Source organism: Citrobacter sp. Cpo147 (assembly GCF_030332405.1).
Taxonomy (GTDB): domain Bacteria; phylum Pseudomonadota; class Gammaproteobacteria; order Enterobacterales; family Enterobacteriaceae; genus Citrobacter; species Citrobacter portucalensis.
The window spans coordinates 230,687-345,392 of the sequence record NZ_JAOWHX010000030.1; the positions used below are offsets into that span (position 1 = coordinate 230,687).

Annotated in this window: 116 protein-coding genes and 1 pseudogene (2 of these 117 cut by a window edge); 68 read left to right on the forward strand and 49 right to left on the reverse strand. The window is 50.8% G+C overall.

Annotated elements, in window-relative coordinates; translation table 11 throughout:
• The 4 genes in view from urtD to urtA are tightly spaced (at most 43 nt apart) and all read right to left on the reverse strand, a layout consistent with a single transcriptional unit that may run on beyond the window.
• Positions 1-762: the 5' portion of an urea ABC transporter ATP-binding protein UrtD gene (gene urtD, locus OGY06_RS03705; RefSeq protein WP_200920435.1), read on the reverse strand. 36 nt of this gene lie to the left of the window's left edge; the window shows 762 of its 798 coding nt (coding positions 1-762); the start codon lies at positions 760-762; the stop codon falls past the left edge of the window.
• Positions 762-1,835: an urea ABC transporter permease subunit UrtC gene (gene urtC / locus OGY06_RS03710; protein WP_003832929.1), complete on the reverse strand. Its 1,074-nt coding sequence runs from the start codon at positions 1,833-1,835 to the stop codon at positions 762-764. The genes urtD and urtC overlap by 1 nt, the downstream gene beginning before the upstream one ends.
• Positions 1,835-3,409, reverse strand: coding sequence for an urea ABC transporter permease subunit UrtB (gene urtB / locus OGY06_RS03715; RefSeq protein WP_206159532.1), 1,575 nt, complete (start codon positions 3,407-3,409; stop codon positions 1,835-1,837). The genes urtC and urtB overlap by 1 nt, the downstream gene beginning before the upstream one ends.
• A 43-nt stretch (positions 3,410-3,452) precedes the next feature.
• Positions 3,453-4,724 (reverse strand): urea ABC transporter substrate-binding protein, encoded by a 1,272-nt coding sequence (urtA, locus tag OGY06_RS03720; RefSeq protein ID WP_286604723.1) that lies wholly within the window; start codon positions 4,722-4,724, stop codon positions 3,453-3,455.
• A gap of 486 nt (positions 4,725-5,210) precedes the next feature.
• On the opposite strand from urtA, the gene mgtS reads away from it, so the two are divergent.
• Positions 5,211-5,306, forward strand: a complete 96-nt coding sequence (mgtS, locus tag OGY06_RS03725) for a protein MgtS (protein WP_003032406.1) — start codon at positions 5,211-5,213, stop codon at positions 5,304-5,306.
• A 284-nt stretch (positions 5,307-5,590) separates the two neighbouring features.
• On the opposite strand, the gene OGY06_RS03730 is transcribed toward mgtS, so the two are convergent.
• On the reverse strand, positions 5,591-6,517 hold the full coding sequence (locus OGY06_RS03730; protein WP_003832923.1) for a diguanylate cyclase: 927 nt from the start codon (positions 6,515-6,517) through the stop codon (positions 5,591-5,593).
• A 531-nt stretch (positions 6,518-7,048) separates the two neighbouring features.
• Positions 7,049-9,094 (reverse strand): peptidyl-dipeptidase Dcp, encoded by a 2,046-nt coding sequence (gene dcp / locus OGY06_RS03735; RefSeq protein ID WP_286604725.1) that lies wholly within the window; start codon positions 9,092-9,094, stop codon positions 7,049-7,051.
• 137 nt (positions 9,095-9,231) lie between these two features.
• Here dcp and ydfG point away from each other — a divergent pair, with 137 nt between their 5' ends.
• The 3 genes from ydfG to ydfZ all read left to right on the forward strand — a co-directional run bounded on the left by ydfG (position 9,232) and on the right by ydfZ (position 11,146).
• On the forward strand, positions 9,232-9,978 hold the full coding sequence (gene ydfG / locus OGY06_RS03740; RefSeq protein WP_003832919.1) for a bifunctional NADP-dependent 3-hydroxy acid dehydrogenase/3-hydroxypropionate dehydrogenase YdfG: 747 nt from the start codon (positions 9,232-9,234) through the stop codon (positions 9,976-9,978).
• An 86-nt stretch (positions 9,979-10,064) separates the two neighbouring features.
• A complete protein-coding gene (locus OGY06_RS03745) occupies positions 10,065-10,751 on the forward strand; it encodes a GntR family transcriptional regulator (RefSeq protein WP_003032396.1) in 687 nt (228 codons plus the stop codon).
• 191 nt (positions 10,752-10,942) lie between these two features.
• Positions 10,943-11,146, forward strand: coding sequence for a putative selenium delivery protein YdfZ (gene ydfZ / locus OGY06_RS03750; RefSeq protein ID WP_003032393.1), 204 nt, complete (start codon positions 10,943-10,945; stop codon positions 11,144-11,146).
• 74 nt (positions 11,147-11,220) lie between these two features.
• Here the strand turns inward: ydfZ and OGY06_RS03755 are convergent, their stop codons facing one another.
• The 5 genes from OGY06_RS03755 to OGY06_RS03775 all read right to left on the reverse strand — a co-directional run bounded on the left by OGY06_RS03755 (position 11,221) and on the right by OGY06_RS03775 (position 16,967).
• A complete protein-coding gene (locus OGY06_RS03755; RefSeq protein ID WP_286604728.1) occupies positions 11,221-12,687 on the reverse strand; it encodes a mannitol dehydrogenase family protein in 1,467 nt (488 codons plus the stop codon).
• Between the two features lie 165 nt (positions 12,688-12,852).
• Positions 12,853-14,232 (reverse strand): MFS transporter, encoded by a 1,380-nt coding sequence (locus tag OGY06_RS03760; RefSeq protein WP_003832910.1) that lies wholly within the window; start codon positions 14,230-14,232, stop codon positions 12,853-12,855.
• 53 nt (positions 14,233-14,285) lie between these two features.
• On the reverse strand, positions 14,286-15,305 hold the full coding sequence (locus OGY06_RS03765) for a Zn-dependent oxidoreductase (RefSeq protein WP_286604731.1): 1,020 nt from the start codon (positions 15,303-15,305) through the stop codon (positions 14,286-14,288).
• 13 nt (positions 15,306-15,318) lie between these two features.
• The gene (gene rspA, locus OGY06_RS03770) at positions 15,319-16,533 is read right to left on the reverse strand and encodes a starvation-sensing protein RspA (RefSeq protein ID WP_003832907.1); all 1,215 of its coding nucleotides are present in this window, start codon (positions 16,531-16,533) and stop codon (positions 15,319-15,321) included.
• Positions 16,534-16,640: 107 nt separating this feature from the next.
• Complete coding sequence (locus tag OGY06_RS03775; protein WP_003832904.1) at positions 16,641-16,967, reverse strand: YnfA family protein; 327 nt, start codon at positions 16,965-16,967, stop codon at positions 16,641-16,643.
• A 153-nt stretch (positions 16,968-17,120) separates the two neighbouring features.
• Here OGY06_RS03775 and OGY06_RS03780 point away from each other — a divergent pair, with 153 nt between their 5' ends.
• Together OGY06_RS03780 and speG are read left to right on the forward strand one after the other, a co-directional pair.
• On the forward strand, positions 17,121-17,462 hold the full coding sequence (locus OGY06_RS03780; protein WP_003032382.1) for a DUF1283 family protein: 342 nt from the start codon (positions 17,121-17,123) through the stop codon (positions 17,460-17,462).
• A gap of 35 nt (positions 17,463-17,497) precedes the next feature.
• Positions 17,498-18,058, forward strand: a complete 561-nt coding sequence (speG, locus tag OGY06_RS03785; protein WP_149335343.1) for a spermidine N1-acetyltransferase — start codon at positions 17,498-17,500, stop codon at positions 18,056-18,058.
• 6 nt (positions 18,059-18,064) lie between these two features.
• Here speG and OGY06_RS03790 read toward each other — a convergent pair whose 3' ends face one another.
• Positions 18,065-18,775 (reverse strand): YnfC family lipoprotein, encoded by a 711-nt coding sequence (locus tag OGY06_RS03790; protein ID WP_080470568.1) that lies wholly within the window; start codon positions 18,773-18,775, stop codon positions 18,065-18,067.
• Positions 18,776-18,877: 102 nt separating this feature from the next.
• Between OGY06_RS03790 and OGY06_RS03795 the strand changes: the two genes are divergently transcribed.
• The 6 genes from OGY06_RS03795 (at position 18,878) to clcB (ending at position 25,326) form a co-directional block, all read left to right on the forward strand.
• Positions 18,878-19,186, forward strand: a complete 309-nt coding sequence (locus tag OGY06_RS03795; protein WP_008784729.1) for a DUF1161 domain-containing protein — start codon at positions 18,878-18,880, stop codon at positions 19,184-19,186.
• A gap of 148 nt (positions 19,187-19,334) precedes the next feature.
• Positions 19,335-21,776 carry a selenate/tellurate reductase subunit YnfE gene (gene ynfE / locus OGY06_RS03800; RefSeq protein ID WP_286604735.1) on the forward strand — a complete coding sequence of 814 codons (2,442 nt, stop codon included), beginning with the start codon at positions 19,335-19,337 and terminating at the stop codon, positions 21,774-21,776.
• Positions 21,777-21,786: 10 nt separating this feature from the next.
• On the forward strand, positions 21,787-22,404 hold the full coding sequence (locus tag OGY06_RS03805; protein WP_126957146.1) for a DMSO/selenate family reductase complex B subunit: 618 nt from the start codon (positions 21,787-21,789) through the stop codon (positions 22,402-22,404).
• Position 22,405: 1 nt separating this feature from the next.
• Positions 22,406-23,260, forward strand: coding sequence for a dimethyl sulfoxide reductase anchor subunit family protein (locus OGY06_RS03810; protein ID WP_286604737.1), 855 nt, complete (start codon positions 22,406-22,408; stop codon positions 23,258-23,260).
• Between the two features lie 42 nt (positions 23,261-23,302).
• Complete coding sequence (dmsD, locus tag OGY06_RS03815; RefSeq protein ID WP_286604743.1) at positions 23,303-23,917, forward strand: Tat proofreading chaperone DmsD; 615 nt, start codon at positions 23,303-23,305, stop codon at positions 23,915-23,917.
• A gap of 119 nt (positions 23,918-24,036) precedes the next feature.
• Positions 24,037-25,326, forward strand: coding sequence for a voltage-gated ClC-type chloride channel ClcB (clcB, locus tag OGY06_RS03820; RefSeq protein WP_032934569.1), 1,290 nt, complete (start codon positions 24,037-24,039; stop codon positions 25,324-25,326).
• Here the strand turns inward: clcB and bioD are convergent.
• From bioD to ynfL, 3 genes are all read right to left on the reverse strand, one after another.
• Positions 25,282-25,977: a dethiobiotin synthase gene (gene bioD / locus OGY06_RS03825; RefSeq protein WP_003832889.1), complete on the reverse strand. Its 696-nt coding sequence runs from the start codon at positions 25,975-25,977 to the stop codon at positions 25,282-25,284. The genes clcB and bioD overlap by 45 nt on opposite strands.
• Positions 25,978-26,102: 125 nt before the next feature.
• The gene (gene mlc, locus OGY06_RS03830) at positions 26,103-27,323 is read right to left on the reverse strand and encodes a sugar metabolism global transcriptional regulator Mlc (protein ID WP_286604746.1); all 1,221 of its coding nucleotides are present in this window, start codon (positions 27,321-27,323) and stop codon (positions 26,103-26,105) included.
• A gap of 128 nt (positions 27,324-27,451) precedes the next feature.
• Positions 27,452-28,351, reverse strand: a complete 900-nt coding sequence (ynfL, locus tag OGY06_RS03835) for a multidrug efflux transcriptional activator YnfL/SxtR(Kp) (protein ID WP_003832887.1) — start codon at positions 28,349-28,351, stop codon at positions 27,452-27,454.
• Between the two features lie 107 nt (positions 28,352-28,458).
• Here ynfL and ynfM point away from each other — a divergent pair, with 107 nt between their 5' ends.
• Positions 28,459-29,712, forward strand: coding sequence for a multidrug efflux MFS transporter YnfM/SxtP(Kp) (ynfM, locus tag OGY06_RS03840; RefSeq protein ID WP_286604747.1), 1,254 nt, complete (start codon positions 28,459-28,461; stop codon positions 29,710-29,712).
• 33 nt (positions 29,713-29,745) lie between these two features.
• Here the strand turns inward: ynfM and OGY06_RS03845 are convergent, their stop codons facing one another.
• The 3 genes from OGY06_RS03845 to OGY06_RS03855 all read right to left on the reverse strand — a co-directional run bounded on the left by OGY06_RS03845 (position 29,746) and on the right by OGY06_RS03855 (position 32,785).
• Positions 29,746-30,432, reverse strand: coding sequence for a CPBP family intramembrane glutamic endopeptidase (locus OGY06_RS03845; RefSeq protein WP_003832885.1), 687 nt, complete (start codon positions 30,430-30,432; stop codon positions 29,746-29,748).
• Positions 30,433-30,575: 143 nt separating this feature from the next.
• Complete coding sequence (locus OGY06_RS03850; protein ID WP_286604750.1) at positions 30,576-32,066, reverse strand: sensor histidine kinase; 1,491 nt, start codon at positions 32,064-32,066, stop codon at positions 30,576-30,578.
• Positions 32,063-32,785 carry a winged helix-turn-helix domain-containing protein gene (locus OGY06_RS03855; RefSeq protein ID WP_008784719.1) on the reverse strand — a complete coding sequence of 241 codons (723 nt, stop codon included), beginning with the start codon at positions 32,783-32,785 and terminating at the stop codon, positions 32,063-32,065. The genes OGY06_RS03850 and OGY06_RS03855 overlap by 4 nt, the downstream gene beginning before the upstream one ends.
• Positions 32,786-32,973: 188 nt before the next feature.
• Between OGY06_RS03855 and msrP the strand changes: the two genes are divergently transcribed.
• The 6 genes from msrP to OGY06_RS03880 all read left to right on the forward strand — a co-directional run bounded on the left by msrP (position 32,974) and on the right by OGY06_RS03880 (position 37,765).
• Positions 32,974-33,978 carry a protein-methionine-sulfoxide reductase catalytic subunit MsrP gene (msrP, locus tag OGY06_RS03860; protein WP_003832879.1) on the forward strand — a complete coding sequence of 335 codons (1,005 nt, stop codon included), beginning with the start codon at positions 32,974-32,976 and terminating at the stop codon, positions 33,976-33,978.
• Positions 33,979-34,605 carry a protein-methionine-sulfoxide reductase heme-binding subunit MsrQ gene (gene msrQ / locus OGY06_RS03865; RefSeq protein ID WP_286604752.1) on the forward strand — a complete coding sequence of 209 codons (627 nt, stop codon included), beginning with the start codon at positions 33,979-33,981 and terminating at the stop codon, positions 34,603-34,605. It begins immediately after the preceding gene.
• Positions 34,606-34,652: 47 nt separating this feature from the next.
• Positions 34,653-36,140, forward strand: coding sequence for a carboxypeptidase M32 (locus tag OGY06_RS03870; RefSeq protein WP_286604755.1), 1,488 nt, complete (start codon positions 34,653-34,655; stop codon positions 36,138-36,140).
• A 137-nt stretch (positions 36,141-36,277) separates the two neighbouring features.
• The gene (gene asr, locus OGY06_RS03875; RefSeq protein WP_286604759.1) at positions 36,278-36,673 is read left to right on the forward strand and encodes an acid resistance repetitive basic protein Asr; all 396 of its coding nucleotides are present in this window, start codon (positions 36,278-36,280) and stop codon (positions 36,671-36,673) included.
• Positions 36,674-36,759: 86 nt separating this feature from the next.
• Positions 36,760-36,843: a small membrane protein YdgU gene (gene ydgU / locus OGY06_RS23275; protein ID WP_049259791.1), complete on the forward strand. Its 84-nt coding sequence runs from the start codon at positions 36,760-36,762 to the stop codon at positions 36,841-36,843.
• Between the two features lie 100 nt (positions 36,844-36,943).
• On the forward strand, positions 36,944-37,765 hold the full coding sequence (locus OGY06_RS03880) for a trypsin-like serine peptidase (RefSeq protein ID WP_126318161.1): 822 nt from the start codon (positions 36,944-36,946) through the stop codon (positions 37,763-37,765).
• A 34-nt stretch (positions 37,766-37,799) separates the two neighbouring features.
• On the opposite strand, the gene mdtI is transcribed toward OGY06_RS03880, so the two are convergent.
• From mdtI to OGY06_RS23280, 3 genes are all read right to left on the reverse strand, one after another.
• A complete protein-coding gene (mdtI, locus tag OGY06_RS03885) occupies positions 37,800-38,129 on the reverse strand; it encodes a multidrug/spermidine efflux SMR transporter subunit MdtI (RefSeq protein ID WP_003832870.1) in 330 nt (109 codons plus the stop codon).
• On the reverse strand, positions 38,116-38,481 hold the full coding sequence (mdtJ, locus tag OGY06_RS03890; RefSeq protein ID WP_162623449.1) for a multidrug/spermidine efflux SMR transporter subunit MdtJ: 366 nt from the start codon (positions 38,479-38,481) through the stop codon (positions 38,116-38,118). Before mdtJ ends, mdtI begins: the two co-directional genes overlap by 14 nt.
• A gap of 107 nt (positions 38,482-38,588) precedes the next feature.
• Positions 38,589-38,759: a protein YdgV gene (locus OGY06_RS23280; RefSeq protein ID WP_087050578.1), complete on the reverse strand. Its 171-nt coding sequence runs from the start codon at positions 38,757-38,759 to the stop codon at positions 38,589-38,591.
• A gap of 138 nt (positions 38,760-38,897) precedes the next feature.
• Here OGY06_RS23280 and OGY06_RS03895 point away from each other — a divergent pair, with 138 nt between their 5' ends.
• Complete coding sequence (locus OGY06_RS03895; protein WP_003832866.1) at positions 38,898-39,932, forward strand: AI-2E family transporter; 1,035 nt, start codon at positions 38,898-38,900, stop codon at positions 39,930-39,932.
• A 31-nt stretch (positions 39,933-39,963) separates the two neighbouring features.
• Here OGY06_RS03895 and OGY06_RS03900 read toward each other — a convergent pair whose 3' ends face one another.
• On the reverse strand, positions 39,964-41,160 hold the full coding sequence (locus tag OGY06_RS03900) for a multidrug effflux MFS transporter (protein WP_126957137.1): 1,197 nt from the start codon (positions 41,158-41,160) through the stop codon (positions 39,964-39,966).
• A 262-nt stretch (positions 41,161-41,422) separates the two neighbouring features.
• Here OGY06_RS03900 and OGY06_RS03905 point away from each other — a divergent pair, with 262 nt between their 5' ends.
• Positions 41,423-42,274 carry an aldo/keto reductase gene (locus OGY06_RS03905; RefSeq protein WP_063941566.1) on the forward strand — a complete coding sequence of 284 codons (852 nt, stop codon included), beginning with the start codon at positions 41,423-41,425 and terminating at the stop codon, positions 42,272-42,274.
• A gap of 41 nt (positions 42,275-42,315) precedes the next feature.
• Here OGY06_RS03905 and pntB read toward each other — a convergent pair whose 3' ends face one another.
• Entirely contained in the window at positions 42,316-43,704 is a 1,389-nt protein-coding gene (gene pntB / locus OGY06_RS03910; protein ID WP_003832859.1) for a Re/Si-specific NAD(P)(+) transhydrogenase subunit beta, read from the reverse strand.
• Between the two features lie 10 nt (positions 43,705-43,714).
• On the reverse strand, positions 43,715-45,244 hold the full coding sequence (pntA, locus tag OGY06_RS03915; RefSeq protein ID WP_003832858.1) for a Re/Si-specific NAD(P)(+) transhydrogenase subunit alpha: 1,530 nt from the start codon (positions 45,242-45,244) through the stop codon (positions 43,715-43,717).
• 525 nt (positions 45,245-45,769) lie between these two features.
• Here pntA and ydgH point away from each other — a divergent pair.
• The 6 genes from ydgH (at position 45,770) to folM (ending at position 52,260) form a co-directional block, all read left to right on the forward strand.
• Positions 45,770-46,714 carry a DUF1471 family protein YdgH gene (gene ydgH / locus OGY06_RS03920; RefSeq protein ID WP_003832856.1) on the forward strand — a complete coding sequence of 315 codons (945 nt, stop codon included), beginning with the start codon at positions 45,770-45,772 and terminating at the stop codon, positions 46,712-46,714.
• Between the two features lie 245 nt (positions 46,715-46,959).
• Positions 46,960-48,342 (forward strand): amino acid permease, encoded by a 1,383-nt coding sequence (locus OGY06_RS03925; RefSeq protein ID WP_126957135.1) that lies wholly within the window; start codon positions 46,960-46,962, stop codon positions 48,340-48,342.
• Positions 48,343-49,060: 718 nt separating this feature from the next.
• Positions 49,061-50,125, forward strand: coding sequence for a hypothetical protein (locus tag OGY06_RS03930; protein ID WP_286604762.1), 1,065 nt, complete (start codon positions 49,061-49,063; stop codon positions 50,123-50,125).
• A gap of 72 nt (positions 50,126-50,197) precedes the next feature.
• On the forward strand, positions 50,198-50,725 hold the full coding sequence (locus OGY06_RS03935) for a hypothetical protein (protein WP_003832852.1): 528 nt from the start codon (positions 50,198-50,200) through the stop codon (positions 50,723-50,725).
• Between the two features lie 53 nt (positions 50,726-50,778).
• Entirely contained in the window at positions 50,779-51,258 is a 480-nt protein-coding gene (locus OGY06_RS03940; protein ID WP_003832848.1) for a hypothetical protein, read from the forward strand.
• Between the two features lie 279 nt (positions 51,259-51,537).
• A complete protein-coding gene (folM, locus tag OGY06_RS03945) occupies positions 51,538-52,260 on the forward strand; it encodes a dihydromonapterin reductase (RefSeq protein WP_003832846.1) in 723 nt (240 codons plus the stop codon).
• On the opposite strand, the gene OGY06_RS03950 is transcribed toward folM, so the two are convergent.
• Positions 52,257-52,592, reverse strand: a complete 336-nt coding sequence (locus tag OGY06_RS03950) for a GlpM family protein (protein WP_200920444.1) — start codon at positions 52,590-52,592, stop codon at positions 52,257-52,259. The two genes, folM and OGY06_RS03950, sit on opposite strands and share 4 nt — an antisense overlap.
• Positions 52,593-52,709: 117 nt before the next feature.
• Here OGY06_RS03950 and rstA point away from each other — a divergent pair, with 117 nt between their 5' ends.
• Entirely contained in the window at positions 52,710-53,453 is a 744-nt protein-coding gene (rstA, locus tag OGY06_RS03955; RefSeq protein WP_003832842.1) for a two-component system response regulator RstA, read from the forward strand.
• Between the two features lie 246 nt (positions 53,454-53,699).
• Entirely contained in the window at positions 53,700-55,040 is a 1,341-nt protein-coding gene (locus OGY06_RS03960) for an L-cystine transporter (protein WP_063941562.1), read from the forward strand.
• A 52-nt stretch (positions 55,041-55,092) separates the two neighbouring features.
• Here the strand turns inward: OGY06_RS03960 and OGY06_RS03965 are convergent, their stop codons facing one another.
• Both OGY06_RS03965 and OGY06_RS03970 read right to left on the reverse strand, forming a co-directional pair.
• On the reverse strand, positions 55,093-56,121 hold the full coding sequence (locus OGY06_RS03965) for a HoxN/HupN/NixA family nickel/cobalt transporter (protein ID WP_286604767.1): 1,029 nt from the start codon (positions 56,119-56,121) through the stop codon (positions 55,093-55,095).
• Between the two features lie 120 nt (positions 56,122-56,241).
• Positions 56,242-57,084 carry an aminoglycoside phosphotransferase family protein gene (locus OGY06_RS03970; RefSeq protein ID WP_003832836.1) on the reverse strand — a complete coding sequence of 281 codons (843 nt, stop codon included), beginning with the start codon at positions 57,082-57,084 and terminating at the stop codon, positions 56,242-56,244.
• A 188-nt stretch (positions 57,085-57,272) separates the two neighbouring features.
• Here OGY06_RS03970 and OGY06_RS03975 point away from each other — a divergent pair, with 188 nt between their 5' ends.
• The gene (locus tag OGY06_RS03975; RefSeq protein WP_200920446.1) at positions 57,273-58,064 is read left to right on the forward strand and encodes an MBL fold metallo-hydrolase; all 792 of its coding nucleotides are present in this window, start codon (positions 57,273-57,275) and stop codon (positions 58,062-58,064) included.
• A 26-nt stretch (positions 58,065-58,090) separates the two neighbouring features.
• Here the strand turns inward: OGY06_RS03975 and OGY06_RS03980 are convergent, their stop codons facing one another.
• Positions 58,091-58,435, reverse strand: coding sequence for a DUF1294 domain-containing protein (locus OGY06_RS03980; RefSeq protein WP_032934568.1), 345 nt, complete (start codon positions 58,433-58,435; stop codon positions 58,091-58,093).
• A 234-nt stretch (positions 58,436-58,669) separates the two neighbouring features.
• Between OGY06_RS03980 and OGY06_RS23200 the strand changes: the two genes are divergently transcribed.
• From OGY06_RS23200 to tus, 3 genes are all read left to right on the forward strand, one after another.
• On the forward strand, positions 58,670-59,188 hold the full coding sequence (locus OGY06_RS23200) for a hypothetical protein (protein WP_286634788.1): 519 nt from the start codon (positions 58,670-58,672) through the stop codon (positions 59,186-59,188).
• 230 nt (positions 59,189-59,418) lie between these two features.
• Positions 59,419-60,720: a two-component system sensor histidine kinase RstB gene (gene rstB, locus OGY06_RS03985; RefSeq protein ID WP_286604771.1), complete on the forward strand. Its 1,302-nt coding sequence runs from the start codon at positions 59,419-59,421 to the stop codon at positions 60,718-60,720.
• Positions 60,721-60,793: 73 nt separating this feature from the next.
• Entirely contained in the window at positions 60,794-61,723 is a 930-nt protein-coding gene (tus, locus tag OGY06_RS03990; RefSeq protein WP_286604773.1) for a DNA replication terminus site-binding protein, read from the forward strand.
• Here tus and fumC read toward each other — a convergent pair.
• Together fumC and fumB are read right to left on the reverse strand one after the other, a co-directional pair.
• On the reverse strand, positions 61,720-63,123 hold the full coding sequence (gene fumC / locus OGY06_RS03995; RefSeq protein WP_003832824.1) for a class II fumarate hydratase: 1,404 nt from the start codon (positions 63,121-63,123) through the stop codon (positions 61,720-61,722). The two genes, tus and fumC, sit on opposite strands and share 4 nt — an antisense overlap.
• Before the next feature lie 141 nt (positions 63,124-63,264).
• Complete coding sequence (gene fumB / locus OGY06_RS04000; protein WP_003832822.1) at positions 63,265-64,911, reverse strand: class I fumarate hydratase; 1,647 nt, start codon at positions 64,909-64,911, stop codon at positions 63,265-63,267.
• A 262-nt stretch (positions 64,912-65,173) separates the two neighbouring features.
• Here fumB and manA point away from each other — a divergent pair, with 262 nt between their 5' ends.
• Both manA and OGY06_RS04010 read left to right on the forward strand, forming a co-directional pair.
• A complete protein-coding gene (gene manA / locus OGY06_RS04005) occupies positions 65,174-66,349 on the forward strand; it encodes a mannose-6-phosphate isomerase (RefSeq protein ID WP_149335357.1) in 1,176 nt (391 codons plus the stop codon).
• A 106-nt stretch (positions 66,350-66,455) separates the two neighbouring features.
• Positions 66,456-67,964 carry a YdgA family protein gene (locus OGY06_RS04010; protein ID WP_267387297.1) on the forward strand — a complete coding sequence of 503 codons (1,509 nt, stop codon included), beginning with the start codon at positions 66,456-66,458 and terminating at the stop codon, positions 67,962-67,964.
• 47 nt (positions 67,965-68,011) lie between these two features.
• Here OGY06_RS04010 and OGY06_RS04015 read toward each other — a convergent pair whose 3' ends face one another.
• On the reverse strand, positions 68,012-69,040 hold the full coding sequence (locus OGY06_RS04015) for a Mal regulon transcriptional regulator MalI (RefSeq protein WP_079937822.1): 1,029 nt from the start codon (positions 69,038-69,040) through the stop codon (positions 68,012-68,014).
• A gap of 169 nt (positions 69,041-69,209) precedes the next feature.
• Here OGY06_RS04015 and malX point away from each other — a divergent pair, with 169 nt between their 5' ends.
• From malX to OGY06_RS04030, 3 genes are all read left to right on the forward strand, one after another.
• Positions 69,210-70,802 (forward strand): maltose/glucose-specific PTS transporter subunit IIBC, encoded by a 1,593-nt coding sequence (gene malX / locus OGY06_RS04020; protein WP_048226592.1) that lies wholly within the window; start codon positions 69,210-69,212, stop codon positions 70,800-70,802.
• A gap of 10 nt (positions 70,803-70,812) precedes the next feature.
• Positions 70,813-71,985, forward strand: a complete 1,173-nt coding sequence (locus OGY06_RS04025; protein ID WP_267387279.1) for a MalY/PatB family protein — start codon at positions 70,813-70,815, stop codon at positions 71,983-71,985.
• Positions 71,986-72,379: 394 nt separating this feature from the next.
• Positions 72,380-73,531: a GGDEF domain-containing protein gene (locus OGY06_RS04030; protein ID WP_267387458.1), complete on the forward strand. Its 1,152-nt coding sequence runs from the start codon at positions 72,380-72,382 to the stop codon at positions 73,529-73,531.
• A 44-nt stretch (positions 73,532-73,575) separates the two neighbouring features.
• Here OGY06_RS04030 and OGY06_RS04035 read toward each other — a convergent pair whose 3' ends face one another.
• Both OGY06_RS04035 and OGY06_RS04040 read right to left on the reverse strand, forming a co-directional pair.
• Positions 73,576-73,941 (reverse strand): DNA breaking-rejoining protein, encoded by a 366-nt coding sequence (locus tag OGY06_RS04035; RefSeq protein WP_286604781.1) that lies wholly within the window; start codon positions 73,939-73,941, stop codon positions 73,576-73,578.
• A gap of 270 nt (positions 73,942-74,211) precedes the next feature.
• A complete protein-coding gene (locus OGY06_RS04040; protein WP_063941553.1) occupies positions 74,212-74,436 on the reverse strand; it encodes a hypothetical protein in 225 nt (74 codons plus the stop codon).
• Between OGY06_RS04040 and add the strand changes: the two genes are divergently transcribed.
• Entirely contained in the window at positions 74,435-75,436 is a 1,002-nt protein-coding gene (add, locus tag OGY06_RS04045; RefSeq protein WP_003832808.1) for an adenosine deaminase, read from the forward strand. The two genes, OGY06_RS04040 and add, sit on opposite strands and share 2 nt — an antisense overlap.
• 104 nt (positions 75,437-75,540) lie before the next feature.
• On the opposite strand, the gene OGY06_RS04050 is transcribed toward add, so the two are convergent.
• A complete protein-coding gene (locus OGY06_RS04050; RefSeq protein WP_003832806.1) occupies positions 75,541-76,581 on the reverse strand; it encodes an oxidoreductase in 1,041 nt (346 codons plus the stop codon).
• A gap of 240 nt (positions 76,582-76,821) precedes the next feature.
• On the opposite strand from OGY06_RS04050, the gene blr reads away from it, so the two are divergent.
• The 12 genes from blr to gstA all read left to right on the forward strand — a co-directional run bounded on the left by blr (position 76,822) and on the right by gstA (position 87,173).
• A complete protein-coding gene (blr, locus tag OGY06_RS04055; RefSeq protein ID WP_003029134.1) occupies positions 76,822-76,947 on the forward strand; it encodes a division septum protein Blr in 126 nt (41 codons plus the stop codon).
• Positions 76,948-77,237: 290 nt separating this feature from the next.
• Positions 77,238-77,453, forward strand: a complete 216-nt coding sequence (gene ydgT / locus OGY06_RS04060) for a transcription modulator YdgT (protein ID WP_003832804.1) — start codon at positions 77,238-77,240, stop codon at positions 77,451-77,453.
• 91 nt (positions 77,454-77,544) lie between these two features.
• Entirely contained in the window at positions 77,545-77,985 is a 441-nt protein-coding gene (locus OGY06_RS04065; RefSeq protein ID WP_003832803.1) for a DUF2569 domain-containing protein, read from the forward strand.
• Positions 77,986-78,061: 76 nt separating this feature from the next.
• Positions 78,062-78,643 (forward strand): electron transport complex subunit RsxA, encoded by a 582-nt coding sequence (gene rsxA, locus OGY06_RS04070; RefSeq protein WP_003029144.1) that lies wholly within the window; start codon positions 78,062-78,064, stop codon positions 78,641-78,643.
• Positions 78,643-79,221: an electron transport complex subunit RsxB gene (rsxB, locus tag OGY06_RS04075; RefSeq protein ID WP_003832800.1), complete on the forward strand. Its 579-nt coding sequence runs from the start codon at positions 78,643-78,645 to the stop codon at positions 79,219-79,221. The genes rsxA and rsxB overlap by 1 nt, the downstream gene beginning before the upstream one ends.
• Entirely contained in the window at positions 79,214-81,331 is a 2,118-nt protein-coding gene (gene rsxC, locus OGY06_RS04080; protein WP_213194265.1) for an electron transport complex subunit RsxC, read from the forward strand. The genes rsxB and rsxC overlap by 8 nt, the downstream gene beginning before the upstream one ends.
• A complete protein-coding gene (gene rsxD, locus OGY06_RS04085) occupies positions 81,332-82,384 on the forward strand; it encodes an electron transport complex subunit RsxD (RefSeq protein WP_003832796.1) in 1,053 nt (350 codons plus the stop codon).
• 9 nt (positions 82,385-82,393) lie between these two features.
• Positions 82,394-83,014: an electron transport complex subunit RsxG gene (gene rsxG / locus OGY06_RS04090; protein ID WP_128316559.1), complete on the forward strand. Its 621-nt coding sequence runs from the start codon at positions 82,394-82,396 to the stop codon at positions 83,012-83,014.
• Positions 83,015-83,016: 2 nt separating this feature from the next.
• Positions 83,017-83,709: an electron transport complex subunit E gene (locus tag OGY06_RS04095; RefSeq protein ID WP_126956307.1), complete on the forward strand. Its 693-nt coding sequence runs from the start codon at positions 83,017-83,019 to the stop codon at positions 83,707-83,709.
• Positions 83,709-84,344 carry an endonuclease III gene (gene nth, locus OGY06_RS04100; protein ID WP_003029161.1) on the forward strand — a complete coding sequence of 212 codons (636 nt, stop codon included), beginning with the start codon at positions 83,709-83,711 and terminating at the stop codon, positions 84,342-84,344. Before OGY06_RS04095 ends, nth begins: the two co-directional genes overlap by 1 nt.
• A gap of 613 nt (positions 84,345-84,957) precedes the next feature.
• Positions 84,958-86,463 (forward strand): dipeptide/tripeptide permease DtpA, encoded by a 1,506-nt coding sequence (gene dtpA / locus OGY06_RS04105; protein ID WP_003832789.1) that lies wholly within the window; start codon positions 84,958-84,960, stop codon positions 86,461-86,463.
• Between the two features lie 104 nt (positions 86,464-86,567).
• Positions 86,568-87,173: a glutathione transferase GstA gene (gene gstA / locus OGY06_RS04110; RefSeq protein WP_003832787.1), complete on the forward strand. Its 606-nt coding sequence runs from the start codon at positions 86,568-86,570 to the stop codon at positions 87,171-87,173.
• An 83-nt stretch (positions 87,174-87,256) separates the two neighbouring features.
• On the opposite strand, the gene pdxY is transcribed toward gstA, so the two are convergent.
• The 5 genes from pdxY to anmK form a co-directional block, all read right to left on the reverse strand.
• Positions 87,257-88,117, reverse strand: a complete 861-nt coding sequence (pdxY, locus tag OGY06_RS04115) for a pyridoxal kinase PdxY (RefSeq protein WP_003832785.1) — start codon at positions 88,115-88,117, stop codon at positions 87,257-87,259.
• A 64-nt stretch (positions 88,118-88,181) separates the two neighbouring features.
• A complete protein-coding gene (tyrS, locus tag OGY06_RS04120; RefSeq protein ID WP_003029168.1) occupies positions 88,182-89,456 on the reverse strand; it encodes a tyrosine--tRNA ligase in 1,275 nt (424 codons plus the stop codon).
• A gap of 126 nt (positions 89,457-89,582) precedes the next feature.
• Positions 89,583-90,239 carry a pyridoxamine 5'-phosphate oxidase gene (gene pdxH, locus OGY06_RS04125; protein WP_003029169.1) on the reverse strand — a complete coding sequence of 219 codons (657 nt, stop codon included), beginning with the start codon at positions 90,237-90,239 and terminating at the stop codon, positions 89,583-89,585.
• A gap of 59 nt (positions 90,240-90,298) precedes the next feature.
• Positions 90,299-90,628 (reverse strand): C-type lysozyme inhibitor, encoded by a 330-nt coding sequence (gene mliC / locus OGY06_RS04130; protein WP_003029170.1) that lies wholly within the window; start codon positions 90,626-90,628, stop codon positions 90,299-90,301.
• Positions 90,629-90,715: 87 nt separating this feature from the next.
• Positions 90,716-91,837, reverse strand: coding sequence for an anhydro-N-acetylmuramic acid kinase (anmK, locus tag OGY06_RS04135; RefSeq protein WP_003832781.1), 1,122 nt, complete (start codon positions 91,835-91,837; stop codon positions 90,716-90,718).
• Positions 91,838-92,111: 274 nt separating this feature from the next.
• Here anmK and slyB point away from each other — a divergent pair, with 274 nt between their 5' ends.
• A complete protein-coding gene (gene slyB, locus OGY06_RS04140; protein ID WP_003029175.1) occupies positions 92,112-92,579 on the forward strand; it encodes an outer membrane lipoprotein SlyB in 468 nt (155 codons plus the stop codon).
• A gap of 46 nt (positions 92,580-92,625) precedes the next feature.
• On the opposite strand, the gene slyA is transcribed toward slyB, so the two are convergent.
• Positions 92,626-93,066: a transcriptional regulator SlyA gene (slyA, locus tag OGY06_RS04145; protein WP_122973940.1), complete on the reverse strand. Its 441-nt coding sequence runs from the start codon at positions 93,064-93,066 to the stop codon at positions 92,626-92,628.
• Positions 93,067-93,258: 192 nt separating this feature from the next.
• Between slyA and OGY06_RS04150 the strand changes: the two genes are divergently transcribed.
• The 3 genes and pseudogenes from OGY06_RS04150 (at position 93,259) to OGY06_RS04160 (ending at position 96,398) form a co-directional block, all read left to right on the forward strand.
• Positions 93,259-93,495 (forward strand): DUF1656 domain-containing protein, encoded by a 237-nt coding sequence (locus OGY06_RS04150; protein ID WP_286604784.1) that lies wholly within the window; start codon positions 93,259-93,261, stop codon positions 93,493-93,495.
• Positions 93,496-93,497: 2 nt separating this feature from the next.
• Entirely contained in the window at positions 93,498-94,361 is an 864-nt protein-coding gene (locus OGY06_RS04155) for an efflux RND transporter periplasmic adaptor subunit (protein ID WP_032934449.1), read from the forward strand.
• A pseudogene (locus OGY06_RS04160) lies at positions 94,358-96,398 on the forward strand (FUSC family protein). The gene OGY06_RS04155 and the pseudogene OGY06_RS04160 overlap by 4 nt, the downstream one beginning before the upstream one ends.
• On the opposite strand, the gene sodC reads toward OGY06_RS04160, so the two are convergent.
• From sodC to OGY06_RS04175, 3 genes are all read right to left on the reverse strand, one after another.
• Positions 96,374-96,898, reverse strand: a complete 525-nt coding sequence (sodC, locus tag OGY06_RS04165; RefSeq protein WP_063941546.1) for a superoxide dismutase [Cu-Zn] SodC — start codon at positions 96,896-96,898, stop codon at positions 96,374-96,376. The pseudogene OGY06_RS04160 and the gene sodC overlap by 25 nt on opposite strands.
• Before the next feature lie 81 nt (positions 96,899-96,979).
• Positions 96,980-97,876 carry an aldo/keto reductase gene (locus OGY06_RS04170; RefSeq protein WP_148362018.1) on the reverse strand — a complete coding sequence of 299 codons (897 nt, stop codon included), beginning with the start codon at positions 97,874-97,876 and terminating at the stop codon, positions 96,980-96,982.
• Between the two features lie 49 nt (positions 97,877-97,925).
• The gene (locus tag OGY06_RS04175; RefSeq protein ID WP_003832768.1) at positions 97,926-98,165 is read right to left on the reverse strand and encodes a DUF1289 domain-containing protein; all 240 of its coding nucleotides are present in this window, start codon (positions 98,163-98,165) and stop codon (positions 97,926-97,928) included.
• 101 nt (positions 98,166-98,266) lie between these two features.
• Here OGY06_RS04175 and OGY06_RS04180 point away from each other — a divergent pair, with 101 nt between their 5' ends.
• The 4 genes from OGY06_RS04180 to rnt all read left to right on the forward strand — a co-directional run bounded on the left by OGY06_RS04180 (position 98,267) and on the right by rnt (position 101,266).
• A complete protein-coding gene (locus tag OGY06_RS04180) occupies positions 98,267-98,866 on the forward strand; it encodes a TetR/AcrR family transcriptional regulator (RefSeq protein WP_003832766.1) in 600 nt (199 codons plus the stop codon).
• Positions 98,867-98,920: 54 nt separating this feature from the next.
• On the forward strand, positions 98,921-100,018 hold the full coding sequence (locus OGY06_RS04185) for an alkene reductase (RefSeq protein ID WP_063941544.1): 1,098 nt from the start codon (positions 98,921-98,923) through the stop codon (positions 100,016-100,018).
• A gap of 97 nt (positions 100,019-100,115) precedes the next feature.
• Positions 100,116-100,523: a lactoylglutathione lyase gene (gene gloA, locus OGY06_RS04190; protein ID WP_126318222.1), complete on the forward strand. Its 408-nt coding sequence runs from the start codon at positions 100,116-100,118 to the stop codon at positions 100,521-100,523.
• Positions 100,524-100,618: 95 nt separating this feature from the next.
• Positions 100,619-101,266 carry a ribonuclease T gene (gene rnt, locus OGY06_RS04195; protein WP_003029200.1) on the forward strand — a complete coding sequence of 216 codons (648 nt, stop codon included), beginning with the start codon at positions 100,619-100,621 and terminating at the stop codon, positions 101,264-101,266.
• A 53-nt stretch (positions 101,267-101,319) separates the two neighbouring features.
• Here the strand turns inward: rnt and grxD are convergent, their stop codons facing one another.
• Positions 101,320-101,667, reverse strand: coding sequence for a monothiol glutaredoxin 4 (gene grxD / locus OGY06_RS04200; RefSeq protein WP_003832760.1), 348 nt, complete (start codon positions 101,665-101,667; stop codon positions 101,320-101,322).
• A gap of 334 nt (positions 101,668-102,001) precedes the next feature.
• Between grxD and OGY06_RS04205 the strand changes: the two genes are divergently transcribed.
• Both OGY06_RS04205 and sodB read left to right on the forward strand, forming a co-directional pair.
• Positions 102,002-102,832: a C40 family peptidase gene (locus OGY06_RS04205; RefSeq protein WP_286604790.1), complete on the forward strand. Its 831-nt coding sequence runs from the start codon at positions 102,002-102,004 to the stop codon at positions 102,830-102,832.
• Positions 102,833-102,959: 127 nt separating this feature from the next.
• The gene (gene sodB / locus OGY06_RS04210; protein ID WP_003029205.1) at positions 102,960-103,541 is read left to right on the forward strand and encodes a superoxide dismutase [Fe]; all 582 of its coding nucleotides are present in this window, start codon (positions 102,960-102,962) and stop codon (positions 103,539-103,541) included.
• A 39-nt stretch (positions 103,542-103,580) separates the two neighbouring features.
• Here sodB and OGY06_RS04215 read toward each other — a convergent pair whose 3' ends face one another.
• Complete coding sequence (locus tag OGY06_RS04215) at positions 103,581-104,750, reverse strand: MFS transporter (protein WP_286604792.1); 1,170 nt, start codon at positions 104,748-104,750, stop codon at positions 103,581-103,583.
• 175 nt (positions 104,751-104,925) lie between these two features.
• Positions 104,926-105,015, reverse strand: coding sequence for a cytochrome bd-I accessory subunit CydH (gene cydH / locus OGY06_RS04220; RefSeq protein ID WP_003029209.1), 90 nt, complete (start codon positions 105,013-105,015; stop codon positions 104,926-104,928).
• 297 nt (positions 105,016-105,312) lie between these two features.
• Between cydH and purR the strand changes: the two genes are divergently transcribed.
• Entirely contained in the window at positions 105,313-106,338 is a 1,026-nt protein-coding gene (gene purR, locus OGY06_RS04225; protein ID WP_003832757.1) for an HTH-type transcriptional repressor PurR, read from the forward strand.
• Here the strand turns inward: purR and punR are convergent.
• Complete coding sequence (punR, locus tag OGY06_RS04230) at positions 106,335-107,267, reverse strand: DNA-binding transcriptional activator PunR (RefSeq protein WP_003029215.1); 933 nt, start codon at positions 107,265-107,267, stop codon at positions 106,335-106,337. The two genes, purR and punR, sit on opposite strands and share 4 nt — an antisense overlap.
• Positions 107,268-107,379: 112 nt before the next feature.
• On the opposite strand from punR, the gene punC reads away from it, so the two are divergent.
• Both punC and cfa read left to right on the forward strand, forming a co-directional pair.
• Positions 107,380-108,585, forward strand: a complete 1,206-nt coding sequence (gene punC, locus OGY06_RS04235) for a purine nucleoside transporter PunC (protein ID WP_003832754.1) — start codon at positions 107,380-107,382, stop codon at positions 108,583-108,585.
• A gap of 290 nt (positions 108,586-108,875) precedes the next feature.
• Complete coding sequence (gene cfa, locus OGY06_RS04240; RefSeq protein ID WP_003832753.1) at positions 108,876-110,024, forward strand: cyclopropane fatty acyl phospholipid synthase; 1,149 nt, start codon at positions 108,876-108,878, stop codon at positions 110,022-110,024.
• A 41-nt stretch (positions 110,025-110,065) separates the two neighbouring features.
• On the opposite strand, the gene OGY06_RS04245 is transcribed toward cfa, so the two are convergent.
• Positions 110,066-110,713 carry a riboflavin synthase gene (locus OGY06_RS04245; protein ID WP_003832752.1) on the reverse strand — a complete coding sequence of 216 codons (648 nt, stop codon included), beginning with the start codon at positions 110,711-110,713 and terminating at the stop codon, positions 110,066-110,068.
• Between the two features lie 217 nt (positions 110,714-110,930).
• On the opposite strand from OGY06_RS04245, the gene mdtK reads away from it, so the two are divergent.
• A complete protein-coding gene (mdtK, locus tag OGY06_RS04250) occupies positions 110,931-112,304 on the forward strand; it encodes a multidrug efflux MATE transporter MdtK (protein WP_003832751.1) in 1,374 nt (457 codons plus the stop codon).
• A gap of 37 nt (positions 112,305-112,341) precedes the next feature.
• Here mdtK and OGY06_RS04255 read toward each other — a convergent pair whose 3' ends face one another.
• Entirely contained in the window at positions 112,342-113,040 is a 699-nt protein-coding gene (locus OGY06_RS04255; RefSeq protein ID WP_193133965.1) for an RluA family pseudouridine synthase, read from the reverse strand.
• Positions 113,041-113,169: 129 nt separating this feature from the next.
• Between OGY06_RS04255 and OGY06_RS04260 the strand changes: the two genes are divergently transcribed.
• The 3 genes from OGY06_RS04260 to OGY06_RS04270 all read left to right on the forward strand — a co-directional run.
• A complete protein-coding gene (locus OGY06_RS04260; RefSeq protein ID WP_164562834.1) occupies positions 113,170-113,961 on the forward strand; it encodes a PhzF family phenazine biosynthesis protein in 792 nt (263 codons plus the stop codon).
• 36 nt (positions 113,962-113,997) lie between these two features.
• Positions 113,998-114,306, forward strand: coding sequence for a monooxygenase (locus tag OGY06_RS04265; protein ID WP_003832746.1), 309 nt, complete (start codon positions 113,998-114,000; stop codon positions 114,304-114,306).
• A 247-nt stretch (positions 114,307-114,553) separates the two neighbouring features.
• Positions 114,554-114,706, forward strand: partial view of a RidA family protein gene (locus OGY06_RS04270; protein WP_003832744.1) — the 5' end (the start) only. It continues 243 nt past the right edge of the window; the window shows 153 of its 396 coding nt (coding positions 1-153); its start codon is at positions 114,554-114,556; its stop codon lies off the right edge, out of view.

The following is a 114,706-nucleotide window of genomic DNA, read 5'->3' on the forward strand; positions in this document are numbered from 1 at the left end:
GGCCTGCACATCGCGAAGGCTCCCCTGAGCGAGGACACGTCCCTGATGTAATACTGTGACGCGATCGGCAATGGTTTCAACAAATCCCATATCGTGCTCAACAACCATCAGAGAGTGCTTACCGGCAAGCTGGCGAAACAGCTCCGCCGTGTATTCCGTTTCCGCATCCGTCATCCCCGCCGCAGGTTCATCCAGTAGCAGTAAATGCGGCTCCTGCACCAGCAGCATGCCAATTTCGAGAAACTGTTTTTGCCCATGCGAAAGCAGTCCGGCGCGGCGGGTCCGCTCATTACCCAGCCGCAACAGCGCCAGTACTTCATCAATATGATCCCGTTGTTCGCCTGAGAGTCGTGCCCGTAGAGAACCCCAGACAGATTTATCATTTTTCAGCGCCAGCTCCAGGTTCTCCTCCACCGTTAATGCTTCAAATACCGTGGGCTTCTGAAATTTCCGTCCAATCCCCTGACGCGCGATGGCGATGGGATCCAGCGTTGTTAAATCGATCGACTGGTCGTATATCGCACGACCACTTTGCGGTCTGGTTTTACCGGTTATGACATCCATTAACGTCGTCTTCCCGGCGCCGTTGGGGCCAATAATACAGCGCAGTTCCCCGACGCCAATATTGAGCGAGAGATCCGTTAACGCCTGGAATCCGTCGAAATTAACGTTAATTTTTTCCAGTTGGAGTACCGGGTCCGTTTGTTCGCGAAACCGATCGCCCGGCATCTGGCGTGTAAAAAGTCCTTCATCCGGCTGCATTATTTGTCTCCTTTGCGAAACAGGCCAATCACACCACTAGGTAAAAAAAGCGTAACGCCAATAAAGATCAGGCCAAGAAACAGCTGCCAGTATTCCGGCATAATGACGGTAAACAGGCTTTTAGCACCGTTCACCAGTACTGCGCCAAATACCGGGCCGATCAGGGTTCCACGTCCGCCCAGAGCAACCCAAATCGCCGCTTCAATCGAGTTGGTCGGCGACATTTCGCTGGGGTTGATAATCCCTACCTGCGGGACATAAAGCGCCCCGGCCAGGCCGCACAGTACAGCTGAAAGCGTCCACACCAGTAACTTGAAACCTTTCGGATCGTAACCACAGAACATCAGACGGTTCTCGGCATCACGCACGGCGGTCAGAATACGACCAAACTTACTGCGGGCCAGCGCAAGTCCCAGCCATATTGCCAGCACCAGCAGCATAACCGTCGCCAGAAACAGCGCGATCCTGGTTGACGTCGCGGTCACCGGAAACCCCAGAATGGTGGTAAAACCGGTAAAACCGTTATTTCCACCAAAGCCGGTTTCATTGCGGAAAAACAGCAGCATTCCGGCGAAAGTCAGGGCCTGGGTCATGATGGAGAAATAGACCCCTTTGATTTTTGAACGGAAGGCAAACCAACCAAATACCAGCGCCAGCAGGCCCGGCACCAGAACAACCAGCAGCATCGCCCAGAGAAAATGTTGCGTCCCCCACCAAAACCAGGGCAGCTCGCTCCACGACAGGAATGACATAAAGGCCGGTAATCCTTCGCCGGAAGCCTGACGCATCAGGTACATTCCCATCGCATAGCCCCCCAGCGCGAAAAAGATACCGTGTCCCAGCGAGAGCATTCCGGCATAGCCCCACACCAGATCCAGCGCAACGGCCACAATGGCATAGCAGAGAATTTTCCCGGCCAGCGTCAACGTCCACACCGATATGGCCAGCGGATGCTCCGCAGGTAACAGCGCAAGAAACGGCAGAATAATCAACGCCAGCAGTAAGCCCAGACCCAGCACGCGTGTTGCACGCGGCGCTTTACGCGCCAGCGTTATTGTCATTGGCATCGTCATCAGTCAATAACCCTCCCTTTCAGCGCGAACAGTCCCTGAGGTCGTTTCTGAATAAACAGAATGATCAGCACCAGGATCATGATTTTGCCGAGAACCGCCCCCACCTGAGGCTCCAGAATTTTATTGAAGATCCCCAGCCCAAATGCCGCAGCCACGCTCCCGGCAAGCTGTCCAACGCCGCCCAGTACCACCACCAAAAACGAATCGATAATGTAGCTTTGCCCCAGCTCCGGTCCTACGTTACCTAGTTGCGAGAGCGCCACGCCTCCCAGTCCGGCAATTCCTGAACCAAGGCCAAAGGCCAGCATATCGACTCGTCCGGTGGGTACGCCGCAGCAGGCCGCCATATTGCGATTTTGCGTCACGGCACGCACGCGCAGCCCGAGGCGCGTTTTATTCAACAGCAGCCAGGTGAAGAACAGCACCAGCATGGCAAAGCCAAGCACCACTATTCGGTTCCATGGCAATATCAGATTGGCATAAACCTGAATACCGCCGGAAAGCCATGCCGGATTGGCGACTTCCAGGTTTTGCGCGCCGAAAGTCATTCGCACCAGTTGGATGAGCATCAGGCTGATCCCCCAGGTCGCCAGTAGCGTTTCAAGCGGACGGCCATATAAATGGCGTATCACCCCTCGCTCGAGCAGCATTCCTACTGCCGCAGTCAGCAAAAAGGCGACCGGAAGTGCAATAACCGGATACCAGGCTAACCCGTGCGGGAAAAACTGCCCCATCAACTGTTGCACCATCCAGGTACAGTACGCCCCGAGCATTAACATCTCGCCATGCGCCATATTGATGACGCCGAGCAATCCATAGGTTATCGCCAGACCCAATGCCGCCAGCAGCAAAATAGAACCCAGTGACAGTCCCATGAAAGCCTGCCCTAGAAGATCCCCAACCTTCATGCGATGCGAGATGGAATTCAGACTTTCGTCAGCGGCAGCACGCACTCGGGCATCGGGTTCATGTTCAGCCCGGGTGAATGGCTGCAGGCGCGCCTGAGTTTCAGGATCATTTGACGCCCCTAATAGTTCGATTGCCTGAAGCCTGACCTCCGGCGAGGTGCTACTCAGTTGCAGATTTGCCAGTGCAATAGCGAGTGCGGATTTCACATCACCATCTGACTCCTGAGCCAGTCGTTGTTGTAAAAACGGCAGCATGCCCGGCTGCGCCTCACGCTGTAATGTACGAGCTGCCTCCCCCCTTACCGTGACACTGTCACTTAAAAGCTGATGGACAGCCAACGCTCCGGCTACCAAATTACGCAGGCGGTTAGTCAGGCGAGTTTTTTTTAGCTCGCCGTTTGGGGCTGTCGCTGTTCCTAACGGCTGTACGTGCGAGCCGTTCATGATGAAGGCATTTTTCGTGTTATCGGTCAGCAGGTTCTCATCTCGCAGCGCGCTGAGCAGCGGGATGCGCTGAACGTCGGGATTCACCGCCCATTGTTCAAGCAAGGCGGCCTGCTGAGCACGGTTGGCGGCGGTAAAGGAATCAGCATCTGCGGCCTGGGCTATCCACGGCAAAAACCACATCAGCAACAACACACCACGAATCAAGCGCATAGCTTTCATGAGCGTTCTCCAAAGCATTACCCTCCCGCAGGAGGGCGTTAGATCAGTTGCTGGCGGTTTTCACAGGCTGTTCAGATTTTTTATCATTACCAGCGATGTACGGACTCCACGGCTGGGCGCGGACCGGCTCATCGGTTTGCCACACCACGTTAAACTGGCCGTTGCCTTCAATCTCGCCAATCATGACGGGTTTATGCAGATGATGGTTGGTCGCATCCATGGTCAGGGTAAAACCTGATGGTGCAGCGAAGGATTGCCCCGCCATAGCAGCACGAACTTTATCCACATCGGTAGTTCCGGCTTTTTCTACCGCCTGCGCCCACATGTGCAGGCCAACATATGTGGCTTCCATTGGGTCGTTCGTCACTACCGAATCAGCATTCGGTAATTTGTGCGCTTTGGCATACGCCCGGTAATCCGCGACAAACTTCTTGTTGGCCGCATTATCGACAGACTCAAAGTAGTTCCAGGCAGCAAGGTTGCCCACCAGCGGTTTGGTATCAATACCGCGTAGCTCCTCCTCACCCACGGAAAAAGCCACCATCGGCACATCGGTGGCTTTCAGCCCCTGATTCGCTAACTCTTTATAGAACGGTACGTTAGAATCCCCATTGATGGTTGATACCACCGCCGTTTTTCCCCCTGCGGCGAATTTTTTAATACTGGAGACAATGGTCTGGTAATCGCTATGTCCGAATGGGGTGTACACCTCTTCGATGTCTTTATCGGCGACCCCTTTTGAGTGCAAAAAGGCGCGTAAAATTTTGTTGGTCGTGCGCGGATAAACATAATCCGTGCCCAGCAGGAAGAAGCGTTTCGCGCTACCGCCATCCTCACTCATCAGATACTCAACCGCAGGGATCGCCTGCTGGTTGGGGGCTGCGCCGGTATAGAAGACGTTAGGCGACATCTCCTCACCTTCATATTGCACCGGGTAAAACAGCAGACCATTCAACTCTTCAAATACCGGTAAAACTGATTTACGCGAAACCGATGTCCAGCAGCCGAAAACTGCCGCCACCTTGTCCTGACTCAGCAGTTGTCTTGCTTTTTCAGCAAATAACGGCCAGTTCGAGGCCGGGTCAACCACCACCGGTTCCAGCTTTTTACCCAACACACCGCCCTGAGCATTTATTTCATCGATGGTCATCAACGCCACATCTTTTAGCGGCGTTTCGGATATGGCCATCGTGCCGGATAACGAATGCATGATGCCAACCTTAATGGTGTCGGCTGCCTGAACGCTAAAACTCACGCCCATTGCAACAACAGAGGCAGAAAGTGCAAAAGCTTTTAAAAATGTACGACGCTGCATAGTTTCACTCCTGAAATTAGACTTGCTGAAAGCTCCGGTGCAGCCGGGCAGACAAAACGGTGCAAATTAAGGGTGTTCAGAAGTGATAAGGCAAAAACGATGCCAGATATTAAAACCTCATATAAAATCAATAAATTAGCATCCCGCGCACAAAAATCAGTATTACATTTTCCCGCCAAAAGGATTAATCACACGAAAAAATGAACCACCATGAGACAACTCTGCATTATAAACGTGCAACAATCTGTGTCAGCATCACACCGTCATAACAGCGTCTCAGGGTTTAAAAACAAGGTTATTTGTGCGCAGATAAATGTGTCTCGTCACTATTATTTATTTTATTCGACGTGATCATGTCAAAAATTTACTTTTCAGTCGAAATAATCACACAGTTCAGCCTTTGTTTAAGATTGAATTGCTACTATAGTCATAAGCGAGGTGAACTTAAGGTAAGAGAGGAAACTCACAGATAAAGGAGCATTTACTATGCTGGGTAATATGAATATTTTTATGGCTGTTCTGGGAATTATTTTATTTTCCGGTTTTCTGGCCGCGTATTTTAGCCACAGATGGGATGATTGATGAACGGAGATAGTCCTGCACCGACCCGGCCCCTTGTTGCGTAGCTGCACAAGGGGCCATTTTTTTACCTGAATCGCGCTCGCTGTGCCTTTATCCTGATTTACAGATAAAAAAAACCGCCGGATATACCAGCGGTAAATGCTTGCATGGATAGATTTGTGTTTTGCTTTTATACGCTATCTGGCAATTCCCTGCGAAGATAACGGATAGTCAGCTAACCTATCATCGACAACCCCAATGAAAGTTAAACGAAACGCAACTACCTCAAAACGTTTTTCGAAAACTCACGCACTGAGGGGATACGAGGTTCCGTCATTGGTGTCCACCAACGCGATCCGCTCATTTTCATCCATAAACATGCAGCGATTCCTGCCAGTCTGTTTCCCCTGATACATCGCCCTGTCGGCCCGACCAAGCGCGGTATCCAGCGTTTCACCCTGTTGAACCCGGGTTATGCCTGCCGTCACCGTGATACCGATCTCTCCATCAGCGTAGGGAATTTTTTTCTGACCAATCAGACGACAAAGTCGCAAACCCGCCAGGCATGCCTGCTCGTCCGTTTTTGTTCTGATGATGATAATGAACTCTTCTCCACCGTAGCGGTACGCCGCCTCATCATATCGCGTCCATGACAATAAATTTGATGCCAGAGCGCGCAATACCACGTCACCGACCAGATGACCGTATGTATCGTTAACGTATTTAAAACGATCGATATCCAACAACAATATATAGAGATTAAGCGGTTCGGCGTCGAGCAACTGCCGATCAAAAGACTCATCGAGCATTCTTCTGCCAGGTAAACCTGTTAATACATCGATATTACTGCGGATACTCAATAAATATATTTTGTAGTCCATTACAGATGAGGTAAATGCCAGAAGCGCGTCCTGGAAACTGTCGAAATGCCATGAATGGCTACGTTTCTCCACTATAGCCAATAGCAACTCCTTGCCTAATAAATGCATCTTTTCGTGAGTGGCACTTATCTTGCTCACGTAACTACAATCATCCTCATTGTACCGCGATTGATTATTAAGCCACAGTCCAAATCGACAAACAAAATGCGAGTTTTCACCCATAATATCAGGCTGTGTTACATCTGAAGACACCACGCAGCGGAACATCTTTACCAGCCATTTGTAGTGGGCATCAATGGACTTGTTCAACTCAATCAAAATTGTATCTATTTCCTTCGTATTTCTCATCATCACGTTCTCTCTCCCTGTTCGAGCGTTTCTGATGGAATTATCTTAACGATAAAAAAGAAAATTTATGTAAATTTTTTAATAGTAATTAATAAGCCGCGATTAACAATAGCATTGCGCTATGCCACTGGTCGCGGCATAGCGTACATCACTCAGTTCATACCAGACTCAAATTGAACACGGCCATTGAGCCTTTTATTTTCGCGGATAGATAAAAACCGCTAAGAAAGCTGATGTGTATGCTTTAAGCTTTTTATAGCTATCTTTTTCCGATTAGAGACCTAAATTGCAAGGTTATTTCTTAGGTAATATAAAAACCGGGCGTTACACCCGGTTGGGAATGCACGAAACGATAGTGAGCAGTAGGCCGGATAAGGCATTTACGCCGCCATCCGGCAATCTGTTACAAGCAGCCGGATGGCGCTTCGCTTATCCGGCCTACAGCGTAATTCCCTTTTCAGCACAATGATGAATTTATCGGCGTCATTATGTTTAGCTAAGCTGAATTGAGGACTTTCCCCCTCTGAACAAACCTTACGCGCTCAAACCACGATGTTCCAGCATCGGCTCCATTCGGGGATCGCGCCCGCTCCACTGGTGATAGAGTTCAGCTAAATCAGTACTGTTACCGCGGGACAAAATAGCTTCACGGAACTTTTGCCCGTTTTCACGAGTTAATCCGCCCTGCTCTACAAACCACTGATAGCCATCATCGGCCAGCATTTGCGTCCACAAATAGGCGTAATAACCTGCGGCATAACCGCCGCCGAAGATATGGGCAAAATAGCTGCTACGATAACGAGGCGGCACAGCCTTGAGTTCCAAACCTTCTGCTGCCAGCGCCTGCTGTTCAAATTGATCAACCGAAAGAGATAACGCGCTATTTTCCAGACTGTGCCAACGCATATCCAGCAATGCGGCACTGAGCAGTTCGGTCATGTCGTAACCTTTGTTAAACAGGCTGGCCCGCTGCATCTTATCCCGCAACGCCTGCGGCATTTGCTCCCCGGTATCAACATGACGAGCAAAACGAGCAAAGACCTGCGGATGACTCGCCCAGTGTTCGTTGATCTGCGAAGGAAACTCAACAAAATCCCGCGGAGTATTGGTTCCTGAAAGTGTGGCATAACGCTGAGTGGCAAACAGGCCGTGCAACGTGTGCCCAAACTCATGAAATAACGTAATAACATCATCCCACAATAACAATGCAGGCTGACCCTTTGCCGGTTTTTGATAATTACACACGTTATAAATAACCGGCCGGGTTTCATTGAGTTGCGATTGCTCAACAAAATTGCCCATCCAGGCACCACCGCTTTTCGATTCCCGGGCAAAGAAATCGCCGTAAAATAACGCCAGCCCTACGCCATCGTGATCGAATATTTCCCATACCCGAACATCCGGGTGATAAACAGGAATGTCGAACCGTTCTATAAATTTTATGCCAAAGAGTTGATTAGCTGTCCAGAAAACGCCCTCGTTCAGCACCGTATCAAGGGCAAAGTAAGGTTTGAGCTGCGCCTCATCAAGAGCATATTTCTCACGACGAACCTGCTCGGCATAAAATGCCCAGTCCCAGGCCTCGACGTTAAATTGCCCCTGTTCGTGATTGATAACATTCTGGATTTCGGCCTGTTCATCCAATGCCCTGGCTCGCGCAGCGGGAACAATCGCCCGCATGAAATTCAGTGCCGCCTCCGGTGTTTTTGCCATCTGATCGGCAATTTTCCATGCAGCGTAATTGGCAAAACCGAGTAGTTTCGCCTGCTGCATTCGGATCTCGACCAGTCGCTGAATAATCGCCCGAGTATCGTTAGCGTCATTGTTTTCTGCTCTCGTCCATGCTCGGTTGAACAGATTCTCACGGGTCTGGCGATCGCGTAACGCCGCAAGTGCCGGTTGCTGAGTCGTATTCAATAGCGGGATAACCCAACGCGCTTCAAGCCCTTTCTCCTTTGCAGCTTCGGCGGCAACAGCAATTTCCTCTGCGCTAAGTCCGTCCAGGTAACGTGCATCATCCACCACCAGAGCACCGGACTTGTTCGCCGCCAGCAGCCGTTGATTAAACTGGCTGGTCAACGTGGCGGACTCTGTATTGAGCGCTTTAAGGTTTGCTTTATCGACCTCATTCAGACGCGCGCCGGCTAATACAAAACGCTGGTGGATGACCTCCAGCAAGCGTGATGATTCGCTATCCAGCCCCAGTGAACCTCGCTGTTGCCAGACCGCTTCAACGCGCGAAAAAAGCGCGTCATTGAGATAAATATCATTGGCAAGGCTCGCCAGTTCCGCGGAAAATTCTTCGTCAAGGCGCTGTAGTTCATCGTTGGTGTGTGCCGCCGTCATCGCGAAGAAAATGCTGGTTACGCGTGTGAGCAGCGTGCCACTTTGTTCAAGCGCCAGCAACGTATTGGCAAAATCAGGGGCCTGCGGGTTTTGCACAATCGCCTCGATCTCTGCACGTTTTTGCCGCACGCCTTCATCGAACGCTGGGCGATAGTGCTGCACCTCTATCTGATCAAACTGCGGGGCCTGATACGGCAATGTGCTGTGGTGTAAAAAGGGATTCGTTAACGACATCTTCCACTCCTGAAAACGATTTGTTTACCAGAGTAGACTTCCCGGGAATCAACCGCAATCGCGTTACGCAGGAATAGCTCTGAACGGAAATGACGTGCTATGGTAGTACTACATAAAAAGCGTTGAGGAACAGTGAGATGATCGTTTTAGTAACCGGAGCAACCGCAGGTTTTGGTGAGTGCATTACGCGTCGTTTTATTGAGAATGGGCATAAAGTTATTGCCACCGGACGCCGCCAGGAGCGCCTGCAAGAGCTCAAAGATGAGCTGGGTGACCGCCTCTATACCGCGCAACTGGACGTACGTAATCGTGCATCGATTGAAGAGATGATGGACGCCTTACCCGCAGAATGGCGCAATATTGATGTTCTGGTCAACAACGCAGGTCTGGCGCTGGGCCTTGAGCCTGCTCACAAGGCCAGCATTGAAGACTGGGAGAATATGATCGACACCAACAACAAGGGGCTGGTTTATATGACCCGTGCCGTTCTGCCTGGTATGGTTGAACGCAACCGCGGTCATATTATCAATATCGGTTCTACCGCGGGCAGTTGGCCATACGCTGGCGGTAACGTCTATGGTGCGACTAAAGCGTTTGTTCGCCAGTTTAGCCTGAATTTACGTACTGATTTACACGGCACTGCAATTCGCGTTACCGACATCGAGCCGGGTCTGGTTGGCGGTACGGAGTTCTCTAATGTCCGTTTTAAAGGTGATGACGCCAAAGCTGAAAAAGCCTACGAAAATACCACGGCGCTGACTCCGCAAGATGTTACAGAAGCGGTATGGTGGGTGGCTTCTTTACCGGCTCATGTCAATATCAACACCCTTGAAATGATGCCTGTCACACAGTCTTTTGCCGGGCTGAGTATCCACCGGAGCTAATTTCTCTGCCCGGCCTTGTGCCGGGTATAGATAGCCTGAAAGAAGTGATAAAATATCCGGGTTAACTCTCTAAAAAGTAAGAATGAATGACCGTAGAAACGCAGCTCAACCCTACACAACCAGTAAATCAACAGATTTACCGTATTCTTCGCCGTGATATCGTGCATTGTCTGATTGCACCCGGTACACCGCTGTCGGAGAAAGAGGTTTCTGTACGATTTAATGTGTCACGCCAGCCGGTACGAGAAGCATTCATCAAACTGGCTGAGAACGGTCTGATTCAGATCCGCCCGCAGCGTGGCAGCTACGTGAATAAAATTTCGCTGTCGCAGGTGCAAAACGGCTGTTTTGTTCGCCAGGCAATTGAATGTGCCGTGGTACGCCGCGCCGCATCGCTGATCAACGATCAACAGTGCTATCAGCTTGAACAGAATTTGCATCAGCAGCGCATCGCAATTGACCGAAAACAGATTAATGATTTCTTCCAGCTTGATGATGAGTTTCATCAGAAACTGGCTTTAATCGCCGAGTGCCAACTCGCCTGGGATACCGTTGAGAATATAAAGGCTACAATTGACCGCGTTCGTTATATGAGCCTGGATCATATTTCCCCGCCTGAAATGCTGCTACGCCAGCATCACGATATCTTTGCCGCCCTTGAGAAGCATGATGGCGATGCGGTCGAGCGCGCAATGATGCTCCATCTTCAGGAAATTGGTGAGTCCGTTCAGCTTATTCGTCAGGAAAATAGCGACTGGTTCAGCGAAGATTAATTCTACGCTCACCTCACTCCGGGGTGAGTTTCTCCTGCGTTTTCCCCTCTCCCGCATAACTGCATAAAAAAAGCTGTGATTTTGATCGAAAACAAAAAAAATCATTAACGAGAAGCGTATTTATATTGCGCCCGTTACGTGGGACTAAAAGCCCACGGGCTTTGACGGTAAGTTGGAAAGGAGAAAACACCATGAAAACATACGATCGTAACCGTAACGCAATCACCACTGGCAGCCGCGTCATGATCAGCGACACCGGACTCACAGGCCGCATTACAGCGATAGATACCGATGGCCTGACCGCTGAGCAGATTCGCCGCGGGAAAACAGTGGAAATCGAAGGATGTGAAGGCAAATACGCCCCCCTCGAGCTGATTCGTTTAGGCATGAACTAATTGGTGTGAATGCCAGAAAACACAGCGCCATCTGGCCGTTGCAAGCCAGATGGCGACATAAAGCATAATCTTCGTTACTTCAGTTTTGCTGCATACTTCGCAACCGTCGCCTTCGCCCCTTCAGCCAGTAAAGTAAGATACGCTTGTGTGACCTGCCGATTGAACAGTTCAACCTGTGGCAGTTCACGACCAAAAATAGCATCAATTGACAGCAGCGCCTGAACGCGCTCTTCGCCCTCGTTACTGCTACGCACGGCATTCTGGATCACCGGCAACAATGGATCGCTAATTTCAATCGCCTGGCCCTGTTCATCCACACCACCGACGTAACGCATCCAGCCAGCGACACCCAGTGCCAGCAGCGCAAAGTCACTACCGTGCACAATGTGCCAACGAATGGAATCAAGCATACGCTGCGGCAGTTTTTGGCTACCGTCCATGGCGATCTGCCAGGTACGATGACGCAGCGCCGGATTGCTGTAGCGTTCAATTAACAGATCGGCGTAGCGCTGTAGGTCAACACCTTTTACTTTCAGCGTAGGTGCTTGTTCCTGCAACATCAGCGCACGTGCAGCAAGACGATAGTTTTCATCACCCATGCAATTGTTAATATGTTGATATCCCGCCAGATACCCAAGATACGCAAGGAAAGAGTGGCTGCCGTTGAGCATACGCAGTTTCATCTCTTCAAACGGAATGACATCAGCCACCAGTTCCGCCCCGGCCTTTTCCCATTCAGGACGGCCGGCAACAAAGTTATCTTCAATTACCCACTGGCGGAACGGTTCGCATGCCACGCCTGCCGGGTCGCGTACACCGGTGATATGTTCAATTTTGTCCAGCGTCTCCTGCGTAACCGCCGGGACAATGCGGTCAACCATGGTTGATGGGAATGTCACATGTTGTTCGATCCACGCGGCCAGTTCCATATCCACCGCTCGGGCATATGCAGTGACAACATTGCGCATCACATGACCGTTTTCTGGCATGTTATCGCAGGACATCACGGTAAAGGCGGCTAAACCCGCAGCTTTGCGACGAGCCAGGGCTTCAACCACCACGCCCGGCGCAGTTTTAGGCTGTTTGGGGTTTTGCAGATCGGCTGCAATCATTGGATTGTCTAACATCACTTGGCCGGTCGCCGGAGAATGGCAGTATCCTTTCTCGGTGATGGTCAGGGAAACGATCGCGACCTGCGGTTCACACATCGCTGCCAGTACGCTTTCCAGACCATCAACCTGCGCATGCAATGCATTTTTCACCACGCCCACGACTCTCGCAGTCCAGGCATCAGCAGACATCTCTGCAACGGTATACAGATTATCTTGCTGTTTCAGATCGAAAATCTGCTGCTCGCCGCCAATCAGGTTCACTTCGCAGTAACCCCAGTCACTGCCGTGATCGGCGGCCAGAATGTCAGCGTAAACACCCTGATGTGCGCGGTGAAACGCGCCAAACCCCAGATGAACAATACGCGGAACCAGTTTTGTACGATCGTAGTCAGGAAGTGCAGCCTTAGCCGCTAAGAGCTTGTTTTGCATGGTATGGCCTACTTATAAATGAAATCAGGACTGTTCCAGAGTAACGCCTGTATGGTTGTATGTTTTGATTTGCATTAAGCTTTTTATGATTGGTATGACATCATGTAAAGCTGTGTAATAGCATGGGCAGCGTACGAGTACATCCGCCCATGCTACTGTCTTGTATCAGCTTGTCTGAGTCACCGAGCAACGAACCTTCTCGGCTTTTTTCACCTCGGCAGCATCCTCAAGTACGCTCAGGTCGCGATCTTTCACTTCTGGCATCAGCAACGCGGAAATCAAACCAATCAGTGAGTAAGCGATGACCATCACCAGAATTGGCCACCAGGAATTAGTCATGTTGCAGAAAATACCCGCCAGAACCGGACCAAAACCAACAGCAACTAACCCGCCCGCTTCTTTTGAAATCGCCATTCGCGTAAACCGGTTACGCGCACCGAACATTTCCGCCATGGTAATATTTTCGAGAGCAAATAACCCCAATACGGCAAAATTATGAATAACAATCAGTGCCGTCATAATGACACCCGGGCTATACGTTTTATCCACTACAATTGACAGCATCGGGTAAGCCAAAATAATTGCCGAGATATTCAGGATAATATAAGGCAAACGACGACCAAACTTATCAGACAACCAACCAAGCAACGGTATTGTAATAAAGCCCAACACCGAACTGATCATTAAGGCATCAGTGGGTATAGATTTATCAAATAACAGCGTCTGTACTAAATAACCGGCAAGGAAGGTTTGGATTAATCCTGAATTACCCGCCTGTCCAAAACGTAGGCCGGTTGCCAGCCAGAAAGATTTACTGGTAAACATCGCCCCCAGCGTATTTTCTGACGAATTATTTAATGCCGGAGCGTTTTCTTCATCATTCACTTTCTCAAATACCGGGCTTTCTTTGAGATTCATACGCAACCAGATGGCAAAGATCATCACCACGACACTCGCCAGGAACGGAATGCGCCAACCCCAGGCTAATAACTCCTCACGGTCGAGCGCAAAGAACATCACCGCCCAGATGGCCGTTGCGCTAAGGGTTCCACAGTTGGTCCCCATGGCAACAAGTGAGGAAATAATGCCACGTTTACCTTTTGGCGCGTACTCGGCAAGCATCGTGCCTGCGCCCGAAATTTCAGCCCCCGCACCAAGCCCTTGCACGATACGCAGCGTCACCAGCAGCACAGGCGCAAAGATACCAATTTGTGCATATGTTGGCAGCACGCCAATTAAGGTCGTACAAATTCCCATCATCGTAATGGTAATAAACAGTACTTTTTTACGGCCGATGCTGTCTCCCATTTTGCCAAATATAAATGCTCCAACGATACGAGCAATATATCCTGCACCGTATGTACCCATCGCTAAAATAAGCGCCATGGCGGCAGACTGTTCCGGGAAAAATATTTCATGGAATACCAGTGCGGCACCCAAAGAATATAACTGAAAATCCATAAATTCGAGCGCAGTACCCAACCATCCGGATACGGCAGCCCTAACCAGATCTTTCGTGGATCTTTCGTGTTTTTCTTGATTCATATTGGCTATCTCTAAGAGGTAAGATGCGTACCACTTACTCGCAGTTATTTATATTATTCACTGAATGTAAGTAAGACTTTGCAGCAGTGCTGCTGATCTTTCTCAAACAATTCAATTGCGTCTGTAACGTGGTGATAGTCAAAAGTGTGAGTAATAAGTTGATTAGGATCGATAAGTCCGTTGACCAACCAATCAATCACAATCGGGAATTTGTTCGCATTTAATCTTGAGGAATAAATGGACAGTTCTTTCCCGGTAATGCCTTGTTGAATAATCTGACAAGGATCGCTGGAGAAGCCCATCAGAACAATTCGCGCGGCCGGCGATGCCAGCGTGATTGCCTCCTGTAAAATGGATGGATGGCAAGCTGCATCCACGATAATGGTCGGTTTTAGTCCGTTTTCCGCAAGGAACTCTTGCAACGAGTGCTGACTATTATTGATTGCCCAGTCTGCACCGCACTGCTTCGCCATGGCCAGGCGCTCATCGATTCTGTCAGCAATCACTACAGTTTTGACCTTATAGACACGCTTAAGCGCCTGTACAGTGGTCAGTCCCATAGGCCCTGCGCCATAAATCAGCGCAATATCGTTTTCTGTTGGTTTAATTTGCCCGGTCACGTTTGCGGCGATAGTGAAAGGTTCCACCATAACGGCATGCTCATCAGGCACTGTATCGGGGATCATCCAGGCATTTTTCGCTGGCACAACAGCGTACTCACTGAAACCACCATCGCGATGCACGCCCAGCACCACCAGCGATGTACAAACGTTAGGTTTACCAATTGAACAGGGATAACAATGTCCGCAGCTGATGACCGGATCAACGGACACCCGCTCACCTATTCGCGAATGGTCAACGCCATCACCTACCGCCTCTATCACGCCATAAAACTCGTGGCCAATCACGCGCGGGTATTGTGCAAATGGATTATGACCGCGATAAATATGACTGTCGGAGCCACAAATTCCCGCCAGTTTTACCTTTACCCTCACCTCACCTGCTAAGGGTTCTGGCACCGGTCGTTCGGCGATAATCAGCGTATTCGGTTTTTCAATTACGATACTTTTCATAGCAAATCACTCCTTACCAGTTCCACAGCGTGCCATCTTCCAGGCGAGCAACGGGCAGATATGCAGGGTCATACGGATATTTCGCCGCCAGTTTTTCGTCAAACTCGATCCCAAGACCAGGTTTGTCTCCTGGGTGCATATAGCCGTTATCAAAGGTCCAGTTATGTGGGAACACTTCCAGCATTTGCTCGGAATAGCCCATATATTCCTGTACGCCGAAGTTCGGCACCCACAGATCAAAATGCAGCGCGGCGGCCATGCACACAGGCGACAGATCGGAAGGTCCATGTGAACCGGTACGAACCTGATACAGCGACGCGAAATCGGCAATCCGGCGCATACCGGTGATACCACCAGCATGGGTGATGGTGGTGCGGATATAGTCGATCAGTTGTTCTTCAATAAGCTGTTTACAGTCCCAGATACTGTTGAACACTTCCCCTACCGCAATCGGCGTGACCGTATGCTGGCGGATCAGGCGGAAGCACTCCTGGTTTTCAGCTGGCGTTGGGTCTTCCATCCAGAACAAACGGTACTGTTCAATGCTTTTGCCAAAACGGGCCGCTTCAATTGGCGTCAGACGGTGGTGCATATCGTGCAGGAGATGTTCGTTGAAACCAAACTTGTCACGCACGGCAGCAAACAATTTTGGTGTGAAATCCAGGTATTTCTCCGTTGACCACAACTGCTCTTCCGGCCATTGCCCTTTGGTGGCGGGTTCGTAGGCCAGTCCTTTGCCTTTAGACATACCGTAAGTGGTTTTCATACCCGGCACGCCGCACTGCACGCGAATAGCTTTAAAGCCCATTTCTTTATGACGCGCATAATCTTCGAGTACGTCATCAACGGTATGGCCTGTGGTGTGACAGTAGACCATAACCCCTTCACGAGAAGCACCGCCGAGCAACTGGTACAACGGCATATTCGCCGCTTTCGCTTTGATGTCCCAGAGAGCCATATCCACCGCAGAAATCGCCGACATGGTGACCGGACCACGACGCCAGTACGCACCTTTGTAGAAAAACTGCCAGATGTCCTCAATACGATGCGCATCGCGACCAATAAGCTGCGGACACACGTGATCTTTCAGATACGACGCCACGGACAACTCGCGTCCATTTAACGTGGCATCTCCCAGCCCGGTGATCCCATCTTCTGTCGTAATTTTCAACGTTACAAAATTACGCCCAGGACAGGTGACAAACACTTCAGCCCCAACAATCTTCATTTCTTATTCCCTGCATCTGTTCTTGTGATGCAGGAAATTTACTCAACTGAGCTACTACCATACAAGTATAAAGATCAAAAAAACGCTGTTTGATCACAAAAAAGGCGCTATGCGCGCCCCCATCCAGCCACAATGATCAACATGCCGCACAATGCCACCAGCGCGCCAGACCAGTCATATAAACTGAGTTTTACACCATCGACAATGCGTAGCCATAGCAGCGCGGTCACCACGTAAACACCGCCATAGGCTGCGTATACACGCCCGCTGGCTGCCGGATGCAGCGTCAGCAACCAGACGAATACAGCCAGTGATACCCCGGCGGGTATCAGCAACCAGGCTGTAGCCCCTCGCTTAAGCCAGAGCCAGGGTAAAAAGCAGCCAATGATTTCGCATAACGCGGTGACGAAAAAAAGAAATGTGGTCTTAAGCATTGATGTTATTCAGTTACCTTCGGTTTAACCATGATACGACAGAATCTCGTTAGCGTATCCATATCTACCGGGTGGGTATGCCCGCAAACTGGAATAGTGTAGAATTTAACCCTGTTTTATCGTTTTTACCCTTTCCCATAAAAGGAATTCACCATGAAAATTACACTGACCAAACGCCTGTGCCTGACGGCTATGCTGACGCTGGCTGCGGCTGTGTACACCTCTTCCGCATTTGCTGAAACCAGTAAACTGGTCATTGAATCCGGAGACAGTGCGCAAAGTCGTCAACAAGCCGCAATGGAAAAGGAACAATGGAACGATACGCGCCAGCTTCGCCAGAAAGTCAATAAACGTGCAGAGAAAGAATGGGACAAAGCCGATACGGCCTTTGATAGCCGTGATAAGTGCGAGCAGAGCGCTAATATTAATGCGTACTGGGAACCTAACACCCTGCGCTGCCTCGACCGCCGTACTGGCCGCACCGTTGCCCCATAATCATTGCACTTTGAAGGATATTGAAAGGATACGATATGACTAGCGCCCTCAGTGTTAAGTTGCGCCCGCTGGAGCGTGAAGATTTACGATTCGTCCATCAGCTTGATAATAATGCCAGCGTAATGCGCTACTGGTTCGAAGAGCCTTACGAAGCGTTTGTTGAGCTGTCAGACCTGTATGACAAACACATCCACGACCAAAGCGAACGCCGCTTCGTGGTGGAATGCGACGGTGAAAAAGCCGGGCTGGTGGAGTTGGTTGAAATTAACCACGTGCACCGCCGGGCCGAATTCCAGATTATTATTTCGCCGGATTATCAGGGGAAGGGTCTGGCCTCACGGGCGGCTAAGCTTGCGATGGATTACGGCTTTACCGTGCTCAACCTCTATAAGCTGTATCTGATCGTCGATAAAGAGAACGAAAAGGCTATCCACATTTACCGTAAACTCGGTTTTATGGTGGAAGGCGAGCTGATTCATGAATTCTTTATCAACGGCCAATACCGCAACACTATCCGCATGTGCATCTTCCAGCAGCAGTATCTGGCAGAACACAAAACGGCAGGCCCTAACCTGTTGCAACCTACCGCTCAGTAAAGGCGATTAGTAGTAATCGATAGTGTTTTCAATCGAGTAATGATGTTCAACTGCCGGCTTCACGCTCTCGTCAACGATAACGAGCTGGCAGTTGACCGGATTTGCGTATTCATCGTATTTGCACGTTTGTTTGACATTGCCTAACGGATGATTGTTGAGCAGGCTCACCGCGGTGTAATCCAGCTTCTTCAACGGGTCGACCGACGGTTTGGCATCAACCTGTAAGGTATTGTCCTTACTGACGGTTGTTTTACCCAGCGGGTAGCCTTCGGCATCATATCGATACTGCACCTTCATCTCTTTCCCCGTTGCAGAAACGACAAAACCGTTATCGTCGGTATCCCACACCACACCTGCAGCAGGCAGTTCCGCCAGTTGGCATTTGCCCTGTAAACGGATCCGTTTTTCCAGCGTTTCGGCATCCCGATAGTAGTTAGCATCCAGGACCAGCGCCATACCGGTATTGTTTTCGATATCGTGCAGTTCAAGTGTATCGAAACACCCTTCCTGTGACAGGGTACCAGCGACGCGCTTGGTGACCTCACCTTTGTCGTTGAGCAGCGTCTGACTGAAATCTTTCACCGGCCCGCGCAGCGGATCGAAATCAAATTCATTGGAAAAACTGGCCATTTCCGGCGTAAAGGAAACCAGCCCTTTGGCATTATCACACCCAACCAGCACGACACACAGGAAACCTAACAGGGTCTGTTTCTTCACATTTTTCACCGGGATAAGAAGATAATTCTCAATCATATTAGCAAATACAGTTATTTACACCAGAAATGCTAATCTTAGTCTATGTCGATCATAAAGGAGCTGATGATGAAATACGTAACAGGAATTGCCGCGATCTTACTGGCAGTTGCATCCCCACAGGTTCTGGCGGCACCTGCGTCATGTGAACGCGTGAAAAGCGATATCGAGCAGCGCATCATCAATAATGGCGTCGCAGAGTCCAGCTTTACGCTGAACATTGTCCCCAACGATCAGGCCGATCAACCTGATTCACTGGTGGTAGGACATTGTGCAAACGATACGCACAAAATTCTCTACACCCGGACTAACAGTGGAAACGCCCCTGCCAACAGCTCGCCTGCACAGGACGGGCACGTCGCCGAACCGCAATAAATCATACCCTCCGTACGCGGAGGGTTACTCCAGTTTGATATGCATTAAAATGCCATACTCATAAATGGGTAAACTCACTCTATTATTAGCATGCTATTAATTTCGCTATAGAGATTAATATATAGCGATAACTATAATGGAGTGAGTTATGTCTGATACTGAGCAATATGGAGGTATTAGCCGCAGGATGTTAGTGAAATCCTCGGCTATAGGTTCGTTGGCGCTTGCCGCTGGCGGGTTATCGTTACCTTTTGGGATGCGCACCGCAGCTGCTGCTGAGGTACAACAGGCGATACAACCGGCTGAAGAGAAAGTGGTTTGGGGTGCTTGTTCCGTGAACTGCGGAAGTCGTTGTGCCCTGCAACTCCACGTCAAAGATGACGAAGTCGTATGGGTGGAGTCTGATACGACCGGAGACGATATTTATGGTCAGCACCAGGTGCGCGCCTGTTTGCGTGGACGCTCAATCCGTCGACGGATCAATCATCCGGATCGCCTCAATTATCCTATGAAGCGCGTGGGCAAACGCGGTGAGGGTAAATTCGAACGCATAACCTGGCAGGAAGCACTGGATACCATCAGCACCAGTTTAAAAAATACCGTACAGAAATACGGTAATGAGGCCGTGTATATCAACTACACCTCTGGCATTGTCGGCGGCAATATTACTCGCTCCTCCCCTTATGCCTCGCTGGTCGCTCGATTGATGAACTGCTATGGCGGATTCCTGAGCCATTACGGCACATACAGTACCGCACAAATCGCGGCGGCAATGCCTTACACCTACGGCTCAAATGACGGCAACAGTACATCCGACATTGAAAACACGAAGCTGGTGGTGATGTTCGGCAATAACCCTGCCGAAACGCGCATGAGCGGCGGTGGCATAACATACTTCCTTGAGCAGGCCCGGGAGCGTTCTAACGCCCGCATGATCGTCATCAACCCGCGTTATACCGATACCGCTGCGGGTCGTGAAGATGAGTGGATCCCTATCCGTCCGGGAACCGATGCCGCACTGGTGGCGGGAATCGCCTGGGTCCTGATTAACGAAGATCTCGTCGACCAGGCGTTCCTCGACACATATTGCGTCGGTTATGACGAGAAAACCCTACCCGCTGACGCTCCCGCTAACGGACATTACAAGGCCTATATACTTGGCAATGGCGATGACGGTGTCGCTAAAACGCCCCAATGGGCCTCGCATGTCACAGGGATCCCGGCCGAGCGCATCATTAAACTGGCACGGGAAATCGGTAGTACAAAACCGGCGTATATTTGTCAGGGTTGGGGTCCACAACGTCAGGCTAACGGCGAACTGACTTCGCGCGCGATCGCAATGCTGCCAATCCTGACCGGCAACGTTGGCATCAACGGCGGCAATAGCGGTGCGCGAGAATCAACCTACACCATCACGATTGAACGTATGCCGCTGCCGGATAATCCCATCAAGACCCAGATATCCTGCTTTAGCTGGACCGACGCCATCGCCCGGGGTCCGGAAATGACCGCAACCCGCGATGGCGTGCGCGGGAAAGATAAGCTCGATGTACCGATTAAATTTATCTGGAACTACGCGGGCAACACCATTACTAATCAGCACTCAGATATCAATAAAACGCATGAGATCCTTCAGGATGATACGAAATGCGAAATGATAGTGGTCATCGAAAATTTCATGACATCTTCGGCGAAATATGCCGATATTCTGCTGCCGGACCTAATGACCGTCGAACAGGAAGACATCATTCCTAACGACTATGCAGGCAACATGGGATACCTCATTTTTATTCAACCCGCGACGTCACCGAAGTTCGAACGCAAACCGATCTACTGGATAATGAGCGAAGTCGCCAAACGCCTTGGCAATGATATCTATCAACGGTTTACGGAAGGCCGTACTCAGGAACAGTGGCTCCAGTATCTGTATGCAAAAATGCTGGCCAAGGACCCCGCGCTCCCTTCTTATGACGAGCTGAAAAAAATGGGGATCTATAAACGCAAAGATCCTAACGGGCATTTTGTCGCTTATAAAAAATTCCGCGACGATCCGCAGGCCAATCCGCTCAAAACACCCTCTGGAAAGATTGAAATTTACTCCAGCCGACTGGCGAAAATTGCCAACACCTGGGAGTTGCAGAAGGATGAAGTAATTAGCCCGCTTCCCGTCTACGCCTCCACGTTTGAAGGGTGGGACGATCCCAAACGCAGCGCATTTCCGCTGCAGTTGTTTGGCTTTCATTACAAATCCCGTACGCACTCCAGCTACGGCAATATCGATGTTCTGCAGGCGTCCTGTCGTCAGGAAGTGTGGATCAATCCCGTCGATGCCCAAAAGCGTGGTATTGCAAATGGCGATATGGTGCGGGTCTTTAACGATCGCGGGGAAGTACGTATTCCGGCCAAAGTGACGCCACGGATCCTGCCTGGCGTCAGCGCAATGGGCCAGGGTGCATGGCACGATGCAAATATGGCCGGCGACAAGATTGACCATGGCGCCTGCGTCAATACGCTGACAACACAGCGCCCTTCACCGCTGGCAAAAGGCAACCCACAGCATACTAATCTGGTCGAGATCGAGAAGGTTTAAGGACTAACCCATGACAACTCAGTATGGATTTTTTATTGATTCCAGTCGTTGCACCGGGTGCAAAACCTGCGAGCTGGCCTGCAAAGACTACAAAGACCTCACTCCTGACGTCAGTTTCCGGCGGATTTACGAATACGCAGGTGGTGACTGGCAGGAAGACAACGGCGTCTGGCACCAGAACGTTTTTGCCTACTATCTCTCCATCTCATGTAACCACTGCGAGGATCCGGCCTGCACCAAGGTTTGTCCAAGTGGTGCGATGCATAAGCGTGAGGATGGTTTTGTGGTGGTCGATGAAGACGTGTGCATTGGCTGTCGCTACTGTCATATGGCCTGCCCGTACGGTGCGCCACAGTACAATGCTGCGAAAGGACATATGACCAAGTGTGATGGCTGCCATGAACGCGCGGCAGACGGCAAAAAGCCCATCTGCGTCGAGTCCTGTCCGCTGCGTGCGCTGGATTTTGGCCCCATCGACGAACTGCGCAAAAAACATGGTGAACTGGCTGCCGTCGCCCCGCTGCCGGGTGCGCACTTCACCAAACCAAATATTGTGATCAAACCAAACGCCAATTGCCGCCCGACCGGGGATACCACGGGTTTTCTGGCTAATCCAAAAGAGGTGTAAAATGGGAAATGGATGGCATGAATGGCCACTGGTACTGTTCACGGTGCTGGGACAGTGCGTAGCCGGGGCGCTGATCGTAAGTGGTTACGGCTGGCTGACCGCTAAGGATGGGCTGGTAAAACGACGTATCGTTCGCAGTATGTTTTTTCTCTGGCTGGTGATGGGCATCGCCTTTCTCGCCTCGGTCATGCATTTAGGTTCGCCGCTGCGCGCGTTTAACTCACTGAACAGAATTGGCGCATCGGCGCTGAGTAACGAAATCGCCGGTGGTTCACTGTTTTTCGCCGTCGGGGGCTTGTGGTGGCTGGTGGCGTTTCTCGGTAAAATGCCCGCAGCGTTAGGTAAAATCTGGCTGCTGTTGAGCATGCTGCTGGGCCTGGTATTTGTCTTTGCGATGACCAACGTCTACCAGATAGACACCGTCCCAACCTGGTATAACGACTATACTACACTGGCATTTTTCATGACGATGCTGCTCAGTGGACCGCTTTTTGCCGCTCTGCTGCTGCGTGCTGCAGGTGTTTCTTTTAACGCCGCCAGATTCGCCGGTATCAGCGTGCTGGCCCTGCTGGTGACCGTGGCGGTTATTGTGCTGCAGGGACTGTCACTCGGCGAGATCCACAGTTCGGTACAATCCGCCAGCGCGCTGGTTCCCGACTACGGCAGTTTACAGGTCTGGCGAGTCCTGCTGCTGGCTGCGGGTCTGGGTTGCTGGATATGTCCGTTGATCCGTTGCAAAGGACCGTCCGTTGGCGGGTTGGCACTCGGATTAATTCTGGTGCTTGTCGGTGAAATCATTGGCCGCGGATTGTTTTACGGTTTACATATGACAGTCGGAATGGCTGTCGCAGGTTAACTTTCGGGTGCGGGGCAACCCGCACTGTTCAGGATTGTTTGCATGACCCATTTTTCACAACGAGACAACTTTTCTACTGCAGCGCGTGTGCTCGGCGCGCTGTTTTACTATGCCCCAGACAGTGCCGAAGCTTCGGCACTGGTCAGTGCGTTAAAAACCGATGGCTGGCAGGCGCAGTGGCCGCTTGAAAAGACAACGCTTCCGCCGTTAGCCGCTCAGTTTCAGGCTGAGGCCGATGAGTCTCTCCCGCAGGCCTGGCAACGTCTGTTTGTTGGTCCTTATGCGCTCCCTTCTCCGCCATGGGGATCCGTCTGGCTGGATCGTGAAAACGTGTTGTTTGGCGACTCCACGCTGGCATTACGTCAGTGGATGCGGGACAACGGCATCCAGTTTGCGATGCAGCAAAATGAGCCAGAAGATCACTTTGGTTCGCTGCTGTTGCTGACGGCCTGGCTTGCCGAGAACGAACGCCACACCGAGTGCGAGCAACTGCTGGCCTGGCATCTCTTCCCATGGTCATCACGCTTTCTTAATGTGTTTGTCGAAAAAGCCGACCACCCGTTCTACCAGGCGCTGGGTGAGCTGGCGCGTCTGACGCTGGCACAGTGGCAATCACAGTTACTGATTCCGGTAGCCGATAAGCCTTTGTTCCGTTAGTTTCGTCACAGGTAGGATGCGTCCTGCCTGTGGTGCATCCTGTTGCGCACGCTGAGCTTTTGCTTCTGTTACCTAATAGCCGCAAAATAGAGCGTCTGAATTTTCCAGTCTGGCCACTCATGCATCATTTACATGCTTACCCTGACCTGCGTGCCATGTTCCGCCGCCTGCTGATCGCCGCGTTGATTGGCGTCCTTGCTGCGCTGGCCGTCGCAGGATTTCGTCATGCCATGCTGCTTCTCGAATGGTTGTTTCTGAGCAACAACACGGGAAGTCTGGTCAACGCAGCGACAAACCTTTCGCCTTTAAGGCGTATGCTGACACCTGCACTCGGCGGTCTGGCGGCTGGATTACTACTGTGGGGTTGGCAAAAATTTAACCGTTTACGTCCGCAGGCTCCCACTGATTATATGGAAGCCCTGCAAACCGACGGACAATTTGACGTCAGTGCAAGCCTGGTGAAATCGCTGGCCTCGTTACTGGTCGTCGCCAGCGGGAGTGCCATCGGACGTGAAGGTGCCATGATTTTACTGGCGGCCCTGGCGGCCTCCTGCTTTGCTCAACGCTTTACCCCGCGTACAGAATGGAAGTTATGGATTGCCTGCGGCGCTGCTGCAGGTATGGCTGGAGCCTATCATGCCCCGCTGGCGGGCAGTTTATTTATTGCCGAAGTATTGTTTGGCACACTGATCCTCGCCTCACTGGGACCGGTAGTGGTATCCGCCGTAGTCGCATTACTCACCACCAATCTGCTTAGCGACAGCAATGCGCTGCTGTATACCGTGCACCTGTCGCGGGAATTACATGCTCTGGAATACGTTATGATTGTCAGCACCGGTCTGGCTGCTGGCATCTGCGGACCGCTCTTCATGTGGTTGATGACTGCCAGCCATAATGTATTTTTGCGCTTAAAACTCTCGCCGCCGTGGCAACTGGCGCTTGGCGGGCTGATCGTTGGCCTGCTTTCATTGCTCACGCCTGCGGTCTGGGGTAATGGCTACAGCGTGGTGCAGTCATATTTACTTTCACCACCGCTGCTGGCCGTGGTTAGCGGGATTTTTATCTGCAAATTACTGGCGGTGCTTGCCAGCAGTGGATCCGGTGCACCAGGTGGCGTGTTTACGCCAACGCTGTTTGTCGGCTTGTCGGTGGGCATGTTGCTGGGTCAGGTATGGGGATTATGGCTTCCAGGCTCGGATGAAATTGCCATTTTGCTGGGATTAACGGGGATGGCCACACTGCTGGCGGCTACCACGCATGCACCTATAATGTCGACGTTGATGGTTTGTGAAATGACCGGGGAGTATCGCCTGCTCCCCGGATTACTGATTGCCTGTGTCCTGGCGTCGGTGCTGTCGCGTACGTTACGCCACGACTCTATCTACCGACAGCACGCTGCCGAGCATTGACAGGCGGATGTACTGCGACAGTTCACGCTGCTCTGCACGAGGCAGATAAGGCAGTTCACCGATCAGCGGTGCAGGTAATTTTTTACCCAGCACATCAATGATTTCCGCATAATGCGCCAGCCCAGGATTAATGCGATTCGCAACCCAGCCAATCAACGGCAGTCCGTCGCTGGCTATCGCCTGCGCGGTGAGGATCGCATGATTAATACAGCCTTCCTGGATACCCACTACCATCAGCACTGGCAGTTGTTCCTGCACCACCCACTCCGATAACGGACGCAGATCGTTCATCAAGCTCCGCCAGCCTCCGGTGCCTTCCACGACAACGTGTTCGACTTTTTCGCTGAGGCTTGCGAGACCGTTGGATAACAGGGTGTAATTGACCGGACCACTATGCGCCACGCTACTTTCATCTTCGCTCAACGCAATTGGGTTAATTGCCTCATAGGGCAGCTCGATAGATGACACACTTTGCAGTACCAGTGCATCTTTGTTGCGCAGACCTTCGGGCGTCTCTTTGCTGCCTTTGGCCACAGGTTTGTAACCTGCAACGCTTTTACCCCCTGACGCTAACGCTTGTAGTAATGCGCGGGAAACCACGGTCTTCCCAACAGAAGTGTCTGTACCTGTAATAAAGAAACGCTTCAGCATCACTAACTCCACCGTTATGCTTTGAAAATATAAGTCAGGAAAATAAAACAGTGGAGAAAGTCTAAGGTATGACGACCAGGATCAGCTTGAGATAACGCAATTTTTCGTACAACAGTTAAAAAATGTTAACCCTGTAATAGACGAATCAACAAAGAACCGTTATACATCGCGTCCTTCACGAGTGCCGCCCCTGCCATCGTCCCCTGATTGGTAAACTGGGTACTTTCAACGACTATATGCTGACTGTAAGCCGGAAGCGCCTGCTGACGAATGCTGTCAGCGATGGTTGGGAACAAGATATCTGCCGCTTTACTGAGCGGAGAGCCAATCAATATCTTTTGCGGGTTGAACAAATTCACCATGATGGCAAGAATTCGACCGACGTGGGTCCCGACGCCGCTAATGATATCTTTCGCCAATAAATCACCCTGCATGGCCGCCAGACACAGCGCGTCTACCGTTAACGGTTGTCCATGTAGAGAAGAACTCATTGACTGCTTCAGCCGCACCTGCGCCAATTCGAGCACGCTGTCGACGCTGGCGATTGTTTCCAGACAACCATGGTTGCCGCAGTAGCAGCGTTTACCGTAGGGATCGACCTGCGTATGGCCAATCTCCACCAGGCTACTGCTGCCTGCATGCAGCAAATGCCCGTCAGTGATCACCCCTGCACCCACGTTATGATCGATCACCACCTGAATGACGTCGCGAGCACCACGCGATGCGCCAAAAAGCGCCTCGGCCATCGTCCAGGCGCTGATATCGTGCTGAATATACACCGGCACACCGGTATGGTTCTCAAGCGCTTCGCCCAACGGCATCTCTTTGACATCTTCGTAAAATGGCATGCGATGAACGATACCGTTTTCAGTATCAATAATGCCGGGTAAGGTGATGGCAATGGAGGTTAAGCGCTCCAGCTTTTGCTGGTGGCGGATGAAAAACTGATCGACCTGCGTAATCACGCGATCCAGCAACGGCGTTTCACTGACCAGTGGCATGTCCAGGCAATCTGCAACCACCAGCTTGCTGCTCAGGTCGCGTAGCGCCAGAAAAATCTCGCCGCGACTGATACGAATGGATAAGTAGTGCCAGGCCTCCGTTTCGACAACCAGCCCAACGGCCGGACGACCACGGCTACCCGCTTCCTTGATTTCCAGCTCTTGCACCAGATGCGCTTCGAGCATTTCGCGGACAATTTTGGTAATGCTGGCAGGCGCCAATTGTGCCAGGCGAGAGAGATCAATACGCGATACCGGACCCAGCTGATCAATCAGGCGATAAACCGCGCCCGCATTGGTCTGCTTAATTTGATCGATATGCCCAGGCTGACTATCAGCAACCACCACTTACTCCCTTTATTTTCGCGCTCCGAAATAATCTGCGGGCTATGGTGAAGCACTTCAATGGCTTCCGTCAACTTTTTACTTAGCCTTGTGATTTACTGCACATTTTCGCCCATTTTTAAACTAAATTAACCGCCCTGAACGGCCGCCAGCAACTGCTCACGAAAGCGTTGCGCGGCGTGACTTTGCTCATGATGCTTTGGCCACACTAACCACATTTCCGAGACAGCATCTTCTTCCGCTATCGGGATCCAACACATTTCATACAGCTGCACCCGTTTAAAAGAAGCAGGAAGTATAGAAACCCCTAATCCTGCGGCCACCAGCCCAATGATAGTCATCGCCTCGCCAACCTCCTGCGCAATCGTCGGTTTCAGTCCATAGCGACGCATCAGGCCCAGAATATCGTCATACAACCCTGTCCCCACATGGGGGTCAAAAAAGACAAATGGCTCATTCGCCAGTTCGGCCAACGTAACCACGGGTTTTTGCGCCAACGGATGCGCACGTGGGATCATTGCCATCAGTGGTTCATGCAGAATGATTTCACGCTCCAGCGTATCCGGTAGCTGCGTATTGCGCAGAAGTCCCAAATCCAGCGTTCCTTCATTGAGCGGGGCAATTTGCTCACGTGTGTTCATTTCACGGGTTTGCATATGCACTGCCGGGTAGCTTTGGCGAAACAGAGATAACGTATCTGAAACCGCTTTGATAAACGGCGCGGACGACGTAAAGCCAATACGCAATTCCCCTGCTTCTCCCAGATGCAAACGCTCAGCCCTGGCGGCGGCTTCATTAACCAGCCCGAGGATCTGCCGACTGTCCGCCAGAAACTGCTTTCCGGCAGAGGTCAGCGCCACGCTACGGTTAGTTCGGGCAAGTAACCGGGCGCCAACCTGCTGTTCAAGGATCTGGATCTGCTGGCTTAGCGGCGGTTGCGAAATGTTTAACCGCGCCGCCGCCCGACCAAAATGCAGCTCTTCGGCAACGGCCACAAAGTAACGTAAATGACGCAGTTCGATATTCATATTTTTAAAATATTATTTGAGATTATTAATATATTAGACAGAATATTGTGATTTTCATACTCTTATGGCTGGTCCTGTAGACGTAATTGAATGAGCAAGGATTTCAAGTGAGCCGTACAACAACTGTCGATACCGCGCCAACAAGCGATGTTGATGAACAGATAGTTACCCCGCCGGATGGTTTTATCAAACGCGGAACATCCCCATTTATGCGCGTCACGCTGGCGCTGTTTTCCGCCGGGCTGGCGACTTTTGCCCTCCTCTATTGCGTACAACCTATACTGCCAGTGCTTTCGCACGAGTTTGGGGTATCTCCCGCCAGCAGCAGTATTTCGCTTTCCATATCAACGGCGATGCTGGCGATAGGGTTGCTGTTTACCGGCCCACTTTCAGATGCTATTGGCCGCAAGCCGGTGATGGTTACCGCGCTGCTGCTCGCCTCTTGTTGTACGCTGCTTTCAACGATGATGACCAGCTGGCACGGTATTTTAATCATGCGTGCTCTGATAGGACTTTCACTGAGCGGCGTCGCGGCGGTAGGGATGACCTATCTGAATGAAGAAATTCATCCCAGTTTCGTCGCCTTCTCAATGGGCCTGTATATCAGCGGTAACTCAATTGGCGGAATGAGTGGTCGCTTAATTAGCGGCGTGTTTACCGACTTTTTTAACTGGCGTATCGCGCTGGCGGCGATCGGCTGTTTTGCCCTTGCCTCTGCACTGATGTTCTGGAAAATCTTACCGGAATCCCGTCATTTCAGACCTACGTCGCTGCGCCCGAAAACGTTGTTTATCAACTTCCGCTTGCACTGGCGCGACAAAGGTTTGCCGCTGCTGTTTGCGGAAGGTTTTTTGTTGATGGGGTCGTTTGTCACGCTGTTTAATTACATCGGCTACCGCCTGATGCTCTCCCCGTGGGAGCTCAGCCAGGCGGTTGTAGGTTTGTTATCTGTGGCGTATCTGACTGGGACCTGGAGTTCGCCAAAGGCGGGTTCTATGACCACTCGTTATGGCCGTGGCCCGGTAATGCTCTTTTCAACAGGCGTGATGCTGGTTGGACTGTTAATGACCCTGTTCACATCGCTATGGCTGATCTTCGCCGGGATGCTGCTCTTTTCAGCCGGGTTCTTTGCCGCGCACTCCGTAGCAAGCAGTTGGATTGGACCACGAGCAAAACGCGCTAAAGGCCAGGCTTCTTCCCTGTATCTGTTCAGCTATTATCTGGGATCCAGTATTGCCGGTACGCTGGGCGGTGTGTTCTGGCACAGCTATGGCTGGAACGGTGTGGGCGGATTTATCGCCCTGATGCTGGTGTTGGCGTTGCTGGTCGGTGCGCGTTTGCACCATCGTCTGCACGTATAATCCACGATGCCCGGGTTCCGGGCATCACCTTCATCACCCTGGCTGTAACGTCTGAGCCGCCATCTGCAGAGCAACAACCGTCCCGTTCATCACTATATGCAGCAAAATTGGCATCAACAGACCGTTGCTTTTCAGTCTGGCCAGGATCAACACCTGCGACACAAGAAACAACATCAGCAACGTGCGTAGATCCACATACTGCGTATGCATGATGGCAAAAATGACCGATACCACCACTGACGACAGCCAGGTTTTATTATTGAACCAGTACTGGAACGCGTTGAATAAACAGCCTCTGAAAACAATTTCTTCATAAACTGGCGCGATAAATATCAGGGTCAACGTAGATAACCACAACGCATAACTACTTAAGGATATTTGGCTGGTCACCCACGCTTCAGTTTGTCTGAGACCCAAAATCAATGGCAGGATAAGCTGAATAAACAGCAGCGCCGCGAACAAAATGGCAAACCACCTGGCGTTGAAAATGCCTTTGCCCAGTCCCTCTCTTTTTCTAAAGAAGAAATAATACAGCGGAACCAGCACAACAAATTCCAGCGCAAACAGCAGCGGAAAAAGTAACCCTTTGGCAAGCAGGTCCTGACTCGCGGGGAAAAACAACGGGGTAAACGTGAGGCCAAACATCAGTAAAAACATTGAAAAGCAGCCAGCAACTGCTTTGGTCCTGGCGATATACAGGTTGTCGGCATCCTGTGACATACGATCTCCTTGCGCTCATCGAAGATAAGTTGATGAATTATCTATGCATGATAAAAATTCTCATTATCACTGACAACCTACCAACTTTTACGCAATGCCCATGGGTACAATGCCAAAACCCTCTTTACTCCGGAATTTCACCGTCAGCTACTCAGAGGAGAATCCGCCAGCGGCAACGAGAAACGGAAGCAAGCCCCTGCCGTTGAGCTAACCAGAAGGATATCCCCTCCATGCAGCTCGAGCATTCTACGCACGATCAGTAAGCCCAGACCGCCGCGCTCAGCCCGCTGCTCACGGGGAATTAACGCGGTCGGGCGCTGAAACAATACTTCTCGCACAGCTTCTTCTACCCCTGGCCCACTGTCCTGCACTTCGGCTAATAAACGGTCTTCATCACGCCAGACTTTTAGCCGTACTTCGCCTCCGTCAGGCGTATGACGGATAGCATTATCCAGCAAATTCGTCACGACTCTTTCTATCATCGATAAATCGGCATTCACCAGCGGTAACGGCCCCGTTACGTCAAGGTGCAACTGCAAATGACGCGTGGCAACAGGGAGATCAAATTTCTGTGCCACGTCCTGGATCAATTCACCAATAGCAAAACGTTCACGCTGCGGTTTTATACCGCCATGCTCCAGCCTTGCCAGCTCAAACAGCTGTTGTGACAGATGGCGAACTTTATGCCCCTGGCGCAGCGCGATGCTAAGATAATGCCGATTTTCCTCAGGCGTCATCGTATCGGCTTTCAGCGACAGCATTTCCAGATACCCCAACAGTGAAGTCAACGGCGTGCGTAAATCGTGCGAAATATTGGCAATAAACTCTCTGCGCTGACGATCGCTGTCTGCTAATAAATCCCACTGCTGGGCAATTTTCTGCGCTAACTCGATAAACGCATTGTTCAGCAGCGCTATTTCATTCTCCGGTACCGGTTCGGGATTTTTTTGCGCCAGCTGTTTGATGACGCTAATGCTGTCCTGTTCCAGTTTGACCACCTGCCCAGTCAGCCTTTTCACTGGATTCGTCACCCATCGCCACACCAGGAATCCAGCGATTGCACCAGCTAATAAAACCAGTATTAACGTCCAGGCCACGGTATTCCAGAGCGTTTTTTGCCAGGCGGTATTCGCCAGCATATTCAGGTCTTCACCCTGCAGAATAATGTACAAATAGCCATGTAGCTCACCGTTATATAAAACCGGCGCTGCGCTGAATACCTTTTGCTGGCTGCTACGCGGATCGTTGCCATAGACGGGCAACGCATCTGAGTTAAGGAAATCCTGGATCGGCTGCACGCTAATTTTCTGCCGCTGGATATGCTCGGGCGGTGCAGCATCAGCAAGTATTTCACCTGATGGTGAAATCAGATACAGCTCCACGCTGGGGTTGAGCGTCATCAGGTGATTAAACAATCCTTTTAAGGTCTGGCGATTAATCTGCCCGCTGGTATCAATAAGCGACTCACTTTTGACAATCTTGCTCGCCAGCTCCATCGAGAGCCTTTGCACCATGGCGTCACCATACTGTTTACTGCTGCGGATCTGGACAACACTGACGGTAACCGCACAAATCAGCATAATGGAGGTAAAGACGAGGGTCAGACGCTGGCTCAGCGACAGGCGATAAATCATGGCTGATGCTCCGCGTTAACCGCAGCAAGCTTATAGCCTCGTCCCCAAACCGTGAGAATAATTTCCGGCTCCGCAGCATCCTTTTCAATTTTGGTCCGCAGGCGATTAATATGACTGTTCACCGTATGCTCATACCCTTCATGCTGGTAGCCCCACACCTGATCTAACAGCGCCTGACGCGAAAAGACCTCGCCTGGATGACGGGCGAAAAAATAGAGCAGATCGAATTCGCGCGGCGTTAAATCGAGCGATTTACCATGCAGCCGGACTTCCCGGGCTAATGGGTCAATCTCTACGCCATGAACGGTGATAATCCCCGCCTCCATACGTAAGTTCTGACTCATCGCTTCCTGACGGCGAAACAACGCCTTTACCCGGGCCATCAACTCCAGCACCGAGAAAGGTTTGGCCAGATAATCATCGGCACCCATTTCCAGCCCCAATACACGGTGCGTTTCGCTGGTGCGGGCGCTGATGATAATGACGGGCAAATAAAAACTCATTTGGCGAATGCGACGACAAATCTCCAGCCCGTCGACACCCGGCAGCATCAGATCGAGGATAACGGCATCCCAGACGTGTTTCTCCAGTTGTTCAAGCGCACGGGCTCCGTCTGCCTCATGAACAATTTCGTAACCCTCATCCTTCAGGCTAAGCTGCAAAAGTGAGGCAATATCGCTGTCATCTTCCACCAAAAATATCTTTTTCGCGCCTGCCATCAGTGTCATCCCCCTCTCGTCGTGCTGAAAGCTTACCTCAGGCAAGGGGCGGAAGTTATCACAAAATTTTTAACTTTTCGTGAGGATCCAGGGATACGCATACGCGCAGTATGTCGTTATAGACACGTCAGACATCAACAGGGAAACGTCGCTTGTTTTCCTTAACATGAAAATAAGAAGGAAAAGTCATGCTAAAAAAACGTCCACTTCGGGAAGCAGATGTTACAGCCGAGTCAGTATTTTTTATGCAACGACGACAGATCCTCAAAGCACTTGGGATAGGTGCTGCTGCGGCCACGCTGTCCTCCCCTACACAGGCTAATTTGCTGGATTGGTTTAAAGGCAACGATCGTCCACCGGCCCCCGCAGGCAAAGCGCTTGAGTTCACAAAGCCCGAGCGCTGGCAAAACAGCCTGTCACTGACGCCAGAAGACAAGGTGACGGGCTACAACAATTTCTACGAATTTGGTCTGGATAAAGCCGATCCTGCCGCCAATGCCGGTAGCCTGAAAACCGATCCCTGGACGTTAACCATCAGCGGTGAGGTCAACAAACCTTTAACCTTGGATCATGATGCGCTGACCACACGCTTTCCATTAGAAGAGCGTATTTATCGGATGCGTTGCGTTGAGGCCTGGTCGATGGTTGTGCCGTGGGTGGGTTTTCCGTTGCATAAATTACTGGCGCTGGTTGAGCCAACCAGTCACGCCAAATACGTCGCTTTTGAAACACGCTACGCCCCTGATGAAATGCCGGGTCAGAAAGACCGCTTTATTGGCGGTGGGTTGAAATATCCCTATGTCGAAGGTCTGCGGTTGGATGAGGCTATGCACCCACTCACACTTCTCACCGTAGGCGTATATGGCAAAGCATTGCCACCGCAAAACGGGGCGCCGATACGCCTGACCGTACCCTGGAAATACGGCTTCAAGGGCATTAAATCGATAGTCAGTATTAAGCTGACGCGTGAGCAGCCGCCGACGACCTGGAATATGTCAGCACCAAATGAATACGGATTTTACGCCAACGTAAATCCGCAGGTTGATCACCCTCGCTGGTCTCAGGCTACTGAGCGTTTTATCGGTTCCGGTGGCATTCTTGATGTACAGAGACAGCCCACGTTACCTTTTAATGGTTATGCCGATGAGGTGGCATCGTTATATCAGGGCATGGATCTTCGGGAGTATTTTTAAGTGAGGTTGACTGCAAAACAGATAACCGGCCTGAAAGTGCTGCTGCATCTCGCCGGTTTTTTACCCCTGCTATGGTTCTTCTGGGCCGCGCAGCATGGCGGGTTGGGTGCCGACCCGGGGAAAGATATCCAGCACTTTACGGGCATTACCGCGCTGAAGTTTTTGCTTGCTACCCTGCTGGTATCGCCGCTCGCACGCTATGCAAAGCAGCCTTTGTTATTTCGTACCCGGCGGTTGTTAGGTTTATGGTGCTTTGCATGGGCCACACTGCATATTACCAGCTATGCTCTGCTGGAACTGGGTATACAAAACCTGGGATTGTTGGGTCGTGAACTGGTTTCACGCCCATGGCTAATGCTGGGTATGTCCGGTTGGATTATCTTATTCCTGTTGACGTTGACCTCGACACAAGCCGCTCAGCGTAAAATGGGCAAACGCTGGCAAACATTGCACAACTACGTCTACCTGGCCGCCATTTTGCTACCGCTGCATTATCTGTGGTCGGTAAAAGTGTTATCACCGCTCCCTATTATCTACGCCATCTGTTTTGTGGTTCTGCTGGCTTTTCGCTATAAAAAGCTGTTACGGAAAACCGGGTACAAAGGTGTGTTTATGAAAAGTGAGTGAATCACGGTAAACTTCTTAACCACACCTAAACAGAACGAGAACAAAAAATGAGTAACAATGATAATTACCATCAGCTCACCCGCACGTTCCAGCGGCTCTCTCGCTTCTCCCACCTCTCGGCAATCGCCAGTTGGGACATGTTTACCATGATGCCGCCAGGAGGCAGTAAAGCCCGAGGCGAAGCGTTGGCCGAGCTGAGCGTGCTTGAACACCAACTGTTAACTGACCCGAAAGTGGCAACGTGGATCGCCGCAGCGCAACAGGAAGACCTCAACGATGTAGAACAGGCGAACCTGCGCGAAATGTCGCGATTGCATCACCAGGCATCCTTGTTGCCCGAATCGTTGGTAGAAGCAAAATCTCTTGCGGGAAGTCGCTGTGAACATGCCTGGCGTAGCCAGCGACCAGCTAATGACTGGGAAGGATTTTCCGAAAACCTGAAAGAGGTTGTGAAGTACAGCCGCGAAGAAGCCCGACTGCGCGCAGAAGCTAAAGGTTGTTCGCCGTATGACGCGCTACTGGACATCTTTGAACCAGGAATGACCAGCGCTCAGCTGGATGTCCTTTTCGCAGACGTTAAAAGCTGGCTGCCCGATCTGCTAAACAAGGTGGTGGCAAAGCAGTCTCAGCAGTCGCTCATTGCCCCGGTGGGTCCTTTCCCAACCGCAATCCAGCGGGAGCTGGGCCTTGAAACGATGGCACAACTCGGTTTCGACTTTACCGCTGGTCGGCTGGATATCAGTGCACATCCTTTCTGTGGCGGCGTACCAGAAGATGTTCGCATTACCACCCGCTATGATGAAAACGAATTACTCAGCGCGCTGTTTGGCGTGATCCATGAAACCGGTCACGCGCGCTACGAGCAAAACCTGCCACGCAGCTGGTCTGGGCAACCTATTGCTCTGGCACGCTCAACCGCCATTCATGAGTCCCAGAGTCTGTTCTTTGAGATGCAGCTGGGACGCAGTAAAGCCTTTCTGATGCGGTTGATTCCGACTGTAACGCGCCACTTTGGCGATCAGGCAGCGTTTGAAGAAAGCAATTTCATCGCCTGGAACCAGCAGGTCAAGCCCGGGTTTATCCGTGTTGATGCCGACGAGGTAAGCTATCCCGCTCACGTGATCCTGCGTTATGAAATCGAACGTGCGCTTATTAATGGCGATATTGAAGTGGATGATATCCCGGCATTGTGGAACGAAAAAATGCAGTCCTGGTTGGGGCTGTCAACGATCGGAAACTATCGTAACGGCTGTATGCAGGATATTCACTGGACCGATGGCGGCTTTGGCTACTTCCCTTCCTATACCCTGGGCGCCATGTATGCGGCGCAGTTGTTCAGTGCCGCTAACCGCGCATTGCCTGATTTGAATCAGTCTATTGCACAAGGTGAGTTTGGTCCCCTGTTTGACTGGCTACGTCAGAACATCTGGCAGCATGGCAGCCGTTTTACCACTGAACAGCTTATTACCCAGGCCACCGGCGAACCGCTCAGCAGCCGTTATTTCCGCGCTCATCTGGAAACCCGCTATTTGTAATCTCATACCGTGAGTCATTGTACATATCGTTACACGCCGAAACCAATGACTCACGGAAGCCCTCTGATTACAGCGATATAGTTATTTCAACGGCCCCGCAGTGGGGTTGAATGAAAAACCAAATCGAGGGTATGAGAATGAAAAAAGTATTAGCTCTGGTTGTTGCCGCTGCTATGGGTCTGTCTTCTGCCGCGTTTGCTGCTGAGACAACTACTACTACCGCTCCGACTGCTGCTGCAACCACCAAAGCAGCGCCGGCAAAAACCACGCATCATAAAAAACAGCACAAAGCAGCGCCGCAGAAAGCGCAGGCTGCCAAGAAACACGCTAAAAAATCCACCACTAAACCGGCTGTAGAACAAAAAGCGCCAGAGCAAAAAGCTCAGGCTGCTAAAAAACACACCAAAAAAGCGGCAACCAAGCCAGCAGCAGAACAAAAAGCACCAGAGCAGAAAGCTCAGGCCGCTAAAAAACACACCAAAAAAGCCGTAAAACACGACACCGCTAAACCAGCAGCTCAACCTGCAGCATAACGCATTTGTAGTCACTATGGCGTCCCCCACGCCATAGCATACGGCGCTAGATCGACCTGATGTAGCGCCGCCTTTCGGAGGGTAAAATGGTGTCACATTACCGCTTTGAGTTCATTCTTATTACTCTGATAATTTGCGCCCTCATCGCCATGCATTTTTATCTTTCCTGAGTGTAGTTATCTGATTTTACTCCCACTTTCTCGCCGTCCCGTCTATAGTATTAACTGAGGGTTTGCTGTTTATAATCATAATTCCCCACCAGAGTGTGATATGCATAAAACCATTGCTGTATTACTGGGCTCAATTTGTTTTTTTCCCGTTGTTGCGCATGCGGATCAGCCAGCAACGACCACCGCTGAAGCAGAAAACATAAAAACGCTGTTTTTTGGTCATGACGATCGCACAAAAGTGACTGATCCAACGCAATCACCATGGGACGCTATTGGGCAACTGGAAACCGCCAGCGGTAATCTGTGTACCGCCACGCTCATTTCACCGCATCTGGCCCTGACTGCAGGACACTGCTTGCTCGCTCCACCGAAAGGCAAACCGGATAAAGCCGTCGCGTTACGCTTTGTGTCGAAAAAGGGTGTCTGGCGCTATGAAATCCATGGAATCGAAGGACGGGTTGATCCCTCACTTGGTAAACGTTTAAAAGCCGATGGAGATGGATGGATTGTGCCGCCATCAGCAGCCCCGTGGGATTTTGGTCTGGTGGTGCTGCGTTACCCGCCTTCCGGAATCACGCCCCTACCATTATTTGAAGGTGATAAAGCGGCGTTAACCGCGGCGTTGAAAACCGCCGATCGCAAAGTCACACAGTCGGGCTATCCGGAAGATCATCTGGACGATTTGTACACCCATCAGGATTGTGTAGTGACCGGCTGGGCGCAGAATACCGTCTTGTCACACCAGTGCGACACGCTCCCGGGCGACAGCGGTTCACCGTTGATGCTGAAGACAGATTCAGGCTGGCAGTTGATTGGCGTACAAAGCTCCGCTCCAGCGGCGAAAGATCGCTGGCGAGCCGATAATCGCGCCATATCCGTGACCGGTTTTCGCGATAAGCTGGAAGCGTTGGCGAAGGAGTAACACATGCTGCCCGCATTAACGGGCAGCACGGATATCAGGCAAGTTTAATCATCACCATTCCGGCCAGCAACAGCGCCACGCCAATCCAGCCTTTGTTATTCAGGCGCTGACCAAACAACACCCAACCAGCCGCTAACGTCGCGGCAATCCCAAACCCGCCCCACAAGGCGTAGGCAACAGAAAGGTCAATACCTTTTACCGCCTGCGACAGCGCGCTAAAGGCCGCTAACACGGCAGCCAGCGACAGCACGCCATAAATCTTGCGGCGAAATCCATCTGAAAACTTCAAAAAGACGTTAGCGACTATTTCCAGCACGATGGCCATGCCAAGCCAGGCACCATGAACCCACTCAAACTGCTGCATGGGTCACCTCTTTGCTCGTTTTGGCAGGTTTTCGAGTACCAGACTTGATCAGCACAATGCCTAATACCAGCGAGACCAGTCCAGCCACTTTCATCGTGGACAAGGTTTCGTCAAATAACAACACACTAAACAGCGTAATAAATAAAATACCGATACCTTCCCACAAGGCATAGGCCACACCAAGGGCAATTTTTTTAACGGCGAAACTGAGAAAAATATACGATAAGGCGATCATTACCAGCATTAAAATAAAGCCCGAATTACCATGACCGACGCTTGCCCATTTCATTGACAGCGTGCCAGTAATTTCAGCCGCGATGGCCAGACCTAATAATATCCAGTAAAACATGATGCTTCTCCTGCTTGAGAATATAGTCCTTTAGGCCTACTGCATGCAGTAAACCAAAAAATAAAATTAGTTAGCTAAGCGCACAGCGCCAGCTCAGGCAGAAGAAGGGACTAAAGCGCGTTGCGCCAGTGTTGCTCACCCGCAAGCAAGAAAGTGGAGGAGGTACGAAGAAGTGTAGGTAAACGCAAAAACATCCTGAACATATTGTCCATAATATTACAATTATCCGCAGTGTTGCTTCTCATCATCGCGGATGATAATTGTCCTCGGTAGTTAAACACAGATGATTTGTATCATAGCTTCAAGACGAACTCAAAGTCTTTTCACTTCTTTACCTGCCCCGTTTGATTTTTGTTATAACGGCTCGACGCAAATCACTTTATTATGCAGATTCAAAAATGAAAAATGCGGGAATACACATGGCGAAACCGATCATCACGCTTAACGGTCTAAAAATAGTCATTATGCTGGGCATGCTGGTTATCATCCTGAGCGGTATTCGCTTTGCCGCAGATATCATCGTCCCCTTTATTCTGGCGTTATTTATAGCCGTTGTGCTCAATCCCGTTGTGCAGCGGATGGTCAAGCTTCGCATACCGCGCGTAATTGCGGTGTCATTGCTTATCGTTATTATTGTAATGTTAATGGTGCTGCTGTTGGCGTATTTAGGTACATCCTTAAATGAACTTGCGCGAACGCTACCGCAATATCGCTCTTCACTGGTTATCCCACTGAAAAATCTTGAACCATGGTTACAACGCGCAGGGATCGGCGTTTCCGTGGACGAACTCGTCAAATATATCGATCCGAACGCGGCAATGACGCTGGTGACCAATTTACTGGCGCAGCTTTCAAATGCTATGTCATCGATATTTTTACTGCTACTGACGGTAGTTTTTATGCTGCTGGAAGTACCGCAACTGCCCAACAAACTCAAACAAATGATGAGTCGCCCCATTGAAGGTATGGCGGCGATTCAACGCGCCATCGACAGCGTCTCCCACTATCTGGTGCTTAAAACGGCAATCAGCATTGTGACCGGGTTGGTCGCCTGGGGCATGCTTGCTGCATTGGATGTGCGCTTTGCCTTTGTCTGGGGATTACTGGCCTTCGCCCTGAACTACATCCCTAATATCGGTTCTGTATTGGCGGCCATTCCCCCTATTGCTCAGGTGCTGGCATTCAGCGGTCTTTACGATGCGCTGGTGGTTCTGGCAGGCTATCTGGTCATCAACCTGGTATTCGGGAATATCCTCGAGCCGCGGATCATGGGCCGCGGGCTGGGGCTGTCCACGCTGGTAGTATTTCTGTCGTTAATCTTCTGGGGCTGGTTGCTCGGTCCCGTGGGGATGCTGCTTTCTGTGCCGCTGACCATCATCGTGAAAATCGCGCTTGAGCAAACCAACGGCGGTCAAAGCATTGCCGTGCTGCTTAGCGATCTGAACAAAGAATGAGTTTTCGCCCCGCCATCGCGGGGCATTTCCTTTATCGTTTCGCGCGAAAAGCCAAAACGGCGCTTAACAGCGTAAATAGCGCTATTATCCACGCCATGGTCCAGGGCGTGCCATCACTGAAGGCCGCCAGCAGCAACGATGAGATAATACCGCTGCCATATTGCAACGCGCCAATCAGCGCCGAAGCTGAACCCGCAATGTTCGGTACCGCATCCAACGCCGCAGCAGTCGACGTTGCAGCAATAATGCCATTCATCGAGAAAAACAGAAAAACAGTGATGATAATGGCAACGACGCCACCTGATTCCAGCTTAACCAGCAGCGCAAGCACAACCGCAGCCAGCGCCGCCAGCAGCGTCGCATATTTCAGCAGCTGTTCCAGAGCGTGCCGTTGCACCAGACGGCGGTTAACCACGCTCATCGCCATAACACCGATAATGTTTAGCGCAAACAACCAGCCGTAATGCTGTGGATCAACATGGTAATAGCTAATATAAACAAACGGTGACCCGGTAATAAACGCGTACGCACCGACGTAATAAAACGTCAGGCTCAGGGTATAGCGCATAAAACGCCCATTCGTTAACAACGAACGGTAATTACGAAATGCGCCAGCCAAAGAGGCTTTCACCCGTTTATCTTCCGGCAATGTTTCGGGCAGCCAGTTTAGGGAGATAAACATCAGCGCACCAATCACCACCAGCAGCCAAAAAATAGAGTGCCAGGTGCTCAGGCGAATAATTTGCCCGCCAATCAACGGTCCGGCGATTGGCGCAATCGCCATAACCAACACCAGGGTTGAGAGCATTTGCGCCGCACGAGTACGTGCAAAGAGATCGCGGATCATCGCTCGCGCCAGCATAGGCCCGGTACAGGCTCCAAGCGCCTGAAATACCCGCCAGAAAACAATTTGCGTGATGCTTGTAGACAGCGCACACCCTGCGGAACCAATGATAAATAGCACCATGCCGATAAACAGCGGCTTACGCCGCCCCATATGATCGCTAATCGGCCCCCAAATCAACTGTGCGATAGTAAAACCAATTAAGAAACCAGTAATCGTCAGCTCAACATTGCCATGTAAATCCTCGGCCATCGTCGGCATTGCTGGAAGATAAATATCGGTAGAAAGCGATGTAAAGGCCATCAGGCCACTGAGGATCAGAATAAAAGTAAGACCGGTCTGGCTTGCGGTAGTTACCGGTGAGGCATGTTCACGTGTACGCATAGTGCCCTGTCATGTTCTAAAAAGTCAGGTCGCAGTATATAGACAACGTATTGCCGTGATTAGACGGTTAAAACCGCATGAGTTTATGAACTGAAATCATGAATGGTGAAATCATAGGCGTCATATTTTGTGACTGACTTCCAACAATTACCTTTCAGAAATGAATTCTACTCATAGGTCCATGCGAATTTCACAGACTAATCGTATCAACACAGATTTGCTAATCTGCAGCCAATGCAACGATGATGCTCAGGAGAACCCAATGAATACAACAGTTTTGAATAACGGTGTTGAGATGCCCCTGCTCGGATTTGGCGTTTATCAAATGACCGATGCCAGCGAATGTGAGCAAGCCGTACGGGATGCCATTGATACAGGATATCGCCTGATTGATACCGCTGCCTCCTACCAGAATGAAACTCAGGTCGGCAACGCACTTAAGCAAAGCGGAGTCCCCCGCGAGGCGCTTTTTGTGACTACCAAACTGTGGTTACAGGATACCAACTATGCAGGCGCAAAGGCGCAATTCGCACGTTCTCTGCAACGGCTTCAACTGGATTATATTGACCTTTATTTGATTCATCAGCCCTATGGCGATGTGCACGGTGCCTGGCGTGCGATGGAAGAATTATATGAAGAAGGGAAAATCCGCGCGATTGGCGTGAGTAACTTTCATCCGGATCGTCTGGCGGATTTAATCGCTTTCAATCGTATTATCCCAGCCGTTAACCAAATTGAGGTGAATCCTTTTCATCAGCAGCCGCATGCAGTAGCCTGGATGCAGAGCCGGAATATTCAACCGCAAGCCTGGGCACCGTTCGCTGAAGGACGCAATGACCTGTTTCAGAACCCAGTCTTATCGGCTATTGGTGAAAAATATGGCAAAAGCGTTGGTCAAGTCGTGCTGCGCTGGATTTATCAACGTGGGATTATTTCGCTGGCGAAAACCGTGCGTAAAGCGCGGATGGCCGAGAATATTCAGGTGCTGGACTTTGCCCTAACGGCGGAAGAGATGACGCAAATTGCCGCGATGGACAGCGGAACCAGCGCGTTCTTCTCGCATCGCGATCCGGCTCGTGTGGAATGGATCACCCAGCGTAAACTGGATGTTTAAAAAAACGGCCTCCGCAGAGGCCGTCTTACTTTTACTGGCAATTACAGCGCTTTCAGGATCGCATCCACGCTGGCTTTGGCATCACCAAACAGCATATGGGTGTTATCTTTAAAGAACAGCGGGTTCTGCACACCTGCATAGCCGGTGTTCATCGAACGTTTGAACACGATGACGTTCTGCGCTTTCCACACTTCCAGTACCGGCATGCCGGCGATTGGGCTGCGCGGGTCATCCTGCGCCGCCGGGTTTACCGTGTCGTTGGCACCAATGACCAGTACGGTATCGGTATCGGCGAAATCATCGTTGATCTCATCCATTTCCAGCACGATGTCATAAGGTACTTTGGCTTCCGCCAGCAGCACGTTCATATGACCTGGTAAGCGCCCTGCTACCGGGTGAATACCAAAACGCACTTTGATGCCGCGCGCGCGCAGTTTCTCAGTGATTTCCGCGACCGGATACTGTGCCTGAGCCACTGCCATGCCGTAACCCGGGGTGATGATCACGGAGTGCGAGTTCTTCAGCATTTCTGCTGTGTCTTCCGCAGTAATCTCACGATGTTCACCCACTTCTTCATCAGACCCGGTAGAAGAACCGTCAGAACCAAAGCCACCCGCAATAACGCTGAAGAATGAACGGTTCATCGCCTTACACATAATGTAAGACAGGATCGCACCAGAAGAACCGACCAGCGCACCGGTAACGATCAGCAGATCGTTGCTCAGCATGAAGCCCGCTGCCGCCGCCGCCCATCCTGAATAGGAGTTAAGCATTGACACGACAACTGGCATATCCGCACCGCCGATGGAGGCCACCAGATGCCAGCCAAAGGCCAGTGCAATAATGGTCATCACCAACAGTGCCAGAACCTGCAGGCCCACGCTTTCGGTACGAACAAACACCACCAGCAGCAGGAAAGAAACAACCAGCGCCGCCAGGTTCATTTTGTGACGATTCGGCAGCATCAGCGGTTTAGAGGAAATCTTGCCGCGCAGTTTGCCAAAGGCCACCACAGAACCGGTAAAGGTTACCGCACCGATGAAGATACCCAGGAACACTTCCGTCAGGTGAATGTTCACCAGAATCGGTTCCAGGCCCGTATCGTGATACAGGTAGCTGTTGAAACCCACCAGTACCGCAGCCAGACCGACGAAGCTGTGCAGAATCGCCACCAGCTCCGGCATCTCGGTCATTTCGACTTTCTTCGCCAGACGAATACCAATCGCGCCGCCAATGATCATCGCCACCAGGATCCACGCAACGTTGCCGGTATCCGGACCAAATATCGTGGCAATCAGCGCAATCGCCATCCCGGCGATGCCGTAGTTGTTACCCTGCTGAGAGGTTTCGTGTTTCGAAAGCCCCGCCAGACTAAAAATAAACAGGATCGCGGCAACAATGTATGCAGCTGTAACTAATCCTCCAGACATATGTTACCCCTTAGTTTTTCCGGAACATTTTCAGCATGCGCTGAGTCACGGTGAAGCCACCGAAAATATTAATGCTGGCAATAAGCACCGCGATAAAGCTCAGGAAACTCACCCAGCCACCCTGGCCAATTTGCAATAACGCCCCAACCACGATAATCCCCGAGATGGCGTTAGTCACAGACATCAGCGGAGTATGCAACGCATGTGACACATTCCAGACCACGTAGTAACCCACCACGCAGGAAAGCGCGAACACCGTAAAGTGACCAAGGAACTCTTTCGGCGCGACGTCGGCGAGCCAGCCAAACAAAATCACTACCAGCGCCATCAGCGCATATTTGCGCCACGGAGAGACAGGTTTTTTCTCTTCTTTCGGCGCAGGTGCGGCTTTTGGTGCAGCCTGCGGCTGAGCAGAAACCTGGATAGGCGGCGCAGGCCAGGTGATTTCACCCTCGCGAACCACCGTGACACCACGCACAACCACGTCGTCAAAATCGACGGTGATATTGCCGTCTTTCTCTTTGCACAACAGTTTGAGCAGGTTGACGAGGTTCGTGCCGTACAACTGGGAAGATTGCGTTGGCAAACGGCCAGGCAGATCGGTATAGCCGATAACCTTCACCCCGTTCTCGGTGGTGGTTACCTGATTAGGTACGGTATATTCGCAGTTACCGCCGTTTTGCGCGGCAAGATCGACAATTACGCTGCCCGCTTTCATCGAATCGACCATTTCACGGGTGATCAGTTTCGGGGCCGGTTTGCCCGGGATCAGCGCAGTGGTAACGATAATGTCGACGTCTTTCGCCTGCGCGGCGAAGAGTTCCATTTCGGCTTTGATGAACGCTTCGGACATCACTTTGGCATAGCCATCGCCGCTGCCCGCTTCTTCTTTAAAGTCCAGTTCAAGGAACTCTGCGCCCATACTCTGCACCTGTTCCTTCACTTCCGGACGGGTATCAAAAGCACGCACGATAGCGCCCAGGCTGTTTGCCGCACCGATCGCCGCAAGACCAGCCACCCCCGCACCAATCACCATGACCTTGGCAGGTGGAACCTTGCCTGCGGCGGTGATCTGGCCGGTGAAGAAGCGACCGAATTCATGTGCAGCTTCAACAATAGCGCGATACCCGGCGATGTTCGCCATCGAGCTTAAGGCATCCAGCGACTGTGCGCGTGAAATACGCGGCACGGAGTCCATCGCCATAACGGTCACGTTGCGCTCTGCAAGTTTTTGCAGCAGCTCAGGGTTTTGCGCGGGCCAAAGAAAACTCACCAGCGTCGTGCCCGGATTAAGTAACGGAATTTCCGCCTCCTCCGGCGCATTGACCTTCAGGATGATCTCTGACTGCCAGACTGCATTTTCATCAACAATTTCTGCGCCTGCTTGAACAAACGCCTTATCGTCAAAACTCGCCAGTTGACCTGCACCGCTTTCAACCGCGACGCTGAAACCAAGTTTAAGCAGCTGCTCAACCGTCTTCGGCGTGGCTGCAACGCGGGTTTCATTGGTTAACCGTTCTCTTGGTATGCCAATTCGCATAATGTTCCCTTCCATCTGTAATTATGATGATGGTTTATCAATGTTCGCACGAGGCATGCGCGCACTCTCGAGAGAGGTCAGTGTTACCTCAATAAAATAAAACAGTAACAAACTCTGTATAACCTACTGAAAATGACGCCTGTGATCTAGCGCCAAAAAACAGTATTTATTATGAAATTCGCGAAATAGAGATGAATCGAACCTCAGACAGATAAAATGCCCTAAAAATAGCCCACAAAGGCTGATAATTCGCTCAAGCGAAGCGGCAAAACATGATTACCTACCTGTCAAAAACAATTGATTAACATTAAATTAACTTATGAAATTCAACTGCTTTATCAGTTTTGGTCACCAAACGCCGAAATTTTCGGCATATCACAAAATGTTATCCCTGTTGTTACCTAACGTGACACGATGAGTGAAAAATGACGCAGACACTGACACAATTTAAATGCAATAATCAGCGACGTTTCTAGTCAATAACAATACCAGTACCTGGTTTGCGCAAGGCGAAGGATTATTTTTATGAAGCTTAAGAACACTCTCCTGGCGTCCGCACTAATTTCTGCGACTGCTTTTTCTGTAAATGCAGCGACAGAATTGACGCCGGAGCAAGCGGCTGCCCTGAAACCCTATGACCGCATTGTGGTCACCGGTCGTTTTAATGCTATCGGTGATGCGGTTGCTGCCGTTTCACGCCGTGCAGATAAAGACGGTGCAGCCTCCTTTTATGTTGTTGATACCTCAGATTTTGGCAGCGGCGGTAACTGGCGCGTTGTTGCCGACGTCTATAAAGCCGACGCTGAAAAAGCGGAAGCGTCAAAAAACCGTGTCATTAACGGCGTTATGGAATTGCCAAAAGATCAAGCCGTTCTGATAGAACCTTACGACACCGTTACAGTGCAAGGTTTCTACCGTAGCCAGCCTGAGGTAAACGATGCCATCACCAAAGCAGCGAAAGAGAAAGGTGCTTACTCCTTCTATATCGTGCGTCAGGTCGATGCCAACCAGGGCGGCAACCAGCGTATTACTGCATTCATCTATAAAGCTGATGCGAAAAAACGCATTGTACAAAGCCCTGATGCGATCCCAGCAGATTCAGATGCTGGTCGTGCCGCATTAGCAGCAGGTGGCGAAGCCGCGAAGAAAGTTGAGATCCCGGGCGTAGCAACTACCGCTTCTCCGAGTGCTGAAGTCGGCCGCTTCTTCGAAACGCAATCCACCAAAGGCGGACGTTACACTGTCACGCTGCCGGATGGAACCAAAGTTGAAGAGCTGAACAAAGCGACCGCCGCCATGATGGTACCGTTCGACAGCATCAAGTTCACCGGTAACTACGGCAACATGACGGAAGTATCTTATCAGGTAGCAAAACGCGCAGCGAAGAAAGGCGCGAAGTACTATCACATTACCCGCCAGTGGTCAGAACGTGGTAACAACGTGACGATCAGCGCCGATCTGTATAAGTAATACCCAATGCCTTATCAGGTCTACAGTCCTTGTAGACCTGATAATTTCGCGCAGTTCTGTTTCCAGACAAAACAAAAACAGCAGTATTAAGACAACTTTTCACACTATTAGTCACAAATCTCTCTATCCCCATTGCATGCGTTCTCTTCTCTCCGTAAAATCCCGCGCCTTAGTGGCTTTCACCATTTTTATGCGGTTTGCCAAAATAATTATTCTCTCACTCTCGTTTTTGTAACTGGATACAAATGGAAAAGAAATTGGGTCTGAGCGCACTGACCGCGCTGGTTTTAAGCTCAATGCTCGGCGCTGGCGTTTTCAGCCTGCCACAAAATATGGCGGCAGTAGCCAGCCCGGCTGCGTTACTGATTGGTTGGGCGATTACCGGTGCGGGTATTCTTTTGCTCGCCTTTGCTATGCTGATCCTGACGCGTATCCGTCCTGAACTGGACGGCGGCATCTTCACCTATGCACGTGAAGGTTTCGGCGAGTTGATTGGCTTCTGCTCTGCGTGGGGATACTGGCTGTGCGCTGTTATCGCTAACGTTTCGTATCTGGTCATCGTCTTCTCTGCGCTCAGTTTCTTTACCGACACACCGGAATTACGTCTGTTCGGCGACGGTAATACCTGGCAGTCGATTGTCGGCGCATCGGTACTGTTATGGATAGTCCATTTTCTGGTGTTGCGGGGAGTACAAACCGCGGCCAGCATTAACCTGGTTGCTACTCTGGCAAAACTACTGCCGCTAGGCCTGTTTATCGTGCTGGCGTTCATGCTGTTCAAGCTCGACACCTTTACTCTCGATTTTACCGGCGTCGCGTTGGGCGTGCCTGTCTGGGAGCAGGTCAAAAATACCATGCTCATCACCCTGTGGGTTTTCATCGGTGTGGAAGGCGCGGTGGTGGTATCTGCCCGCGCCAGAAATAAACGCGATGTAGGTCGCGCCACGCTGTTGGCTGTACTCGCCGCACTGGGCGTTTACCTGTTAGTCACCCTGCTATCTCTCGGCGTTGTCGCGCGGCCAGAACTGGCGGAGATCCGCAATCCATCAATGGCCGGTCTGATGGTTAAAATGATGGGGCCATGGGGCGAAATTATTATTGCTGCGGGTCTGATTGTTTCCGTGTGCGGGGCCTATTTAAGCTGGACGATTATGGCGGCGGAAGTGCCGTTCCTCGCCTCCACGCACAAAGCGTTTCCGCGTATTTTTGCGCGACAGAATGCACAGGGTGCGCCATCGGCATCCCTGTGGCTAACCAACATCTGTGTACAAATCTGCCTTGTGCTAATCTGGCTCACAGGCTCAGACTACAATACGTTACTGACTATCGCCTCAGAGATGATTCTGGTGCCCTATTTGCTGGTCGGCGCATTTCTGTTAAAAATTGCCACCCGTCCAATTCATAAGGCTGTCGGCATCGGCGCGAGTATTTATGGCATATGGTTATTGTATGCGTCAGGTCCGATGCATCTGTTGCTGTCTGTGGTGTTGTATGCGCCAGGGCTGTTGGTTTTCCTTTATGCCCGTAAAACGCACACGCATGAAAACGTATTAAAACGCCAGGAGATGGCACTGATCGGCCTGCTGCTTGTTGCTGCTGTGCCGGCTACCTGGATGCTGATGGGGTAACGTTATACCCATCGCTGGCATCGGAAAATATCGGACTATGAATATCCTGATAAAGGATTATCGGGATATCATGGTTAACGCTTATTAATCGAAAATAATAGTTCTCACTCTCCCTTCTTACCCCCACATTATTTGTTGCTGCGTGCGAAACGCTTTGCGCGGTTCCTCAAATGATGAATCATCACATGCCGATGATCACCTCTATTGAGTCCGAGTCATTCTTTCTACACTTCACAATCGCAGACTGCTTTACGACATAACGATCAGTCACGATCATCTGTCTTATCTTCTTATGAATCACAACATAACACACTGAAACACATCATTACCTTCTCAATTTTTTGTTCACTTTTCATATTGATAAAAGATAAATGCAAAACACTTAGCGAACACATACAAAGCATAGTACATGCATAAGATACGCATAAGGAAAAGAACAATTAATCATCATACAATTAACTATTTGTGCTTTATCTTGTGTTGCATTGATCTTGGCGTTGTGTTGATATTTATGTTTGATGATAATGCAACCCGTGCGCTGGTCCCACCAGCTCCCCCTCCTCGTCAATTATGTCGGAAATTAAATAGGTTTATTAATAGCTGTTACTGCATCGATTAATTATGTAATCGGCAGCATTCAGTCATTGAGGGGCAAACAAAATGATAAATAAAAAATTAATGATGACACCTCCCTATTAATCCTAAATGGAGTATTAAAATGTTTAAGAAATCAGTGGTTGCAGTATTAATGGTTCTTCCAATATCTGCTTTTGCTCATGGTCACGGTGGCCATGGCGGTATGGGCGGTCACAATTTTGGTGGTCATGGTCATGCTGGTAACATTGGTCATGCTTTTAGTGGTCATTCGTTTGGTGGTCACTTTGCGGAGCGCATGAATGCAGGTGGTGGGTTCACAGGATTCTCTAAAGGCTCCATCAATATGAGCGATCACCCCATCGCTGACAACACGACACGTTCCATCAGTGTGAAAGATGGTGTCGTCACTAAAAACATTGCCTATAACGGTGTTAATGAACAATATTCCGCGACAACGACAATCAGCAAGGATGGTGCAATGCGTACCTCCACAGTGAATCGTGATGGAGTGACAAAAGAAGCATCAACTGTTGTGTCTGCTGATATGCGCTCTCATAGCGTAGCTGTAACCAATGGCACCGAAACAGCAATGTCGATTCATAGCTATGATGAAGGTGTTGGTGGTCTGAATGTTCATGCTTACAATGATGGTGTAAACACCTATGGCAGCGTTCATGCTTACAATGACGTAGCTAATGCAGCCTACTCCGCCCACGTCATTCATAATGACGAGCTTACGCGTATTGGCTACAACGTTGTTTCTCCAACCCAACGCTCTCACACTGTAGCTGTGAAAGATGGCGATTATACTCACGTTCACACTGCGGGTTATATTGGTAACGAAGATGTTGGATTTGGTTGGAACAAAGGCATCACTCGAGATGGCCAATACGGTTTTGAGCATTCAGTTAATAATCTTGGGATTGCAACAATCGGTAACTTTGGACCCACTTATTACGGAGAAAAAGCGGCTAACCTGAAAACAGGTGAAGTGAAAACGATCACCAACTATCAACCAGCACCACAACCCACTCCAGTGGTAATTCATGTTACCCCTGCGGTAGTTGTTCATGTTGTCCCAGCATCAATCGTAACCCCTGTTACACCATCTTCTGATGTAACACCAACGACCACTGTGTACCGCGATGGACACGGCGATAGCGTCACCTTGTATTGGAATGCCTAAGAAAGAGTACAGTTTTGTACCTTTAAAAATAATAAGGCTGGACTAATCCAGCCTTTTTTAGAGGAAATAATTATGTCAGATTTAACAGCAGCAGATTTTTTAGAACTTATTGATCTTGAACCATTTAAGAAGCCTAACAATGAAACAGGAGTTTCGGTTCAACGAAGTATTGAGTTAGAAAAACTACGTCATGCTGTAAAAGAAGGTCATGTAAACCTCCGTTTTTTCCTCAAATGGTTAAATGCTGCAGCTGGTTGCCGCTTACAAGAACGATGGTTAAACAAGTTTTTTACCGATGACCTCAGAGAATTTCCCGTACGATCACAGCAACACACTAGTAAGAGCACAGAGGAAAAGCTAAAGGAAGAAGTTGCTCGTCTTACAGAGCAACTAAGAGCATCACAAGAACAGAATCAGGTTATTGCGTCTATCGCTTCAGAAGACAATCAGAAAGCCATTTTTGCGGGTATCGTCGAACGTATCGAAGAAGAATCACAAGCTGAACTAAAAGCCTTTGCAGAGAAAGCAGCAACACAGGCAAAACAGAAAGCAATAGATATGATGATAGCTATCTTTCCTAATTGGAAGCCATCAGATTGAACACAATAGGCTGTGTGTATTATCATGCTTCCTTAATCATTTAAGGGTAGACAATGAAGAACGTAAATCTGATCTTACTCGGAGACAGCACACAGCCACAAGAACGCCGAATGAAAGAAGCGTTAAAGATAAGCAAGGACGTAAAACCTGCCGCTGTGTTAGATGCTGTGAAAGAGGCGTATGAAGGTACAGGCAAGAAACCTAAGCTGAACTATGCACAACTATCACGATGGAGAAAAGGTTTAACCTTCTATCGTTCACCCCCGCCAGAAGACGCTGTAGATCAGTATTCAGATTTATTTTCCCCACTCTACCAACTATTAGAGAATCCGGTGATTGTTGCTTCCATCGACATAACAGAATTTGAACAGAGATTGAAGATTCAGATCAAAGAACGAGAACAGAGATTGATTGAAGCAAGAAGGATTGAAGCAGAGCGTATTCTGCAAGAAGCAGAAGAAAGAGATCACAGAAAGTTTACAGAAGAATTTAATAAAATAATGGATAAGCTGAGAGAGCTTAGGAAGACCTAGTTAAAATGGGGAGCCTGTTTTCTGGTTCCCTTTTTTATTGACTAATCATTGTTAATCCCTCTCTCTCTATTACTCCTGCGACTAAAGCCCGACTATAAAAGCGGGATTTAACAAGCTCTGTGCTCGCCGCTAAATCAGGATGCTGTAACAAACCCCCAACAACTTTTTTCCTGTGTGCTACTGTGTACAAATGAGTTTGCACCACTCATCAATGTTTCATACACCACTTACACCCTTTATCTTGTAAGATGCTGTTTTTAATGGAGCCTGAGTATAACAATGGGTAAAAAACCTCCTTTGCCAATTCTTATCACCGGAGGTGGTCGTCGTATCGGCCTCGCCGTCGCATGGCACTTTCTGAACCAAAAACAGCCAGTTATCGTCAGCTACCGTACACACTATCCTGCCATTGACGGCCTGCGAGAAGCTGGCGCGATTTGTATCCCTGCTGACTTTTCCACGGATGAAGGCGTGCTGGCCTTTGCTGATGAGGTCAAAGCACAGACCGATGGCTTGCGCGCCATTGTGCATAATGCCAGCGCCTGGCTTGCAGAAAAGCCCGGTACGCCGCTGACTGACGTGCTGTCAGCAATGATGCAGATTCATGTCAATACGCCCTACCTGCTCAACCACGCGCTGGAAGGATTGCTACGCGGTCATGGGCACGCAGCCAGCGACATCATCCATTTTACGGATTATGTTGTGGAGCGCGGCAGCGACAAGCACATTGCTTATGCTGCCAGCAAAGCGGCACTGGACAATATGACCCGTTCGTTCTCGCGCAAACTGGCACCGGAAGTGAAAGTGAACGCGATTGCCCCCTCACTTATCCTGTTTAATGAGGGTGACGATGCAGAGTATCGCCAGCAGGCACTGAACAAATCACTGATGAAAACTGCGCCTGGTGAAAAAGAGGTCATAGATTTAATTGACTACCTACTAACCAGTTGTTTTGTCACCGGACGTAGTTTTGCCCTTGATGGCGGGCGTCATCTGCGTTAGTGCAGTTTGATCCAACAAAAGATCAGCAACCACGCGCTCAGGCTCCAGCACACTACTGCACCGCCGAGCGCGACGGGTAAGCGCATATACCCGGTGAAATACCACAGTGAAACAAGGTAGACAAAATAGGGAATAATCGACCACATACTGAATACAATGGTTGTACGTAACGCCTCGATCCCACGCTCACTGGCCACGATGTAGTGGGCAATCAACGCAAACGTCGGGAACAGTGGAATTAATCCAGCAATATAGTAATTCTTTGTTTTCGCCAGCAAACCAATCAACACCACCACCAGCGCACCAAGCGCCGCTTTTATAACGAGTCCCATCACTCTGCCTTAACACATCAATAACATCAGCCTCTAGCATAACGGAAGCGTTCTTGTTTAGAAAAGATTAATGGAAGGAAAAACCGGGGCGGTGTATGTTGGCGTTTTATATTCAAAATGAATGATATGAACACCATCGTATTTGTTGAAGATGATCCCGAAGTTGGCTCACTGATTGCAGCCTATCTGGCCCGGCATGATATTGAGGTTATCCTTGAACCTCGTGGTGATTTGGCCGAGGAGAAAATCCTGCACGTTCAACCCGATCTGGTGTTATTAGATATCATGCTGCCGGGCAAAGACGGGATGACTATCTGCCGCGATTTACGCGGGCGCTGGCAAGGCCCGATTGTCCTGCTCACCTCGCTGGACAGCGACATGAACCATATCCTTGCGCTGGAAATGGGCGCCTGTGACTACATCCTGAAGACAACGCCGCCAGCTGTGCTGCTGGCTCGCCTGCGCCTGCACCTGCGCCAGAATGAACACTCAGCACAGTCTAAAGGCATTCAGGCGGCAACCATCACACCGCACACAACGCTGCGCTTTGGCACACTCACTATCGATCCCACCAACCGCTCCGTGCTGCTCGGCGGCGAGCAAATCTCTCTTTCCACCGCTGATTTTGAATTACTGTGGGAGTTGGCAACCCATGCCGGGCAGATTATGGACCGTGATGCGTTGCTAAAGAACCTGCGTGGCGTAAGTTATGACGGTATGGATCGCAGCGTCGATGTCGCGATTTCCCGCTTACGCAAAAAACTTCTCGATAACGCGACTGAACCCTATCGAATCAAAACGGTACGCAACAAAGGTTATCTGTTCGCACCGCACGCCTGGGACGACGAGCCGCAGAAGTAATGCCACCGGGCCGATCTCATTGGTCGGCTGGATTATTCGCAATACGTTACACTGTCACGTGCAATCGTCTACAGAACAGGCATATAAACGCCATCCGAAGCCGTTCCACACTTTTTGTGTGGCTGTAGCCCACCCCCCTCCCTATAATCCGTCGCGGTCCTGAACCCTTATGGTTCATAGGTTTTTTTCGCACTAACTAAACTCTTTCCGGCATTTCAGGTGCTGAATGAGGCAAGAGGCTACAATATGTTCGTAACGCTTGCGTATATCGCGTTCTTTTTGGTTTGTTCATGGGCAATTTTTAGAATCAACCAAAAAAGTCACTCTCTTTCAAAAAGCGTCTTCATCGCTATCTTTATGGGTGCCGTTATCGGCTTATCCCTGCATCTCATTGCTGCTGACGAAAGTAAAACAGTTATCGACTGGTATAATGTTATCGGCAACGGTTATGTTAATTTACTGAAACTGGTTGCGGTTCCGCTGATTTTCATCTCTATTCTCTCAGCCATTAATAAGCTCGAAAACAGCGCTGGCATTGGGAAAATGTCGTTAACCATTGTCGGATGCATGCTCTGTCTGGTAATGATTGCCGGTTTTATTGGGCTGTTGACTGCGCATGTATTAGGTCTGGACGCCAGTGCGTTTGTTCATATGCAGTCCACACTGACTGCAGACGATGTGAGTAAAACTGCCGCCATTTCACTACCTAAACTGGTTACATCTCTGATCCCCACGAATATCTTCCTCGACCTAACAGGAGCCAGAAGCGTTTCCGTCATTGGCATTGTTATCTTCACCCTGCTTGCCGGCGTGGCATTATTAAAGGTCAAACAAGACGCCCCGCAAGAAGGTGAAAAATTAAGTGCTGGTATTAACGCTATCCAGATTTGGGTGATGAAAATGGTGCGCATCGTTATTGCCCTCACCCCTTATGGTGTGATGGCATTAATGGCAGGCGTATTTTCCGCATATCGATTTGAACAATTTGCCAGTTTGTTAGGCTTTATTGCTGCCTGTTACCTTGCGATTCTGATGATGTTTATCGTCCACGCACTGATACTGGTTCTGAGCGGAAATAATCCCGTTCACTATTTTAAAACTGTCTGGCCAGTATTAACTTTTGCATTTGTTTCACGCAGCAGTGCAGCATCTATTCCACTGGCTATTTCCGCACAGGAAAAATTTGGCGTGCAAAACACCATTGCTAATATTGCGGCTTCATTCGGCTCCAGCATGGGGCAAAACGGCTGCGCCGGGATCTACCCGGCTATTATGGTGGCGATGATTGCTCCAACAATTGGGATTGATCCGCTATCAGTACATTTTTTGCTCGCCATGCTTCCTGCGATTGCGCTGGGTTCTATTGGGGTGGCGGGTGTAGGCGGTGGCGGAACATTTGCTGCACTGATCGTCCTTTCAACGCTGAACTTCCCGGTCGCGCTGGTGGGGATTTTCATTGCTATCGAGCCTGTCGTCGATATGGCCAGAACGGCATTAAACGTGAACGGTTCGATGATGTCTGGCGTGCTGGCTAACCGGATCCTGAAAAAGAGTACTGAAAAACCACAACCCGTGAACGCGAATTAGTCAGTCTTAAAAAGATCAAAGCCTTCCTGTTCCTGGAAGGCTTGCTTTTGTGTCAGCTAAACGTCAGTCCGTCGTATTTTTTCCAACGGTAGTTTACGGCGGAGATAATCCAGCAGCCGATAAAGACGCCAATAATCGCAAAACCGACATTCCCCATATGGTCACTCAAATTGCTGACGGTATCCCACAAACCACCCTGGAGCGAAAACGCGTCAGAGAGAAGTCCCAGCGCCTCCAGCCCGCCAATAAATAGCGCAACAATCACGGAAGTCCCGGTAATGGTCATATTGTAATAGAGCTTACGTTGCGGCTTATTGAACGCCCAGCCGTAGGCCTCAACCATCAGAATACTGTCGAGACAATCAATTAACGCCATACCGCAGGTAAACAGTGCCGGGAATACGAGAATTGACCAAACTGACATGCCGCTGGACGCGCTTGAAGCAGAAATTCCCAGCAGAGAAATTTCAGTGGCGGTATCAAAACCCAGACCAAACAGAAAACCGACAAAATACATATGCCAGTCTTTACCTACCAGCCGAAACGCTGAGCGGAAAAGCCAGTTCAGAGGGCCTGAAACCGTAATATCTTCCGTGGCGCCATCGTAAGTACCGGTGCGTTTAAGATGGCGGAATGCCTTCCAGACCTGGCAGAAAATAATGAGATTAATGGTAGCCAGAATCAGCAAAAATACGGCAGAAACCGTAGTTCCTATCAGACCGCCGACATTCTGAAACCATGCCATATGTTGCTTAAACACGCTGGTGGTCAGTGCAATGCCAATGCTTGCCAGTACCACAATGGTGGAGTGCCCCAAAGAAAACCAGGCTCCCGTCGTCAAGGCACGTTTTTTCTGCTGCATGAGTTTACGCGTCGCGCTGTCTATCGCGGCGATATGATCGGCATCTACGGCATGGCGCAAACCATAGCACCACGCAATCAGACTCAGTGCCAGTAATGACGTGTTGTTGCTAAACGCGGTGAAAGCCCACAGCCACGCTACGATGTTTGCCCCGATGAGTAAGACCATCAACAAAACAATATTCGGGCGTTTTTTTAATAATGAAAACAATGCGTTCATTGTTTCCGGCCTGTCAAATTTTCGCTCAACAACACACCACACCGCCGTTCATTGATTGATTAATACAACGTTTACCAGGCTAATGATAACTCTTAAGAATTACTAACCCAGTGTCGTAGATCAAAGTTGATTACCACCTGAAGCAAGTTCTGCCATCGCTAGCTCCGCAATACGCAGAGGTACCGTTGCGCTGTCACCCTCTTGCAGAAACCAGACGGACGACAACCCACACCAGGCAACAATCCACATCAGTAAACGCTGCCGTTCAATTCTGGCGATTTCAGACACAATGTTGACTCTTTGCGTGAATCTTTCCGGCTCAATGGCGACAGGTCTGGTAGGTTCGGCAAGATCGGGGTTAGTAAAGATATTGGCGTAATCAAAGCCACGCTCGCCCACCAGCCCTTTGGGATCGATAGCCAGCCATCCTCTCGTTCCGAAATCAAGAATATTGCCGTGGTGTAGATCGCCATGTAATACGACTTCATCATGGGGTGAAGATAGCAGTACGTTTGCCACCGCAGCACAACGCGTCAGGATACCGCCATGCTTTTTCGCGGCAGGAGCCAGATCGCGAAACCAATGGTGCAGAGGTGTTAACGCAGGCGTAGACGCATTTCGGGAGAGATGGAGTCTACTGGCAGCATGGCAAATAATGCGACAGGCCTGCGCATCGTTGCCAGTCCAGGACATGTCCGCTAAAGACTCTGTCCCTGTCGCACGTTCCAGCAGAATCGCCCCTGCTGCATGAGCAAGTACTTTCGCTGCGCCATTTCCGTTCCACCAGACCATGAGTTCACAGCCGATCCGTTCACTGTCATCGTCGGTAATCTTTAGTATGGCTTTCTGCCCGTCCTTGACCACCACCACAGGCAAAAGCTGCGATGTGTGCGTTTCAAACGGTTCACCATCTGGAGTGAGCCCCCAACGGTTGAGCCAGGTGTTGAACAGACGATTTTCCAAACAATATCCTCATTTTTCTCTGGAAGATGGTAACCAAAGGATCCGTGTCGGCATTATTCCTGTTTTCTTTTGGTTGAGCCACAACCCCCACTTCCATCATCACTGACTTATCGGGTAGAGCACTAACAGGCACATCCTTGTGTATCTGTGTGCCATGCTGACTGTGTTCGGTATATGAGGAGGACACGATGATCTCGTTATGCAAAACCTGTGGAACATCCTATGAGGTAGCTGGCGCCCATCCGGAACATTGCGATATCTGCCTGGATGAACGTCAATATGTCCCCACAAGCGGGCAGAAATGGATCGATTTTGGCACCCTGTGTGCATCACATACAAATAAGTGGAAGCAACACGACAGTACTCTCCTCAGCATCCGCACCGTTCCTGATTTTGCAATTGATCAGCGCGCGTTTCTTGTGCGCACCCCAGAAGGAAATATTCTGTGGGACTGCATTGCCACGCTCGACGATGCCACAAAAACGCTAATAACGTCCCTTGGCGGCCTTAAGGCTATCGCGATTTCGCATCCTCATTACTACACCACCATGCAGGACTGGGCTGCGGAATTTAACGCGCCGATTTACCTTCATGCCAGCGACAGAAGGTGGGTAATGCGCGACAGCCCGTGGATTAGATTCTGGGATGGCGACACCATTGAGTTAACCCGTGACGTCAAGGTGATACGTCTCGGCGGACACTTTGCTGGCGGCTGCGTCCTGCACTGGGCGCGTGACGAAGGCGTCGTGCTTTCTGGCGACATCGTTCAAGTTACACCAGGTGCCCATGCAGTCTCATTTATGTGGAGCTACCCCAATATGCTACCGTTGCCAGCCGCAACCGTCAGCGACATCATCCAACGCCTGAGAACAGTGAAATTTAAGCAACTTTACGGCGCATTTGAAGGAAAAAATATTACGCAAAATGCCGATGAAATTGTGCGCCGTTCAGGTGAAAAATATATTTCCTGCCTCAAATAAACCGGCAGTTTATTCACCAACCATGCTCAGGAAGGTAAAAATGGATAGAACTTATAAATCACGCCCATCACAGAAATACTCACTATCACACTGATAATGAAGTAGGTTTTGAAAGGCTGCTTTTGTGTTTTATGGCGAAAGATTTGTTGACCCGCTATCGCGCCGCCCCACCCGCCCACAACGCCAAACACCAGCAATGTGGATTCCGGCACTCTGCGCCAGTCCTTACGTGCCGCCATTTTGTCCACGCCGTATAACAGCAGCGTCAAAACGTTGGCGAGTAGAAACCATATAACAAGAGGATAAGCGGTGAAAATGCAGCCGACCGCTGCGAAAATGAGTAGCGAATAACAACAGCGATTGAGATTCATATTTTCAGTCACAGCACTTTTCAGGAAGTATCGACACGCATTATACGCAAGGTCAGTCATCCCTGCCACGGGTGAGAATATCCCTTTTATTATTATGCCTATATCCCCAAAGATAGCGCAAATTCTCTGGTCTGCGGCGTACCTAACAATTCAAACAAGAGAGCCGTTTTCATTATTCAAAACAAATGGTAATTTATTAAACCCAAATGGAGAAATTGTTCTGGAGTCACAAGGATGAGAAAATACTCATATCCATATTTGTTTTTTGTTACCGTCTCATCTCTCGGCGCAATTTTTCTCTTTTATTGGTGGAAGGTAACGATATACAGAGCGACATTTCTCTACCCGCTCACATCCAAATACCTCATGCTTATTTCTCTGGCAGTGTCATTGTTAATTACCTTATTTCTGGTAGGTAATGGGATAATGAAAAAAAGTCCCTTCCAAACTTATCTAAAATTATTTGGTGGTATCAGCATTGCCATGGTGCTGTTTTCAGTGATCATGGTTATGGCGATAACCTGGTTCATTCCGGGTGTCCCCTCGTCCTATACCACCACATACGTCTATGCTACAGGAAGTTCGAAAAGCTGTTCGGGGGCTGATGTTGACGATCCAGACCTTGGGACTAATATCAGAATTTGCTATCCCGAAGGTAACTACGAATATAACAACACCATCTACGTTGAGAAACGAAGTAACCTTTTAGGTGCGGTCGTGACGTACGCCAGAACAACCCCATCCCGATTTTGATTAACTTACAGCATAGAAAGCAATGCGTGATCCAGCGAAAGGTCATTCTGCGCCCGTAGGGGCCATAAGAATGCAGAAAAGAGATATACAGTGTACTCTGCGTGGACAAGCACGCCGGATGGTGATCGGAGAACCTTTCTGAACCCACGCATCGGCGGATACTGCTGTGCCCACTTTTCCCCTGAGGGACACGTGCACTCGCTAACTTATTGAGCATTCGGTGATTTTTTATGAAGAAACTGTTTGTGCAGTTTTACCTCCTGCTGTTTGTCTGCTTTTTGGTGATGACCCTGTTGGTCGGTCTGGTATACAAATTCACCGCAGAACGCGCAGGCAGACAGTCGCTCGACGATTTGATGAAAAGCTCGTTGTACCTGATGCGCAGTGAACTACGCGAAATCCCGCCACGCGACTGGGGTAAGACGCTGAAGGAGATGGATTTAAACCTCTCATTTGACCTTCGCGTTGAACCGCTGAATAAGTACACACTGGATGCCCCAACCATGCAGCGTTTGCGCGAAGGCGATATTGTTGCACTTGACGATCAATACACCTTTATTCAACGCATTCCTCGCAGCCATTACGTGCTAGCCGTCGGCCCGGTTCCTTATCTCTATTTTCTTCATCAAATGCGCTTGCTGGACATCGCGCTGATGGCGTTTATTGCTATCTCACTGGCCTTCCCGGTACTGATCTGGATGCGCCCGCACTGGCAGGAAATGCTCAGACTCGAATCCGCCGCACAGCGTTTTGGTGAAGGACATCTGAGTGAACGCCTTCATTTTGACAGTGGTTCCAGCTTTGAGCGCCTGGGCGTAGCGTTTAATCAAATGGCCGACAATATCAATGCGCTGATCGCCAGTAAAAAACAGCTCATCGATGGTATTGCCCATGAGCTTCGTACCCCGCTGGTACGTTTACGTTACCGGCTGGAAATGAGTGATAACCTCACCGAGCAGGAATCTCAGGCTCTGAATCGTGATATCGGCCAACTGGAAGCGTTGATCGAAGAGTTACTGACCTACGCCCGCTTGGATCGCCCGCAAAATGAACTGAAACTCAGCGTACCGGACCTACCTGCTTGGTTAACCACCCATCTGAAGGATGTGCAAAGCGTGAATCCTGACCGTGTGGTGCAATTACGTCATCTCGAAACTGGCGACTACGGCGCGTTGGATATGCGCCTGATGGAGCGGGTCCTGGATAATTTGCTGAACAATGCCCTACGCTATTGCCAGTCTACAGTGCAAGCCAGTCTGCTGCTGAGTGGCAATCAAGCCACGCTGGTAGTGGAAGACGACGGTCCCGGTATTGCACCAGACGCACGTGAACAGGTTTTTGAACCGTTTGTACGCCTTGATCCCAGCCGCGATCGGGCGACCGGGGGTTGTGGGCTTGGGTTAGCCATCGTCCACTCAATAGCGTTGGCTATGGGAGGGACGGTCGTCTGTGGTGAAAGTGAACTTGGCGGTGCCCGTTTTACTTTCCGTTGGCCCGTCTGGCATAACATTCCTGAACTTTCACCTGCCTGACCTATTCTGCTCGGTGGTCAGGCGATGGATGTTGTGTTATAAAAAAGTATGTTGTAACTAAAATGGTAAACCTATGGCCCGTTACGATCTCGTTGACCGCCTGAACGGCACCTTTCGCCAGATGGAACAAGAACTGGCGCTTCTGAACGAAAACCTGTTGCAGCAGAAGCTGCTTATTGCCCGCGTATTCTCGTTACCGGAAGTGGTCAAAGAGGCAGAGCATGCCCCTCTGCAAAACATTGATGTTAAGCAGCACTTAGGCAAAGAGGCTGAAGCGCTGGCATTGCGTCATTACCGTCACCTGTTTATTCAGCAGCAGTCCGAAAACCGCAGCAGCAAAGCGGCCGTCCGCCTACCGGGTGTATTGTGCTACCAGGTTGATAATGCAGCGCAATGTGCTCTGGAAGAACAAATCCAGCGTATAAACCAGTTGAAAACCACCTTCGAGCGCATTGTTACAGTAGAATCAGGGCTGGCGCCGACAGCACGTTTCGAATGGGTGCATCGCCACCTGCCGGGGCTGATTACACTGAATGCCTATCGCACGCTCACCGTTGTCAGAGATCCTGCCACCCTCAGGTTCGGCTGGGCTAACAAGCACATTATTAAAAACCTGAAACGCGATGAAGTACTGCAGCAACTGGAAAAAAGCCTGACCTCACCGCGCAGCGTACATCCCTGGACTCGTGAAGAATGGCAGCAGAAGCTTGAACGCGAATATCAGGATATCGCCGCCTTACCGCAGCAGGCCCGCCTGAAGATCAAAAGGCCGGTAAAAGTGCAGCCTATTGCCCGCGTCTGGTACAAAGGAGAGCAAAAACAGGTGCAATATGCCTGCCCGACACCGCTGATTGCTTTGCTTAATAACGACAACGGTATGACCGTACCGGATATCGGCGAGTTACTGAATTACGATGCCGAAAACGTTCAGCATCGCTTTAAACCTCAGGCGCAGCCGTTGAGATTGATTATTCCCCGGCTGCACCTGTACGTTGCGGATTAACTGCCTGGCCGCATGCTGCCAACCATCAGCTCCGGACGTACCCAGCTGTCGAACTCCGCTTCGGTTAGATATCCCAGCGCCAGAGCGGAGGCTTTTAGCGTCAGCCCTTCTTTATGCGCTTTTTTGGCAATTTCAGCCGCTTTATCGTAACCGATATGGGTGTTGAGCGCGGTCACCAGCATCAGCGACTCATTGAGCAGTTGATCTATTCGTTCACGGTTGGGCTCGATTCCCGTCGCACAATGTTCATTGAAGCTTTCCATACCGTCCGCCAGCAGGCGTACCGACTGCAGGAAGTTGTGGATGACCATCGGTCGATAGACGTTGAGCTCAAAGTTACCTGACGCCCCGCCCATATTGATGGCGACATCGTTGCCCATCACCTGGCAGCAAAGCATAGTCAGCGCTTCACACTGGGTAGGATTGACTTTACCCGGCATGATCGAGCTGCCCGGTTCGTTTTCCGGAATTGAAATTTCGCCAATACCACAGCGCGGGCCAGATGCCAGCCAGCGTACATCGTTGGCGATTTTCATCAGCGATGCTGCCAGCCCTTTTAGCGCTCCGTGGGCATGAACCAGCGCATCGCAGGTGGCCAGCGCTTCAAATTTATTCGGAGCGGTAACGAACGGCGCGCAGGTAATGACCCGCAGTTCATCCGCGACCCGGCGGGCGTATTCGGGATGAGTGTTCAGTCCTGTACCTACCGCGGTTCCCCCCAACGCCAGTTCTGCCACATGCGGTAAACTGTTTTCAATGTGTCTGAGGTTATGTTCAAGCATTGCTACCCAGCCGGAAATCTCCTGGCCAAGCGTAAGTGGAGTTGCATCTTGCAGATGTGTACGACCAATTTTAACGATATCGGCGAAAGCGTGGGACTTATCACTGAGCGTTTTGGTCAACACATTTAATTGTGGGATCAAAGATTTACGCAGCGCCAGCAGTGCGGCAACGTGCATTGCCGTCGGGAAGACATCGTTCGAGCTTTGGCTTTTATTGACATCATCGTTGGGGTGTACTTTCCGCTCCATTCCCCGCTCACCGCCCAGCAACTCGCTGGCCCGGTTTGCCAGCACCTCGTTCATGTTCATATTGCTTTGCGTGCCGGACCCAGTTTGCCAGATGGCCAGCGGAAACTCATCGCGGTGTTTATCTGCCAACACTTCATCTGCAGCCTGCATAATAGCCCTGGCTTTATCCTCCGCCAGCAGCCCCAGATCCTGGTTAACCTTTGCCGCAGCGCGTTTCGTCAGCGCCAGCGCATGGATCAACGAGACCGGCATTTTCTCCGTTGAGATACGAAAATGCTCCAGTGAACGTTGGGTTTGCGCGCCCCAAAGCTTATCGGCAGGAACATCAATCGCCCCCATTGAATCATTCTCGCGGCGTACCGTTACCATTACCTGCTCCTTACATTAACAGTTGATTAGGTTATGTTTCGACATTGCCCATTTGCATTGGTCTTATGAGTATTAACGAGGTTAAAGCTGTCGTTTGGTGGTTCGTGCGGTAAAAAAAACCGCCCCGAAGGGCGGCTGACGTTACTTAACGCAGCGTGCGCACTGCGACGTCTGAATTTGCTTGAAGAAATCGTTGCCTTTGTCATCCACCAGGATAAACGCAGGGAAATCTTCCACTTCAATTTTCCAGATGGCTTCCATCCCGAGTTCCGGGTATTCCACGCACTCCAGACTCTTGATACTGCCCTGGGCCAGCACCGCGGCGGGGCCGCCAATACTGCCTAAATAGAAGCCGCCATGCTTATGGCAGGCATCGGTCACCTGCTGGCTGCGGTTGCCTTTCGCCAGCATGATCATGCTTCCACCAGCAGCCTGAAGCTGGTCAACATACGAGTCCATACGCCCGGCCGTGGTTGGCCCCAGCGAACCCGAAGCATAGCCTTCCGGCGTTTTTGCCGGACCTGCGTAATAGATCGGGTGATCTTTAACATACTGCGGCAAACTTTCGCCGTTATCCAGACGTTCTTTCAGTTTCGCATGCGCAATATCACGGCCAACGATAATTGTACCGTTGAGCGACAGTCGCGTGGAAACCGGATACTGGGAAAGCTGAGCCAGGATCTCTTTCATCGGACGATTGAGGTCAACGCGTACCGCTTCGCCCTCTCCCGCCTGGCGCAGCTCTTCCGGTATAAATTTGCCAGGATTATGTTCCAGTTTTTCGATCCAGATACCTTCACGGTTGATCTTGGCTTTGATATTTCGATCGGCTGAGCAAGAAACACCCATACCAACCGGACATGACGCGCCGTGACGCGGCAGGCGGATCACGCGGATATCATGCGCGAAATACTTCCCGCCAAACTGCGCGCCCAGTCCCAAATTCTGCGCCTCAATCAGCAGCTCTTTTTCCAGCTCTACATCGCGGAATGCCTGACCATGTTCGTTACCTTCTGTCGGCAGTTCGTCGTAGTATTTTGCAGAAGCCAGTTTGACCGTTTTCAGCGTGGCTTCCGCTGACGTTCCGCCGATCACAAACGCAATGTGATACGGCGGACAAGCCGCAGTGCCCAACGTACGCATCTTCTCAACCAGGTAATTTTTTAATTTGCCCGGCGTGAGCAGCGCTTTGGTTTCCTGGTACAGATAGGTTTTGTTCGCCGAACCACCGCCTTTGGCAATGCACAGGAATTTGTATTCATCGCCGTCGACGGTATACAAATCGATTTGTGCTGGCAGGTTGGTGCCGGTGTTCACCTCTTTATACATATCCAGCGCGGCGTTTTGTGAATAGCGCAGGTTGTCTTCGATATAGGTGTTATACACACCACGAGCCAGCGCCTCCTCATCGCCCCCTCCGGTCCAGACACGCTGACCTTTTTTACCCACAATAATCGCGGTTCCGGTGTCCTGACAGGTCGGCAAAATGCCTTTTGCCGCGATGTCAGAGTTACGCAGAAATTGCAGAGCCACATACTTGTCGTTTTCGCTGGCTTCCGGGTCGCGCAGAATATCGGCTACCTGCTGTTGATGTGCGGGACGCAGCATAAACGACGCATCATGAAAGGCCTGACGAGCCAACAGGGTTAAGGCTTGCGGTGCAACTTTAACAATCTCCTGCCCTTCAAATTCGGCAACAGAGACATAGTCGCTGGTCAGCAGATAGTATTCGGTATCATCCTTTTTGAGAGGGAAAGGATGCTGATAATGAAAGGGTTTGTTTGACATTGTACTCTCACTTACTGCTCGGTCTGGTTATTCTCTGGGCAGATGTTCCATTGCCCTGCTTCCCTGCCGCAGATCCGGTTGTAGAAGGAAGTGCTTTCTGCAACCGGAATTACTCAGGGTATTAAAAGCGAGTCACCATATCCTACACATTTTTTTAACAAAAACTGAGACAAGTACGACTTTTTACATGTGCAGGTTACTTCCCTCAGGGTTTCTTGGTTTAATAGCCGTAGAAAATTCAACATTGAAACAGGGCTTGATAATGCAAAAACTCATCAACTCAGTGCAGAACTACGCCTGGGGAAGTAAAACGGCGTTAACGGAACTCTATGGCATTGCCAACCCCACTCAGCAACCGATGGCTGAGCTGTGGATGGGTGCGCATCCGAAAAGCAGTTCGCAGGTTCTCGGCGCTGACGGTCAGACGGTTGCTCTGCGCGACGTTATCGAGCACGATAAATCCGCACTGCTGGGCGATACCGTTGCACAACGTTTTGGTGAACTGCCCTTCCTGTTTAAAGTGCTCTGCGCTGCTCAACCGCTTTCGATTCAGGTTCATCCTAACAAGCACAACTCTGAAATTGGATTTGCCAAAGAAAACGCCGCAGGGATCCCGATGGATGCGGCCGAGCGCAACTACAAAGATCCTAATCACAAACCAGAACTGGTATTTGCTTTGACGCCTTTCCTGGCGATGAACGCATTCCGCGAGTTCTCTGAAATTGTTGCATTGTTACAACCCGTTTCCGCCGCACATCCGGCTATTGCGCATTTCCTGGAAGAGCCGAGTGCGGAACGTCTGAGCTATCTTTTCGCCAGCTTGCTGAATATGCAGGATGAGGAGAAATCCCATGCGTTGGCGATCCTGAAATCGGCGCTGAACAGCCAGCAGGGTGAACCCTGGCAAACCATCCGTCTGATCGCTGACGTCTACCCGAACGACAGTGGGCTCTTCTCCCCGCTGCTGCTCAATGTGGTGAAACTCAATCCAGGCGAGGCTATGTTCTTATTTGCCGAAACCCCGCACGCTTACCTGCAAGGAGTGGCACTTGAGGTGATGGCTAACTCGGACAACGTGCTGCGCGCCGGACTGACGCCAAAATATATTGATATTCCGGAACTGGTCGCCAACGTGAAGTTTGTCGCCAAGCCAGCAAACCAGTTACTGACCACGCCGGTTGAATCTGATGGTGAACTGGACTTCCCGATCCCGGTTGACGATTTTGCGTTCTCGCTGCATGAGCTTACTACCAGTGGCGCAGATATCAGCCAGCAAAGTGCGGCCATTTTGTTCTGCATCGAGGGTGAAGCCGTGCTGAGCAAAGGCGAGCAACGTCTGGTTCTGCGACCGGGTGAATCGGCCTTTATTGGCGCGAATGAATCGCCGGTTAACATCAGTGGCGCAGGTCGTTTAGCACGGGTTTATAACAAGCTATAGCAAGATACTGATATTTTTAACAACTCTTGCTAAGCTGTAGTGAGTTAAAGACATGTCACTCCTCCAGGCGTCTTCAAACGCCTGGTTTTATTTTATGGATATCGAAATGAAAAAATCGCTGGTAGCTGCGGGTGTGGTGGTTGCGCTGGGTATCGTCTGGACGGGCGGCGCCTGGTACACAGGTAAGAAACTTGAAACGCATCTCGCCGAGATGGTGACACAGGCAAACGATCAGTTAAAACGTTTCTCCCCTGAGGCGGGCATTGAACTGAGTTATCAAAACTACCAGCGCGGGGTGTTCAATAGCCAACTGCAATTGGTGGTGAAACCAATCGCCGGGCAGGCAGATTCCTGGCTAAAACCGGGGCAAAGTATCGTCCTGAATGAAACCGTCGATCACGGTCCATTCCCGCTGGCACAACTGAAATCACTTAATCTGGTCCCGGCTATGGCCTCCGTGAGAACGATGCTGGTCAATAACGACGTTACCAAACCGCTGTTTGATATTGCCAAAGGTGAGTCGCCATTTGTCATTAACTCCCGTATCGGCTACAGCGGCGATACCCGTTCCGATCTCTCCCTTAAACCACTGAACTATGAGAAAGGCGACGAAAAAGTAGCCTTCAGCGGCGGGGAATTCCAGTTTACAGCAGACAAAGAAGGTAACGCTGTCTCGCTGACAGGCAATGCGCAAAGCGGCGTGGTCAATGCGGTCAACGAGTATGACCAGAAAGTACAGATGACTTTCAATAACCTGAAAACTGAGGGTTCCAGCAGTATTGCCAGCTTTGGTGAGCGCATCGGCGACCAGAAATTGTCACTCGATAAACTGTCGATTTCCGTCGAAGGTAAAGAGTTAGCGGTTCTGGAAGGCATGGGTATTGATGGTAAATCCGATCTGATCAACGAGGGTAAAACTGTCAACAGCCAGCTGGATTACACGCTGAACAGCCTGAAATTACAGGGGCAGGACATGGGTAGCGGTAAACTGACGCTGAAAGTTGGCCAGATTGACGGTGAAGCACTACACCAATTCAGTCAGCAGTATAGCGCCCAAACCAAGGCGCTGATGGCGCAGATTGATGTGGTACAAAATCCTGAGCTTTATCAGCAAAAAGTCACTGAAGCCTTCTTCAATGCACTGCCGATTCTGATGAAAGGCGAGCCGGTTATCACCATTGCCCCGCTGAGCTGGAAAAATGCAAAAGGTGAAACCGCATTTAATTTGTCACTGCTGCTAAAAGATCCGACAGCAAATACTGAGGAACCACAAACGCTGGCTCAGGAAGTGGATCGTTCGGTCAAATCACTGGATGCTAAGCTGACGATTCCGGTTGATATGGCGACTGAGTTCATGACGCAGATTGCCAAAATTGAAGGGTATCAGCAGGAACAAGCGGCCGAACTGGCGAAACAACAGGTGAATGGCCTGGCGGCAATGGGTCAGATGTTCCGTATTACAACGATGCAGGACAACGTCATTGGCTCCAGCCTGCAATACGCAAACGGCCAGGTTACGTTAAACGGACAAAAAATGTCGCTGGATGAGTTTGTTGGCATGTTTGGTATGCCTTCTCTAGGCGAACCGGATGCCCCGGCTATTCCGCAACAGTAAATACGCGTGATAACAGGCCCGATAACCGTGTGTTTATCGGGCCTTTTTTATTTTGCCACCACCAGACGGGCGGAAAGCGTTAAGTTACGCGAGTGACCATCATCGTGCCCAATGCGCTGTAGCATGCGCTCAGCAAGGGTATATCCCATTTCACGCGCGGGCGTGCAGGCCCAAATAATGGGGATATCGTCCAGTGCATTTTCCGCTACATCGGCAAATCCTGCTAACGAGATCTGCTGTTCGAAGTAGCGATCTACGCCAATTTCACCACTCTGACGCCCTGCTCTCATCAGGCCAAACCAGGCACCAGCGGCTATGGTTTCGTTGTAGCATACCACTGCGCTGATCGTTGGGTTACGACGTAACAGCGCAGTCACCTCTTCTGCGGCCTGCTTTTGGCTGGATGAACACTCCAGCACCCAGTCGCTATGAAACGGTAAACCATACTTTAGCAACGTCGTACAATAGCCGCCGACACGCTCCGCGCGAGTCAATGAAGAACTCTGCCCCCCCAACCACGCGATGCGCTGATGCCCATGGCGTATCAGATGTTCAACCAGCAATTGCGCTGCCTGCATGTTGTCAGGCCTGACGGTGTCAACGTCATCCAGGTAGCTGGCCCGAGACGCAAACACCACCGGAATCCCCTTATCGGCGGCAAGTTGTTGCAGGTCGTCGCTACTGCCGGCAGCTCCGGCGATCACCACACCATCAACCCCTTGATTAAGCAGCATAGCGAAACGCTGCGCCAGCTGTTCGCCATCTTTGCCGCCATGTAATAAAAATACCATGCGCCCCTGTGCTTCTAATGCTTCCGTCAGACCCGCCGTCAACTCGGCGTAAAACGGGGTGGAAAGGTCGCGCACGATCAAACCAATTACCCCGCTCTGCCCACCACGCAGCGCTGATGCCTGGCGATTACGCACAAACCCCAGTTGCTCAATAGCGGCATTCACCCGTTCGCCGGTCGCGGATGAAATACGGCCTTTTCCACTAAGCACCAATGAGACGGTACTAACCGAAACGCCCGCGGCCAGCGCAACATCATGGATAGTTATTTTTTTGGCTATAGCCATAAAAACGGAAAACTCCCTGATAACGTGACGGATAAAACGTTTTATCAATCACTTATATTTATACGCTCTATTATCGTTCGATAATGTGATTTGTACCGCACTAAAATTAGGTAAAACGTTTTATCTTCTCGCCATCATTAGTCAGCTAGCTTTTACGAGGAGTCGTTTGATGACGACGAGAACCACACCAAAAATTACGTTATGGGAATTTTTCCAGCAGTTGGGCAAAACCTTTATGCTGCCCGTGGCTCTGCTCTCATTCTGCGGGATCATGTTAGGGATCGGCAGCTCGTTAAGTAGTCATGATGTCTTAACGCTGATCCCGGCATTGGGTAATCCGGTACTGCAGGCTATTTTTACCTGGATGAGCAAAGTAGGCTCATTTGCGTTTAGCTTCTTACCTGTGATGTTCTGTATTGCCATACCTCTCGGCCTGGCTCGCGAGAACAAAGGCGTAGCGGCATTTGCCGGTTTTGTTGGTTATGCGGTGATGAACCTTGCCGTCAACTTCTGGTTAACTGCGAAAGGTATCTTACCTACCACAGATGCCGCGATCCTGAAGGCCAACAACGTGCAGAATATCCTGGGGATCCAGTCGATCGACACCGGGATCCTCGGCGCTGTAATTGCCGGGATCATCGTCTGGATGCTGCATGAACGTTTCCACAACATCCGCCTGCCGGATGCACTGGCCTTCTTCGGCGGTACCCGCTTTGTGCCAATTATCTCTTCGGTGGTGATGGGACTGGTCGGCCTGGTCATTCCCCTGGTTTGGCCGGTTTTCGCCATGGGCATTAACGGGCTCGGCCACATCATCAACAGCGCGGGTGAATTTGGTCCAATGCTGTTTGGTACCGGTGAACGTCTGCTGCTGCCGTTTGGTCTGCATCATATTCTGGTGGCGCTCATTCGCTTCACCGAAGCTGGCGGCACGCAGGAAGTCTGCGGTCACAGCGTAAGCGGCGCACTGACTATTTTCCAGGCTCAACTGAGCTGCCCGACAACACAAGGTTTCTCTGAAAGCGCAACCCGCTTCCTGTCGCAGGGTAAAATGCCAGCGTTCCTCGGTGGTTTGCCGGGGGCAGCGCTCGCGATGTACCACTGTGCTCGCCCTGAAAATCGTCATAAAATTAAAGGGTTATTAATTTCTGGCCTCATTGCCTGCGTGATCGGCGGTACAACAGAACCCCTTGAGTTCTTATTCCTGTTCGTTGCCCCAGTTCTGTATGTGATCCACGCCCTGCTGACCGGTCTTGGTTTCACCGTGATGGCGGTGCTTGGCGTCACCATCGGTAACACGGACGGTAACCTGATTGACTTTGTGGTGTTCGGCATCCTGCACGGGCTCTCAACCAAGTGGTATCTGGTCCCTGTTGTGGCGGCGATCTGGTTCGCGGTGTACTACGTGATCTTCCGTTTCGCCATCACACGTTTCAATCTGAAGACCCCGGGTCGTGACGTCGAAATTGCCAGCAATATCGAAAAAGTCATGGCGGGTGCACCGGGTAAATCCGGTTACAACGTCCCTGCCATTCTGGCGGCGCTGGGCGGTGCGGAAAACATTGTCAGCCTGGATAACTGCATTACCCGTCTGCGCTTGTCAGTGAAAGATATGTCGCTTGTTAACGTACAAGCGCTGAAGGACAATCGCGCCATTGGCGTAGTACAACTCAATCAGCATAACCTTCAGGTCGTTATTGGTCCGCAGGTCCAGTCAGTGAAAGACGAGATCGCCGTTCTGATGAACACCGTACAGGCATAAGGACAACAGTATGTTTGATTTTTCAAAGGTGGTGGACAGGCACGGTACCTGGTGTACCCAGTGGGATTACGTTGCCGACCGTTTTGGTTCAGCCGACCTGCTGCCGTTCACCATCTCCGATATGGATTTTGCCACCGCACCTTGCATTCTGGAGGCGCTGACTCAGCGCCTGTCACATGGCGTGCTGGGTTACAGCCGCTGGAAAAATGATGAATTTCTGGCGGCAATTAGTCATTGGTTTCTTACGCGTCATAATACCCAAATCGACCCTCAGTCGCTGGTTTATGGCCCCTCGGTCATCTATATGGTGTCGGAGCTGATCCGCCAGTGGTCTTCTGCGGGTGATGCGGTGGTAATTCATACACCGGCGTACGACGCGTTTTACAAAGCGATTGAAGGTAATCAGCGCCAGGTATGCGCTGTCGGACTTGAAAAGCGCGCTGACGGCTGGGTTTGCGACATGGTTGCGCTGGAAAAAGCGCTCTCCCGGCCTGAAAGTAAAATTCTTCTGCTTTGCAGTCCGCACAACCCAACCGGTAAGGTGTGGACGCGCGATGAACTGGAAACCATGGCGGAACTGTGTCAGCGCCACGGTGTAAAAGTCATTTCTGATGAGATCCATATGGATATGGTATGGGCAGACCAGCCGCACATCCCGTGGAGTAACGTCGCGCGCGACAGTTGGGCGCAGTTCACCTCCGGTTCAAAGAGCTTCAATATTCCGGCGTTAACCGGGGCTTACGGGATTATTGAGGATGAGCAGAGTCGCAACGATTACCTCAGTGCGTTAAAGGGTCGGGATGGTCTTTCCTCACCTGCAGTGCTCGCGCTTAGCGCACATATCGCAGCCTACCAACAGGGCGCTAGCTGGCTTGATGCGCTGCGGGATTACCTTGTCAGTAACCTGCATTACATCGCGCATGAGCTGAATAACGCATTCCCCGAACTGAACTGGCAGGTTCCGCAATCCACCTATCTGGCATGGATTGACTTGCGTCCACTCAACCTTGATGACCATGCACTGCAGGAAGCACTCATCCATCAGCAGAAAGTCGCCATCATGCCCGGATACACATACGGAGAAGAAGGACGAGGTTTTGTGCGCCTCAATGCCGGATGTCCACGTTCCAAACTTGAAAAAGGCGTTCAGGGGTTGATTAACGCCATCCGCACAATACGTTAAATAGTCTTGCGCAATGAAGAACTCATTGCGCAACTCCTAATATAAAAAAACAAATCTGTTTTCTATCGTTTTTTTAGTACCAATTCCTCCCTGACTTTTCCTGCCAGTAAAAATCAACAGCAATAAAAATCAAAAAGACAAAATACAAAGCTGAGAAGATAGCCGAATATAGCGCTGTTTTATATACATAAAAATCATGAATACAACACAAATAAACATTCACAAAAAGAATTTAACTTTTTTTTACTCCTGTCCCTAACGACATCCATTTTTCTTTGGTATATCCCTTTTAGTAATCAGCGTTATAGCCTCTCTTTTTATCCGGTTATTGCAACCTTTGCTGGTGTATTGCACATTCAGACGGGGTGCTTTATGACGATGAATTACATGAGTTATCGGCGCAAAAAAATATCTTTTACCCCTGGCCTGCGCGTTTTATTTCTCGGGGGTTTTCTTATTTCTTGCGCTCTATATTTATTTTTATAAAAACGGCCTTCCTGGTGTCATCTACAATGACATTGCTGTTTTATACTTTATGAGGAACATGTTAATTACGGGGCTGTTTTTTGCAACATACTATTTATATACGTTTAAGAATAAAAAAGAAAAGCATGGTAAAACAGTTATTTACGCCACTTATTTATGGTGCATGTTGCATCTGGTAATGGCTATCCTCTACTCCATCCGTATTACGCCAATATCGTTTCAGTTGGTTGATACAGAAACGTTTGAATGGCTTAGACCCTGGCGTGGTAGCTTTATTTATGTCCTCATTATCTTGTGGACCTGTATCGTTTTATTAGGGGCAAAATTAACCCAGCTAAAAACACAGTTTTGGGTAAGTATGTCACTGGTTGCCCTGAGCAATCTGTTAAGTGTCATCATTATGCTGAAGTACACGCATATAGACTCCGCTGGATGGTATCTCGCCAGAGGCCTGGAGTGCCTTAGCGCAATGGCCGTGATGATCGTGCTCATGTCTGATATTTTCAAGCGCTACAAAGCCTCACGTCAGGCCTATGAATTATCCTATGAAAATTCAGTCCGCGACCCGATGACCCGACTTTTCAACCGTGGCTATTTTTATAACGCACTCAGCAATGAGATTAAAATGACAGCAACCCATAAACCCCTTAGCATTGTCTTTTGCGACATTGATTTCTTTAAGTCGGTCAATGACACCTGGGGACATTTGCAGGGTGACAGAGTGATAATTAAACTGTCAGAAATTATGCAGCAACTGAGTCGGCGTAACGACATCGTGGCGCGTATTGGCGGAGAAGAGTTTGCTATTTTGCTACCTGAAACTAACGCTGATGCAGCATTTAACATCGCAGAGCGAATCAGAAAACACGTAGAACAACAAACTCAGACCACGACTAAAGGTGATTTTCCACGCATCATCACCATCAGCCTGGGTATCGTAACCTCAGTTGATAACCGTTCAGCCCCTGAACAACTTGCTGATTGCGCAGACCGCGCCCTGTATATGGCAAAAAACCGAGGCCGTAATTGCGTTGTGGCCTATTCTGGTGAAGAAGTTTAATAGCAAAGGAAAAGATCACCACCAGGGCGATCTTTTCCTCATGATCAGTTGGTAATTTTCATGTGCAGCTGGAATGCGTTAGTTTTCCCCTCATCCTTCGCCGCACCTTTTTGATATATTCTGATGGTATACTTACCGCTGGCAGGCAGTGTATTTTTATAAGTGTCACCACTCATCATGCCATCAAAAATGAATTGTTCGCCCGGCGCAATAATACTCATGAAAGGATGAGGCCAGGCGCTTTTCAAAACTGCTTGCATGGTCTGCCCTTTTTTGGCGACAAACGTATAATCTTTTGTTTTATCGCCCGTAATTGTCCCCTTGATATCTGCGCCACTGGTACCTTTCTTAAACTGGATTACATGCGTTTCATCCGCTTTATACGCCGCATGCGTAGGCACAGCTGCCATCAGCAAACTTCCACAGAACATTGTACTGACAATTAGCTTTACACTTTTCACTTTATTAATACCCTCAGTCGTTATTGTATTTTTATAACATACCTCGCTGCACATTCATAAACTGGAAAGTGTCCATTTTTCGCTATTAGCAATGTTACTCAATAAATATCTGAATAAAATAACACTGACAGGCAGTAATTATATAAAAACGAGGTAAATAATCTTAAAATAAAATCCCTTCATTACACACATGCTGCAGGAAATGCGTTATTGCTTACTTTACGCCCATCTTGCCACCGCAAGGCAAAAGCAGCGTGATACGGTCTCAAGGATCAGGCCGTCGGAACACCACTCTGTTGGAGCGCTAACAGCATGGTCAACAATTTGGCGATACTTGCTTCCCCATACCCCCGAACTCTGCACTGCTTTTTTTAAAGTTTTTAGAGGAACATTTTTCTGTTGTATAATGGCCTGCACTTTACCTAAATACACGAGTGCGACCATGATTGATACTTCCCTCCCCCTGACCGACGTCCATCGCCACCTTGATGGTAACATCCGTGCACAAACGATCCTGGATCTGGGTCGTCAGTTCAACTTAACGCTTCCGGCACAAACGTTGGAAACGCTGATCCCTCATGTGCAAGTCACATCAACTGAGCCGGATTTAGTGAGCTTTTTATCCAAGCTCGACTGGGGCGTGAAGGTACTGGCCTCGCTGGATGCGTGTCGTCGCGTGGCATTTGAAAATATTGAGGATGCCGCACGTAACGGCTTGCACTATGTTGAACTGCGTTTTTCCCCAGGATACATGGCGATGACGCATCAGCTCCCGGTTGCAGGTGTGGTTGAAGCCGTCATCGCAGGTGTACGCGAGGGTTGCAAGACCTTTGGCGTCGAAGCACGCTTAATTGGCATTATGAGCCGTACTTTTGGCGAAGCCGCCTGCCTGCAGGAACTGGATGCGCTGTTAGCCCACCGAGACCATATTACGGCACTGGATCTTGCCGGTGACGAACTGGGGTTCCCGGGCAGCCTGTTCCTGTCCCATTTCAACCAGGCTCGCGACGCCGGCTGGCGTATTACCGTTCATGCGGGCGAAGCCGCGGGACCAGAAAGCATCTGGCAGGCCATTAAAGAGCTAGGCGCTGAGCGTATTGGTCACGGCGTTAAAGCCGTTGAAGATCGTGCGTTGATGGATTACCTCGCCGAGCACCGTATCGGCATCGAATCCTGCCTGACATCAAACATTCAGACCAGCACCGTTGCCTCACTAGCGAACCATCCGCTGAAAACGTTCCTTGAGCATGGCGTTATCGCCAGTTTGAATACGGACGACCCGGCTGTTCAAGGTGTGGATATTATTCACGAGTACACCATTGCCGCACCCGCGGCAGGGTTAACGCGTGAACAGATACGTCAGGCCCAAATCAACGGTCTGGAAATGGCATTCCTGAGTAACGAAGAAAAACGAGCCTTGCGCGAGAAAGTCGCCGCAGCGTAACAGGTAAAGTGCCGGATGGCGCTAACGCTTATCCGGCCTACGTTGGTTTTGATTGTAGGCCGGATACGATGCCAGGAAGGTATCGCCTTGCGCCATTTACCTAATCAGGCAAGGCACAGCGTCGAACGATGTTTCGCGGATTCGAGACCCAGCTCAATCAGCTCCATAATTTGGATAGCCTGTCTCGCCGGTACCGGATTTTCACCGTTACCATTTAGCGCATCACGAATGCCAGCATAGTACGCCGGATAGTTGCCCGGTACAGTAAGCCAGGTTTCTTCGACCTGCTCTTCGCCTTCTACTCGCGTCAATACGCCATCGCGCATATCATAACCCCAGTCTTCCTGTGGCAGTCGTTCGCCATTTTTCAGGCGCTCTTCCTGCGGGTCAAGACCATACTTCACATAGCTGCCACGCGATCCGTGCACAATATAGCGGGCCGATTCTGCGGCAGCGAGCATGGTGCCATGCAAGATCACACGACGCTGCGGATACGTCAGGATGGCATGGAAGTAATCCGTCGCCTGCGCGCCCGGGCGCAGCTGGGCAAGGTCTACCGTCAGGCTGACGGGCAAACCAAACAGGTTAATCGCCTGATCCAAAAGATGCGGTGCTAAATCGTACCAGATACCGCTTCCCGGACCGCCCTGTTCACGCCAACGATCACGAACCTGCGGGCGGAAACGATCGAAATGGGATTCGAAATACGCCACCTCTCCCAAAACACCATCCGCCAGCAGAGCTTTCAGCGTCAGAAAATCACTGTCCCAGCGACGGTTATGGAACACAGACAGCACGCGCCCGAGGCTGCGCGCCAGCGCATCCAGCTCACGAGCTTGTGACAGTGTCACGGTAAAAGGTTTATCAACAACCACGTGTTTGCCCGCTTCCAGCGCAGCTTTCGCTAACGGAAAGTGCGTGTCGTTAGGCGTGGGGATCACAATCAGGTCGATATTTGGATCGTTAAAAAGATGCTTAGGCTCAGCAACAACCGCCACCGTAGGCCAGTCTGCCTTCACTTTTGCTTCATCACTACTGGAAACTGCAGCCAGTTCCAGGCCCGGCGTGCCCACAATCAGGGGGGCATGGAAGGTTTTGCTGGCATAACCATAGCCAATTAGCCCAACGCGGATGTTGTCACTCATATTATTGCCTCTCAATTCAGGACTGACCTATTTCACACCATACCTTGCAACGTCTCAATAGTTTAATAACCTTTGCGCTACAAAGGTTGTTTTTAACTTAAGTCAAACATATGCCACTTATGCTTAACTTGCAGCGAAAAAGAGGTAGAAATCGTTCCCAATCATCTTGCTGTATTAATGAGAGATTAGTAACATTTGCAGCCTGTGTTTATGGATAAATCAAAGCAAATGTCATCAGTAATGAATCGTCTTATTGAATTAACAGGTTGGATTGTTCTCGCCGTCTCCGTGATCCTGCTGGGTGTTGCCAATCATATTGACAATTACCAGCCGCCAGAGCCCGTTGCCGCAGTGCAGAAAAAATAAGCATCCGCAGCCTTTTATTGCCCGGCAATTAACATTGGTAGTTGCAGGGCTTGCCGGGAAAAGATCGCTTTCTGTCAAATAAAGGGAATTATGCCGCATCCCGCTCCGCTGCATATTGCCAGCGATCGCTAAGCGCGTTACCCTTGCCAAAGACGCGCATAGCGCCTGCTTTTCACAGGTATGAACACTCTTCTTAAATTTGCACGTAAATCCGCTTTTACCTGTGCACGTGGTTTATTTTTATATTTTCTACTCCGTTGGTATTATTTTATTAATATGGATCTGCATTTATGACTGTTCAGGATTACTTATTAAAATTCCGCAAAATCAGTTCACTCGAAAGTCTGGAAAAGCTGTTCGACCATCTAAACTACACGCTCACCGACGATAGCGACATCATCAATATGTACCGTGCCGCAGACCATCGCCGTGCGGAGCTTATATCCGGAGGCCGTCTGTTTGATGTTGGTCAGGTACCTAAATCAGTCTGGCATTACGTGCAATAAAGAAGAAAGTAGCGCTCAACGTTAAAAGCTTTATAATAATTGCCCCAAAATAAATGGCATGATTGATTGCGCGCGTAAACCTGGAGAAGAGATGACTACCACACCGGCACAACGTATCGGAGGCTGGCTACTTGGGCCACTGGCCTGGCTGTTAGTCGCGTTGTTGAGCGCTTCGCTGGCGTTATTACTTTATGTCACTGCGCTGGCTACACCGCAAACCTTCAAAACGCTGGGTGAGCAAAGTACGGCAAACTTGCTGTTATGGGGCGTCTCTTTTGTTACCGCGATCGCCATGTGGTATTACACACTGTGGCTGACGATTGCGTTTTTCAAACGCCGAGCCTGTGTGCCTAAACATTACATTCTGTGGCTGCTGATCTCCGTGTTGCTGGCGATTAAAGCGTTTGCGTTTTCACCCGTTCCAGACGCTTTTGCCGTGCGCCAACTGCTGTTCCCATTACTGGCCGCAGCACTGTTGGTGCCCTACTTCAAACGATCGCAGCGCGTTAAATCGACGTTTGTGAACCCGTAATAACCCTACAGTTAACCTGTTGTCGCCTGTTGTAGATTGTCAGATAATAGGCGGCTTTTTTATTTCAGGCCGAAAAATGACTGATTACCTGCTGCTGTTTGTCGGAACTGTACTGGTCAATAACTTTGTACTGGTCAAGTTTCTGGGCCTCTGCCCGTTTATGGGTGTTTCCAAAAAACTGGAAACCGCAATGGGTATGGGCCTTGCCACGACGTTTGTCATGACGCTGGCCTCCATTTGCGCATGGCTGATTGATACCTGGATCCTAATCCCGCTCAATCTCATCTATCTGCGCACGCTGGCTTTTATTCTGGTTATCGCCGTCGTCGTGCAGTTTACCGAAATGGTTGTGCGTAAAACCAGCCCTGCGCTGTACCGCCTGCTGGGGATCTTCCTACCGCTGATCACCACTAACTGCGCAGTGTTAGGTGTGGCGCTACTGAACATCAACCTCGGCCATAACTTTTTACAGTCGGCGCTATACGGTTTTTCCGCCGCCGTCGGCTTCTCGCTGGTGATGGTACTGTTCGCTGCGATCCGCGAACGCCTCGCCGTAGCGGACGTCCCAGCGCCGTTTCGCGGCAATGCGATTGCGCTGATTACTGCTGGTTTAATGTCATTGGCCTTTATGGGCTTTAGTGGTTTGGTGAAGTTGTAATGAATGCTATCTGGATTGCCGTTGCCGCAGTGAGTCTACTGGGTCTGGCGTTCGGCGCTATTTTGGGGTACGCCTCGCGACGTTTTGCCGTTGAAGATGATCCGGTCGTGGAGAAAATTGATGAAATTCTCCCGCAAAGCCAGTGTGGACAGTGCGGCTATCCGGGCTGTCATCCTTACGCTGAAGCGATAGGCTCTCAGGGTGAAAAAATTAACCGTTGCGCCCCCGGTGGCGAAGCGGTGATGTTAAAAATTGCCGCTCTGCTGAACGTCGACCCGCAACCTATTGATGGCGATGAACAAGACGTTACGCCGGTGCGAATGCTGGCGGTCATTGATGAAAATAACTGTATTGGGTGCACTAAGTGTATTCAGGCCTGCCCGGTCGATGCGATCGTGGGCGCGACCCGCTCCATGCACACGGTAATGAGCGATCTCTGCACCGGGTGCAACCTGTGCGTTGACCCGTGCCCGACGCAATGTATTGAATTACGCCCGGTAGCCGAGACACCCGATAGTTGGAAATGGGATTTAAACACCATCCCTGTGCGCATCATTCCCGTGGAACAACATGTTTAAGTTATTCTCTGCATTCAGAAAAAATAAAATCTGGGACTTTGATGGCGGCATTCATCCGCCAGAAATGAAAACCCAGTCAAACGGAACGCCGTTGCGACAGGTTCCGCTGGCGCCGCGTTTCGTTATTCCGCTGAAACAACATATTGGTGCGGAGGGTGAACTGTGCGTAAACGTGGGTGACACCGTGCTGCGTGGTCAGGCCTTAACCCGCGGGCGTGGCAAAATGCTTCCAGTCCATGCGCCAACATCAGGCACCGTGGTTGCTATTGCGCCGCATTCCACCGCACATCCTTCGGCACTCGCTGAGCTGAGCGTCATCATAGACGCCGATGGCGAAGACCGCTGGATTGAGCGAGACGGCTGGACCGACTACCGCTCCCACAGCCGGGAAGAGCTGATTGCGCGTATTCATCAGTACGGCGTCGCCGGACTGGGTGGCGCGGGTTTTCCCACCGGCGTTAAACTGCAGGGCGGTGGAGATAAAATTGAAACCCTGATCATTAACGCCGCCGAATGCGAGCCGTACATTACGGCAGATGACCGCCTGATGCAGGACTGTGCCGCTCAGGTCGTCGAAGGTATCCGCATCCTGGCGCACATTCTTCAGCCACGCGAGATCCTCCTTGGTATCGAAGATAACAAACCGCAGGCAATATCTATGCTGCGCGCGGTGCTGGCTGATTCACACGACATTAGCCTACGCGTGATCCCCACCAAGTACCCGTCCGGCGGGGCCAAGCAGTTAACACAAATCCTGACCGGCAAGCAGGTTCCCCACGGCGGACGCTCCTCTGATATCGGCGTATTGATGCAAAACGTCGGAACCGCCTATGCAATTAAACGGGCAGTAATTGACGGAGAGCCGATCACCGAACGTGTCGTGACGCTTACCGGTGAAGCCGTCAGCCGTCCGGGCAACGTCTGGGCGCGTTTAGGCACGCCGGTTCGTCATCTGCTCAACGATGCGGGCTTCTGCCCTTCCGCCGACCAGATGGTGATTATGGGCGGGCCGCTGATGGGCTTTACGCTGCCGTGGCTGGATGTCCCGGTGGTGAAGATAACCAACTGTCTTCTGGCACCCTCTGCCAGTGAAATGGGTGAAACACCGGAAGAGAAAGGCTGCATTCGCTGTAGCGCATGCGCCGATGCCTGTCCGGCGGATCTCCTGCCACAACAACTTTATTGGTTCAGTAAAGGGCAACAGCACGACAAGGCAACGGCCCATAATATCGCCGACTGCATTGAGTGCGGTGCCTGCGCTTGGGTATGCCCAAGCAATATTCCGTTGGTGCAATATTTCCGTCAGGAAAAAGCCGAGATTTACGCCATTAGCCAGGAAGAAAAACGCGCCGCTGAAGCGAAAGCTCGGTTTGAAGCCCGCCAGGCGCGCCTTGAACGTGAAAAAGCAGCGCGTCTTGAACGCCATAAGAGCGCTGCTGCTCAGCCGGCGGCCAAAGATCATGATGCCATTGCTGCCGCGCTGGCTCGTGTAAAAGAAAAGCAGGCTCAGGCGCTACAGCCAGTGGTCATTCAGGCAGGCGTAAAACCTGACAATAGTGCCGTGATTGCCGCGCGCGAGGCGCGTAAGGCGCAAGCTCGTGCCTCCCGTAAGGAAAATCCGCCGCAAAGTGATGGCAGCAGCACGGGTACAGACCCGCGTAAAGCCGCCGTGGAAGCGGCAATTGCCCGTGCCAAAGCCCGCAAACTTGAACAAGAACTGGTAACGGAAACGGCCGAACCGGCTGATCCGCGTAAAGCCGCCGTGGAAGCGGCAATTGCCCGCGCCAAAGCCCGCAAACTTGAACAAGAACAGGTAACGGAAACGGCCGAACCGGCTGATCCGCGTAAAGCCGCCGTCGAAGCGGCAATCGCCCGCGCCAAAGCCCGCAAACATGAGCAAGAAGCGGTAACGGAAACGGCCGAACCGGTTGATCCGCGTAAAGCCGCCGTGGAAGCAGCAATCGCCCGCGCCAAGGCCCGCAAGCTCGAGCAGCAGGCGGTAGCTGAAACAGCCGAGCCGGTTGATCCACGTAAAGCCGCCGTCGCGGCCGCTATCGCACGCGCTCAGGCTAAGAAAGCCGCACAGCAGCAGGTTGTAAACGAGGAATAAATGGTATTCAGAATAGCAAGCTCCCCTTATACCCATAACCAGCGCCAGACATCGCGTATCATGATGCTGGTATTACTTGCTGCATTGCCGGGGATCGCCGCTCAGCTGTGGTTCTTTGGCTGGGGCACGTTGTTCCAGATAGTTCTCGCATCCATCAGCGCTATTGCTGCCGAAGCGGGTGTGCTTAAACTGCGTAAACAACCCATTGTGCCGATTTTAAAAGACAACTCTGCGTTACTCACCGGGTTGCTTTTGGCCGTCAGTATTCCGCCCCTCGCGCCATGGTGGATGGTGGTATTAGGCACGGTATTTGCGGTTATCATTGCGAAACAGCTGTATGGCGGGCTCGGGCAGAACCCGTTTAACCCTGCCATGATTGGTTATGTCGTGCTGCTCATCTCATTTCCGGTACAGATGACCAGTTGGCTTCCGCCGCATGAAATTGCGGCCACGGTGCCTGGTTTTTTTGACGCCCTGAACGTTATCTTTAACGGACATACCGCCAGCGGTGGGGATATGAATTCGCTGCGTATGGGCATCGATGGTATCAGTCAGGCAACGCCTCTTGATACCTTTAAGACATCCCTGCATGCAGGACGTACCGTTGAGCAGGTGATGCAATACCCGATCTACAGCGGCATGCTGGCAGGCGCTGGCTGGCAGTGGGTGAACCTTGCCTGGCTGGTGGGCGGTATCGTGCTGTTATGGCAAAAAGCGATTCGCTGGCATATCCCGGTTAGCTTCCTGCTGTCACTCGCCGTTTGTGCCACTTTGGGCTGGATATTTTCGCCAGAATCGCTGGCCTCGCCTCAGTTGCACCTCCTTTCCGGCGCGACAATGTTAGGTGCGTTCTTTATTCTTACCGATCCCGTTACGGCATCAACAACCAACCGCGGTCGCCTGATTTTTGGCGCACTTGCTGGCCTGTTAGTATGGTTGATTCGCAGTTTTGGCGGTTATCCTGATGGCGTGGCTTTTGCCGTATTGCTGGCGAATATCACGGTTCCCCTGATTGATTATTACACTCGCCCTCGCGTGTACGGACATCGCTAAGGAGTCCCTATGCTGAAAACGATTCGTAAACACGGTATTACGCTGGCGCTGTTTGCCGCAGGCTCGACGGGGTTAACTGCAGCAATCAATCAATTAACCAAGTCAACCATTGATGAACAGGCCGCGATACAGCAAAAAACGCTGTTCGATCAGGTTCTGCCTGGCGATCGCTACAATAATAACTTGTCTGAAAGTTGCTATCTGGTCGATGCACCGGCGTTGGGCAAAGGTACGCATCGCGTATATATTGCCCGCCAGGACGATCGCCCCGTTGCAGCAATTCTTGAAGCTACGGCGCCAGATGGTTATTCCGGAGCGATTCAACTACTGGTGGGTGTCGATTTCACGGGTACCGTGTTGGGTACGCGGGTTACCGAACACCATGAAACGCCGGGGCTGGGCGATAAAATCGAACTGCGCCTGTCCGACTGGATCACCCATTTTAGCGGTAAAACAATTTCTGCGGATAACGACTCTCACTGGGCTGTGAAAAAAGATGGCGGCGACTTTGACCAGTTTACTGGCGCAACCATTACACCCCGTGCAGTAGTTAACGCGGTTAAACGTGCCGGCCTGTATGCGCAGACACTGCCTGCGCAACTCCCTCAACTTAGCGCCTGTGGAGAATAACCATGAGCGAAATTAAAGACGTTATTGTCCAGGGGTTATGGAAAAATAACTCCGCGCTTGTGCAGCTACTCGGGATGTGTCCGCTGTTAGCCGTCACCTCTACCGCCACTAACGCGCTGGGTCTGGGACTCGCGACTACGCTCGTCCTGACGCTGACCAACCTGACGATTTCAGCACTCCGTCGCTGGACACCGCCTGAAATTCGCATTCCGATTTATGTCATGATCATCGCCTCCGTGGTGAGCGCGGTGCAGATGTTGATCAATGCCTACGCCTTCGGCCTGTATCAATCTCTGGGCATCTTCATCCCGCTGATTGTGACTAACTGTATTGTTGTTGGCCGTGCAGAAGCCTTCGCCGCCAAAAAGGGCCCTGCGTTATCCGCACTTGATGGTTTCTCTATCGGCATGGGCGCAACCGGTGCCATGTTTGTTCTGGGTTCGCTGCGTGAAATAATTGGTAACGGTACACTGTTTGATGGTGCAGACGGTTTGTTGGGTAGCTGGGCCAAAGTCTTGCGCGTTGAGATCTTCCATACTGATACGCCGTTTCTGCTGGCCATGCTGCCACCGGGCGCGTTTATTGGCCTGGGTCTGATGCTGGCAGTGAAGTATCTGATTGATGAGAAAATGAAGAAACGTCGTGCCGAGGCGGCTGTCGCGGACAGTCCCGCGGGTGAAACAGGGAATGCGTAATGAACAAAGCAAAACGTCTGGAAATACTGACGCGCCTGCGGGATAACAACCCGCATCCGACAACCGAGCTTAATTTTACATCGCCGTTTGAACTGTTGATTTCAGTCTTACTCTCCGCACAAGCGACCGATGTCAGTGTCAATAAAGCGACGGCTAAGCTATATCCCGTCGCCAATACGCCTGCCGCGATGCTGGAGCTCGGTGTTGAAGGTGTTAAGTCCTACATCAAGACAATCGGTTTGTTTAACAGCAAAGCGGAAAACGTAATTAAAACCTGCCGCATTCTGCTGGAACAACACAATGGTGAAGTACCTGAAGACCGTGCGGCGTTAGAAGCTCTCCCCGGAGTTGGGCGAAAGACAGCTAATGTGGTGTTAAATACCGCCTTTGGCTGGCCCACTATCGCTGTAGATACCCACATTTTTCGCGTCTGTAATCGCACGCAATTCGCCCCGGGTAAAAATGTCGAGCAGGTTGAAGAGAAGCTGCTGAAAGTCGTACCCAGTGAATTTAAAGTCGATTGCCATCACTGGTTAATTCTTCACGGCCGCTACACCTGCATCGCCAGAAAGCCGCGCTGTGGTTCCTGTATTATTGAAGATCTCTGCGAATTCAAAGAGAAAGTCGATATCTAATGCTGCCGGGGCATCCTCCTCGGCCCTTACATACATAACGATTAGTTATGCACTCCCCAGAGTTTATTTTCCCGACAATGATGCCATTCAATTGCTCATATCTAATGCAATATTCTTGTTAATTAACACCTGAGCAGGTTAATCGTTTTTTTAGCAAAAGAAATTTCTATCTATACGTGATCCAGATCATCCAGCTAACACAATGTTAATAAATTTTTATTTTTTAGTTAAGGTGACAATTGGATGACCTAACTGCACAGTTTCCAAACAAAACATTACACTGCCTATTTTTCAGATAATGGCCTATATCACTGGATTCAACCTTAAATAGCAGAACATATCGCCACATTGCGGTTTTGACGGTGATTAAACAGTGTAAAAATCTGCCATTTTAGAAATGAAGAAATTTAACGCTAGATAACATTTCACCGCCCCGACGATTTCACCAGTCATGATATATGTAACAGATTATTACAAACCACTTGTCTGAAGGGTCAAGATAGTGAACATTACTTGCCGTTTCCCCTCCCACTATAACAATCGGACGGATGAACTTGACTCATCACGTACCTGAACACCCCCGTTGATATGGGATGTAAAAAAAGAGGTAAAAGTGTCTACTGCAAACAATAAACCAACAGAAAGCGTAAGTTTAAACGCCTTCAAACAACCAAAAGCGTTCTATCTCATTTTCTCTATTGAGCTGTGGGAACGTTTTGGTTATTACGGCCTGCAAGGGATTATGGCCGTCTACCTGGTTAAACAGCTGGGTATGTCAGAAGCGGATTCCATCACCCTTTTCTCGTCCTTTAGCGCCCTGGTGTACGGTCTGGTTGCCATTGGCGGCTGGTTAGGTGATAAAGTTCTGGGAACAAAACGTGTCATTATGCTGGGTGCCGTTGTGCTGGCCATCGGTTATGCGTTGGTAGCATGGTCCGGTCACGATGCGGGTATCGTTTATATGGGCATGGCGGCCATCGCTGTCGGTAACGGCCTGTTTAAAGCAAACCCATCCTCCCTGCTCTCTACCTGCTATGCCAAAGATGACCCGCGTCTTGATGGTGCATTTACCATGTACTACATGTCCGTCAACATCGGTTCATTCTTCTCTATGCTGGCAACGCCATGGTTAGCTGCGCGTTACGGCTGGAGCACCGCGTTCGCTCTGAGCGTCGTGGGTATGCTGATTACCGTTGTTAACTTCGCATTCTGTCAGCGCTGGGTTAAACAGTACGGTTCTAAACCTGACTTTGAACCGATCAACTTCCGTAACCTGCTGCTGACCATTGCTGGCGTTGTGGTACTGATCGCGATTGCAACCTGGTTGCTGCACAACCAGCAGATCGCACGTATGGTTCTGGGCGTCATTGCGCTGGGTATCGTGTTCATCTTCGGTAAAGAAGCCTTCACCATGCAAGGTGCTGCGCGTCGCAAAATGATCGTCGCCTTCATTCTGATGCTGGAAGCGATTATCTTCTTCGTGCTGTACAGCCAGATGCCGACCTCACTGAACTTCTTTGCGATTCGTAACGTTGAGCACTCTATTCTTGGCATTGCTTTCGAACCTGAACAGTACCAGGCACTGAACCCGTTCTGGATCATCATTGGTAGCCCAATCCTCGCCGCTATCTATAACAAAATGGGCGATACCCTGCCGATGCCGACCAAGTTTGCGATTGGTATGGTGCTGTGTTCCGGTGCATTCCTGATCCTGCCGCTGGGCGCGAAATTCGCTACCGATGCGGGCATCGTTTCCGTTAACTGGCTGATCATCTGCTACGGTCTGCAAAGTATCGGTGAGCTAATGATCTCCGGTCTGGGTCTGGCAATGGTGGCACAACTGGTTCCGCAACGCCTGATGGGCTTCATCATGGGTAGCTGGTTCCTGACCACCGCCGGTGCAAACATCATCGGTGGCTACGTCGCTAACATGATGGCTGTACCAGAGAATGTGACTGACCCGCTGATGTCCCTTGAAGTCTACGGTCGTGTGTTCCTGCAGATTGGTGTCGCAACGGCTGTTATCGCTGTTCTGATGCTGCTGACGGCTCCGAAACTGAACCGTATGACTCAGGACGATGACGTCAATGAGAAAGCCTCTAAGGCCGCGACAGCGTAATTCTCAGGGAAACTCATTTTCAGGCCGCTAACTGTTGTTAGCGGCTTTTTTTTTGCCTGAGGTAGCACTACCATACGATATACCTCAGCCAAAAGGAGTTACCGATGAAACTGTTCTACAAACCGGGCGCATGTTCTCTCGCTTCCCACATCACACTTCGTGAGAGCGGTAAAGATTTCACGCTGGATGGTGTTGATCTGATGAAGAAACGTCTGGAAAATGGCGATGATTTTTTCGCGGTAAACCCAAAAGGGCAAGTTCCCGCACTGTTGCTGGATGACGGTACGCTACTTACCGAAGGTGTCGCCATCATGCAATACCTGGCGGACAGCGTGCCAGACCGCCAGCTCCTTGCCCCTACCAGCAGCCTCTCCCGTTACAAAACCATCGAATGGCTTAACTACATTGCGACAGAACTGCATAAAGGCTTTACGCCACTGTTCCGTCCCGATACGCCGGAAGACTTCAAGCCAACCGTTCGCGCGCTACTGGAGAAAAAAATGCAGTATGTGAACGACTCGCTGAAAGATAACCAATGGATCTGCGGCCCGCGCTTCAGCATCGCCGATGCATATCTGTTTACCGTACTGCGTTGGGCCTATGCGGTTAAGCTGAATATGGCAGGATTAAGTAATATTGACGCCTATATGGCGCGAATGGCTGAACGCCCGGCGGTTGCTGCTGCGCTTAAAGCAGAAGGCTTAAATTAATTGTTGTTGCCGGGTGGCACTTGCACATACCCGGCCTACAGCTAAAAATATGCCCGATAAGCGTGAGCGCCATCGGGCATCGATTACAGCTGAGTTGCGCTAAAGTAGTGTTCAGGCTTGGCGATACGGTCCTGCGCGGCCACGACCTGTAGCTCATACTCATGCATCTCTTTGGTAGTGATCATCACTTCGTACACCGCCGCAGTCACATGCTCAAGCGCCTGCTGTAAAGACGCGCCCTGCAGCAGTTTCACCAGTAACAAGCCACTCGTCACATCACCCACACCAACCGGTTGACGTGCGCCAAAATCGACTAACGGGCGACTGATATGCCACGCTTGTTCAGCGGTGACCAGCAGCATCTCGAAACGGTCGGTGCTGATACCTGCGCGTGCCAGATGCTTCACCAGTACAATTTCAGGTCCCTGAGCGATCAGTTCACGCGCAGCTGCAACGGCCTCACCGACATTGTTCACCGCATGCTCGCACAGAATTTCGAGCTCAACCAGATTTGGGGCAATAATGTCACTGGCCGGAAGCGCATGGCGTACATGAAATTCCGCCACTCCGGGTGCGACGATACACCCCTTTTCAGGGTGTCCCATCACAGGGTCGCAAAAGTATTTTGCCTGCGGGTTTGCCGCTTTTACTTTGCGAACAATACCCAGAATATGTTCGCCCTGTTCTGCTGAGCCAAGATAGCCGCTCAGTACTGCGTCGCAGGTCTGGAGTTTATCAATATCAGCAATGCCCTGAACAATTTCAGTCAGGTGGCTCGGCGGCATAACGCAACCGGTCCATTTGCCATACTGCGTATGGTTTGAAAACTGAACGGTATTCAGCGGCCAGACATTTGCGCCAAGACGACGCATCGGAAATTCTGCTGCACTATTGCCCGCATGACCAAAAACAACGTGGGACTGGATGGCGAGGATATTCTTCATTTTACTTACCACAACCCTGAAAAAATAAAGGGGCGTAGTTTCCCACGCCCCTACTAACTCAATCTTACTTCCAGCAAATCAGACAATAGTTCTTCTTGCCACGGCGCAGTAAGGTATAGCGCCCGAACAGGATATCACTCTCCTGGAAGAAATATTCCGGATCGGACTGCTTCTCACCGTTGATGGTCACCGCGTTTGACGCAATGGTCTTACGTGCCTGACCGCGAGAAGGCTGCAGCTCAGAGTCCACCAGCGCCTGCATCAAATCGGCACCTTTGTCCATCTCGATCATCGGCACGCCATCCTGCGCCAGCTGTTCGAAATCTGCTTCACTCAAATCGCTGAGATTGCCGTTGAACAAGCTTTCGGTAATGCGTTTTGCCGCGACCAGACCTTCTTCACCGTGAACCAGACGCGTAACCTGTTCGGCCAGAACATACTGGGCACGCGGCGCTTTACCGCTGTTTTTATCTTCTTCTTCCAGCGCATTGATCTCTTCAATGTCCATGAAAGTGAAGAATTTCAGGAAGCGATAAACGTCCGCATCGGCGGTGTTGATCCAGAACTGGTAGAATTTATATGGACTGGTTTTCTTCGGATCCAGCCACACTGCGCCGCCTTCCGTCTTACCGAATTTGGTGCCGTCAGCTTTAGTAATCAGCGGAACGGTCAGACCAAACACCTGATTCTGGTGCAGACGACGGGTCAAATCGATACCCGAAGTAATGTTACCCCACTGATCAGAACCACCAATCTGCAGTGCCACGCCGTGCAGTTTGTTCAGGCAGGCAAAGTCATAACCCTGCAGCAGGTTGTAAGAAAACTCGGTAAAGGAGATCCCCTGATCGTCACGGTTCAGACGCTGCTTAACCGCTTCTTTGTTGATCATCTGGTTAACGGAGAAGTGTTTGCCGATATCGCGCAGGAAAGTCAGTACGTTCATACCGCCAAACCAGTCGTAGTTGTTCGCAGCAATCGCCGAGTTGTCGCCACAGTCGAAATCGAGGAACGGTGCAACCTGTTTGCGGATTTTATCCACCCACTCCTGCACGGTGTCTTCGGTATTCAGTTTACGCTCGGCGGCTTTAAAGCTCGGGTCACCAATCAGACCGGTTGCGCCACCTACCAGTGCAACAGGCTTATGGCCTGCCTGCTGGAAGCGTTTCAGGCATAACAATGGAACCAGATGCCCCAAATGCAAGCTGTCAGCGGTAGGATCGAAGCCGCAATAGAGCGCGATCGGGCCTTGCGCCAGTCGCTCTGCTAACGCTTCCTCGTCCGTCACCTGGGCCACCAGCCCCCGCTCTTGCAATTGTTTAATCAAGTTACTGCTTGCCATCAAAATCTCCATGTATAAAACGACTGCACCTTTGCCGGTACACGACTTTTCGCCTGATGCGAAAGAAACATAGAATAAAGCGCCGGATTGATCAGCACCAGCGCTTAAAACAAGAAATTTGCATCTTTAGGGGGCCAGGCGATCAATTTTCCACGCGTTATCTTCGCGTTGGTATAAAAAACGATCGTGCAGACGGTTTTCACCGCCCTGCCAGAACTCCATTTGTTCAATACTCACGCGAAAGCCGCCCCAGAAACTGGGCAGAGGAACTTCCCCTTGCTGAAACTTCTGCTTCAGTTCGAGGAATTTGCTTTCGAGAATACCGCGCGCGGAGATCCGACTGGATTGTTTTGAGACCCAGGCGCCAATCTGACTGTCGCGTGGGCGACTGTGGAAGTATTTCACCACTTCGAGTGTGGAAAGACGCTCTGCCTTGCCGATCACCATCACCTGCCGTTCCAGCGTATGCCAGGGAAATAAAAGGCTGATGCGTGGATTTTTCTCGATCTGATGCGCCTTACGGCTGCCAAGGTTGGTATAGAACACCAGCCCTTTGTCATCATAATGTTTGAGTAACACGATACGCTGATAAGGCTGGCCATTTTCATCAACGGTCGCAACGACCATTGCTGTGGGATCGGCCAGTTTGGCATCACAGGCTTGCCCCAGCCAGCGCTCAAACAGCGCAAGGGGTTCGGCGGGAAGATCGCGGCGGCGAAGACCGCCTTTCGTGTATTCACGGCGCAGATGCGCGATTTGCTGCAATTCGTCGTTATCAGACATGATGTTTGGCTACGGATTGTCAGTGGGTGACGCTATTGTGCGCCGCCCAGGTGAAAATCTCAACGCTTCGGGTTCTGTAACTGACAGTTATTTAGCACAATTCTGTCTCGTTTATAGACCGTTGCCTCGTCGCCTTTAGACCAAAATACGTAGATACCATCGGTATAACGTGCACCTGATGCCGACACGCCCTGTTTGAGGTTCAATAGTTGATTATCATAAACAAAGCTTGCCGTCTGGCGGGTATTGTTCAGCTTCACGGTCAGCGGTTTTTCGTCGCAGCGGTATTCAAGCGTATCCGTTTGCATACGCTCGACAAATTGGTTGTACACACTACAACCGCTAAGTAGTACGGGCAGACACACTAACAACAGTTTTTTCATAGCCATATCCTGAAGACTTTCCTGGTCCTGGAGGGTAATGGCACCCTCCCTAATATCCTTAGTTTACCGGCATACCGCGCTGAATAATTTCAGTTAACTCTGAGTTCGCGGATTGGCAGGATAAATTGCCCCTAAAACACTCGGCTCTGACGCCCCAGTCACAGACGGTAAATTTCCCGGCAATCCGGCCAGTGTTCGCCACGCCAACCATGCAAAGGCTAACGCTTCCATATCATCACCGCTGATCCCGGCTTCATCGGTTGAGGTGACCTCTGTACCCGGTAATAATGCCGCCAGACGCATCATCAGCAGTGGATTACGACTGCCACCACCACATACCATGAGTCGATCACAGCCGCCGCTTAACAAGACCTGCTCTGAAATGGTTACTGCCGTCAGTTCGGCAAGCGTCGCCTGTACATCTCGTGGGCTAATTCCCGGAAACTGCGCCAGATGACGCTCTATCCAGCCGTAATTAAAATACTCACGGCCGGTGCTTTTCGGCGCAGGCGCGGAAAAATAAGGGTCGTTAAGCATATTCTGCAGCAACGGTAAGATCACCGTTCCTGAAATGGCCCACTGCGCATCTTTGTCGTAGGGCTGGCCACATTGCCGCCAGATCCAGGCATCCATCAGCATATTGCCCGGCCCGGTGTCGTATCCGCGAACGGGTTGTTGCGGAATAAGCAGAGACAGATTGGCAATCCCGCCGATATTTAACACCATTCGCCGTTCCGTTGGATGTGCCAGCAGTGCCTGATGAAACGCGGGAACGAGCGGTGCACCCTGCCCGCCAAGGGCGATATCACGTCGACGAAAATCGCCGACTACGGTTATCCCGGTACGCGCGACAATCTGGTTGTTATCACCAATTTGCAGCGTGTGCGGCGCAGCACCGTTCGGTTCATGCCACACGGTTTGCCCGTGACAACCAATCGCAACGATATCCTGCGGTTTCAATTTTTCTTGCACCAACAGCGCATTCACCGCCTCAGCAAATAGATAACCGAGCTGTGCATCTAACTGACCAAACTGAGAAAGTGTAAGCTGCTGCCCCTGGCAGATATCCAGAATCGCTTGTTTAACATGAATGGGGATGGGCCAGGTCAGACTCGCCTGCTGCGCAACCATCGTTTCATCTATTGTCGCCAGCACAACATCGACGCCATCAAGGCTGGTTCCAGACATTACACCGATAAAACGGCCCGATTTCATAGGTCATCCTTTTAAGCAAATTAGCCTTGACACTCAACCATAAAGTGTCGACTAATGCCATGCTTCCTTAATGATTTTTGGTGGCTAATCATTACAATGATCGTTTAATTACATCAATTACATGAATGATTCGTTTATACTCGGTTGATCCAATTTCGGTTAAGATTTTCATATTGTTCCAGTAGAACATGTGACCTTAGGCTCACAAATGCCATATAATTTAACCATGAAGGGTGTTTTATTAGCGTTTCGTGGTGACAAAGGAGATTTGTAAATGATTAAACGTGTGCTGATTGTTTCATTAATGGGCGTATCTTTAGCGGGTTGCGTTAACAATGATAGCCTTTCAGGCGACGTATATACCGCATCCGAAGCGAAACAAGTTCAGAACGTTACCTACGGTACGATTGTTCATGTTCGTCCGGTGCAAATCCAGGGTGGCGATGACGCAAACGTGATTGGTGCTATTGGTGGTGCGGTACTCGGCGGGTTCCTTGGTAACACCGTCGGCGGCGGTACGGGTCGTTCATTAGCGACGGCTGCAGGTGCAGTTGCCGGTGGCGTAGCGGGTCAAGGCGTACAAGGTGCGATGAATAAAACCCAGGGTGTGGAACTGGAAATCCGTAAGGATGATGGTAATACCATCATGGTGGTTCAGAAACAGGGTGCGACCAAGTTTTCAGCCGGCCAGCGCGTTGTTATGGCTAACAACGGCAGCCAGGTTACCGTGTCTCCACGCTAATCGAATTCACGTGTGGTCAGGCTCTGGCCACACGTAACTTATCGTTTCAATCCTGTGACTGCAGTTCAATAATATTGTGTTCGAGTTTGGCAACCAGCTTAATCAGCAGATCAATTTCCTCAGCTGAAATCCCTTCCAGAATTTCTCCACGTGTTTTGTTGATCACCGCTTCCATATCAGCGATCAGCGGCTCAGCCTTCTCTGTCAGTTTAATTCTCTTAGCTCGACGATCGCTGGCGCAAGTCTGTCGTGAAATGAGTCCCTTTTCTTCCAACTGGTCAAGCGTACGTACCAGCGAAGGCTGCTCGATGCCAATCGCTTTAGCCAGCTGAATCTGCGATTGATCCGGCGGCAACTGATGAATGTTGTGCAGCGTAACCCAATGCGTCTGCGTCAACTCCAGAGGTTTCAGGCGATGGTCAATCAGAGCACGCCAAATGCGCACCAACCGTGCCAGATCAGAACCTAATGGCGATTCCAATTTCATCTCCTTATAATTAGCTTGCTAAGTTATTGTGCTGATTTTAGAATAGTGTGCAGCATTTGTATTCCCAAAACAAATGTATTGCCAAATTTGCTTACCGGCTGACATTTTTTCAGACATTATGCGTTACAGAGACTCATTGTCTCTTTTTTGCTAAACCTATAGCAATGCTCTCTTCCGTCAAGGATTTTGCCCGTGAAGTTTATATTTAATGCAACAGGATTGCCCCTACAGGATTTAATGATCGGCGCATCTGTCTACTTCCCTCCTGTTTCCAAGTCGATTGTAGCAGGATTTATTCTCTGGCTGGTTGTTCATCGCCTGCTGCGCGACTGGATTTACTCCGGCGAAATCTGGCATCCCCTGCTAATGGATCTGTCACTCTTTACGCTTTGCGTATGTCTGGCCTTTGTTATGCTGATAGCGTGGTGATTATGTCGCTTAAAACCGTTAAATACTTCTCCACTATTATAGTCGCTGCAATCGCAGTTTTCGCCGGATGGTGGATGTGGAATTACTATATGCAATCGCCCTGGACACGTGATGGCAAAGTACGTGCTGAGCAGGTCAGCATCACGCCGCAAGTGTCAGGCAGCATTAGCGAACTCTATATAAAAGATAACCAGTTTGTGAATAAAGGCGATGTCCTTTTTATTATCGACAAGACGCCATTTCACATTGCTGAACTGAATGCGCAAGCGCAACTGGCAAAAGCGCAGTCTGACCTGGCGAAAGCCAATAACGAAGCCAACCGCCGCCGTCATTTATCGCAAAATTACATCTCAGCCGAGGATCTGGATACCGCAAATCTCAACGTAAAAGCCATGCAGGCAAGCGTTGAAGCGGCTGAGGCCAGTTTGCGCCAGGCCCAGTGGCAACTGACGCAAACGGTGGTCAAAGCCCCCGTAGCGGGTTGGGTCACAAACCTGTCTACCCGTACCGGTGATTACGCCTCAACCGGTAAGCCCCTGTTTGCCCTTGTCGACAGTCACTCTTTTTATGTGATGGGATATTTTGAAGAAACTAAGTTACGCCACATTCGCGAGGGTGCGCCCGCCCTTATCACGCTCTACAGCGGCGATATAAAGTTACAGGGTCACGTTTCCAGTATTGGCCGTGCCATCTACGATCAAAGTGTGGAAAGTGATTCCGGCCTGATTCCCGACATCAAACCCAACGTGCCGTGGGTGCGTCTGGCGCAGCGTGTCCCGGTACGCATCGAATTCGACGCCCTGCCGCGGGAGGTCACGCTGGTGTCAGGTACAACCTGCAGCGTATCCATCGGCCAGCGTAAATGAAACTGCCCCGCCTGACACCAGGCAATTTGCCGTGGTTTAAAGCCACGGCGGCACAGTGGCGTTATGCGCTGCGTAACACCATTGCGATGTGCCTCGCGTTAACTTTTGCTTATTATCTGAATCTGGATGAGCCCTACTGGGCAATGACCTCGGCGGCGGTGGTTAGTTTTCCCACCGTTGGCGGGGTTATCAGCAAAAGTCTGGGTCGCGTGGCGGGTAGCCTACTGGGAGCCACCGCCGCATTGATTATTGCCGGTCATACTCTCAATGAGCCGTGGCTGTTTTTGCTGAGCATGTCGGTGTGGATCGGATTTTGTACCTGGGCCTGTGCGCACTTCACCAATAACGTTGCCTACGCCTTTCAACTGGCGGGTTATACGGCGGCGATCATTGCGTTTCCCATGGTCAATACCGTGGACATTACGCAGTTATGGGATATCGCGCAGGCACGTGTGTGTGAAGTCATCGTCGGTATCCTGTGTGGCGGCGTGATGATGATGATCCTGCCCAGCACCTCCGATGGCACCACGTTACTGACTGCATTGAAAAACATGCATTCACGTTTACTGGAACATGCCAGCCTACTCTGGCAACCAGAAACCACGGATGCCATTCGCACAGCCCATGAAGGTGTTATCGGGCAGATTCTGACCATGAACCTGCTGCGTATTCAGGCTTTCTGGAGTCATTATCGTTTTCGTCGCCAGAATGCTTTGCTCAATTCGCTGTTGCACCAGCAGTTACGCATGACCAGCGTGATTTCCAGTCTACGCAGGATGCTGCTGAACTGGCCTAATCCCCCGTCCAATACCCGGGAAATCATCGAACAGTTGCTCAGCGAACTAATCAAATCCAATGCGAATAGCTACACTGTCGCACGTATTATTGCCCCACTGCAGCCCGTCGATGCCCGCGACTATCGACACGTCGCCTTCTGGCAACGACTGCGTTATTTTTGTCGGCTCTACCTGCGCAGCAGCCATTATCTGCATTTACTGGAAAATGGTGTTACCGCCGAGCGTATTAATATCGCCCGCACGCCGGGGCTTGCCCGTCATACCGATAATGCGGAAGCTATCTGGAGCGGGTTGCGTACGTTCTGCACTTTGATGCTTATCGGCGCATGGAGCATTGGCGCACAATGGGAATCAGGCTCTGGCGCACTCACGCTCGCTGCGATCAGCAGTGTGCTGTATTCCGCCGTTGCCACACCGTTCAAGTCGCTTTCTTTGCTGATGCGTACGCTGGTTCTACTGTCGCTATTTAGCTTTGTGGTTAAGTTTGGCCTGATGGTGCAAATTTCCGACCTCTGGCAGTTTATTCTCTTTCTTTTCCCGCTACTCGCCACCATGCAACTGTTGAAGCTACAAATGCCTGCCCTGGCAGGTCTTTGGGGGCAGTTGATTGTATTTATGGGTTCGTTTATCGCGGTAACCAATCCGCCGGTATATGATTTTGCTGATTTCCTGAATGACAATATGGCGAAAATCACCGGCGTGGCGCTATCATGGCTGGCCTTCGCCATTCTGCGCCCCGGATCGGATGCACGAAAAAGTCGCCGCCATATTCGCGCCCTGCGCCGGGATTTTGTCGATCAGCTCAGCCGACATCCATCACTCAGTGAAAACGAATTTGAATCGCTGACCTATCATCACGTCAGCCAGCTCAGCAACAGTCAGGATGCGCTGGCGCGACGCTGGTTATTACGTTGGGGGGTCGTTTTACTGAACTGCTCGCACGTGGTGTGGCAACTGCGTACCTGGGAGGCGCGTTCCGATCCGCTGGCTCGCGTCAGGGACGTGTGTATCTCGCTGCTGCGCGATGTAATGAGCGAGCGTGGCGTCCAGCAACGACCACTGAATGCCACACTGAATGAGCTACAGCGCATCTGCGATACGCTTGCCCACCATCATCAACCCGCTGCGCAGGAACTGTCGGCACTGGTCTGGCGGCTACACTGCTCGCTTTCACAACTCGAACAGGCGCCGCCGCCGGGCACTCTCAGTCGTTGATTATTTGATAACACCACAGGCATAGCGTGCTCCGCCACCGCCAAGCGGTTTCGGTTGATCGGACATATTATCGCCGCCCACATGGATCATCAGCGCTTTACCTTTAACCTCATCGAGCGTTTTAAGCCGCGGCGCAACGACCGGCGTTGTAGAGTTACCGTCGTTATTCACCACCAATAGCGGCAGGTCGCCCATATGACCTGCGCCTTCCGGGCCTTCATGTTTGCCGGTTTGGTGCGGATCATAATGGCCGCCAGCCGATTCTGCGGCTGAGGCTTTCCCATCTTTAATTGCCGGTTGGCAGCTGCCGTTCATATGCACATGGAAACCATGTTCACCTGGCGGCAACGCCTTCAGATCGGGCGTAAACTCCAGCCCCTTTGCGGTTTCAGCAATAGTGACCGTACCAATCGCCTGGCCGACGCCTTGCGATGTGACCAGATTCATCGTCACTTTTTCTTCACTGGCAGCCTGCGCACCTGCACAGGCGAGTAGAGTGATAATGGCCAAACTCAAACGCTTCATAAGACCTCCGTCCAAAAGGTGTCTGATTGTTAAGTGTAAACCAGTGACACAAATTTGAACGGAGATGCGCCAAAAACGCGATTAGGGTACGTCGTAACCCAGCGCCGCTTTACGAATGCGGAACCATTGCTGGCGAGACATGTTCAGCGATTCAGACTCAATGGCAGCACGTACACGCTCTATTTTTCCTGAGCCAATAATCGGCAGCGGCTGAGACGGCAGACGTAAAATCCAGGCGTATACCACCTGTTCAATAGACTGCGCATTCAACTCTTCTGCGATCACGGCAAGCTCATTACGTAAAGGCTGGAAAGCATCATCATTAAACAGGCGACCACCGCCGAGACAGGACCAGGCCATCGGGTGAATACGTAACTGTTGCAGTTGATCTAAAGTACCATCCAACAGGAGCGGCTGATGTACTGGTGAAATTTCTACCTGGTTGGTCGCCAGAGTAAACGGCAGACGCGATTGCAGCAGCGAAAACTGTGAAGGGGTAAAGTTGGAGACGCCAAAGTGACGCACTTTGCCACTATGGTGCAATTTTTTAAAAGCGTCGGCGACATCGTCAGCATCCATAAGCGGATCGGGACGGTGGATCAGCAGCAGATCAATATGATCGGTCGCCAACAGCTTCAGCGACTCTTCTGCACTGGCAATAATATGTGCACTGTCGGTGATGTAGTGGCCCAGCGCATTTTCCGCGCGCGCCGTCGTCGCGATCCCGCATTTGGTCACAATCTGCATTTTTTCACGCAAATGCGGAGCCAGCTTCATTGCCTCACCAAACGCCGCTTCACACTGGTATCCACCGTAAATATCGGCGTGATCGACGGTGGTCACGCCAAGATCCAGATGCTCTTCAATAAAGCTGACTAGCTGGCGCGCGGACATATTCCAGTCCATCAGGCGCCAGTACCCCATCACAAAGCGAGAAAATTCCGGGCCTTGCGGCGCAATAGTAATACGCTGAACCATAGCAGCTTCCTTTTAAGTGAATGTGCCTCGAGTATACGCAATTACGCTTTTAAAAGAGTGAAGGTTGTTGCGGTTCTTCCGAAGGGTTGGCTTTGTTTGCTCGTAATTTACGCATCAGGCGCTGACGACAAAGCCGCAGCACTTCCTGCTTTTGGGTATCGCTCATCTTTTGCCAGTTAAAACGCTCATCCCGACTGCGAAAACAGCCACGGCAAAAGCCGCGTTCGTCAGACTGACATATTCCACGGCATGGGCTCTGGACGGGGAAAAACTCCAGCTGTTCGGCCACATCCCCTCCTTTAATAAGATTGATATACCTATTGAAGACGTTAACTGAATTTCTCGCAAGCGCTATTGCATTAGACCGACTGGTCTATTACACTCGTTTTCATGAACAAAATCACTGAACACGATACACGCGAACATCTGTTGGCGACTGGCGAACTGCTGTGTATGCAGCGCGGCTTCACCGGCATGGGTTTAAGCGAACTACTGAAAACCGCTGAAGTACCCAAAGGTTCGTTTTATCATTACTTTCGCTCTAAAGAAGCGTTCGGTGTCGCGATGCTGGAACGCCACTATGCGGCCTATCATCGGCGACTGGCTACGCACTTTGATACGGGAGCGGGAAACTACCGCGACCGCATTCTGGCCTACTATCAGGAAACCCTGAACCAGTTTAGCCAGCACGGCATTATTAGCGGCTGTTTAACAGTAAAACTGTCTGCCGAAGTGTGCGATCTGTCAGAAGATATGCGCACTGCGATGGATAAAGGCGCGCGGCATATTATTGTGCTGTTAGCGCAGGCGCTGGAGAAAGGTCAGGCCAGCCATTGTCTGTCTTTTGTTGGCGAGCCGTTACAGCAGGCGCAGGTACTGTATGCGCTGTGGCTTGGCGCCAACCTGCAGGCCAAGATTTCTCGTAGCGCCACTCCGCTGGAAAATGCGCTGGCGCACGTTAAAAACATCATCACAACGCCTGCCGTTTAACAGGCGTTTTTATTTTCTTTATTACTAGACGACCGGTCTATTCAGGAGTGCCACATGTCATCTGAAAAACTGTTTTCCCCACTGAAAGTGGGTGCCATTACGGCAGCAAACCGCGTATTTATGGCGCCACTGACGCGTCTGCGCAGTATTGAGCCTGGCGACATCCCTACTCCGCTGATGGCCGAGTATTACCGTCAACGCGCCAGCGCGGGTCTTATCATCAGCGAAGCGACGCAGATTTCCGCACAGGCGAAAGGCTATGCCGGAGCACCCGGCTTACACAGCGAAGCGCAAATTGCCGCATGGAAGAAAATTACTGCTGCCGTACACGCTGAGCAAGGTCATATTGCTGTCCAGTTGTGGCACACCGGACGCATCTCTCACGCCAGTCTGCAGCCAAACGGCCAAGCTCCAGTTGCACCTTCCGCGATTAGCGCTGGAACCCGCACCTCGCTGCGTGATGAAAACGGCCTGGCAACGCGTGCCGATACCTCAATGCCACGTGCGCTGGAAACAGAAGAGATTCCGGGTATCGTTAATGACTTCCGTCAGGCGATAGCCAATGCGCGCGTGGCAGGTTTCGATATGGTTGAACTGCACTCTGCCCACGGCTACCTGCTGCACCAGTTCCTGTCGCCAACGTCTAACCAGCGTACCGATCAATACGGTGGCAGCGTCGAAAATCGTGCGCGTCTGGTGCTGGAAGTGGTTGACGCCGGTATTAAAGAATGGGGTGCCGATCGCATTGGTATTCGCGTCTCCCCGATTGGCACTTTCCAGAACGTTGACAACGGTCCGAACGAAGAAGCCGATGCGCTGTATCTGATTGAACAATTGGGCAAGCGCGGAATCGCTTACCTGCACATGTCTGAGCCGGACTGGGCCGGTGGCGAGCCGTATTCCGATGCGTTCCGCGAAAAAGTTCGCGCACGCTTCCACGGTCCTATCATTGGTGCTGGTGCTTACACCCCAGAAAAAGCAGAAGCGCTGATCGAGAAAGGTCTGATCGACGCCGTTGCTTTTGGTCGCGCCTATATTGCTAACCCGGATCTGGTGGCGCGTCTGCAACGCAAAGCAGAACTGAATCCGCAACGTGCCGAGAGCTTCTACGGCGGCGGCGCGGAAGGTTACACCGACTATCCTACCCTCTAACGTCACAATCTCCGTTCTGCCATTGATAGCGGCGTAACAACGCCGCTATACTAAAACAACATTTTGAATGTATTAGCCATTTTTGAAGGGGAAAAAGATGCGTTTACTCCATACCATGCTGCGCGTGGGTGACCTGCAGCGTTCCATCAAGTTTTATACCAACGTGCTGGGCATGAAGCTGCTGCGTACCAGCGAAAACCCTGAATACAAGTACTCTCTGGCTTTTGTCGGCTACGGTCCTGAAACCAGTGAAGCAGTAATCGAACTGACCTATAACTGGGGTGTCGACAAGTATGATCTGGGTACTGCCTATGGCCATATAGCCCTGAGCGTAGACAACGCGGCTGAAGCCTGTGAACGTATTCGCCAGAATGGCGGTAACGTAACGCGTGAAGCAGGTCCAGTAAAAGGCGGCACCACAGTGATTGCGTTCGTTGAAGATCCGGACGGCTACAAAATTGAGCTGATCGAAGAGAAAGACGCCGGGCGCGGCCTGGGCGATTAATCTCCCCCTCGGGCGCAGATCGTCTGTGCCCATAGTTTTATACTCATCATTTTGCCATAATACGCGCTGCAATTTTCCCGTATTAAGAGACCCAGATGTCCGATAACGCTCAACTTTCCGGTCTGTGTGACCGTTTTCGTGGTTTTTATCCTGTCGTCATTGATGTCGAAACCGCAGGGTTCAATGCCAAAACCGATGCGCTGCTTGAGATTGCCGCCATCACACTGAAAATGGATGAACAAGGCTGGCTGATGCCGGACACGACGTTACATTTCCACGTAGAGCCGTTTGAAGGTGCCAATTTGCAACCGGAAGCGCTCGCTTTTAACGGTATTGACCCTAACAATCCGCTACGCGGTGCGGTCAGCGAATATGATGCTCTGCATGCCATCTTCAAAATGGTGCGTAAAGGCATTAAAGACAGCGGCTGCAATCGGGCGATCATGGTGGCGCATAACGCTACGTTCGACCACAGTTTCATGATGGCTGCAGCAGAACGCGCCTCACTCAAACGTAATCCATTCCACCCATTTGTAACCTTTGATACGGCGGCATTAAGCGGCCTGTCTCTGGGGCAGACTGTGTTATCAAAAGCGTGCCTGGCGGCGGGAATGGAGTTTGACGGGAATCAGGCGCACTCGGCGCTGTATGACACTGAACGTACGGCCGTGCTGTTTTGCGAAATCGTTAACCGCTGGAAACGTCTCGGCGGTTGGCCTCTTCCCGTGCCTGAAGAAGCGTAACGGCGATATAAAAAAAGCGACCATTTCAGGTCGCTTTTTTACTTCTGCTGGTATTACTCAGCGTCCGGCTCTTCGGTTTTGTATTTCGCTGCTGTTTCTTTAATCAGCTGCTGCAACTCACCGCGCTGGTACATTTCGATCAAAATGTCACAACCGCCAACCAGCTCACCATCAACCCACAGTTGCGGGAAGGTCGGCCAGTTTGCGTATTTCGGCAGTTCGGCGCGAATATCCGGGTTCTGCAGAATATCAACGTAAGCAAAGCGTTCACCACAGGCTGACAGCGCCTGCACAGCCTGTGCGGAGAAACCGCAGCTTGGCAGTTTAGGGGAACCTTTCATGTACAGGAGAATCGGGTTTTCAGCGATCTGGCGCTGGATTTTTTCGATAGTGGTGCTCATTATCTTGCTTCCTTAAACTTCTTTTACGGCAGTAGTCTGACATTGTAACGGGTCAGACAGGCAACGGAAAATAACATTTTCATTACGCGTTATTATTTTATCCCCTGACGCTAAAAGTTGCATTCACAATCTCACTTATCCCCTTCAAACATGTGGATTTGATTATCCGTTCACCAACTCAAACGTTAATTGCTGTTTTTTTTTGCGGTCGGTTACGAAACATAGTTTTAAACAAAAAAAGCTATTAACTTTCCCTCTTTCTATAGATTAGAATCATCAAGTTTTGAAAATCACACGCAGGCACGATAGACCTGCCTTACCAGAGGACTGCTCAGTGGCGCGGATAAACCGAATCTCGATCACGCTCTGTGCTTTGCTTTTTACTACACTGCCCTTTACGCCTATGGCTCATGCTTCCAAGCAGGCCAGGACGACACCTTCCAATTCTCACACCATCAAAACGGTAGATAAAAAGAAAAGCGCAACAACCAGCCAAAAAACAACAAAGACCAGTAAGAAAACGGCGACAAAGACCACCAGCAAAACCAGCACCAAAACCGCTTCCTCTTCTAAAAAACGCACTGCCACTCCGGCAAAGTCGACTAAAACTGCAAATCGCCGTGGTAAAACTGCCGCAGCACAAACCGCAGCCGTTACCTGGACGGAAAAATGCACACCGCGCAAAGGTCATAAACCACGCTGCGTGAAGGTGAAAACCACTGCACCGACTACGCTTGCTGACGCACATAAAGTGAAAGTGCAGAAAGCGACTAAAACAGCTATGTCCACCTTGATGAACCAAATCGGTAAACCTTATCGTTGGGGCGGCTCCTCGCCAAGAACCGGGTTTGACTGCAGCGGTCTGGTTTATTACGCCTATAAAGATCTGGTGAAGTTCCGCATTCCGCGTACCGCGAATGAAATGTACCATCTGCGTGATGCCGCACCAATTGAACGTGGCGAACTGAAAAATGGCGATCTGGTATTCTTTCGTACCCAGGGTCGCGGCACAGCCGATCACGTCGGCGTCTACGTCGGCAACGGTAAGTTTATTCAGTCACCGCGCAGCGGGCAGGAAATTCAAATCACCTCTCTGAGCGAAGATTACTGGCAGCGCCACTATGTGGGCGCTCGTCGGGTAATGACGCCAAAAACAATTCGCTAAAAACTTACCCTACAGAACATACTGTAGGGTAAGTTCTTCTTTTGCATAACCTTTCAATTTGCTACCCTATCCTTACTCACAATGAGGCTATTGTGTGTACTCAATATAAATAATAAGGAGAGAAGCAATGTCGTTTGAATTACCTGCATTACCGTATGCCAAAGATGCTCTGGCACCGCACATTTCTGCCGAAACGCTGGAATATCACTATGGCAAACACCATCAAACTTACGTGACCAATCTGAACAATCTGATTAAAGGCACGGCGTTTGAAGGCAAATCACTGGAAGAGATCGTTCGTAGCTCTGAAGGCGGTGTATTCAATAACGCAGCACAAGTATGGAACCACACGTTCTACTGGAACTGCCTGGCACCAAACGCAGGTGGTGAACCGACCGGAAAACTGGCCGATGCAATCGCCGCTTCCTTTGGCAGCTTTGCAGATTTCAAAGCGCAATTCACCGATGCCGCTATCAAAAACTTCGGTTCTGGCTGGACCTGGCTGGTTAAAGGAACGGATGGCAAACTGGCTATCGTCTCCACCTCCAACGCAGGTACTCCGCTGACCACCGACGCGACGCCGCTGATGACCGTTGACGTATGGGAACACGCCTACTACATCGATTATCGCAATGCTCGTCCTGGCTACCTGGAACATTTCTGGGCACTGGTGAACTGGGAATTTGTTGCGAAGAACTTCGCAGCATAAAAAAGATAACGCAGAAGGACTTCCTTCTGCGTTTTTGCATTAATTCGCGGTAGTGAAAGCCTCTTCAGGCTGTCTTCTTGCGGAAATGAATACCAGCAGCAGCGCAAGACCCGCCACAATCGCCCCCATTACCGGCACAAAACTGTAGCCCAGGCCGCCAGATATTACCGCCCCGCCGGCCGCAGCCCCCAGTGCGTTCCCCAGATTAAACGCGCCAATATTGACTGACGATGATAATCCAGGTGCTTCGCTGGCAACGCGCATCACACGCATCTGCAACGGTGGAACGACCGCAAACGTCGCCGCGCCCCAGACCACCATACTGACCGCCGCTCCCAACTCATTACGCGCAAGGAAAGGAATGGCCAGCATAATAACCATCAGCAGCAGTAAAAAGCCTTTTAGCGTACCGTTGACTGAACGGTCAGCCAGTTTGCCGCCAAAATAGTTACCGATCGAGAAGCCAACACCTATCAACACCAGCATCCCGGTAACAAACTCCGGTGTAGCATGAGTGATAGTATGCAGAACCGGCGAGATGTAGGTATACAGCGTGAACATCGCCCCAGCACCCAGTACGGTAGTCAGTAACGCCGACAGCACCTGCGGGCGCATAAGTACCGCCAGTTCGCTACGGACATCCGGGCGCTCTCCTGCTCCACCCTTGGGTAATGAGAAGAACAGGCTGACCATCGCAATGACGCCCAGCCCTGCAGTGGCCATAAACGACATGCGCCAGCCGATGGTTTCACCAAGCCAGGTCGCCGCCGGAACGCCGCCAATATTGGCGATAGTTAACCCCATAAACATCGTTGCCACAGCGCTGGCCTGCTTATGTTTGGGTACCACACTGGCTGCAACCACAGAACCGAGACCAAAAAAGGCTCCATGGTTAAGACTGGTCAAAATACGCGATAGCATCAGCGTGGTGTAATCCGGCGAGATAGCCGAAAGCACATTACCCAGCGTGAAAATCGCCATCAGGAATATCAAAGCATTACGTCGCGCACGATGAGACAGCAGCAATGTCATCAGCGGTGCACCTACCATCACACCTACTGCATAAGCGCTGATCAGCATGCCAGCCGCCGGAATCGAGACGTCCACACCTTTGGCAATGACGGGCAATAACCCCATTGGCGAAAACTCGGTGGTGCCAATACCAAACGCCCCGATTGCCAGCGACAGTAGAGGGTAATTGATTTTCATATTTCGACTCCGTATCGTCGAGCCGTGGCACGACATAAAATAAGAGTCAAAAGCATGACATTGATCGCAAAATTAATAAAGTTAACAAAACTGCAAAAGACTTTTGCTTATTCGCAAACAATAGAGGGGAAAAACGAGTCGAAGGGATGAGGGAGAGCTAACTCCCTCGGGGAAATCAATGCAGCGCTGCGGTCAGACCACCCGCGACGATCAAACCCAGAACAATAATGGTAGTCACTAACGAAAATTTCAGATCGGTGCTCATCAAGTTTTCTCCTTTTTATTCCCACACAAAAAGTGATATTGCGCATTTTTACACACTTGAAAGCAAAAATCTCTCACGATTTATATTGATAACTGCTTTTAACTCTTCCCCTTTTCGTTAAGATCAGACAAAATTCCACGCTTACTTGATTAGCGTACCGGCCATTGACCCCTTCCTGACGTTCCGTGTCGTTTTCCCGGCGTGCCGCAACCCTTACGTTGCGATAAGGGTGTGTAAAGGCAAACGTTTACCTGGAGTATTCTCAGGAGCTTAGGATATGGTCTGGAGTGAGATGTAATGGCAACAATTAAAGATGTAGCGAAGCGAGCAAACGTTTCCACTACAACCGTATCACACGTAATTAACAAGACGCGCTTTGTCGCGGAAGAAACACGTAATGCTGTCTGGGCAGCAATCAAAGAACTGCACTATTCTCCGAGCGCAGTTGCCCGCAGCCTGAAGGTAAATCACACCAAGTCTATCGGCTTGCTGGCGACCAGCAGCGAAGCGGCCTATTTCGCCGAAATTATCGAAGCCGTTGAGAAAAACTGTTTCCAGAAAGGCTATACCCTGATCCTGGGTAACGCATGGAACAGTCTCGAAAAGCAGCAGGCTTATCTGTCGATGATGGCGCAAAAGCGCGTTGATGGTCTGCTGGTGATGTGTTCTGAGTATCCGGAGTCTCTGCTTTCGATGCTCGAAGAGTATCGCCATATCCCGATGGTCGTCATGGACTGGGGCGAAGCAAAAGCCGACTTTACCGATACGGTCATTGATAACGCCTTCGAAGGCGGTTACATGGCGGGCCGGTATCTGGTAGAACGCGGTCATCGTGAGATTGGCGTGATCCCTGGCCCAATGGAACGTAACACCGGGGCCGGGCGTCTGGCTGGCTTTATGAAAGCGATGGAAGAAGCGCTGATTAAAGTGCCTGAAAACTGGATTGTCCAGGGCGATTTTGAGCCTGAATCCGGCTATCGCGCCATGCAGCAAATTCTGTCGCAGTCTCATCGTCCGACTGCGGTCTTCTGCGGTGGCGATATTATGGCAATGGGTGCGCTGTGCGCCGCTGACGAAATGGGACTGCGCGTACCGCAGGATGTCTCACTCATCGGCTACGACAACGTGCGCAACGCCCGCTTCTTCACGCCGGCCTTGACGACCATTCACCAGCCGAAGGATTCACTGGGTGAAACGGCCTTCAACATGCTGTTAGACCGTATCGTGAATAAACGTGAAGAGTCACAGTCTATCGAGGTGCATCCGCGCCTGGTTGAGCGTCGCTCCGTTGCCGACGGTCCGTTCCGCGATTACCGCCGTTAAGCCTGTTGTGCGGGAGTCTCATCTGGCTCCCGCAGCCATTCCTTGTTCAACGTTTCACTATCCCCTAAATAGTCCAGCAGCCAACTCAATGCCGGTGACGTATCGTTCTGCTGCCATGTCAGGCAGCATGCGGCATCAGGAAAAGGGTTCTCCAGTTGCAGCGCAACCCATTTGCCGCTATCGATCCACGGTTTGGCAAAATGCGTCGGTACCATGCCCACGCACAATCCCGCGGACAAACAGGTCGCTGAGGATTCCCAGTCCGGCACGACTACGCGCTTTTGGTTGTCCAGCAGCCAGGTAATACGCTTCGGCAATGTTCGAGAGGTATCTTCGCGCACCAGTGACGGCCAGTTGCGCAACGTGTCATCACTTAGCGGTCCAGGCATTGACGCCAGTGGATGATGGCTGGCTACCACGCAGCTCCAGCTCAGCATTCCCATATCGCGGAAGGTATAGCGCCCCCCGACCGGAATGGCCTGTGTGGCACCGATGGCCAGTTCCACGCGTCCATCAGACAGTGCGTCCCACACGCCGTTAAACACTTCCTGAAAAACTAACAATTCCACATCATCAAAGTGACGGTAGAAATCCACTATCATCTGTCGGGTACGATCCGGGCGGACAATGTTATCGACGGCGATCGCCAGCTGTCCGCGCCAGCCGTTAGCAATTTGCTGACATTGCTGGCGCGTGATCTGCATTTTTTTGATAACAGAGCGGCCTTCTTTTAAAAACCACGCCCCGGCAGGCGTTAATTCAACATCCCGATGGCGTCGCTCAAAAAGTGGCACCGCCAGCCACTCTTCCAGCTGGCGCACGGTGTAGCTTACCGCCGAAGGTACACGGTGCAGCTCCTGCGCGGCCGAACTAAAGCTACCGTTACGCGCAACCGCATCAACCACTTCAAGTGAATATTCCGACCACATATTCTGCCTGCAAAAAATTTGAAATCAGTAAGCAAATATTAGCGTTTCACAGCGAGAATTACACTCACTACACTCAGCGGCATTGTTCTACTGCTAAAAAAGAGAAATGATGATGCAACCTGGGAAAGGGTTTTTAGTCTGGCTGGCTGGTCTTAGCGTGCTTGGTTTTCTGGCAACGGATATGTATCTACCCGCCTTTGCTGCTATTCAGTCCGATCTGCAAACACCTGCATCTGCCGTCAGCGCCAGCCTGAGCTTGTTCTTAGCCGGTTTTGCCGTCGCACAACTGCTGTGGGGGCCGCTTTCTGACCACTATGGTCGCAAGCCTATTTTGCTGCTGGGTTTATCTATCTTCGCACTAGGCAGTCTGGGTATGCTGTGGGTTGAAAACGCCACTGGTCTACTGGTACTGCGATTTGTTCAGGCCGTTGGCGTCTGTGCGGCATCGGTTATCTGGCAAGCGCTGGTTACCGATTATTATCCTTCACAAAAAGTAAACCGCATCTTTGCTACTATTATGCCGCTGGTCGGGTTATCTCCTGCACTCGCCCCGCTATTAGGCAGTTGGATCCTGGTACATTTTTCCTGGCAGGCCATTTTTGCCACTCTGTTTGCCATTACTCTGATTCTGATGCTTCCGGCTCTGCGTCTAAAGCCAACGGCTAAAGCGCGCGATGACAGCCAGGATAAACTGACTTTCGCCACCTTGCTGCGCTCGAAAACTTACCGTGGAAACGTGCTGATTTATGCCGCCTGTTCCGCGAGCTTTTTCGCATGGCTGACGGGTTCCCCGTTCATCCTCAGCGAAATGGGTTATAGCCCAGCGGTAATTGGTCTGAGCTATGTTCCGCAAACTATCGCCTTCTTAATTGGTGGTTACGGCTGTCGTGCAGCGCTGCAAAAATGGCAGGGTCGTCAGCTGCTGCCCTGGTTACTCATCCTGTATGCCTTCAGCGTTGTAGGCACCTGGGCGACCGGTTTTATTCATCATGTTGCATTGGCTGAAATCCTGATCCCATTCTGCGTTATGGCGATTGCGAACGGCGCAATCTACCCTATCGTTGTCGCGCAGGCATTACGCCCTTTCCCACAGGCCACGGGACGCGCAGCCGCATTGCAGAATACGCTGCAACTGGGTTTATGCTTCCTGGCAAGCCTTGTCGTTTCCTGGTTGATTGCCACCCCGCTGCTCACCACCACCAGCGTTATGCTGACAACAGTATTGCTGGCTGCTGTGGGTTACAAAATGCAATCGCAGAAAACTGACGCCCCGCAAACAGATGATCATGCGCAAGTTGCCCACGGAGAGTCGCACTAATAATGGTTGCGGGCATTTAGTTAGCCCGCTAACAATTATCGGTTGAATCGTCAAAAATTCAGGCATATACTGATTTTCAGTTGTTAAAAAAACGATAATTTTAATGCGTTAACGGGGACAAGAACGTTCCCGTTTTACCACGGATGGCCTTTTCGGCAAGGGTTTCTCCCTTCCTCTGTTCTACGTCGGATTATAGATTCGCGGATTAATTCCGTGAGATTTCTCACAAAGCCCAAAAAAGCGTCTACGCTGTTTTAAGGTTCTGATCACCGACCAGTGATGGAGAAGCTATGAGTTCATCATGTATAGAAGACGTCAGCGTACCGGATGATGACTGGTACCGCATTACCAATGAATTATTGAGCCGTGCAGGCATTGCCATTAATGGCCCTGCACCGGCTGATATTCGAGTAAAGAACCCCGATTTTTTCAAACGCGTATTGCAGGAAGGATCGTTAGGGTTGGGTGAAAGTTATATGGATGGCTGGTGGGAATGCGACCGGCTGGACATGTTTTTTAGTAAAGTCTTGCGTGCCGGTCTTGAAAACCAACTCCCCCGCCACTTTAAAGATACGCTACGTATCGCCACGGCTCGCCTGTTCAATTTACAGACCAAAAAACGTGCGTGGATGGTCGGCAAAGAACATTACGATTTGGGCAACGATCTCTTTACCCGCATGCTTGACCCCTATATGCAGTATTCCTGCGCCTACTGGAAAGATGCCAACACTCTGGAATCTGCCCAACAGGCGAAGCTCAAAATGATTGCTGAAAAATTGCAACTGAAGCCAGGAATGCGGGTGCTTGATATTGGCTGTGGCTGGGGTGGTTTATCCCAGTTTATGGCATCGCAATATGGTGTGAGCGTGGTGGGTGTGACCATTTCGGCAGAACAGCAGAAAATGGCACAGGAACGTTGCGCTGGGCTGGATGTCACCATTTTGCTGCAGGATTATCGCGACCTGAACGACAAATTCGACCGCATTGTCTCCGTCGGCATGTTTGAACATGTTGGACCGAAGAACTACGCCACCTATTTTGAGGTGGTCGATCGTAATTTAAAACCGGATGGTCTCTTTTTACTGCACAGCATCGGCTCCAAAAAAACCGACAATAACGTTGATCCGTGGATCAATAAGTATATCTTCCCAAACGGGTGTTTGCCGTCAGTTCGCCAGATTGCCAACGCCAGCGAACCGCATTTTGTGATGGAAGACTGGCATAATTTTGGCGCGGATTACGACACGACGCTGATGGCATGGCACGAGCGTTTCATGAACTCCTGGCCTGAAATCGCCGATAACTATACCGAACGTTTCAAACGGATGTTCAGCTATTATCTGAACGCCTGCGCCGGGGCGTTTCGTGCTCGTGACATTCAGCTATGGCAGGTGGTATTTTCCCGCGGTGTTGAACACGGTCTGCGCGTTCCCCGCTAATCGTTTTCGCCCCCGTAGCAACGGGGGCTTTACTCTCAGGCTTAGGCTCCCGCTTCGCCCGTTATGTTGCTGATGGCGCTTTCACGCGCCGCCAGGACACGTTCAACGGTATCAACCACCGCCTGCGTTTGGGGATCGATTTCGATATTAACCCGCGCGCCCAGCTTTTTCTTGCCAAGCGTAGTACGCTCCAGCGTTTCCGGAATCAAATGCACACAAAAACGCGTCGGCGTCACTTCACCGACCGTCAGACTGATACCGTCAATACCAATAAATCCTTTGTACAGGATATATTTCATCAGCGACGGGTCCTGGACTTTAAACCACACCTGACGGTTATTCTCCGAGGTCAGAATTTTCGACACTTCGGCAGTGGTCATAATATGGCCCGACATTAAATGTCCGCCAATCTCATCACTGAATTTTGCCGCACGTTCAACGTTAACCAAATCTCCGACCTTCAGATCGCCCAGGTTGGTGATACGCAGCGTTTCTTTCATCAGGTCGAAGCTTATCTGGTTACCGTTAATTTCGGTGACCGTCAGGCAGCACCCATTGTGGGCAACCGATGCGCCGGTCTCCAGCGCATCCAGCATATATTCAGGCAACTCCACAACATGCGTACGAAAATTTGGTTTTTCATCAATGGACACCAATTTTGCGGTGCCCTGCACAATACCCGTAAACATACTTCCTACTCCTGAACTCAATTAAGACATCTCTGCACAGCACAATAGCAGGTGGAAATTCAGGTTGCCAGCAATGCGCCACCAGCGCCTGTTTTTTCACTGGAGAATTACGTATTCCTCGCTACAATAGACTGAAATTTCCCCTGCTTTTTCTCCTTGCTGCCATATAAGGCGGCTTTTTTAGTCTCTCAAATAACAACAATATAGTGGTGTACACGTGCAAAAGTATGTAAGTGAAGCGCGTCAGTTATTAGCTCTGGCAATTCCGGTGATTCTTGCGCAAATCGCTCAAACCGCAATGGGATTCGTTGATACCGTCATGGCGGGCGGATACAGCGCGACGGATATGGCGGCAGTCGCCATTGGTACTTCCATCTGGCTACCGGCCATTCTGTTTGGTCACGGACTACTGCTGGCGTTGACGCCGGTAATTGCGCAACTCAATGGTTCCGGACGCCGCGACCGTATCGCCCATCAAATACGTCAGGGCTTCTGGCTGGCGGGCAGCGTCTCCGTGCTGATTATGGTTGTGCTATGGAATGCGGGGTACATTATTCGCTCCATGCATAACATTGACCCAGCGCTGGCAGATAAAGCCGTTGGTTACCTGCGTGCCCTGCTGTGGGGCGCACCGGGTTATCTGTTCTTCCAGGTAGCCCGTAACCAGTGCGAAGGATTAGCAAAGACTAAACCGGCGATGGTGATGGGATTTCTCGGCCTGCTGGTGAACATTCCAGTTAACTATGTTTTCATCTATGGGCATTTAGGCATGCCGGAACTGGGTGGCGTGGGTTGTGGTGTGGCAACAGCAGCGGTTTACTGGGTGATGTTTATCGCCATGCTCTCTTACATCAAACGTGCGCGTTCAATGCGCGATATCCGTAATGAGGGTGGTTTCCAGAAACCTGACACTGCAGTAATGAAGCGTCTGGTACAGCTGGGTTTACCTATCGCGCTGGCGTTATTTTTCGAAGTAACGCTGTTTGCGGTGGTCGCGCTGCTGGTTTCCCCGCTGGGGATTGTCGACGTAGCCGGACACCAGATCGCACTGAACTTCAGTTCGTTAATGTTCGTCCTGCCAATGTCTCTGGCTGCCGCCGTCACCATTCGTGTCGGTTATCGTCTGGGCCAGGGTTCGACGCTGGATGCGCAAACTGCAGCCAGAACGGGTCTGGGTGTTGGTGTCTGCATGGCTGTCGTAACGGCGATTTTCACCGTGACATTCCGCGAGCATATTGCCCTGCTCTATAACAATAACCCGGAAGTTGTCGCCCTGGCGGCTCAGCTCATGTTACTGGCCGCGGTGTATCAAATTTCGGACTCTATCCAGGTTATTGGCAGCGGGATCCTGCGTGGTTATAAAGATACGCGTTCCATTTTCTTTATTACCTTTACGGCATACTGGGTGCTGGGTCTGCCGAGCGGTTATATTCTGGCGCTTACCGATCTGGTAGTTGACCGGATGGGACCAGCGGGATTCTGGATGGGCTTTATTATCGGCCTGACCTCTGCGGCGATACTGATGATGCTGCGGATGCGGTTTCTACAACGCCAGCCGTCAGCGGTTATTTTACAACGCGCTGCGCGATAACCTCATAAAAGCCGCCGCCAGGCGGCTTTTTTTCGCCTCAAAACGGGCTGTCATTTTTGGCGTTCATCCACGCTTCACTAATGGGATGCCTGAAATGCAGTTCACTGGCATGCAGCATCAATCGCGGCGTTTGTTCAGTGCCAGGCAGCAAACGCCCGCCATACAAATCACATCCTAAAATGGGATGTCCTAACTGCTGACAATGGATCCGTAGTTGATGGGTGCGCCCGGTTTCAGGGGTCAGTTGTACCCGCGTCAAGGGGAGCTGCGTCCCCTCTTCCTGACGATGATAAAAGCGCTCGACAACCTGATAGCGCGAGCGTGCGGGTTTGCCGTTGAGAGCACAAATCGACATCAATGGAAACAGCGCCGGGTCTTTAGCAATCGCTGCATCGATAACCCCTTCGTCGTTTTCCAGATGCCCGCATAACAGCGCGCTGTACACCTTAGTGACCGTACGCTGGCTGAACTGCTGGCAAAGCGCGGCGTTGATAGCCTTGTTACGAGCGACCACCATCAGCCCAGAAGTGCCGAAATCAAGCCGATGTACCAGCGTGCAGCCAGGGTAAATCTGTACCAGCCGGTGATGTACCGAATCGAGATTCTGCGGATTTTTGCCCGACAGGCTAAGCAACCCGCTGGGTTTATTGATGAGCAACAGATGCTCGTCCTGATAGAGGGTCTCTATCTCGTCATGGCAAGGCGGGGCAATAAAGGTATCGAGGATCGTAGACATCAGGCGGCCAGAATGAGGTGTGGGAACGGATGATAACGAATTTTCACCACAGTGGCGAATCTGAGCATTGACCCAATGGCTGGCATGGTAGAGTGTGATTTATCCTGAGTGCGATGAGAGGGTTACTCTGTGCAACAAATCAATTTTTACATGGTGGATGCCTTTACCACCACGACGTTTGGCGGTAATACCGCAGCAGTCTGTCCGCTCACGGACTGGTTGCCCGATGAAACATTATTAAAGATGGCGCAGCAGCATAACCAGTCAGAAACCGCTTTTTTTGTCGCCGATGAGAATGGTTTTGAGCTGCGTTGGTTTACCACTCAGGGTGAAATCAATCTTTGTGGGCATGCCACGCTTGCCGCCGCGCATGTCATCTTTGAACATCTGGATTACCCGGATACGAAAATCCAATTTGCTACCCGCTTTGTGGGACCGCTGACGGTCACGCGCTGCGGTGAATGGCTGACGCTTGATTTTCCAGCCTGGCCAAGCGAATCTGCCGTGCCGCCAGCTTTACTGCTGGAAACATTAGGCATCACCGAATACAAAGAGGTGCGTGTGGCAAGAGATTACATGGTGGTGCTGGAAAATCAACAGCAGGTTGAGGCTGTGCGCCCAAACATCCACGCCATGCTGCCGCTGGGGAAAATGGTATGCATCACCGCGCCGGGTGACGGGGAATACGATTTTGTCAGCCGTTTCTTTTGCCCGGGTGAAGCCGTCGCGGAAGACCCGGTCACAGGCTCGGCACATAGCATGCTGATCCCTTACTGGGCTGGAAAACTGAATAAAACACAGATGCTGGCACGCCAGGTCTCTGAACGCGGCGGGGATTTACGCTGTCAGTTAGCAGGAACGCGTGTTTATATCAGTGGGCAGGCGATAACTTATCTGACCGGTAAAGTGCTGTTGCGCTAGCGGCCTTACCCAAAATAACCAATCCATGGAGGATTTATGTCGAACAAACTCGTGCAGATACACTTTGATTTTCATGGTCCGTTTGGGGCTGAGATGTCGAATCAGCTCGTTGAACTGGCCGAATCAATCAACCAGGAGCCGGGGTTCATCTGGAAAATCTGGACCGAGAACGAAGCAAATCACGAAGCGGGTGGCATCTACCTGTTCCAGAACGAAGACACCGCTCAGGCCTATATCAAAAAGCATACCGCCCGCCTGAAGCACCTGGGTGTGGAAGAAGTAACGTTCAAAATCTTCGATATCAATGAACCGTTAAGTAAAATTAACCACGGTCATATCAGCTAAACTTTTGCCTTAGACGCCCCTCCCGGGGCGTTTCTTCATTTCCCCCGGCTTTCCCCTCATCAAAAGCGATCCCCCTCTTTCGTCACCTCGCGATTGCGCTATAGCGTGTGCCAAGTTTGCAATAGTTCACAAAATCATCACTCGCGAAAACTATCTCTAGCAGGAAGTGGCATAAAGGCGTATAAAATAATACAAACAGTATTATTTTATACAAAATGAATCACAAACTGCGACTGGAGATTCTCATATGACCGCGGACATTACACTGAACTCATCTGCTGGAAGCTTCCCGCCAGCAGGTCATTACTCGCACAGTACAACGGCTGGCGGATTCGTCTTCATTTCCGGGCAGTTGCCGGTCACTTTCGACGGCGAGAAAAAAGCGGATGCCTCTTTTGAA

Excerpts from the sequence above, each read along its gene's own strand:
- urtC (WP_003832929.1), bottom strand. The coding sequence starts at position 1,835 with ATGACGATGCCAATGACAATAACGCTGGCGCGTAAAGCGCCGCGTGCA.
- urtB (WP_206159532.1), bottom strand. The coding sequence starts at position 3,409 with ATGAAAGCTATGCGCTTGATTCGTGGTGTGTTGTTGCTGATGTGGTTT.
- urtA (WP_286604723.1), bottom strand. The coding sequence starts at position 4,724 with ATGCAGCGTCGTACATTTTTAAAAGCTTTTGCACTTTCTGCCTCTGTT.
- mgtS (WP_003032406.1), top strand. The coding sequence starts at position 5,211 with ATGCTGGGTAATATGAATATTTTTATGGCTGTTCTGGGAATTATTTTA.
- OGY06_RS03730 (WP_003832923.1), bottom strand. The coding sequence starts at position 6,517 with ATGATGAGAAATACGAAGGAAATAGATACAATTTTGATTGAGTTGAAC.
- dcp (WP_286604725.1), bottom strand. The coding sequence starts at position 9,094 with ATGTCGTTAACGAATCCCTTTTTACACCACAGCACATTGCCGTATCAG.
- ydfG (WP_003832919.1), top strand. The coding sequence starts at position 9,232 with ATGATCGTTTTAGTAACCGGAGCAACCGCAGGTTTTGGTGAGTGCATT.
- OGY06_RS03745 (WP_003032396.1), top strand. The coding sequence starts at position 10,065 with ATGACCGTAGAAACGCAGCTCAACCCTACACAACCAGTAAATCAACAG.
- ydfZ (WP_003032393.1), top strand. The coding sequence starts at position 10,943 with ATGAAAACATACGATCGTAACCGTAACGCAATCACCACTGGCAGCCGC.
- OGY06_RS03755 (WP_286604728.1), bottom strand. The coding sequence starts at position 12,687 with ATGCAAAACAAGCTCTTAGCGGCTAAGGCTGCACTTCCTGACTACGAT.
- OGY06_RS03760 (WP_003832910.1), bottom strand. The coding sequence starts at position 14,232 with ATGAATCAAGAAAAACACGAAAGATCCACGAAAGATCTGGTTAGGGCT.
- OGY06_RS03765 (WP_286604731.1), bottom strand. The coding sequence starts at position 15,305 with ATGAAAAGTATCGTAATTGAAAAACCGAATACGCTGATTATCGCCGAA.
- rspA (WP_003832907.1), bottom strand. The coding sequence starts at position 16,533 with ATGAAGATTGTTGGGGCTGAAGTGTTTGTCACCTGTCCTGGGCGTAAT.
- OGY06_RS03775 (WP_003832904.1), bottom strand. The coding sequence starts at position 16,967 with ATGCTTAAGACCACATTTCTTTTTTTCGTCACCGCGTTATGCGAAATC.
- OGY06_RS03780 (WP_003032382.1), top strand. The coding sequence starts at position 17,121 with ATGAAAATTACACTGACCAAACGCCTGTGCCTGACGGCTATGCTGACG.
- speG (WP_149335343.1), top strand. The coding sequence starts at position 17,498 with ATGACTAGCGCCCTCAGTGTTAAGTTGCGCCCGCTGGAGCGTGAAGAT.
- OGY06_RS03795 (WP_008784729.1), top strand. The coding sequence starts at position 18,878 with ATGATGAAATACGTAACAGGAATTGCCGCGATCTTACTGGCAGTTGCA.
- ynfE (WP_286604735.1), top strand. The coding sequence starts at position 19,335 with ATGTCTGATACTGAGCAATATGGAGGTATTAGCCGCAGGATGTTAGTG.
- OGY06_RS03805 (WP_126957146.1), top strand. The coding sequence starts at position 21,787 with ATGACAACTCAGTATGGATTTTTTATTGATTCCAGTCGTTGCACCGGG.
- OGY06_RS03810 (WP_286604737.1), top strand. The coding sequence starts at position 22,406 with ATGGGAAATGGATGGCATGAATGGCCACTGGTACTGTTCACGGTGCTG.
- dmsD (WP_286604743.1), top strand. The coding sequence starts at position 23,303 with ATGACCCATTTTTCACAACGAGACAACTTTTCTACTGCAGCGCGTGTG.
- clcB (WP_032934569.1), top strand. The coding sequence starts at position 24,037 with ATGCATCATTTACATGCTTACCCTGACCTGCGTGCCATGTTCCGCCGC.
- bioD (WP_003832889.1), bottom strand. The coding sequence starts at position 25,977 with ATGCTGAAGCGTTTCTTTATTACAGGTACAGACACTTCTGTTGGGAAG.
- ynfL (WP_003832887.1), bottom strand. The coding sequence starts at position 28,351 with ATGAATATCGAACTGCGTCATTTACGTTACTTTGTGGCCGTTGCCGAA.
- OGY06_RS03845 (WP_003832885.1), bottom strand. The coding sequence starts at position 30,432 with ATGTCACAGGATGCCGACAACCTGTATATCGCCAGGACCAAAGCAGTT.
- OGY06_RS03850 (WP_286604750.1), bottom strand. The coding sequence starts at position 32,066 with ATGATTTATCGCCTGTCGCTGAGCCAGCGTCTGACCCTCGTCTTTACC.
- OGY06_RS03855 (WP_008784719.1), bottom strand. The coding sequence starts at position 32,785 with ATGGCAGGCGCGAAAAAGATATTTTTGGTGGAAGATGACAGCGATATT.
- msrP (WP_003832879.1), top strand. The coding sequence starts at position 32,974 with ATGCTAAAAAAACGTCCACTTCGGGAAGCAGATGTTACAGCCGAGTCA.
- OGY06_RS03870 (WP_286604755.1), top strand. The coding sequence starts at position 34,653 with ATGAGTAACAATGATAATTACCATCAGCTCACCCGCACGTTCCAGCGG.
- asr (WP_286604759.1), top strand. The coding sequence starts at position 36,278 with ATGAAAAAAGTATTAGCTCTGGTTGTTGCCGCTGCTATGGGTCTGTCT.
- ydgU (WP_049259791.1), top strand. The coding sequence starts at position 36,760 with ATGGTGTCACATTACCGCTTTGAGTTCATTCTTATTACTCTGATAATT.
- OGY06_RS03880 (WP_126318161.1), top strand. The coding sequence starts at position 36,944 with ATGCATAAAACCATTGCTGTATTACTGGGCTCAATTTGTTTTTTTCCC.
- mdtI (WP_003832870.1), bottom strand. The coding sequence starts at position 38,129 with ATGCAGCAGTTTGAGTGGGTTCATGGTGCCTGGCTTGGCATGGCCATC.
- OGY06_RS03895 (WP_003832866.1), top strand. The coding sequence starts at position 38,898 with ATGGCGAAACCGATCATCACGCTTAACGGTCTAAAAATAGTCATTATG.
- OGY06_RS03900 (WP_126957137.1), bottom strand. The coding sequence starts at position 41,160 with ATGCGTACACGTGAACATGCCTCACCGGTAACTACCGCAAGCCAGACC.
- OGY06_RS03905 (WP_063941566.1), top strand. The coding sequence starts at position 41,423 with ATGAATACAACAGTTTTGAATAACGGTGTTGAGATGCCCCTGCTCGGA.
- pntB (WP_003832859.1), bottom strand. The coding sequence starts at position 43,704 with ATGTCTGGAGGATTAGTTACAGCTGCATACATTGTTGCCGCGATCCTG.
- pntA (WP_003832858.1), bottom strand. The coding sequence starts at position 45,244 with ATGCGAATTGGCATACCAAGAGAACGGTTAACCAATGAAACCCGCGTT.
- ydgH (WP_003832856.1), top strand. The coding sequence starts at position 45,770 with ATGAAGCTTAAGAACACTCTCCTGGCGTCCGCACTAATTTCTGCGACT.
- OGY06_RS03925 (WP_126957135.1), top strand. The coding sequence starts at position 46,960 with ATGGAAAAGAAATTGGGTCTGAGCGCACTGACCGCGCTGGTTTTAAGC.
- OGY06_RS03930 (WP_286604762.1), top strand. The coding sequence starts at position 49,061 with ATGTTTAAGAAATCAGTGGTTGCAGTATTAATGGTTCTTCCAATATCT.
- OGY06_RS03935 (WP_003832852.1), top strand. The coding sequence starts at position 50,198 with ATGTCAGATTTAACAGCAGCAGATTTTTTAGAACTTATTGATCTTGAA.
- OGY06_RS03940 (WP_003832848.1), top strand. The coding sequence starts at position 50,779 with ATGAAGAACGTAAATCTGATCTTACTCGGAGACAGCACACAGCCACAA.
- folM (WP_003832846.1), top strand. The coding sequence starts at position 51,538 with ATGGGTAAAAAACCTCCTTTGCCAATTCTTATCACCGGAGGTGGTCGT.
- OGY06_RS03950 (WP_200920444.1), bottom strand. The coding sequence starts at position 52,592 with ATGGGACTCGTTATAAAAGCGGCGCTTGGTGCGCTGGTGGTGGTGTTG.
- rstA (WP_003832842.1), top strand. The coding sequence starts at position 52,710 with ATGAATGATATGAACACCATCGTATTTGTTGAAGATGATCCCGAAGTT.
- OGY06_RS03960 (WP_063941562.1), top strand. The coding sequence starts at position 53,700 with ATGTTCGTAACGCTTGCGTATATCGCGTTCTTTTTGGTTTGTTCATGG.
- OGY06_RS03965 (WP_286604767.1), bottom strand. The coding sequence starts at position 56,121 with ATGAACGCATTGTTTTCATTATTAAAAAAACGCCCGAATATTGTTTTG.
- OGY06_RS03975 (WP_200920446.1), top strand. The coding sequence starts at position 57,273 with ATGATCTCGTTATGCAAAACCTGTGGAACATCCTATGAGGTAGCTGGC.
- OGY06_RS03980 (WP_032934568.1), bottom strand. The coding sequence starts at position 58,435 with ATGAATCTCAATCGCTGTTGTTATTCGCTACTCATTTTCGCAGCGGTC.
- OGY06_RS23200 (WP_286634788.1), top strand. The coding sequence starts at position 58,670 with ATGAGAAAATACTCATATCCATATTTGTTTTTTGTTACCGTCTCATCT.
- rstB (WP_286604771.1), top strand. The coding sequence starts at position 59,419 with ATGAAGAAACTGTTTGTGCAGTTTTACCTCCTGCTGTTTGTCTGCTTT.
- tus (WP_286604773.1), top strand. The coding sequence starts at position 60,794 with ATGGCCCGTTACGATCTCGTTGACCGCCTGAACGGCACCTTTCGCCAG.
- fumC (WP_003832824.1), bottom strand. The coding sequence starts at position 63,123 with ATGGTAACGGTACGCCGCGAGAATGATTCAATGGGGGCGATTGATGTT.
- fumB (WP_003832822.1), bottom strand. The coding sequence starts at position 64,911 with ATGTCAAACAAACCCTTTCATTATCAGCATCCTTTCCCTCTCAAAAAG.
- manA (WP_149335357.1), top strand. The coding sequence starts at position 65,174 with ATGCAAAAACTCATCAACTCAGTGCAGAACTACGCCTGGGGAAGTAAA.
- OGY06_RS04010 (WP_267387297.1), top strand. The coding sequence starts at position 66,456 with ATGAAAAAATCGCTGGTAGCTGCGGGTGTGGTGGTTGCGCTGGGTATC.
- OGY06_RS04015 (WP_079937822.1), bottom strand. The coding sequence starts at position 69,040 with ATGGCTATAGCCAAAAAAATAACTATCCATGATGTTGCGCTGGCCGCG.
- malX (WP_048226592.1), top strand. The coding sequence starts at position 69,210 with ATGACGACGAGAACCACACCAAAAATTACGTTATGGGAATTTTTCCAG.
- OGY06_RS04025 (WP_267387279.1), top strand. The coding sequence starts at position 70,813 with ATGTTTGATTTTTCAAAGGTGGTGGACAGGCACGGTACCTGGTGTACC.
- OGY06_RS04035 (WP_286604781.1), bottom strand. The coding sequence starts at position 73,941 with ATGGCAGCTGTGCCTACGCATGCGGCGTATAAAGCGGATGAAACGCAT.
- add (WP_003832808.1), top strand. The coding sequence starts at position 74,435 with ATGATTGATACTTCCCTCCCCCTGACCGACGTCCATCGCCACCTTGAT.
- OGY06_RS04040 (WP_063941553.1), bottom strand. The coding sequence starts at position 74,436 with ATGGTCGCACTCGTGTATTTAGGTAAAGTGCAGGCCATTATACAACAG.
- OGY06_RS04050 (WP_003832806.1), bottom strand. The coding sequence starts at position 76,581 with ATGAGTGACAACATCCGCGTTGGGCTAATTGGCTATGGTTATGCCAGC.
- blr (WP_003029134.1), top strand. The coding sequence starts at position 76,822 with ATGAATCGTCTTATTGAATTAACAGGTTGGATTGTTCTCGCCGTCTCC.
- ydgT (WP_003832804.1), top strand. The coding sequence starts at position 77,238 with ATGACTGTTCAGGATTACTTATTAAAATTCCGCAAAATCAGTTCACTC.
- OGY06_RS04065 (WP_003832803.1), top strand. The coding sequence starts at position 77,545 with ATGACTACCACACCGGCACAACGTATCGGAGGCTGGCTACTTGGGCCA.
- rsxA (WP_003029144.1), top strand. The coding sequence starts at position 78,062 with ATGACTGATTACCTGCTGCTGTTTGTCGGAACTGTACTGGTCAATAAC.
- rsxB (WP_003832800.1), top strand. The coding sequence starts at position 78,643 with ATGAATGCTATCTGGATTGCCGTTGCCGCAGTGAGTCTACTGGGTCTG.
- rsxC (WP_213194265.1), top strand. The coding sequence starts at position 79,214 with ATGTTTAAGTTATTCTCTGCATTCAGAAAAAATAAAATCTGGGACTTT.
- rsxD (WP_003832796.1), top strand. The coding sequence starts at position 81,332 with ATGGTATTCAGAATAGCAAGCTCCCCTTATACCCATAACCAGCGCCAG.
- rsxG (WP_128316559.1), top strand. The coding sequence starts at position 82,394 with ATGCTGAAAACGATTCGTAAACACGGTATTACGCTGGCGCTGTTTGCC.
- OGY06_RS04095 (WP_126956307.1), top strand. The coding sequence starts at position 83,017 with ATGAGCGAAATTAAAGACGTTATTGTCCAGGGGTTATGGAAAAATAAC.
- nth (WP_003029161.1), top strand. The coding sequence starts at position 83,709 with ATGAACAAAGCAAAACGTCTGGAAATACTGACGCGCCTGCGGGATAAC.
- gstA (WP_003832787.1), top strand. The coding sequence starts at position 86,568 with ATGAAACTGTTCTACAAACCGGGCGCATGTTCTCTCGCTTCCCACATC.
- pdxY (WP_003832785.1), bottom strand. The coding sequence starts at position 88,117 with ATGAAGAATATCCTCGCCATCCAGTCCCACGTTGTTTTTGGTCATGCG.
- tyrS (WP_003029168.1), bottom strand. The coding sequence starts at position 89,456 with ATGGCAAGCAGTAACTTGATTAAACAATTGCAAGAGCGGGGGCTGGTG.
- pdxH (WP_003029169.1), bottom strand. The coding sequence starts at position 90,239 with ATGTCTGATAACGACGAATTGCAGCAAATCGCGCATCTGCGCCGTGAA.
- mliC (WP_003029170.1), bottom strand. The coding sequence starts at position 90,628 with ATGGCTATGAAAAAACTGTTGTTAGTGTGTCTGCCCGTACTACTTAGC.
- anmK (WP_003832781.1), bottom strand. The coding sequence starts at position 91,837 with ATGAAATCGGGCCGTTTTATCGGTGTAATGTCTGGAACCAGCCTTGAT.
- slyB (WP_003029175.1), top strand. The coding sequence starts at position 92,112 with ATGATTAAACGTGTGCTGATTGTTTCATTAATGGGCGTATCTTTAGCG.
- slyA (WP_122973940.1), bottom strand. The coding sequence starts at position 93,066 with ATGAAATTGGAATCGCCATTAGGTTCTGATCTGGCACGGTTGGTGCGC.
- OGY06_RS04155 (WP_032934449.1), top strand. The coding sequence starts at position 93,498 with ATGTCGCTTAAAACCGTTAAATACTTCTCCACTATTATAGTCGCTGCA.
- sodC (WP_063941546.1), bottom strand. The coding sequence starts at position 96,898 with ATGAAGCGTTTGAGTTTGGCCATTATCACTCTACTCGCCTGTGCAGGT.
- OGY06_RS04170 (WP_148362018.1), bottom strand. The coding sequence starts at position 97,876 with ATGGTTCAGCGTATTACTATTGCGCCGCAAGGCCCGGAATTTTCTCGC.
- OGY06_RS04180 (WP_003832766.1), top strand. The coding sequence starts at position 98,267 with ATGAACAAAATCACTGAACACGATACACGCGAACATCTGTTGGCGACT.
- OGY06_RS04185 (WP_063941544.1), top strand. The coding sequence starts at position 98,921 with ATGTCATCTGAAAAACTGTTTTCCCCACTGAAAGTGGGTGCCATTACG.
- gloA (WP_126318222.1), top strand. The coding sequence starts at position 100,116 with ATGCGTTTACTCCATACCATGCTGCGCGTGGGTGACCTGCAGCGTTCC.
- rnt (WP_003029200.1), top strand. The coding sequence starts at position 100,619 with ATGTCCGATAACGCTCAACTTTCCGGTCTGTGTGACCGTTTTCGTGGT.
- grxD (WP_003832760.1), bottom strand. The coding sequence starts at position 101,667 with ATGAGCACCACTATCGAAAAAATCCAGCGCCAGATCGCTGAAAACCCG.
- sodB (WP_003029205.1), top strand. The coding sequence starts at position 102,960 with ATGTCGTTTGAATTACCTGCATTACCGTATGCCAAAGATGCTCTGGCA.
- OGY06_RS04215 (WP_286604792.1), bottom strand. The coding sequence starts at position 104,750 with ATGAAAATCAATTACCCTCTACTGTCGCTGGCAATCGGGGCGTTTGGT.
- cydH (WP_003029209.1), bottom strand. The coding sequence starts at position 105,015 with ATGAGCACCGATCTGAAATTTTCGTTAGTGACTACCATTATTGTTCTG.
- purR (WP_003832757.1), top strand. The coding sequence starts at position 105,313 with ATGGCAACAATTAAAGATGTAGCGAAGCGAGCAAACGTTTCCACTACA.
- punR (WP_003029215.1), bottom strand. The coding sequence starts at position 107,267 with ATGTGGTCGGAATATTCACTTGAAGTGGTTGATGCGGTTGCGCGTAAC.
- punC (WP_003832754.1), top strand. The coding sequence starts at position 107,380 with ATGCAACCTGGGAAAGGGTTTTTAGTCTGGCTGGCTGGTCTTAGCGTG.
- cfa (WP_003832753.1), top strand. The coding sequence starts at position 108,876 with ATGAGTTCATCATGTATAGAAGACGTCAGCGTACCGGATGATGACTGG.
- OGY06_RS04245 (WP_003832752.1), bottom strand. The coding sequence starts at position 110,713 with ATGTTTACGGGTATTGTGCAGGGCACCGCAAAATTGGTGTCCATTGAT.
- OGY06_RS04255 (WP_193133965.1), bottom strand. The coding sequence starts at position 113,040 with ATGTCTACGATCCTCGATACCTTTATTGCCCCGCCTTGCCATGACGAG.
- OGY06_RS04265 (WP_003832746.1), top strand. The coding sequence starts at position 113,998 with ATGTCGAACAAACTCGTGCAGATACACTTTGATTTTCATGGTCCGTTT.